92 protein-coding genes and 2 pseudogenes (1 of these 94 running past the window's edge) are annotated in these 115,343 nt (G+C 41.4%); 47 read left to right on the top strand and 47 right to left on the bottom strand.

Annotated elements, in window-relative coordinates:
• On the top strand, positions 1-721 hold the end of the coding sequence (locus KUL10_RS11670) for a diguanylate cyclase (RefSeq protein WP_110429111.1). 1,013 nt of this gene lie to the left of the window's left edge; only the last 721 of its 1,734 coding nucleotides appear in the window; its start codon lies beyond the left edge, outside the window; its stop codon occupies positions 719-721.
• A gap of 113 nt (positions 722-834) precedes the next feature.
• On the opposite strand, the gene KUL10_RS11665 is transcribed toward KUL10_RS11670, so the two are convergent.
• The 4 genes from KUL10_RS11665 to KUL10_RS11650 are packed head-to-tail and all read right to left on the bottom strand — an operon-like array spanning position 835 to position 3,598.
• On the bottom strand, positions 835-1,443 hold the full coding sequence (locus KUL10_RS11665) for a DNA-binding response regulator (RefSeq protein ID WP_110429110.1): 609 nt from the start codon (positions 1,441-1,443) through the stop codon (positions 835-837).
• Complete coding sequence (locus KUL10_RS11660; protein WP_110429109.1) at positions 1,440-2,567, bottom strand: sensor histidine kinase; 1,128 nt, start codon at positions 2,565-2,567, stop codon at positions 1,440-1,442. The genes KUL10_RS11665 and KUL10_RS11660 overlap by 4 nt, the downstream gene beginning before the upstream one ends.
• A gap of 30 nt (positions 2,568-2,597) precedes the next feature.
• Entirely contained in the window at positions 2,598-2,927 is a 330-nt protein-coding gene (locus KUL10_RS11655) for a multidrug efflux SMR transporter (protein ID WP_110429108.1), read from the bottom strand.
• Between the two features lie 35 nt (positions 2,928-2,962).
• Positions 2,963-3,598: a hypothetical protein gene (locus KUL10_RS11650; RefSeq protein ID WP_233499798.1), complete on the bottom strand. Its 636-nt coding sequence runs from the start codon at positions 3,596-3,598 to the stop codon at positions 2,963-2,965.
• Between the two features lie 273 nt (positions 3,599-3,871).
• On the opposite strand from KUL10_RS11650, the gene KUL10_RS11645 reads away from it, so the two are divergent.
• A complete protein-coding gene (locus tag KUL10_RS11645; protein WP_110429107.1) occupies positions 3,872-4,345 on the top strand; it encodes a hypothetical protein in 474 nt (157 codons plus the stop codon).
• The gene (locus tag KUL10_RS11640) at positions 4,342-4,566 is read left to right on the top strand and encodes a helix-turn-helix transcriptional regulator (RefSeq protein WP_110429106.1); all 225 of its coding nucleotides are present in this window, start codon (positions 4,342-4,344) and stop codon (positions 4,564-4,566) included. The genes KUL10_RS11645 and KUL10_RS11640 overlap by 4 nt, the downstream gene beginning before the upstream one ends.
• Positions 4,567-4,606: 40 nt before the next feature.
• Here the strand turns inward: KUL10_RS11640 and KUL10_RS11635 are convergent, their stop codons facing one another.
• The gene (locus tag KUL10_RS11635; protein WP_110429105.1) at positions 4,607-5,110 is read right to left on the bottom strand and encodes a DinB family protein; all 504 of its coding nucleotides are present in this window, start codon (positions 5,108-5,110) and stop codon (positions 4,607-4,609) included.
• Positions 5,111-5,224: 114 nt separating this feature from the next.
• A pseudogene (locus KUL10_RS11630) lies at positions 5,225-5,763 on the bottom strand (lipocalin family protein).
• A gap of 167 nt (positions 5,764-5,930) precedes the next feature.
• On the opposite strand from KUL10_RS11630, the gene KUL10_RS11625 reads away from it, so the two are divergent.
• The 5 genes from KUL10_RS11625 to KUL10_RS11605 all read left to right on the top strand — a co-directional run bounded on the left by KUL10_RS11625 (position 5,931) and on the right by KUL10_RS11605 (position 12,382).
• On the top strand, positions 5,931-6,902 hold the full coding sequence (locus KUL10_RS11625; RefSeq protein ID WP_110429104.1) for an aldo/keto reductase family oxidoreductase: 972 nt from the start codon (positions 5,931-5,933) through the stop codon (positions 6,900-6,902).
• 51 nt (positions 6,903-6,953) lie between these two features.
• The gene (locus KUL10_RS11620) at positions 6,954-9,017 is read left to right on the top strand and encodes an alpha-amylase family glycosyl hydrolase (protein ID WP_110429103.1); all 2,064 of its coding nucleotides are present in this window, start codon (positions 6,954-6,956) and stop codon (positions 9,015-9,017) included.
• Positions 9,018-9,199: 182 nt separating this feature from the next.
• Positions 9,200-10,552: a M24 family metallopeptidase gene (locus KUL10_RS11615; RefSeq protein WP_110429102.1), complete on the top strand. Its 1,353-nt coding sequence runs from the start codon at positions 9,200-9,202 to the stop codon at positions 10,550-10,552.
• A 320-nt stretch (positions 10,553-10,872) separates the two neighbouring features.
• The gene (locus tag KUL10_RS11610) at positions 10,873-11,205 is read left to right on the top strand and encodes a hypothetical protein (protein ID WP_146216781.1); all 333 of its coding nucleotides are present in this window, start codon (positions 10,873-10,875) and stop codon (positions 11,203-11,205) included.
• On the top strand, positions 11,183-12,382 hold the full coding sequence (locus KUL10_RS11605) for a hypothetical protein (protein WP_110429100.1): 1,200 nt from the start codon (positions 11,183-11,185) through the stop codon (positions 12,380-12,382). Before KUL10_RS11610 ends, KUL10_RS11605 begins: the two co-directional genes overlap by 23 nt.
• A gap of 63 nt (positions 12,383-12,445) precedes the next feature.
• On the opposite strand, the gene folE is transcribed toward KUL10_RS11605, so the two are convergent.
• Positions 12,446-13,132 (bottom strand): GTP cyclohydrolase I FolE, encoded by a 687-nt coding sequence (gene folE, locus KUL10_RS11600; RefSeq protein ID WP_110429099.1) that lies wholly within the window; start codon positions 13,130-13,132, stop codon positions 12,446-12,448.
• A gap of 242 nt (positions 13,133-13,374) precedes the next feature.
• Here folE and folM point away from each other — a divergent pair, with 242 nt between their 5' ends.
• From folM to KUL10_RS11580, 4 genes are read left to right on the top strand one after another with little or no spacing between them, the layout of a single operon-like run.
• A complete protein-coding gene (gene folM / locus KUL10_RS11595) occupies positions 13,375-14,100 on the top strand; it encodes a dihydromonapterin reductase (protein ID WP_110429098.1) in 726 nt (241 codons plus the stop codon).
• The gene (locus KUL10_RS11590) at positions 14,097-16,154 is read left to right on the top strand and encodes a TonB-dependent receptor (RefSeq protein WP_110429097.1); all 2,058 of its coding nucleotides are present in this window, start codon (positions 14,097-14,099) and stop codon (positions 16,152-16,154) included. Before folM ends, KUL10_RS11590 begins: the two co-directional genes overlap by 4 nt.
• Complete coding sequence (locus tag KUL10_RS11585; protein ID WP_110429096.1) at positions 16,151-17,227, top strand: agmatine deiminase family protein; 1,077 nt, start codon at positions 16,151-16,153, stop codon at positions 17,225-17,227. Before KUL10_RS11590 ends, KUL10_RS11585 begins: the two co-directional genes overlap by 4 nt.
• Positions 17,228-17,260: 33 nt before the next feature.
• Entirely contained in the window at positions 17,261-18,151 is an 891-nt protein-coding gene (locus KUL10_RS11580) for a carbon-nitrogen hydrolase (protein WP_110429279.1), read from the top strand.
• Positions 18,152-18,160: 9 nt separating this feature from the next.
• On the opposite strand, the gene pdeM is transcribed toward KUL10_RS11580, so the two are convergent.
• Positions 18,161-18,892, bottom strand: coding sequence for a ligase-associated DNA damage response endonuclease PdeM (gene pdeM, locus KUL10_RS11575; RefSeq protein WP_110429095.1), 732 nt, complete (start codon positions 18,890-18,892; stop codon positions 18,161-18,163).
• 260 nt (positions 18,893-19,152) lie between these two features.
• Between pdeM and KUL10_RS11570 the strand changes: the two genes are divergently transcribed.
• Positions 19,153-19,983, top strand: coding sequence for a PEP-CTERM/exosortase system-associated acyltransferase (locus KUL10_RS11570; protein WP_110429094.1), 831 nt, complete (start codon positions 19,153-19,155; stop codon positions 19,981-19,983).
• 34 nt (positions 19,984-20,017) lie between these two features.
• Here KUL10_RS11570 and KUL10_RS11565 read toward each other — a convergent pair whose 3' ends face one another.
• Positions 20,018-21,601, bottom strand: a complete 1,584-nt coding sequence (locus KUL10_RS11565) for a methyl-accepting chemotaxis protein (RefSeq protein ID WP_110429093.1) — start codon at positions 21,599-21,601, stop codon at positions 20,018-20,020.
• A gap of 99 nt (positions 21,602-21,700) precedes the next feature.
• On the opposite strand from KUL10_RS11565, the gene KUL10_RS11560 reads away from it, so the two are divergent.
• Positions 21,701-22,930, top strand: coding sequence for an ABC transporter substrate-binding protein (locus tag KUL10_RS11560; RefSeq protein WP_233499797.1), 1,230 nt, complete (start codon positions 21,701-21,703; stop codon positions 22,928-22,930).
• Between the two features lie 19 nt (positions 22,931-22,949).
• Here KUL10_RS11560 and KUL10_RS11555 read toward each other — a convergent pair whose 3' ends face one another.
• The 3 genes from KUL10_RS11555 to KUL10_RS11545 form a co-directional block, all read right to left on the bottom strand.
• Positions 22,950-26,210 (bottom strand): S41 family peptidase, encoded by a 3,261-nt coding sequence (locus tag KUL10_RS11555; RefSeq protein WP_110429092.1) that lies wholly within the window; start codon positions 26,208-26,210, stop codon positions 22,950-22,952.
• A 223-nt stretch (positions 26,211-26,433) separates the two neighbouring features.
• Positions 26,434-26,865 carry a BLUF domain-containing protein gene (locus tag KUL10_RS11550; protein ID WP_110429091.1) on the bottom strand — a complete coding sequence of 144 codons (432 nt, stop codon included), beginning with the start codon at positions 26,863-26,865 and terminating at the stop codon, positions 26,434-26,436.
• Positions 26,866-26,936: 71 nt separating this feature from the next.
• A complete protein-coding gene (locus tag KUL10_RS11545; protein ID WP_110429090.1) occupies positions 26,937-28,598 on the bottom strand; it encodes a hypothetical protein in 1,662 nt (553 codons plus the stop codon).
• 196 nt (positions 28,599-28,794) lie between these two features.
• Between KUL10_RS11545 and KUL10_RS11540 the strand changes: the two genes are divergently transcribed.
• From KUL10_RS11540 to KUL10_RS11530, 3 genes are all read left to right on the top strand, one after another.
• Positions 28,795-30,087 carry a hypothetical protein gene (locus tag KUL10_RS11540; protein ID WP_110429089.1) on the top strand — a complete coding sequence of 431 codons (1,293 nt, stop codon included), beginning with the start codon at positions 28,795-28,797 and terminating at the stop codon, positions 30,085-30,087.
• Positions 30,084-30,650: a pesticin C-terminus-like muramidase gene (locus KUL10_RS11535; protein ID WP_110429088.1), complete on the top strand. Its 567-nt coding sequence runs from the start codon at positions 30,084-30,086 to the stop codon at positions 30,648-30,650. Before KUL10_RS11540 ends, KUL10_RS11535 begins: the two co-directional genes overlap by 4 nt.
• A 112-nt stretch (positions 30,651-30,762) precedes the next feature.
• The gene (locus KUL10_RS11530; RefSeq protein WP_110429087.1) at positions 30,763-31,527 is read left to right on the top strand and encodes an exodeoxyribonuclease III; all 765 of its coding nucleotides are present in this window, start codon (positions 30,763-30,765) and stop codon (positions 31,525-31,527) included.
• 228 nt (positions 31,528-31,755) lie between these two features.
• On the opposite strand, the gene KUL10_RS11525 is transcribed toward KUL10_RS11530, so the two are convergent.
• Positions 31,756-34,287 carry a ligase-associated DNA damage response DEXH box helicase gene (locus KUL10_RS11525; RefSeq protein ID WP_110429086.1) on the bottom strand — a complete coding sequence of 844 codons (2,532 nt, stop codon included), beginning with the start codon at positions 34,285-34,287 and terminating at the stop codon, positions 31,756-31,758.
• A 183-nt stretch (positions 34,288-34,470) separates the two neighbouring features.
• Between KUL10_RS11525 and KUL10_RS11520 the strand changes: the two genes are divergently transcribed.
• Entirely contained in the window at positions 34,471-35,391 is a 921-nt protein-coding gene (locus tag KUL10_RS11520) for an alpha/beta hydrolase (protein ID WP_233499796.1), read from the top strand.
• A gap of 56 nt (positions 35,392-35,447) precedes the next feature.
• Here KUL10_RS11520 and KUL10_RS11515 read toward each other — a convergent pair whose 3' ends face one another.
• Complete coding sequence (locus KUL10_RS11515) at positions 35,448-35,780, bottom strand: DUF3718 domain-containing protein (RefSeq protein ID WP_110429085.1); 333 nt, start codon at positions 35,778-35,780, stop codon at positions 35,448-35,450.
• 333 nt (positions 35,781-36,113) lie between these two features.
• On the opposite strand from KUL10_RS11515, the gene KUL10_RS11510 reads away from it, so the two are divergent.
• From KUL10_RS11510 to KUL10_RS11490, 5 genes are all read left to right on the top strand, one after another.
• A complete protein-coding gene (locus KUL10_RS11510; protein ID WP_110429084.1) occupies positions 36,114-37,124 on the top strand; it encodes a ligase-associated DNA damage response exonuclease in 1,011 nt (336 codons plus the stop codon).
• The gene (locus tag KUL10_RS11505; protein ID WP_110429083.1) at positions 37,124-38,797 is read left to right on the top strand and encodes a cisplatin damage response ATP-dependent DNA ligase; all 1,674 of its coding nucleotides are present in this window, start codon (positions 37,124-37,126) and stop codon (positions 38,795-38,797) included. Before KUL10_RS11510 ends, KUL10_RS11505 begins: the two co-directional genes overlap by 1 nt.
• A 129-nt stretch (positions 38,798-38,926) precedes the next feature.
• Positions 38,927-40,267, top strand: coding sequence for a GH1 family beta-glucosidase (locus KUL10_RS11500; RefSeq protein WP_199509226.1), 1,341 nt, complete (start codon positions 38,927-38,929; stop codon positions 40,265-40,267).
• Positions 40,268-40,272: 5 nt separating this feature from the next.
• The gene (locus KUL10_RS11495; protein WP_110429082.1) at positions 40,273-41,799 is read left to right on the top strand and encodes an MFS transporter; all 1,527 of its coding nucleotides are present in this window, start codon (positions 40,273-40,275) and stop codon (positions 41,797-41,799) included.
• Positions 41,800-41,922: 123 nt separating this feature from the next.
• Entirely contained in the window at positions 41,923-42,831 is a 909-nt protein-coding gene (locus KUL10_RS11490; protein WP_110429081.1) for a M14 family metallocarboxypeptidase, read from the top strand.
• 43 nt (positions 42,832-42,874) lie between these two features.
• Here the strand turns inward: KUL10_RS11490 and KUL10_RS11485 are convergent, their stop codons facing one another.
• Together KUL10_RS11485 and KUL10_RS11480 are read right to left on the bottom strand one after the other, a co-directional pair.
• Entirely contained in the window at positions 42,875-44,128 is a 1,254-nt protein-coding gene (locus tag KUL10_RS11485) for a diguanylate cyclase (RefSeq protein ID WP_110429080.1), read from the bottom strand.
• A 67-nt stretch (positions 44,129-44,195) separates the two neighbouring features.
• Positions 44,196-45,236: an MBL fold metallo-hydrolase gene (locus KUL10_RS11480; protein WP_110429079.1), complete on the bottom strand. Its 1,041-nt coding sequence runs from the start codon at positions 45,234-45,236 to the stop codon at positions 44,196-44,198.
• Between the two features lie 319 nt (positions 45,237-45,555).
• Between KUL10_RS11480 and KUL10_RS11475 the strand changes: the two genes are divergently transcribed.
• Positions 45,556-46,815, top strand: coding sequence for a serine hydrolase (locus tag KUL10_RS11475; RefSeq protein ID WP_110429078.1), 1,260 nt, complete (start codon positions 45,556-45,558; stop codon positions 46,813-46,815).
• Positions 46,816-47,033: 218 nt separating this feature from the next.
• Here the strand turns inward: KUL10_RS11475 and KUL10_RS11470 are convergent, their stop codons facing one another.
• Both KUL10_RS11470 and KUL10_RS11460 read right to left on the bottom strand, forming a co-directional pair.
• Positions 47,034-47,684, bottom strand: a complete 651-nt coding sequence (locus KUL10_RS11470) for a hypothetical protein (protein ID WP_110429077.1) — start codon at positions 47,682-47,684, stop codon at positions 47,034-47,036.
• Between the two features lie 337 nt (positions 47,685-48,021).
• On the bottom strand, positions 48,022-48,630 hold the full coding sequence (locus KUL10_RS11460) for a glutathione S-transferase family protein (RefSeq protein WP_110429076.1): 609 nt from the start codon (positions 48,628-48,630) through the stop codon (positions 48,022-48,024).
• A gap of 380 nt (positions 48,631-49,010) precedes the next feature.
• On the opposite strand from KUL10_RS11460, the gene KUL10_RS11455 reads away from it, so the two are divergent.
• Positions 49,011-49,901, top strand: coding sequence for a DUF2306 domain-containing protein (locus KUL10_RS11455; RefSeq protein WP_110429075.1), 891 nt, complete (start codon positions 49,011-49,013; stop codon positions 49,899-49,901).
• Positions 49,902-50,104: 203 nt separating this feature from the next.
• Here the strand turns inward: KUL10_RS11455 and ubiG are convergent, their stop codons facing one another.
• A complete protein-coding gene (gene ubiG, locus KUL10_RS11450) occupies positions 50,105-50,875 on the bottom strand; it encodes a bifunctional 2-polyprenyl-6-hydroxyphenol methylase/3-demethylubiquinol 3-O-methyltransferase UbiG (protein WP_110429074.1) in 771 nt (256 codons plus the stop codon).
• A 69-nt stretch (positions 50,876-50,944) separates the two neighbouring features.
• On the opposite strand from ubiG, the gene KUL10_RS11445 reads away from it, so the two are divergent.
• Positions 50,945-51,313: a DUF2237 family protein gene (locus KUL10_RS11445; RefSeq protein WP_110429073.1), complete on the top strand. Its 369-nt coding sequence runs from the start codon at positions 50,945-50,947 to the stop codon at positions 51,311-51,313.
• Between the two features lie 21 nt (positions 51,314-51,334).
• Here KUL10_RS11445 and KUL10_RS11440 read toward each other — a convergent pair whose 3' ends face one another.
• A complete protein-coding gene (locus KUL10_RS11440; protein ID WP_110429072.1) occupies positions 51,335-51,934 on the bottom strand; it encodes a LysE/ArgO family amino acid transporter in 600 nt (199 codons plus the stop codon).
• A gap of 99 nt (positions 51,935-52,033) precedes the next feature.
• On the opposite strand from KUL10_RS11440, the gene KUL10_RS11435 reads away from it, so the two are divergent.
• The 3 genes from KUL10_RS11435 to KUL10_RS11425 all read left to right on the top strand — a co-directional run bounded on the left by KUL10_RS11435 (position 52,034) and on the right by KUL10_RS11425 (position 53,962).
• Positions 52,034-52,921: a LysR family transcriptional regulator ArgP gene (locus KUL10_RS11435; protein WP_110429071.1), complete on the top strand. Its 888-nt coding sequence runs from the start codon at positions 52,034-52,036 to the stop codon at positions 52,919-52,921.
• Between the two features lie 163 nt (positions 52,922-53,084).
• Entirely contained in the window at positions 53,085-53,576 is a 492-nt protein-coding gene (locus KUL10_RS11430) for an acyl-CoA thioesterase (protein ID WP_110429070.1), read from the top strand.
• 101 nt (positions 53,577-53,677) lie between these two features.
• Entirely contained in the window at positions 53,678-53,962 is a 285-nt protein-coding gene (locus KUL10_RS11425; RefSeq protein WP_110429069.1) for a pyrimidine/purine nucleoside phosphorylase, read from the top strand.
• 72 nt (positions 53,963-54,034) lie between these two features.
• Here the strand turns inward: KUL10_RS11425 and KUL10_RS11420 are convergent, their stop codons facing one another.
• The 5 genes from KUL10_RS11420 to KUL10_RS11400 all read right to left on the bottom strand — a co-directional run bounded on the left by KUL10_RS11420 (position 54,035) and on the right by KUL10_RS11400 (position 60,221).
• The gene (locus KUL10_RS11420) at positions 54,035-56,200 is read right to left on the bottom strand and encodes a TonB-dependent receptor (RefSeq protein WP_158525375.1); all 2,166 of its coding nucleotides are present in this window, start codon (positions 56,198-56,200) and stop codon (positions 54,035-54,037) included.
• Between the two features lie 133 nt (positions 56,201-56,333).
• Positions 56,334-56,723: a hypothetical protein gene (locus tag KUL10_RS11415; protein ID WP_146216780.1), complete on the bottom strand. Its 390-nt coding sequence runs from the start codon at positions 56,721-56,723 to the stop codon at positions 56,334-56,336.
• Between the two features lie 157 nt (positions 56,724-56,880).
• Positions 56,881-57,321: a DUF4112 domain-containing protein gene (locus tag KUL10_RS11410; RefSeq protein WP_110429066.1), complete on the bottom strand. Its 441-nt coding sequence runs from the start codon at positions 57,319-57,321 to the stop codon at positions 56,881-56,883.
• A gap of 30 nt (positions 57,322-57,351) precedes the next feature.
• Positions 57,352-58,431, bottom strand: a complete 1,080-nt coding sequence (hemH, locus tag KUL10_RS11405) for a ferrochelatase (protein ID WP_110429065.1) — start codon at positions 58,429-58,431, stop codon at positions 57,352-57,354.
• A 119-nt stretch (positions 58,432-58,550) separates the two neighbouring features.
• Positions 58,551-60,221 carry an AbgT family transporter gene (locus tag KUL10_RS11400; RefSeq protein ID WP_110429064.1) on the bottom strand — a complete coding sequence of 557 codons (1,671 nt, stop codon included), beginning with the start codon at positions 60,219-60,221 and terminating at the stop codon, positions 58,551-58,553.
• Positions 60,222-60,342: 121 nt separating this feature from the next.
• Between KUL10_RS11400 and KUL10_RS11395 the strand changes: the two genes are divergently transcribed.
• The 5 genes from KUL10_RS11395 (at position 60,343) to KUL10_RS11375 (ending at position 65,776) form a co-directional block, all read left to right on the top strand.
• Entirely contained in the window at positions 60,343-60,858 is a 516-nt protein-coding gene (locus tag KUL10_RS11395; RefSeq protein ID WP_110429063.1) for a hypothetical protein, read from the top strand.
• 7 nt (positions 60,859-60,865) lie between these two features.
• Positions 60,866-62,626 carry an OmpA family protein gene (locus tag KUL10_RS11390; protein WP_110429062.1) on the top strand — a complete coding sequence of 587 codons (1,761 nt, stop codon included), beginning with the start codon at positions 60,866-60,868 and terminating at the stop codon, positions 62,624-62,626.
• A gap of 30 nt (positions 62,627-62,656) precedes the next feature.
• Positions 62,657-63,148 carry a Rab family GTPase gene (locus KUL10_RS11385; RefSeq protein ID WP_110429274.1) on the top strand — a complete coding sequence of 164 codons (492 nt, stop codon included), beginning with the start codon at positions 62,657-62,659 and terminating at the stop codon, positions 63,146-63,148.
• 3 nt (positions 63,149-63,151) lie between these two features.
• Positions 63,152-65,296, top strand: coding sequence for a bifunctional diguanylate cyclase/phosphodiesterase (locus tag KUL10_RS11380; RefSeq protein WP_110429061.1), 2,145 nt, complete (start codon positions 63,152-63,154; stop codon positions 65,294-65,296).
• 108 nt (positions 65,297-65,404) lie between these two features.
• The gene (locus KUL10_RS11375; RefSeq protein ID WP_110429060.1) at positions 65,405-65,776 is read left to right on the top strand and encodes a VOC family protein; all 372 of its coding nucleotides are present in this window, start codon (positions 65,405-65,407) and stop codon (positions 65,774-65,776) included.
• Here KUL10_RS11375 and KUL10_RS11370 read toward each other — a convergent pair.
• Both KUL10_RS11370 and KUL10_RS11365 read right to left on the bottom strand, forming a co-directional pair.
• Positions 65,760-67,076 carry a Xaa-Pro peptidase family protein gene (locus KUL10_RS11370; RefSeq protein ID WP_110429059.1) on the bottom strand — a complete coding sequence of 439 codons (1,317 nt, stop codon included), beginning with the start codon at positions 67,074-67,076 and terminating at the stop codon, positions 65,760-65,762. The two genes, KUL10_RS11375 and KUL10_RS11370, sit on opposite strands and share 17 nt — an antisense overlap.
• 131 nt (positions 67,077-67,207) lie before the next feature.
• Positions 67,208-68,245, bottom strand: a complete 1,038-nt coding sequence (locus KUL10_RS11365; protein WP_146216779.1) for an alpha/beta hydrolase — start codon at positions 68,243-68,245, stop codon at positions 67,208-67,210.
• A gap of 194 nt (positions 68,246-68,439) precedes the next feature.
• On the opposite strand from KUL10_RS11365, the gene KUL10_RS11360 reads away from it, so the two are divergent.
• Both KUL10_RS11360 and KUL10_RS11355 read left to right on the top strand, forming a co-directional pair.
• Positions 68,440-68,844 carry a TolC family protein gene (locus KUL10_RS11360; RefSeq protein ID WP_110429057.1) on the top strand — a complete coding sequence of 135 codons (405 nt, stop codon included), beginning with the start codon at positions 68,440-68,442 and terminating at the stop codon, positions 68,842-68,844.
• A gap of 192 nt (positions 68,845-69,036) precedes the next feature.
• Complete coding sequence (locus tag KUL10_RS11355) at positions 69,037-69,582, top strand: PH domain-containing protein (protein WP_110429273.1); 546 nt, start codon at positions 69,037-69,039, stop codon at positions 69,580-69,582.
• 3 nt (positions 69,583-69,585) lie between these two features.
• On the opposite strand, the gene KUL10_RS11350 is transcribed toward KUL10_RS11355, so the two are convergent.
• The 5 genes and pseudogenes from KUL10_RS11350 to KUL10_RS11330 all read right to left on the bottom strand — a co-directional run bounded on the left by KUL10_RS11350 (position 69,586) and on the right by KUL10_RS11330 (position 73,446).
• Positions 69,586-70,386 carry a hypothetical protein gene (locus KUL10_RS11350; protein ID WP_110429056.1) on the bottom strand — a complete coding sequence of 267 codons (801 nt, stop codon included), beginning with the start codon at positions 70,384-70,386 and terminating at the stop codon, positions 69,586-69,588.
• Positions 70,387-70,405: 19 nt separating this feature from the next.
• Positions 70,406-70,774 (bottom strand): GntR family transcriptional regulator, encoded by a 369-nt coding sequence (locus KUL10_RS11345; RefSeq protein ID WP_110429055.1) that lies wholly within the window; start codon positions 70,772-70,774, stop codon positions 70,406-70,408.
• Positions 70,775-71,025: 251 nt separating this feature from the next.
• Positions 71,026-71,295, bottom strand: a pseudogene (locus KUL10_RS11340) (TonB-dependent receptor plug domain-containing protein); the annotation flags it as partial.
• A 16-nt stretch (positions 71,296-71,311) separates the two neighbouring features.
• Complete coding sequence (locus KUL10_RS11335; RefSeq protein ID WP_110429054.1) at positions 71,312-71,827, bottom strand: Ig-like domain-containing protein; 516 nt, start codon at positions 71,825-71,827, stop codon at positions 71,312-71,314.
• A gap of 26 nt (positions 71,828-71,853) precedes the next feature.
• Complete coding sequence (locus tag KUL10_RS11330) at positions 71,854-73,446, bottom strand: DUF4331 domain-containing protein (RefSeq protein WP_110429053.1); 1,593 nt, start codon at positions 73,444-73,446, stop codon at positions 71,854-71,856.
• A 289-nt stretch (positions 73,447-73,735) separates the two neighbouring features.
• Here KUL10_RS11330 and KUL10_RS11325 point away from each other — a divergent pair, with 289 nt between their 5' ends.
• A complete protein-coding gene (locus tag KUL10_RS11325; RefSeq protein WP_110429052.1) occupies positions 73,736-74,272 on the top strand; it encodes an RNA polymerase sigma factor in 537 nt (178 codons plus the stop codon).
• Positions 74,269-75,006, top strand: a complete 738-nt coding sequence (locus KUL10_RS11320) for an anti-sigma factor domain-containing protein (protein ID WP_110429051.1) — start codon at positions 74,269-74,271, stop codon at positions 75,004-75,006. Before KUL10_RS11325 ends, KUL10_RS11320 begins: the two co-directional genes overlap by 4 nt.
• 107 nt (positions 75,007-75,113) lie before the next feature.
• Here KUL10_RS11320 and KUL10_RS11315 read toward each other — a convergent pair whose 3' ends face one another.
• On the bottom strand, positions 75,114-75,932 hold the full coding sequence (locus KUL10_RS11315) for a DUF4198 domain-containing protein (RefSeq protein ID WP_110429050.1): 819 nt from the start codon (positions 75,930-75,932) through the stop codon (positions 75,114-75,116).
• 477 nt (positions 75,933-76,409) lie between these two features.
• Here KUL10_RS11315 and KUL10_RS11310 point away from each other — a divergent pair, with 477 nt between their 5' ends.
• Positions 76,410-77,108: a hypothetical protein gene (locus KUL10_RS11310; RefSeq protein WP_110429049.1), complete on the top strand. Its 699-nt coding sequence runs from the start codon at positions 76,410-76,412 to the stop codon at positions 77,106-77,108.
• A gap of 100 nt (positions 77,109-77,208) precedes the next feature.
• Here KUL10_RS11310 and KUL10_RS11305 read toward each other — a convergent pair whose 3' ends face one another.
• From KUL10_RS11305 to KUL10_RS11290, 4 genes are all read right to left on the bottom strand, one after another.
• Complete coding sequence (locus KUL10_RS11305) at positions 77,209-77,748, bottom strand: hypothetical protein (protein WP_110429048.1); 540 nt, start codon at positions 77,746-77,748, stop codon at positions 77,209-77,211.
• Between the two features lie 18 nt (positions 77,749-77,766).
• Complete coding sequence (locus KUL10_RS11300; protein ID WP_373415186.1) at positions 77,767-80,796, bottom strand: BNR-4 repeat-containing protein; 3,030 nt, start codon at positions 80,794-80,796, stop codon at positions 77,767-77,769.
• Between the two features lie 397 nt (positions 80,797-81,193).
• Positions 81,194-82,150 carry a glyoxylate/hydroxypyruvate reductase A gene (locus KUL10_RS11295; RefSeq protein ID WP_110429047.1) on the bottom strand — a complete coding sequence of 319 codons (957 nt, stop codon included), beginning with the start codon at positions 82,148-82,150 and terminating at the stop codon, positions 81,194-81,196.
• Positions 82,147-82,563: a VOC family protein gene (locus KUL10_RS11290; protein WP_110429046.1), complete on the bottom strand. Its 417-nt coding sequence runs from the start codon at positions 82,561-82,563 to the stop codon at positions 82,147-82,149. The genes KUL10_RS11295 and KUL10_RS11290 overlap by 4 nt, the downstream gene beginning before the upstream one ends.
• 97 nt (positions 82,564-82,660) lie before the next feature.
• Here KUL10_RS11290 and KUL10_RS11285 point away from each other — a divergent pair, with 97 nt between their 5' ends.
• Positions 82,661-83,545: a LysR family transcriptional regulator gene (locus KUL10_RS11285; protein ID WP_110429045.1), complete on the top strand. Its 885-nt coding sequence runs from the start codon at positions 82,661-82,663 to the stop codon at positions 83,543-83,545.
• A gap of 144 nt (positions 83,546-83,689) precedes the next feature.
• Here KUL10_RS11285 and KUL10_RS11280 read toward each other — a convergent pair whose 3' ends face one another.
• From KUL10_RS11280 to KUL10_RS11270, 4 genes are all read right to left on the bottom strand, one after another.
• On the bottom strand, positions 83,690-85,009 hold the full coding sequence (locus KUL10_RS11280; RefSeq protein ID WP_110429044.1) for a TrkH family potassium uptake protein: 1,320 nt from the start codon (positions 85,007-85,009) through the stop codon (positions 83,690-83,692).
• A gap of 509 nt (positions 85,010-85,518) precedes the next feature.
• Positions 85,519-85,659 (bottom strand): hypothetical protein, encoded by a 141-nt coding sequence (locus tag KUL10_RS18630; RefSeq protein ID WP_158525374.1) that lies wholly within the window; start codon positions 85,657-85,659, stop codon positions 85,519-85,521.
• Positions 85,660-85,683: 24 nt separating this feature from the next.
• Entirely contained in the window at positions 85,684-86,337 is a 654-nt protein-coding gene (locus KUL10_RS11275; protein ID WP_110429043.1) for a hypothetical protein, read from the bottom strand.
• A gap of 118 nt (positions 86,338-86,455) precedes the next feature.
• The gene (locus KUL10_RS11270; RefSeq protein WP_233499794.1) at positions 86,456-87,124 is read right to left on the bottom strand and encodes a CPBP family intramembrane glutamic endopeptidase; all 669 of its coding nucleotides are present in this window, start codon (positions 87,122-87,124) and stop codon (positions 86,456-86,458) included.
• Positions 87,125-87,249: 125 nt separating this feature from the next.
• Between KUL10_RS11270 and KUL10_RS11265 the strand changes: the two genes are divergently transcribed.
• From KUL10_RS11265 to KUL10_RS11235, 7 genes are all read left to right on the top strand, one after another.
• Positions 87,250-87,600 carry a hypothetical protein gene (locus KUL10_RS11265; RefSeq protein ID WP_110429042.1) on the top strand — a complete coding sequence of 117 codons (351 nt, stop codon included), beginning with the start codon at positions 87,250-87,252 and terminating at the stop codon, positions 87,598-87,600.
• 14 nt (positions 87,601-87,614) lie between these two features.
• Entirely contained in the window at positions 87,615-89,435 is a 1,821-nt protein-coding gene (locus KUL10_RS11260; protein WP_110429041.1) for a M2 family metallopeptidase, read from the top strand.
• Between the two features lie 208 nt (positions 89,436-89,643).
• Positions 89,644-91,818, top strand: coding sequence for a sulfatase (locus tag KUL10_RS11255; protein ID WP_110429040.1), 2,175 nt, complete (start codon positions 89,644-89,646; stop codon positions 91,816-91,818).
• 202 nt (positions 91,819-92,020) lie between these two features.
• Positions 92,021-92,392 (top strand): BlaI/MecI/CopY family transcriptional regulator, encoded by a 372-nt coding sequence (locus KUL10_RS11250; RefSeq protein ID WP_110429039.1) that lies wholly within the window; start codon positions 92,021-92,023, stop codon positions 92,390-92,392.
• The gene (locus tag KUL10_RS11245; protein ID WP_110429038.1) at positions 92,382-93,617 is read left to right on the top strand and encodes a TonB family protein; all 1,236 of its coding nucleotides are present in this window, start codon (positions 92,382-92,384) and stop codon (positions 93,615-93,617) included. Before KUL10_RS11250 ends, KUL10_RS11245 begins: the two co-directional genes overlap by 11 nt.
• A 251-nt stretch (positions 93,618-93,868) precedes the next feature.
• On the top strand, positions 93,869-95,557 hold the full coding sequence (locus KUL10_RS11240) for a hypothetical protein (RefSeq protein WP_233499793.1): 1,689 nt from the start codon (positions 93,869-93,871) through the stop codon (positions 95,555-95,557).
• Positions 95,558-95,635: 78 nt separating this feature from the next.
• Positions 95,636-96,787 (top strand): lactonase family protein, encoded by a 1,152-nt coding sequence (locus KUL10_RS11235; protein ID WP_199509224.1) that lies wholly within the window; start codon positions 95,636-95,638, stop codon positions 96,785-96,787.
• 45 nt (positions 96,788-96,832) lie between these two features.
• Here the strand turns inward: KUL10_RS11235 and KUL10_RS11230 are convergent, their stop codons facing one another.
• The 6 genes from KUL10_RS11230 to KUL10_RS18625 form a co-directional block, all read right to left on the bottom strand.
• Complete coding sequence (locus tag KUL10_RS11230; protein ID WP_110429037.1) at positions 96,833-97,474, bottom strand: RpiB/LacA/LacB family sugar-phosphate isomerase; 642 nt, start codon at positions 97,472-97,474, stop codon at positions 96,833-96,835.
• A 307-nt stretch (positions 97,475-97,781) separates the two neighbouring features.
• Positions 97,782-98,288, bottom strand: coding sequence for a hypothetical protein (locus KUL10_RS11225; RefSeq protein ID WP_110429036.1), 507 nt, complete (start codon positions 98,286-98,288; stop codon positions 97,782-97,784).
• Between the two features lie 79 nt (positions 98,289-98,367).
• Positions 98,368-99,489 carry a cystathionine gamma-lyase gene (locus KUL10_RS11220; protein WP_110429035.1) on the bottom strand — a complete coding sequence of 374 codons (1,122 nt, stop codon included), beginning with the start codon at positions 99,487-99,489 and terminating at the stop codon, positions 98,368-98,370.
• Positions 99,490-99,556: 67 nt separating this feature from the next.
• Positions 99,557-100,372 (bottom strand): glycoside hydrolase family 11 protein, encoded by an 816-nt coding sequence (locus KUL10_RS11215; protein WP_110429034.1) that lies wholly within the window; start codon positions 100,370-100,372, stop codon positions 99,557-99,559.
• A gap of 185 nt (positions 100,373-100,557) precedes the next feature.
• The gene (locus KUL10_RS11210; protein WP_110429033.1) at positions 100,558-113,160 is read right to left on the bottom strand and encodes an RICIN domain-containing protein; all 12,603 of its coding nucleotides are present in this window, start codon (positions 113,158-113,160) and stop codon (positions 100,558-100,560) included.
• Positions 113,150-115,343: hypothetical protein (locus tag KUL10_RS18625; RefSeq protein WP_158525372.1), on the bottom strand; the 2,194-nt coding region annotated here is incomplete at its 5' end. The genes KUL10_RS18625 and KUL10_RS11210, both read right to left, overlap by 11 nt.

The raw sequence follows: 115,343 nt of genomic DNA, 5'->3' as shown, positions 1-115,343 counted from the left end.
ATTTGCACTTGGTATCGATCTTGGTATTGAACCCAAAGCAGCAATAATGAAGGGCCTAGTACTCACGTGCTTCTTAATGATCTTTTTTACTGGTGCCTATTTGCTAAGAGTCTTGAAAGATGACCGTGATCGTCAAAAACAACAGTCTGAATTCAATAGCCAACAGGCTAAAAAACTTGAAGAGCTGGTAAAAGAAAGGACTACCGAACTCGAAGCGTCTAATCAACAACTCAAAGATCTGGCTCATATCGATAGTTTAACGCAACTTCCCAATAGGCGAAGCATCGATCTGTTTGTTGATAAATTAAATGACGACTGCGCACCTATATGTTTAGCAATGTTAGATTTGGATCATTTTAAAAAAATAAACGATACCCATGGTCATGAAGGTGGTGACTTAGTGTTACAGCAGATTGGCAAACTAATTAAATCACTTTCAAACACGCAAACCATCGCCGGTAGATATGGTGGTGAAGAATTTGCTATTGTCGCTAAAAACACCACAAAAGAAGATTTTGAGACGACTCTGCGTTCACTTCATGCATACATAAACACCACGACTATCGCTAGCTTTCCCGCACTCAAAATAGGCGCATGCATAGGATGGGTGAGTTGCCACAAAGCAGAGCAAGTTATTGATGCTTTTAAACAAGCTGACCAAGCGCTATATGAGGGGAAATTAAAGGGTAGAAATAAGGTAATTGAGTATACCGTTAACTAGTACTAACCAAGCTTTGCTCAAATGATATGGAATATCAAAAAGCCCAACGAATAGATAAGCATGCACATGAATAGCAGCTTTATTATTTCATCTTTATCCTAGTTAAAATATCGCTAGAGCCATCCTTTATGCTTAGCAATTCTTGCTGCATCGACTCTATTAGTTGCATTTAATTTACTGATCGCTTCAGACAAGTAATTTCGCACCGTACCTTCAGATAAAAATAGTTTTTCGGAAATCTCTTTTGTTTTTAAACCATCACCGGCGAACGCTAGTGCTTTTCTCTCTTTCTCACTTAATGGGTCCTGCTCGCCCAATGCAGAAAGCGCAAGTTCTGGATTTATCACCTTTAAACCAGAATAAACTTTTTTAATATTTTCAACCAAGTCGTCACTGCTGGCTTCTTTTAGTGTAAATCCCTTTACTCCCAGCGACATTGCGCGCTGGATATAACCAGGTTTAGCAAAGGTCGTCATAATGACAAACTTACTTGAAATACCCTCGTTTAAACAGTATTCAGCTAATGCTATCCCGCTCATTCTTGGCATTTCAATGTCACTTAAAATAATATCAGGCAACGGAGAGTCCGAGGCTAGCCATTCGCGCATTTGCTGCCCATCCCCAAAACTGCCAATCACCTTAATATCTGCTTCCAAATCAAGAAGCGTAGCAATCGCGTCCCTAACGAGAGCTTGATCCTCTGCAATTGCGATAGTAATCATAAAGTGTCCCTATTTAATGGCAGTGCGATAAAGAGACTGAACAGAGAATCAACAACAATATTCAACTCGCCGCCAAGATTAGCTACTCGTTCTTGAATACCATTCAGACCATTACTTGATTGATACTTTGCATGGGTAATGCCGTCGTTTTCAATCACAAGTAACAACATCTGTGTAACGTCATCTAATTCAATAGAGATATTCACCACGCTAGAATTTGAGTGCCGAAGGACATTAGTGATTGCCTCTTTAAATATCAATGACAATTGAGTTTCTTGTAGGGCACTCAGTTTACCAAGTACCTGGTGGTTTATCTTTTTATTCACAATAATATCGTTCGCTCTAAGCTGTTCGAATAGTTTCTCTAACTCGTCACTCAGTGAAAGCTGTTTAATGTTCGACACTGTTTTTCGAATTTCAGATAATAAACTTTGAGAGAGTTCTGCAAGCGCAAGTACTTCATCTTTTGCGGTAGCATAACGCTGTTTTTCAATCATTTTTGCGGCAACTTGAGCTTTTAGGGAAATACTAGACAAGGCATGCCCCGCTATATCATGTAAGTCCCTACCAATTCGTTCGCGTTCAGCAATGCTGCTTAAGTGTTTAATTTCGTCTGCTGATTGGATCTGTGCAAGCTGATGCAGTGTTTCTTTTCTCTCCATCAGTCCAAAAGCATATAGTCCCAATGATATAAACAAGAACTGAATAAATACGAACCAGACATATTGCCACCATAATTGATGAATCAAAAATGCAACGACAACGATACCAGCTGCAAAAAAAACGGATTGTTTTAAGCGGTATTGATAGCCCAAAATAAATAGAGGATAGCCATACAAAGCATAACCTCCGATACTGACAAAGGAACTAGAGATCACTACCGCAGTTAACAACAAAATAGGGAAGGCCTTTAAGCCGCTATTAAGAGCAAAAATATGAGTGGCTAAAAAAGCCACATAACATAACAACATGTACACCGTTTGCTCTTTCGTTATGTCGGGTGTAAAAAATAAAGGAACAAAGTAAAACAGTGAAAATACTAACGAGCCATAAGACCACTTTTTCTTGTTGTCAGAAGCTAACTTGGGTAGCTTCAGCTGGACATCATCATAAGCATTAAACATATCTTCTTTATTCCTTTAAATAAGTGCCAATTACTGCAACACCACGCTTGATTTCAGGGTGATTAATAATGTTCCACTGACAATCATTAAAATACCTGCTATCGCATAATAATCAAAGACTTGTTTATAAAACACCACTGAGGCTGCTGTTATCAATGCAATGCCCATTCCTGACCAAATCGCATAAGCAACACCAACTCCCATATTTTTCAAAACCAAGCTAAACAAAATACCAGAAATAACATATAAAAATGCAGCTGCAGAACCATATTCTACTTTTTCCCAACCATTTGAAGCCTTAAGTAAAAGGGTCGCAATGACTTCGACAAGAATCGCTAGACTCAAAAACACATATGTCATAATTTTCTTTCCTTTTTATTAAAATTTATTCGCGTTTATGCTGACTTGTTCAGCTGACGGAAGCGCATTTCAAGAGCAATGATGGAAACTACGTAACTAATAACAATGACCGCAGAAATGGACTCAAAACGTTGCTCGGGAAAAGAATACCAAGCGATTACTATTCCTACCGTCCTCATTATTGCATGCGCATAACCTACCCAGTGTTGAATAATCCAAGACAACACCATCCACATTAGCCCTGCTAATATCCCCACCGTAAAGGGAATTGTAGTGTGGTCTATTTGTGCAACAGGCATAGCAATACCAAATACCAATAGCGACATACCGATGGCTGACAAAAATAGTAGATCAAACGGGTTTTTCTGTTTGCTTTGTGAAATGAAGTTTTCTCCCGTAAAACGAGAGAACAATAGGCCTAAATAAAAAATACAACCTGTCCCCAACCAAACCGACATGACTTTTGCGTATTCGCTTATAAATGGTGCACTTGCGCCAATAAAAAACCATACCAACGCGCCGGCTAGAGGAAGTGCTAAAAACCTTCGATTTGCAAAGCTTGCCCGATGCTCTTCCAAGCTAAGACTCATTTCATCTACTTTTTCTACCTCAGAAAAAGGAACTAAAGGTACCTGCTTTAAGTTGCTTAGTTTTGTGCTTGTGTTGGACATGATGCTCACTCTCTTAGTTATCACAGTGCGTCAATATTGCCGAAGGTCTTGAACTAAGGGTATGCACAAATGTCATCAGAGTTTGATGACATTTGTCATGTATTACCTTTCAAACAGGTATTGCAAGTGCATTTTGAGGTGTTTACTGAGTTGTAAAAATCAATGTGTGAATTTAATTTGAAAAAAAAGCTTGTAACCTCTGGGTATCATTTGATACCTTAGGGTTTCAAAGTGAAACCTTTAGGTATCAACAATCAGAAGGATAATAGACAAATGAACAAGGTAATTAACCCTGAACAAGAGCATGAATATATATTGCACAATAGTAGGATTTCGATATCACTTGGATTTGGGTTAGCGGTACTAACAACTGATCAGATTTTCAACCTGTCAGATAAATCGATGCTTGTCTCTGCAAGCTTTTATTTAATCGCAGCATTATTCGTCATATCAACAAGTTACTTTTTAATAAAATCCAATAAATTTATAAAGCAGAGCTTTTCAAAAAATGCATGGATGGGCACTTATCATGATGAATTCTTAAATAGCGTGAGTCTACTTGGATATAAACTAAGCGCGTTAGTAATGAGCTTAATTGCTTTACTTGCCATGTGTTTTGGTGACTCTTTAAGTGACATTGTATCGCTAAAAGCTCTCGGAACCGCGCTCGTTTCTCTCAGCTTTTTAATCTACGGCGTGGTCACATACATTAAACTACATCAAGATGAAGATGAGGAGGCACCATGAGTTATCACTTAACAAATGTGTTGGCCTTAAAGCGCGCTGAAAAAGGCTTGTCACAGCAAGAACTCGCGGCTTCAATTGGCGTATCCCGCAAAACTATCAGTACTGTAGAAACTGGACGCTTTACGCCATCGGTCATCATAGCGCTGAGTTTGGCTAAGTTCTTTGAGGTAGCAGTTGAAGATTTGTTTGAACTTAGGGCCGCTGAGGGTGATAGCGAATAAATCGCTACCCAAGAAACGTGATACAGATTGTTAACTAATACTAAGCGCTGCGATTTAAGTGCGTAATCGTCGCTGGCGCATAACCGAAAAACTCAGGTAATGCTTTGCCCTGCATAGTGCGCATTATTCTGATTAGAGCATAATGGTGTATTGCATGGCTCGCTGCAAATACCAACTCTCGTTCTAAAGTTGAATGGCAAGTGGTGGATTTAGTATGGCTTATGTCGATTTCAGTTGTGACATCGACTTGCTGATCAAGGCTTTTGGTGCAAATACTGGTCAGCCATTCAACAATTTCTTCTAGCTTCTTTATCGCGACCTGAGGATGCATCTCTACCTCACCGTAACGATTGCGTTTGTTGTAATTAACAATCCCAGAATGCTCAGCGCCGACTATTGCAACGAAATGGTCTATCACATGTCTAATATGCGCTCCGATACTACTTGGGAAATGAGGAGGCAACTCCTTTTGATAGTCATTTAAGCTAATCTCATCCAATAAATTGATAGCTTGCTTAACTACTTCAACGTAACTATTTGACATGTGCTTCCTTGGTGTATTGTTTGTTGCTTTAAAAGCTTGGGTACAACTTACCGAAACTGATAACGAAAGGATAGACCCTAATTATCACAAATCTATTTCATTTTAATGTTTTTTTCATTTAGCTTTTAGCTCATCGGAGTTGTGATTGACATAAATCAATGAATCCACATTGAAGCCAGCCTCTTTTGCTTTTTGTTTTAGCTGGTCAATAACGGCAGGTTGCATAGTTGGGTTTCGAGATAACAACCATAAAAAATCAGTATCTGGCCCAGTCACCATTGCCCATTGATACCCCTCTTGATCAAGTTCAGCGATAACATAGCTGGCATAAAAAGGCCCGAAAAAAGAAACTTTCAAATGACCCGTTTGATCGTCTGTCACAAAGTAGGCTTTTCCCTTAGCTTCAGTCCATTTTTTTCTTTTGTGTTGTACCCCTTATTTAAGACAGCAATACCACCGTCTTCGCGCAAATCGTAAGTTGCAGATATCCGTTCAAGATCCCGCTCAAATGGATGGTCTAAACGCGCTATTTCATACCAAGTTCCTAAATACCGTTCCTTTTCAAAACCAGTGACAGGTTTGATGCCCTCAGGGATAGAAGTACAAGACAAAACGAGAGAAGAAAGGAGAAATATTAAAAAATATTTGTTCATAATTGACCTTTTTGTATTGAGGGGTATAAATGCACCCTTTGTGTACTTTCGCATACGTATTCATGCGACTATTGTAGTACATTCCTGTTACATTTATTTAACGAGCACCCTAGTTGTACCTAATAGAGTTTGAACGGTAGCAAAAATAGGGATTTAAGGAAGGTTTAATGTCAGATTTAGCAATTAATGAGTATTTCCCAGAAAGCAGCCAGCTTGTATATGGCTGTATGGGCCTTGGCGGCGGGTGGAATCCAAACGGATACGAAGCAAAAGACGTTAAGCAAGCACAAGAAATCATAGAGACATGTCTAGCAAAGGGGATCAATACGTTTGACCTTGCTGACATTTATACGTTTGGCAAAGCTGAATCGGTTGTTGGCGAAGTATTAAAACAACAACCATCATTACGTAACAAGATGATTATTCAATCTAAGGTCGGGATTAAACTTACCCCTACCCATGACGTCAAATCATATGATTTATCGCCTGTTTGGATAAAGTCTGCATTAGAAGCAAGCCTTAAGCGTCTTCAAGTTGAACAGCTAGATGTACTGTTTTTGCACAGACCAGACCCATTAATGGATTTAGACGACACGGCAGAGATGCTTACAAACTTGCAAAAGCAAGGCAAGTTTAAACACCTCGCGGTTTCGAATATGCATGCAGCGCAAATTGCTTGGATTCAGTCAGCAATCGATTTTCCAATTATTGCGAATCAAATCGAAATGAGTCTTGCACATGCCGATTTTGTAGAAGAGAGCATTACTACAAATATGAAGGAAGGCTGTAATAGTGGTTTCCCGAGAGGCACACTTGAGTTTTGCGAGCAGCAAAGTGTCCAGCTTCAAGCTTGGGGCTGTCTGGCACAAGGTATGTATAGCGGTAATCTCCCTGACAATCCGAGTCAGGCCCAATTAGCAACCGAAAAACTGCTCAAACAGATGAGTAATCGCTACTCAAGTAATCCAAATGCAATATTGCTTTCTTGGTTAATGAAACATCCGATTGGTATACAGCCGGTAATTGGTTCGACGAACATTGATAGAATCATACAATGCACACACGCAAATAAGGTGGAGCTTAGTCGAGAAGACTGGTATCTGCTATTTGAAACTGCGCGTGGGCAAGAAGTGCCATAGCTTTAAATAATAGGCATAGAACAAAGGTATTAAAACCTAGGAGACCCAAACATGACATTACGAATCAAAACGCTCGCTGCATTGGTCGCAAGTGCAAGTCTCGCACTGATGGCTTGTAGTCCGGCTAGCACAACTACTGAAGATAAAAGCGCAGTCACTTTACCCACGGTCAGCAATTATTTGACCCGCGATATCCAAGAAGATGTGTTTTATTTCGTAATGCCTGATCGCTTTCACAATGCTGATTCTAGCAATGACAACGGCGATCCAGTAAGAAAGATTTCACAAGGTGGTCTTGATAAAACGTCAAAGTGGGCCTTCCATGGCGGAGACATGCAAGGCGTTGAGGCAAAACTTGACTATATTCAAGGGATGGGAGTGACGGCTATTTGGATGACTCCATTACTCCGCAACCGAGCTATTCAAAACGATGGTTTTGGCCATCACGGTTACTGGGTAATCGATTTCACTGAAATAGACCCACATTTTGGTACGAATGAAGATTTAAAAAGCTTGATTAACGCTGCACATGAGCGCGGCATTAAAGTGTTTTTTGATATCATTACTAATCACACTGCAGACGTCATAAAATATAAAGAGTGCCATAAACCAGATGGCACATACCTCAATGAAGAGCAGAATGGGTGCCAATATAAAACCCGAGAGCAAGTCGCAACAGGTGATAGCTATACACTATTTGTAATGGACGGTGAAAGCGACGTCAAAACACCCGCTTGGTTAAATGATCCTCAATATTACAATAATCAAGGCGACAGTTTTTGGGAAGGAGAAAGCGCTGTTTACGGCGACTTTGCAGGCTTAGATGACATAGACACAAGACAAGCTTTTGTTGTTGAGGGCATGACAGATATTTTTAAAAACCTCATTTCTGAATTTAAACCAGACGGCTTTAGAATAGATACAGTCAAACACGTTGATTTAAGCTTCTGGCAGCAATTCGGTCCTGCCATTGTTTCACACGCGCAAGATATTGGTATTCCAAAGTTTCATATCTTTGGCGAAGTTTATGACGGTAACCCAGCAGGCCTAAGTAAATACACGACAGCAGGTATGCTTCCTTCAGTACTTGATTTTGGTTTCCATTTCAATATTAAAGACGCTCTGTATTTTGGCCAAGACATAAATAGAATAGGTCACCTATTTGACAATGATGACTACTACCGTGATCACGATTCTGGTCCTGACATTTTACTCAATTTTTTGGGTAACCACGACGCAGGGCGCGTCGGCCACTTCATCCAAAAAGGCATGCCCAACGAGGATGCGGCAACCCACCTTCAGCGCAGTATATTGTCACATGCTTATATGTATTTTTCTCGCGGAGTTCCCGTTGTCTATTACGGTGATGAACAAGGCTTCAGTGGGGACGGTGGAGATGTAGATGCGCGTGAAAATATGGACCCTTCACTTGTTGACTCATACAACGATAATACACTATTAGGCACCTCAAAAACGACCGCCGACGATAACTTTGATACCTCTCATCCGATATATCAAGCCTTGGCAGAGCTTTCAAACGTTAGACAATCACATAAAGCATTGATGCGTGGTATCCATCAAAACCGATTAGTTGATGATGCCAACCGATTGAACGCATTTAGTCGAGTAGACGAGGTAGAGCAAGTTGAGTACCTCGTACTTTCAAACATGGGAACCGAACCGAAGACCCTAACACTTGAAGTAGATGCATCAGATTATGAGGTACTTTATCAGTACGCGACTTCAAGTGAGATTGAAGTCATCGAAGGCAAACTAACAACTGAGCTTGCCCCCTTGTCCATAAAATTACTAAAAGCTTCAGAAAAAGCAAAAATGGCTGAAATAGCATCGGTTCAGTTGAAAGAGACTTATGTTGAAAACGACCGTATTTTTATCCCTGCTGAGATCTTATTTAAAGGTGATACCAAGCTAAACCTTGCTCGTGTTGCATTTTTTGCAGTTGATGAGAATGGAGAAGAAAGCCTAATCTCAGAAGATACTACCTTCCCCTACCGCGCAGTAGTCATGCCTGAGCGGCTAGCAAACGTAAAGACTATCAAGGTGATCGCAAGCAATATGATGGGTAAAAGTGTTGAAGGTAGTTTAGCGTTATAGCGATTATTTATGTACCAGTTTCCTTGCTTCTTTGTGTAGTAGTGTTCCCTACTGAACAAATGTAGCGCCCCAAAGCAGGTCAATTTGTGTGTTATTGACCTGCTTTTTTTATTTTCATTGATTTCATCTCGCGTCACTGTATAAATAGTGAATAAGGTCATTATCAATGGAAAATCAAAGAAATGCTTTCAAGAATACTCTTAAAAATAAGCGTTTTTTCTTTACTCACTTATTACTGCAATTTGGTTAGCGCAGAGACTGATTCTCCCTTTGAACAGATTAAGGGGATGAAAGAGAGATCTGAACTTATTGATAAAATGCTGGAAGACAAACTACAAAACACCTTGCCAAATTTGATGCGCCGCGAGGGTATTGATATGTGGGTTTTAATTTCTCGTGAATACAATGAAGATCCAGTATTAAAAACCATGCTCCCTTCTACATGGTTATCAGCACGGCGACGCACTATACTCGTTATTCACGATCAGGGGGAAGGCAAACCTCTCGCAAGATATGCAGTAGCAAGGTATCAAGTCGATACACTTTTTAAGAAAGCGTGGGACAAAGAAACTCAACCTAGTCAGTGGCAACGCCTTATTGAATTAATCGCTGATAAAAACCCTGCAACAATCGCTATTAATAAATCAGAACACTTCGCCTTGGCTGATGGCATGACTGCAACCGAATACTTAGCATTTACCGAAAAGCTTCCTAAGGCGTTTAAGAAAAAGTTGGTCAGTTCTGAGAAGCTGGCACTCGCTTGGTTAGAAACAAGGACTGAATTAGAGATGCAGGTCTTTCCAGATCTAATGAAAATTGGTCATGAAATAATTCGTCAAGCTTATACATCAGGGTTTATCCAAGTAGGCTCAACTACAACTGATGATATTGTCTGGTGGTTACGTGATAAAACACGCTCGTTAGGCTTAGTCAATTGGTTCCACCCTAGCGTTTCAATTCAACGTGCAAATCCAGAGAAATTTAATCATTTAGAGGCATTTAGTAAACGAGCAGAATCGCAAATCATCCAAAGAGGTGACTTGTTGCACATGGATTTTGGTATTACTTACCTGCGTTTGAACAGCGACCAGCAACAACATGCTTATGTATTGCGCGAAGGTGAAAACGACGCGCCAGTCTATCTCAAAAAAGCCTTAGCAAACGCTAATCGACTTCAAGATATATTCACCGCTCAATTTGCAGTCGGAAAGACCGGAAATGAAATTCTTAAAACTTCTCGCGCATTGGCTATCAAAGAAGGTATCAAACCCTCAATATATACTCACCCACTTGGCTACCATGGTCATGCGGCTGGAACTACACTGGGCATGTGGGATTCGCAAGGAGGTGTTCCAGTGCAAGGCGACTACCCCTTACACAAAAACACAGCCTACTCGATTGAGCTAAACGCCGCGACATTTATTCCAGAGTGGGGAAAAGAAGTCCGTATCATGTTGGAAGAAAATGCTTTTTTTGATGGCGAAGACGTAACGTATATGAATGGCCGTCAAACACAATTTCATCTTGTTGAGTAATAGAAAAGTACAAGCGAAAAAACTCTCACGAAGCCGGTCAGTTCCGCCGGCTCACTTTATAGATCCCATCGATTAAATTTGTATAAAGCTTTCATCGAAGTAGCCGAAACAACATGTACACGGAAATAACAAGATAAAGAGACGTTATTTTGCGCCATCAATTTGCAGCTAACACTGCCCAAACACGGTATGAGATTAGACCTAACAGAAGTATTTATTGCTTCCTCCTTGGGCTCTTACTCTTGTTCACTTGCGCGTTAAGCGCACAAGAAAACTCATCACAATCACTTGTAATAGTCACAAGTAAATCGAACGAATCATTGACACTACAAGATGTAAAACGACTTTACTCGCTCAAACAAAAGTTTTTACCCAATAACAAACGAGCTAAATTAATCATGTTACCGCTTGATGAAGCGACGACACTACAATTTAGTCAAAACTTATATGGCCTATACCCTTACCAGCTTCAACGAATTTGGGATAGAGCCGTCTTTTCAGGACGTGGTAAAGCCCCAACCATAAAAGAGAATACACTCGATATGTTGTCATTTATTGATGAAAACAACGATGCATTAGGTTACATGATTGTTAATGAAGCTCAAAAAACTAGGATGGAGGAAAGCTATCATGTTTTGTCTCTTGCACAATAGTATAAAAAGCCATCTCTTAGTTGCGCTACTCATTACCCCTTTTATTGCAACGGCTGATGCAGACAAACTTTCTCTTTCTGGTTTTGTCGGGATCGGTGGGGTATATGCTACTGACAACAACTTTTTGGGTTCAAACGTAAATGGCAGAACATTAGTAGATGCGGGTATCCAAGCCAGATATTCATTTTCAGACAATGTATCGGTAACGGGTCAAGTAACATATCGAAGACTTGGTGAAATCACGACTGACGCTGAACCTCGTGTTGATTTCGCATCAATAGATATTTATTCACAACTGTTTGGCGAAACACAACTTAGCATCGGACGAATAAAGCCATCAACTGGGCTGTATACAGAGTCTCGAGACCTGCCGATGAGTCGTCCGTCGATAATTATGCCGCAATCTATTTATTCGGACTTTTTCAGAGATTTCCTGATTAGTTTTGACGGTGCAAGGGTATCCGTTAACTATCCTTTGAACTGGGCGACTATCTCGTTTGAAAGTGCAATGGGCAAGACGCAAATAGATCGTAATTTCAATCAAGCTCTTTTAGGTGAAGCGAGCACTGGAGAATGGGAGTCTGACATTGCTAAAACCTTAGATATAAAACTCAGCACCGACTATCTGACGTTTAATGTCTCTAAATTTTGGACCGCTACAGACTATACTCCAGGAGAAGGAAACGCTTTACCAACAGTACTTCCAACACTATTTATTCCCCTGAGCAAAGGTGTATTAGAAATCGATACCACTACTGCGGGCGTACAATATTCAAACGGGAGCACAGAGTTAACATTTGAATACATAACGCGAGATAATGAAATCATTGATTTTGTGCCGAGCACTGAAAGCGTTACAGAGGGTTGGTATTCGCAGATCCGTCAATCTCTCTCTAGGGATTTTACCGTGACAGCGAGATACGAAGTGTTTTATAGAAACAAAAAAAATCGAGAGGGAAGCACGACGCCGCCCTATATTTTTCCCGATTATGCAAATACGGCGCGAACAACTTCGCTTAGTTTAAGTTGGCAAATAAGCCCAAACCTACAAGCGACATCAGAAGTGCACTATATGGAAGGGTCTGGTTGGTTAGCGCCTTACGTTGCTCCGTTTGCAGAATCATTCGAAAAGAAACATTGGATGCTGTTTGCTACACAAGTCACTTATCGGTTTTAGCGTCCCTTCAAAATATAAAAAAGGCCGCTTACCGCGGCCTTTTAAAAATCAATCACTAATTGCTTATAGCGAAAAAAACTCTCTGCGTAAATCCGCGTTTGTATTAAACTGACCGCCTAGTGAAGAGGTTTTTGTATAAGAACTAGAGTCCATCACACCTCTGGCTTTCACGCAATAGTGCGTCGCGTTGATACTCACAGCAACGTCATCTGTGCCTGTTAACGCCTGAATCGCGACCATTACCTGTTGAGTTAAACGCTCTTGAACCTGAGGTCGTTGAGCAAAAAACGCAACGAGACGGTTGAGCTTGGATAAGCCAATAACGGTGCCCTTTGGAATGTAAGACACGCTTGCAGTGCCATCTATCGTCACAAAGTGATGCTCGCACGTGCTAGTTAAACTAATGTCTGATACTTGCACAGGCTGATCTATCTGCATTTTATTTTCAATTTGCGTGATTTTCGGAAAAGAACGGTAATCAAGTCCCGAAAAAATCTCATTCACGTACATTTTAGCGATTCGATTAGGGGTATCTTGCAAACTGTCATCACTTAAATCCAACCCAAGCGTTTGCATAACCTCTGTCATTGCGGCTTTGATACGTTTTCGTTTTTCTTCGTTACTCAGCCCATTATCTATCATGGGCGTTTCTAATCCTTTTGCTTCAAGTGCTCGACGCACTAGCAAAGCCTCCGCAGATATCGCAGGCTCTGCCGCTTCGCGCATAATTATTGCTTCTTTTGCTAGCATAGGTCGTCCATTAAATTATTCATATTAAGCTATACGGCTAATTACCTAATATTGGTTTAACTATTTATGCTTAAAATCTTTTAAGGATTAAATAAGCAAGTACTTTTAAGTACAAAACCGAAGGCCGATGTCATCTTTTTGAGCTAAGTAACGTAAGTATTTCTTTCAAAAACATTTATTACCTATAATAAAGAGTAGCAGAAACAAAAATATACTCTAAAAAATAAAGGACTTTTTCGTTAATGACCTCGCCTATCATTATAACTGGTGCAGCACAACGCCTCGGCTTGGCTATTGCTGAAAACCTACTCGCTCAACATCATGACGTGATTATAACATATAGAAGTGAAAAACCTGCTGTCGAAAAACTAATCTCTAGAGGCGCAGTTGCCATCCAAGCTGATTTTGCAACCAATGAGGGTATTCAGCGTTTTATATCCACGTTAACAAATGATCAAACTTTGGACTTAGCTAATAAAAAAGTCCGCGCGATTATTCATAACGCATCAGATTGGGACCAAGAGTCGGACACAAACGATTACGCATCGCTGTTCACCAAGATGATGCAGGTACATGCAAGTGCTCCATATCAAATAAACATGGCATTAAAAAAACTTTTTGTAGATAAAAAAGTCGGTGCTGACATTATTCATATGACTGATTTTGTGCAAGAAAAAGGCAGTAAGAAGCACATCGCCTATGCCGCTAGCAAAGCAGCTCTGCACAATCTTACACTATCGTTTAGCGCCCTTTTAGCCCCCAATGTCAAAGTAAATAGCCTCGCGCCCGCTCTGGTAATGTTTAATGAATGGGATTCAGTCGAATACAAAGAAAAGGCATTGAAAAAGTCTTTGTTAGAAATTTGTCCAGGTGCCCAAGAGGCTGTAAAAGCAGTGAATTTTTTACTCAATAGCGATTATGTAACAGGTCAAACTATGCATCTAAATGGCGGGAGGCATCTAAAATGAATATGAGAGATAACACATTAGCTTTTGGCATACTATTTTTAGGCTTGGGGCTAGGGGTGGATGCACACTCTAACGAACAGGACATAGAAGTACTTACCATTACCGCTAGTAAAAAGACGCAACAACTCAGTCAGACGCCAGCGAGCTTGAGTATTATTGAAGCACAACTACTAGAAGCAATAAATGCACAACACATTAATCAATTAGTAAGCCAGAGCGCTGGTGCTTGGATTAGCCGTGGCAACGGGCAAGAGCATCTGACCTCGATAAGGTCACCTGTTTTAACCGGTGCGGGAGGATGTGGTGCTTTTTTCATGGCACTAGATTCGATATCACTGCGCGCTCCGGGTTTTTGCAACGCCAATCAATTATTTGACGCGAATACTGAACAGGCATCACAAATAGAGATACTGCGCGGACCTGCTAGCACGCTCTATGGCTCAAATGCATTACATGGTGTCATTAACATTCTGTCGCCCGATTTATACAGGCAAACCTATAATGCTTTTAAACTAGATTTCGGCGCAAATGAGTTTGGGCGAGCAAGTCTAAAAAAGTCATTTGATGTCAATAGTGCACAGCGGAATACCGATGCCCGCTTTGGCGTTTTCACCAATTTTACGACCGAGGGTGGATATCAAAAGCAAAGCGGTTACGACCAACAAAAAGCAACATTGGTTTATCAAATACAGGGACAAACTTGGAACAATAAAACAGTTTTAGATATCGCGAATCTCAACCAAGAGACCGCTGGATTCGTTCAGGGCTTCGAGATTTATAAAGATAAAAACGCTCGTAAGGAAAATCCAAACCCAGAAGCATTTAGGGATGCAAAATCACTGCGGGCTTATTCCAGATTTAGCCGTTCAAGTACCGACTCAACGCTAAGCTTAACGCCTTACGTTCGTTGGAATGAAATGGCATTTTTGCAGCACTTCCTACCGTGGAAAGCACTTGAGGAGAATGCTCATTCAAGTGTTGGTTTGCAAGCTCAATATGAGTTTGAGCAAGCTCATGTAAATTGGACTATTGGAGCAGATATTGACTTAACCGATGCAGAGCTTCAAGAAAGCCAAGCCAATCCTTTTTCACCTTCTATCCCCGCGGGTCAGCATTATGACTACGAAGTTAATGCGAGTACCTTTGCCATGTTCGCCCAAGGCACATGGCAATTCGACAACCTAAGTATCATCGCGGGCGCAAGAGCAGAGCGTGTTGAATATGATTACAACAATAAATTAGCGGATGGAAGCGCTTGTGCCGCAGATGTTGACGTGTGTAGATTTGTTCGCCCAAGCGATCAAGTAGTTGATTTTAGCGCGATATCTCCTTCAGTAACCTTCAACTATGCCTTGGAAAGTGGACAAAACCTTTACGCCAAGATCAACCAAGGGTATCGAGCACCCCAAGCCACAGAACTATTTAGACTTCAAAACAACCAATTAACCACTCAGCTCGACAATGAAACAATGAACGCGCTTGAGTTAGGATGGCAACAACAAACACGCCTCTCGAGTATACGGTTGTCTGCATTTTTACAAACAAAAAAGGACGTGATTTTTCAAGACACCAACAGACAAAACATTATCGGTGGTGAAACATCTCATCAGGGTATTGAATTAGAATGGCGTTATTCACCAAACAAGAAATTCAGTTTGGTAACGAATTACGCCTATGGCGAGCACCAATATGAAAGTGACTTTACGTTTAGCCGAGTCAGTATAAAAGGAAATGAAATCGACACCGCACCCAAACATTTGGCAAACGCTCGCGTTGACTGGGAAATTAACGAGAAAGCTTCATTAAATGCATTTGTCACTTACACTTCTAAGTATTTTTTAAATCCAGAAAATACAGCGCGATACGATGGTCACACCTTATTGGACTTGTCACTAAAGTATCAGCTCTCTCAGCAAATTAAATTACAAGCAAACTTATATAATGTGCTGGATACTGATTATGCAGAACGCGCCGATTTTGGTTTTGGAAATTATCGTTATTTTGTAGGGCAACCTAGAAGGTTGTTTGTTAGTTTAACATGGGATTGGTCATGAAAATCACATCACCCGCATTACAGACAGGCCTTTTGACGCTGCTACCCGAGTGGGCTGAGCAAGAAGCAGTTATTTTGGCATGGCCACATAAAGACACAGATTGGAAAGACAACCTAGATGATGCCAGAGCATGCTATGTGAAGTTGATATATGCTATCAATGATGCTGGTGCTGCCGTTATTCTCTTGTGCCCTTCTGAGGAAGTAGGGTTAGTAAGAAGTGTTGTTTCGATGCAGGCCAAAGTGTTAATTGTAGAAGCAGAATACAACGATACTTGGGCACGCGATTTCACTTTTTTAAGTTGCGAAACAGCAAATGGCAATACACCGGTCAACTTTATCTTTAATGGCTGGGGACAGAAATTTGATGCAGCAAAAGATAACCAAATTAACCAAACGGTGTTGGCTCCTTTATGTCAGCGCACCATGGTGAATATAGACACTGTTTTAGAAGGCGGCGCTATCGAAATAGACCAAAACCAGCATTTATTATCGACAACATCGTGCTTATTGAATCCTCAAAGAAATGGTAAAATGAGCCTCGAAGAGTACCGTAGCTTGTTTGCTAATTTCCTTGGCAGTCAACACGTCACCATTTTTGAAGATGGTCACCTAGAGGGTGACGATACGGATGGACATATCGATACTCTAGTGCGCTTTACCCCATTGCATTCTATAGTAATACAAGGGTGTTTTAATCGTCCTAACGATAATCATTTTGGCGATTTGTTTAAGTTAAAATATGCTTGTGAACAAAGTTTCCCAACCCATCAAATCTTCGAACTCCCGTTACCATATTTGCTCAATGATAAAGGTGAGAGATTGCCCGCGTCGTATGCAAATTTTTTAATTTGTAATCGACATATTCTGTTCCCTGTTTACCAACAGCCAGAGGACCAAGAGGCATTAGAAATCATAGAGAAAGCGTTTCCTAATCATAAAATACAAGCCATTGATTGTTCGACACTGGTTCAACAATATGGCAGTCTGCACTGCGTGACAATGCAGGTGCCTATAGACACCTTAAAAACTGAAGTGATTAACCGTGCGAAACAAGGCGTAAGCGTATTGTAACGCGCGTAACCTTCGTTGAAATGAGATATGCAAATGAGTAATACACTTAAAATTGGTCTCGTCCAACAGTCTGTCGAGAGTAATAACAAACAAACGAATTGGGCGAAAAGCGCGGCACAAGTTCGTAAGCTTGCGTCGAATGGTGCTGAATGTGTTTTGTTGCAAGAATTACATAGCACCTTATACTTTTGCCAAGATGAAAATGTAGACGCATTCGACCTTGCCGAGACTATTCCCGGTGCAGCTACTGAATTCTTCGGCAACTTAGCAGAAGAACTCAACATAGTCTTAGTTACTTCACTTTTCGAAAAGCGGGCAACCGGTCTTTATCACAATACAGCTGTAGTCTTTGATCGCAGTTCTGATATCGCCGGCATGTATCGCAAAATGCATATCCCTGACGATCCAGGCTTTTATGAAAAGTTTTATTTCACTCCGGGTGACATGGGTTTTGAGCCTATTCAGACCAGTATAGGCAAGCTTGGCGTATTGGTTTGCTGGGATCAATGGTATCCAGAAGCTGCCCGCTTAATGGCAATGGCCGGCGCTGAAATTTTATTTTATCCCACTGCAATTGGTTGGGATAAAACAGATTCACAGGAAGAACAAAAAAGGCAACAAGATGCGTGGCAAACAATTCAACGTGCGCATGCTGTTGCTAATTCAGTACCAGTTGTCGTTGCTAACCGAACAGGTTATGAACCATCACCAACAAAGGGCGACCCGGGTATTCAGTTTTGGGGGCATAGCTTCATCGCCGGTCCACAAGGTGAAGTCTTGTCACAAGCGAGTGACGATAAAGAGCAAACTTTATTAGCTGATATAGACATGCAAAGAAGTGAGCATATAAAGCGTATTTGGCCTTATTTTAGAGACAGACGCATTGACGCATACCAAGATATAGTGAAACGCTGGCGCGATTGAGGTTCAAGCTTATACTAAGTAAAGCTTTTCGTTAAACGACAAGAAGCAGGCTTTATTGTCATCGAGTAAGGTTTGAAGTGCGGGATCTTCGCTATCCAAACCACCGGTGTAGGACCCAAAAGCCGGCATCAACAACTTTTTATTGTCTTTTAAGAAACACTTGCCTCGGACACTATGTTTATTCAATTTTCGCCTGGCTTTTGGATGAAAGTGGCCAATAATCTGTGCATTTGCATCGCCTAATTGACTATGTTCTTCTGGCTCGTGAACGAGTAAAAGGTCATCAATCCTTAACGAGGAAACGCGCTCCCCTGCAATTTGCTTTGGTATTTCAGGGTCATGATTTCCTAGTATCCACCACCAATTATCACTTTTACTCACCATTGCATTTAACGCGTCAATGTAATGTTGAGGCATTCGACGCACAGCGTTGACATCGTGCAAACTGTCGCCTAAACAAACAACTCGACGCGGCTGATAAAGCCCTAAGCAGGCTTGCATTCGTCTTATAGTATCTAGCGAATCAAATTGAGGAATAGGGTTAGCAAATTGTCCCAAAAAAGAGGCTTTTTCAAAATGTAAGTCCGAAAAAATTAATAAGTTATGTTTCGGCCAGAATAGTATACCTAACGCATCCAACAACAGCCTGCTTTGCGATAACAGGCAAGGTATCGCATTGTTTTTGACGACTCGTTCACTGATGACGTTTTTTTGTTCGTCACTCAAACTTAAATTTAACATGCTAAAAACACCAAAAGCTTAACAGTTAGCAATTATAAAGCTGAAGATAATGAAGTTAATTTATACCTAAAACCGACAACTGCGCGAAACACATCTTACTCGCCAGAACTTTTAATAACTTACAAAGCAAGGCATTGAGAGAATTCAGAGTACTGAACAATGATAAGTAAATGTATTAATTAAGATAACTATGTTCAATATTATACGCTAACGTCTATCAAACTCTTTGATAATATTCGTGCTCAAGAGAGGATAGATAAATGTTTACGCAAGTCACAGCCAAGTCTGGTTTCATACCAGAGGCTATTCAAAAAGAATTTAAGAACACCGTTGGTAAAATAACCAAAGCCTATCAGGGGTATAATAGACTGAGGGAAGTCGATCGAATCAGTAGACACTTTTCTCAATTTTTTAGACCTGTAATTGGAAGCGGTACCAATTTATTTTTAGCGTCTGCACGCATTCGACATCAGGTCTTTTGTGAAGAGTTATCGATGTTTGATGAAAGTGAGGACGGCCTTGAAACCGATTTTTATGATAGTTACTCACAACACTGTTTGATTCAACATAAATCCTCAAAGAACTATGCAGGTGCATTGCGCTTGGTGACGCCTGAAGATAAATCGCAAATTTTACCGATTTGTAAAATCGCATCCCGCTATATTACTGACTTGAGATTACATCCCGAACGCTTTGAGCCCGAACAGACCTTAGAAGTCTCTCGCGTTTCAATTCCAAAGCACTTTAGGCGTCGGCAGGATGATCAGCATGCATCAGCTGCAATTGGTGGCATTGATACATCTACGTATAGCGAAACGGAACTGCGTTGCTTCCCACTAATTTCTGTTGGTTTATATATGGCTTCTGCTGCCTACTCTAGCCATTCCAATCGAAAACATGTGTATTTCATGGCCGATCCTAAAGTCGCTAAAAGTATGAGGCATATCGGCATTCGTTTCGAACAAATTGGCGATGAATTTGAGTATGCCGGTACACGTGCCCCTTTTTATATGCACTATGACGATTTCGTTTCTGGTTTAAAACCATCGTTTAAATCAATGTTAGAAACCTTCAAAAAGACCTACGGGTGAGTATGTACAGAAGACTCTGTGAAAGCGCAAAAGACTAGTCTCCAAAAAACATAATATCGTCGTCTTCGTCTTTCGATTTTTGCTCGTCCTCAGGTTTTTCAACTTTAAACTTCTCAATTATTTTTGAAACAGATTCACTCATAATAATGACATATGCATTTATTGAAGCGTTTTCTTCAGCGATCGAGAGCGTTTGTTGGTTGCTTGAGAGAATATCCGACACACTAGTGCTGATTTGGTCAAGGCTATTTTTTTGCACATCAACATCGTTTGCAATTGCCCTAGACCCTTCTAAATTTTGTGCAATTGCCGTTTCGATTTGCATAAAGGTGCTTTCAGCTTTATCAACTGATTCTACGTTCCTTTCTACCAGGCTTAGACCGTGCTTCATTACGTCAAGTGTGGCGGCAGATTGAGATTGAAGTTCTTCAATTATTTCTGTTATCTGACCCGTTGAGTCCTGCGTTCGTTGAGCCAAGGTTCTCACTTCATCGGCTACGACAGCAAAACCTCTTCCTTGCTCGCCAGCTCTCGCGGCTTCAATCGCAGCATTTAGGGCAAGTAAATTAGTTTGTTCTGCTATTTCTCGAATGACTTGAATCACGCTGCTGATAGATTGTGAGTGCTCTGCAAGTGCTGCTGTTTTTGTTGTTGATTCCTGAATACTTATCTCGAGCGAGCGTATCATTTTTGCCGCTTCGTTGACCGTTCCAACGCCATCTTGTGCAAGTTTGGTCGTTTGTTTGGTAAATTCAGCTGAAGCACTTGCTTGTTTAGCGACGTCTTGAGAGGTATTAACTAATTCGGATATTGCTTGCTGAATATCATTTACCTTGGCATTAAGTGTATTTACTTGGCTATTTAACTGACTTACGTTGTCTTGACTGTCGTGAGTAGTTTTATCTAGCTGAACAGAGACTTCTATCACTTCTTGGACAATACTGTGAACATGACTAATAAAATCATTTATATTGTCAGCTAGATCACCCAGTTCATCATCACTTTGATATTCTACTCTTTTGGTAAGATCACCATCACCATCTGCAATTTCTTTAACCCTAGTATTGATTGTGCCAATTGGTGTAACGACTAGTTTATTACTCATTGCACTTATGACAGCAACGAGACACAAGGTTAAAAGCACAAGCTGGAGCGCACCGTTAAAAATAGATCGATAAAGTGCATCAGTAATGCTAGCGTCATCAAACACAAGTCTAACGCTACCAGTATCTAACGATTCTCCTTGCGCAATAAAATAAATCGTCTTGTCGGTTTTATAAAAAGCATCTTGTTCAAAAACACCCGATTGTGATGTGTTTTTCTGATCATTCCAGTGCAGATCAAACAAGCGTTCATTCTGAGTATTAAATACAGTAACACCGACTAAGCCATTGGTACCTAGCTCAGCTGCCGATATTTTTTTGGATGCCTCGATATCGTAGTTCCATAATGCTGACGCAAGTGTCACCCCAATGCGGGTTGACGTACTTTGAATATTCGTCTTAAGTTCGGCTCTCATTTTACTTTGGTTCACAATCACACTGCCAATCGTGTAGATGACAATAATGACGGCAACAGCAACAGAAATCGCAATCCCAAGTTTTTTTCGTAAATTCATTCCTAAACCCTTTGCTCGCTCAGTCGATAATTTTTATGGGCAATTCTTTTTCATTAGCTATTTTTTCATTAGCTATATAGCGGCATAGGACTGAATAAATTGAATCAAGTTTTTACGTTTGCGTTCATTTTCATATTTTTGACGAGTAGTGTGCAATCGCGTGCTACAGAGACTATCGAAATCGGCATTTTAACCTCCGCTTCGATACAAAAGCAGATTTACTTAAAACACGCCCAAAGGTTTATGGCTCAGAATCCAGAGATCACATTGGAGCTAATTTTTAAGCCTGACGCTGAATACAAAGAAGACTTTTCAAAGTGGCTTAATCAAGGAAAAGGCCCTGATATTTTAAGTTGGCAAGCAGGCACGAGATTGACGAGCTTGATTGAAAAAGGACAAATTAGTGATTTAAGTGAATTTTATCAATCACATAGCCTTAGGAGCGATTTTAGTGAAAGTGCTCTAGGGGCTTCTTCCTATAATAGCAAGCTATACGCGATACCCATTTCGTATTATCACTGGGGTTTCTTCTATCGAGAGTCGGTTTTTGAAGCACTTTCACTCTCGCCGCCTAGTTCTTGGGAGGAATTTAAACACGTATGCAAAACGCTAAAAGAAAACGGAATAATACCAATTACTGTTGGCGCAAAATACCACTGGCCAGTTGCCGCTTGGTTTGACTACTTAAACCTCAGACTAAATGGTTTTGAATTTCACATTGCTCTGCTTGATGGACAGTATAGTTTTAGAGACCCTCGTGTAATTGAAGTGTTTAAAAAGTGGAAAGAGCTTTTAGACGAAGGCTACTTTTTAGAGCAATACGATCTTTGGACCTGGCTTGAGGCAATGCCATATTTGTACCACAGGAAAGCGGGAATGACATTAATCGGAAACTTTTTTGCGGGTTCTATGCCACCTGCGTTAATTGATGATTTCAAATTTTTCAGGTTTCCAATCATCGATAAAAGAGTTGAATTATATGAAGAGGCTCCCCTTGATTTATTAGTGGTCCCCTATTACACCAAGGTTGATAAAAACATCGAAAAAGTATTGAAAATGTTTGCAGGTGTTGAATTCCAACAAGCCTTTAATAAGGCATCAGCAATGATTTCTCCTAACATTAAAACTGCGGACAACCCTGATTATTTTATTACTAAAGGCCAAGAAACACTGAGTGAAGCAAAAGCAGTGTCACAGTTTTTCGACCGTGACACTAAGGATGAATTTGCAGCATCAGCCACTCAAATTTTAAGTGACTTTGTCAAAGATGCGAACATAGACAACACAATAAATGCGCTAGAAAATGCTCGCGTAAAGCATCTTAAATAATAATCAGTGTCAGGCCCTGCTACAAGTCACCTAAAAGCACTTCAACCGCTTTTTGTAATTGCGGATCAATCCCTTTAGCTTTGTACGCAGGAGGATTAAACACTTCGATATCAGGTTTTGCCGGCGTAAAATCCATGTTTTCACCCGATTCTTTGACCCACCAACCTCTGAACGGCATTCGGACCAAAGAGCCATCAACCAAGCGATAACCGCCAGTACTGATAACTGCGCCAAATGTTGGACGACCAACCAGTTTACCAATGCCAAGCGCCTTGTAAGCGTGTGAAAATATCTCAGCATTTGAATAGCTGTTTTCGTTACTCATAGCGATGGAGGGCTTTGTCCATGCTGATAAAGGCAACCTTTCGGAATACGGGTACGTATCTTTAAAGTTTTGGTGCTCTTTACTCAAATCTTTAGCTGCCCCTCTCGGTATAGTGTAAGCGTGTTGTTTGACATTGAGCACGGCCATCAGATAATCCGTTGTCCAGCCCCCCCCGTTATATCGAACATCAATAACAATCCCATCTTTACCGTATCCAGCGGCCATCAATTCTCGCTCAAAACGCTCAAAGCTTGTCCAGTTCATCCCCCGTATATGCAGGTATCCCAACCTGCCATCAGAGAACTGTTCGGTTAAACGTCTACGCTCTTCTACCCAAGCGTCATACCGCTGTGCGCTCAGACTAGTTGTCGGCCAGATGACTAGCTCTTCATCAACTTGTCCAGATTTAACGTTCAACAAAACTGGCGTGTTAGCCTGGTTCATCAAGGTCGCATAAAAATTGGTGTGAACGTCGTTACGTCCTTTTTTACTGATATGTTGTTGGTTAACAGCAGTAATGATGTCACCGACATTAAGTTTACTTTCTTCTTTATCCGCCGGACTATTGGGAAGTACTGACGTTACTTCAAAACCTTGTTCAGTATGCTTGCCTTCTATCCCTAACAATCCTGTCGTTTGCTTTTGTGTTTGCTTGGGGTTTTCACCTCTAAACAAGCCCATATGGCTCGCATTAAGTTGCCCTAGCATTAAATTAAAAATGTACTGAAAGTCTTCTTTAGTAGAAGCTTTTAATGCAATAGGTCGATACTTCTCTCGCAACTCATCCCAGTCTTTGCCATGAAAATTCGGATCATAAAAACCAGCGTCTAAAGCTCGCCATGCGTCATCGAAAATCTGAGCAAGCTCATTTTGATAGTCAATCTTCATCTGAGAATTAACCGACAGTGTTTCTGATTTATCACCTTTTGTTTTAATTCGAACAATTTTTCCGCCCTTGGTTAAGGCGTAAAGGTGCTTTCCTTTATCGGCTAGAACCAAATCACTCGCTTGCGAATCACCTTTTAAGATGGTCTTTTTATCTTCACCATCCCACTTTATTTTGTAAAGCGAACGGTCGATTTTGAAATTTTGGCGACCACTTCCGCCTATACTGTAATAAATGTGTTCGCCTTCTTGATCAAATGCTAATTCGGTCTCGTTACCCGGAAAGCGTGTTACTTGTTCAAGACGTTTGTATAAACCTTCAAAATCTATTTTAATCTTAGCAACTTCTTTGTCTTTGTCTTTGTCTTTGTCTTTGTCTTTGTCTTCGCCATTTTCATCGCTATCAGTTTTTTTGTCTTTAGTTGCTTTTTTTGCATTCGTTTTTTCATCCATGAATTCATCGCGTTTCCACTGCTCTTTAGAACGTTGCCAGTCTTCTTTATTCAACCACGCAAACCAAATATCAAAATCTCCATTGTTGCGCATTGAACTGAAGCCAAGCTTGCTACCGTCTGGACTCCATACCGGATTGATATCATATTTTGGATGCATGCTTACATTGACCGGCTGACGGCTATTGTCTGCCGCATGAATATATATTTCTTCATTGAAGTTAAGGTCGCTCAAAGAATAGGCTAACCATTGACTATCAGGAGACCAGGCCACGCCACCAGGTGTATCCCAGCCCTCAAGCAGTGTTATCTGGTTGGTGATAGTCGCATTTTCATCGATTTCAGCGGTGACTAAACCACCTCTCCCCACTAAGTATGCGATACGCTTTCCACTTGGTGATACAACCGGTTGTGTTTCTTCTGCTTCCGTGTTCGTTAGCGCTTTGGACTGATGCTTCAAACTCAAAAAGAGATTGCTTTGCTTGTCATCGGCCGAAGTCACCTTATACAAATCATTTTGACCGGCCTTATCTGATACATAAATTAAGGTATCGTCATTTAACCAAGTAACATCTCTGTCTCTTGCCGCACCTTGGGTCAGTCTAACGCTTCGTTTGTCTTCTTTGTCATTGCGAGTTACATAGATGTCGCCTCTTAACACGTAAGCGGACAACTTTCCATTCGGCGAAACTGCAAACTCGTCAACATCATTGGTTTTGCTTTTCGCTACCTGCGGGTCGAACCTGAAATCACTTTGAACATCTATTTTCAGGGTGGTTTTGCGTTTTTTACGCACATCTAACTTCAATATTTTGTCGCCAGCTTGGTACACAACAAAACTGCCATCGGCATTTGTACTAAAGTGATTAACCCCAAATTCTTCTTCGGTCGTGAGTTGTTTGGTGGTGCCATCTAGTTTCATTGAAAACACATTGTATTTTCCCGCTCTAGGCGAAACGAAGTACAACTCATCGTTACTCACCCATTTGGGCATTATGTCTGCACCAGCATGACCGGTTAGTTGGGTATAGGTGTCTTCCTGTGTATCATAGATCCAGATATTTCTATTTGCAGGACCTCTATAGTCTTCGCGTGATACTCGTGCGGTGCTCCTCACAAATGCTACTTTGCGTCCATTGGGAGAAATATTGGCTTCAAATCCTAGTGCATCCATGTAACGCGCTTCAGTAACACCACCATTAGCATCAACACTATGAATTTCGGCTTCGCGTTCTACCTGAGCGTAAATTCTTCGAGTATTGAATAAGACCTGATTGTCTGGACCGATGTCAGATACATTGTCACTAGCTGAGTGATACGTTAAGCGTGTCGGTCTGCCACCAGACTTGGGCATGATAAAAACATCATTATTGCCAAAACGATCACTATTGAACGCGATAAAGTCTCCTTCTGGACTCCATATCGGATCACTCTCGTAGCCTTCATGTATCGTCAAGCGATCGGCTCTTCCACCATTTGCATCAGCGACCCAAATATCGCCCTGATAGGTAAATGCAATTTGCTTTGCGTCGGGAGATATTTCGGGTTGCAAAATTAAAGCTTGAGCTAACAATGAGCCAGAAAAAAGCATCATTGAAAGTACCGTAATATACTTCATGTTGTCGTCCTGTTTATTATTCGAATTATTTTATTCGATTTATTGAGTTATTAGGTTGGAAGTGCTTTAGCCGACCATGATAAATCTTTTCATAAGTCATTTTATAGTCATATCTGAGTGATTTGGTTTGATAGTTTATTTGGGTGGATTGGATTGTTTACAAAGTCTTAGCTATACAAACGTCCAATTTTGTATGTTCTTTAGTTAAATACCCCTATCTCGCTCAGGCACCAAGGTTAGCAAAGCGACGCACGAGAATTTTTGCAGTCGATACATCAACGAGTTGAGACAAGCTGCCAGCTTTTTCCTGAAAAGGAAACTCAAACTCTTCTCGACAGCAATCGCTTAAATCATGAGTTTGGTCATCAATATTGACGTATCCCATACTCCAGCCATCAAAATCTCGTTTATCAGTTTTGCGGTTAAATAAAATATCAATTTGTTGGTGACGTTTATCTTGAGAAATTGCGATCATTAGCTTAGTCACAGCCAATTTATCTCCCTCAATGACTTGAAAAAATGAACTGTCCTTGTACAAAAGAATACCCGTGATGTTTAACAATTCATTGGATAACCGAGCTTGCTGCAATAAGGTTAATAATTGCGCACGAGAAAACGCTCTGTTCGAGATACTTGTATAGGCGAGTTGAATCATGGTGCTGACGACTTATTGTAAATACTACATATAGGTGTAGTACAAAAAGGCAATATATCAAGTAGATAAGACTAAAAGCTCGGACTTAACCTATTCCCTTTGTTCTCCAAAAAATTCCAACGCGAGCAAGACGCCAACGCGCGAGCCATTTCATCCATGCCTTCTTTAAACTCCTCTCTTATCTCCCGATTAATGCGTCGCTCTTTAAACGTAAGAGAAACTGAAACAGCAATAACCCCGCTTACTTCATAAGAAAAATTTTCATATTTTGTGGTGTACTCATGCTCTTCAGAAAGCGGTCTGGATAATTTATAATTCAAAGGCTCAGGAAGTCTTTGTGCATCTTCAAATACAATACTGATTGCTTGAGCACCTGTTAACTGCAACATTTTCTCAGAAACTTGGGCTAAGAAATTATCCAAATTTTGAGTCTCAGCCAAAACTAAAATATCTTTTGAAAACAGTCGTTTCAAATTGTGCAAATTCTTATTAAAAAATGCATCGCAAGACTTTGAGACAAAATTGTAGGCTGGCACAATAAAGAAAGAACTAATTGCAGCCGCTAAGAACGCAGTAACCGTCTTATTACTTAACCCTATCGTTTGATTCAACACTGCTTGAATCCCTTGATCCACACCGGCCCAAAAAGAAAAGGCAATGACCGACAGAACACTCAGTGTCGCTGACTTCGAAATTATCGTATCCACTTGCCACAATCCGTATCGCATTAGTGCAAAAAACACACCTAGTCCAATGCTGATGGGGATAATGTATCGACCAATCAAGAAGCCATAAGATCCTGCAAAATTAACCAATGGAAAATACAAAACAAATCCAAATGCCAGACAAATAGCCATAGTGAGTACTTGCTTTCGCTCTCGAGTATTCAATGAGGTTTTAAACTTAGTCACGAAATGCACAATAAACACAACTAAAGCGATTGATACAACGATCGAGAAAGTGCTCAAACTTATTAACTCAAAATAGAGAAATAAATTAACGCTGGTTTGCATAGCAATAATACATATGCATATGACGATAAAAGAAAGGCTTTTAAATACGGTTTTTGAGAATTCTTGTGGGAAAAAATATAGAGCAAGGGGCCCTACGACCAACATCAAATTAATTCTGATGGCTTCAGCTATCACATCACTAAAGACATTGCTTCCATAGTAAAAGAACTGACTTTCACAAACGTTTAAAAGCATCGAAACGCTAAGTAAGTATCCAGAGAGGTGGTGCCTTGCTTTAAAAAATAATAGTAGCGAGAGGCTCAATGATAGGATTAAAAATAGTAAGTCTAAGCCGAAATACGCATAGCCAACTGGCAGCTTTTCCACATTTGAATCAGACTTGTACGCAACAAATTGCTCTATTTGATTGCCGTGGTGAACCTTGAGTAGTAACTGAGCTTTATCCAAATCCACACATTCATAAACCGCTTCTAGCGAATCAAAGTTAGCCAGTTCACAATCATCAATGCTTATAATGCGATCTTTAAACAATCCTCGATCTATTAACTCCGATTCTGGGTGCGTCACCACCATAAAGGTACTGGTCGATGGGAATTTATAGAGAACCACACCGAAGGGCAAAAGGCGCGACTCTTGTTCGCCATTTAAACTAGCCTTTGCTAGTAAGCCCAAGCAAATAAAAAACATCACCGAAAGTAACACAGCAAAATATGCGATTTTAGAAGAAACTCTAAGGCTGTATTTGGCTGCTAGATTCACGGCTTTACATCGCTTTTGTTATTTTTAGGCGCAATTGAAATCACTAGTTACTCTTGAATCATTCAATATCTGTTTATAAATCAAACTCCACTATACGACAAATATTAAAGTTGACAATAGCTCGCAAAGTAGCCACTGTAGAAAAAAACATCAAATACTTATTTAAACACGATACGACCTGACACGGACTGCACACATGCCTACTATCAAGCAACTCTCTCAACGCACATGGCAGGCTGTTTTATCAACAGCGCAAGGCTTGTGGCTTTTTTTCTTATACGTTTGGGTAGGTTACATAATGATAGGCTCTTTGGGTTCACTTCAGCTCAGAGATGCACTTGAAGCTGCACCAGAGGGCGGTACGTTTGACCAAGTTATAAGCTCTAAAAGTGAATTTGAACGCAAAATCGAAATAATCCAAAAGCGGAATCCTAGAAATGACCAAAGCATGTATGAAGAGGTCGATCTACTAGAGGTAGAGATTCAAAGGCTGTGGGATGATATTTTCGACCAAGCAATTAAAGCAAAGATTATTTCCGATCAGTTGATTGAAGAAGAACCTGAGAATTATTACCACTCTCTGATCAATAAAGTACGCGAGTCATGTAGCCGTTCTTCAAGTCAGCCCACAAGCAAGCAGCCAGTCAACTCTGAAATCTGCACGGTCATTCAAGACTACAGTTTCTATGTCGAAACTGCCGATCAAATGTACATTCAAATAAACCAGCAACTAAGTAACTTTGAAAGTGAACAGGAAATGAAAGATATTGAGGAAATTAAGCGCATAAGGGAACAAACACCCTTTCAAGACTTATTTACCACTGTTGAATTTATGGATGAGCTAAACGCATTAAGCTTTTTACAACAACCTCGAGAAATACTTGTACTTCAATTAACCATGGTCATGGGTACCTTAGGCAGCTTGGTGACGATGACTTGGTTGTATATAAGGCGAGACACTGATTTGGGCATCCGAAGAACGCTCTTTTTACCACTCGTGGGCAGTGTGAGTGCTTTTATTATTTTTGTGTTCTTCAAAGCAGGGCAATTAACTATCAGTTCTGGCGGGGGATCTTCATCACTTAGCCCCTTCTTTTTGTCATTTGTAGGGATCATATCAGGTCTATTATCTGAGCGAGCGTATGCCCGCATGGAGTCAGTTGGCACAAAGTTCTTCACGGTTGAAGGTGATAATCTGCGGTGGGGTGTTCGCCTACGTCAAGCAATTGAAGAAACGGGGATCACTGTCACGATGATTGCAAATTATTTAGGCTTAGAAGAAGGCAAAATAAACAACATCATTGATGAAGTCACGCCAGCCACTCAAGAACAACAGACATTAATCGCTGCATGCTTGCGACGAGAATCACGTGAGTTATTCACCGACGAACCTCCAATGGGACAATTCAATAACAAACAACGTGACCCAAGTTATCAATATCAGGGTGACAATGAGCTTCCACCAACAACACCAGGACCATCTTTATGACTTCACCAAATACTGGCGGCAGTGAAATAGACTTCGATTTTATCAGTGAGTTTGAAGGCGGTAGCATTAATCAAGGTTACGTACCGGATGCTAAAAATAGTCAAAGCGGCGTGACTGTCGCAATTGGATTTGACCTTGGCGCGCGAGATACCAATGATTTGTATCAGCTGGGGTTTGACGACGAGTTGGTAGCATTACTGAGGCCTTATATGGGCCTTAAAGGTCTTGAAGCGGCTGACTTTGTATCGCGCAATCCCTTGATAATTACAGATGCCCAAGCTGATGTGATTAATTACTCTGTAAAAGGCGCGCTTATCAATAAACTCATGAGGCGTTACGAAGACGCTACCAATATTGCGTTTAGGAATCTCCCCGCTGTTTGGCAAACGGTTATTGCCTCTGTCGAATTTCAATACGGCAGTGTTCAGTCAAAATGCCCAACCTTTTGGCGTTGCGTTTGTTCGCAAGACTGGCAAAGCGCCATTAATGAATTGCGAAACTTCGGGGACAGATACCCAACGCGCAGAAATAAAGAGGCTGATTACGCGCAAAGGGGTATCTAAACCAACTTGGTGATTTGTTGCACAAGCCAAGACAAAAAGACAACAACGCGATAGCATTAGGATTAACTGATTTAAAATTTATGCTTACCTAGCGAAGTTGATAGGAAATTAAATGCGAATAGTATCTTGGAACGTTAACGGCATTCGCGCCGTGCTCAAAAAGGAATTTGCGAACTCTTTTGAAAAATTAAATGCCGACATTATGTGCTTTCAAGAAACCAAGGCCCAGTGTGATCAAGTTGCTGAAGCGATTGGCGACATTGACGGCTTTCACTTGATGTCTCACTCAGCAGTAAAAAAAGGTTATTCGGGCACCGCGATACTCAGTCGTGCAAAGCCCTTGTCGGTTACATATGGCCTAGGTATCGAAGAACATGATCAAGAAGGCCGCGTGATCGCAGCTGAATACGATGCGTTTATTTTGGTCACTGTCTATACACCAAATTCAAGTAATACACTCAAACGGCTACCCTACCGACAAGAATGGGATAAAGCGTTTTTAGACTATCTACGCGCACTTGAAGCTAAAAAACCGGTACTCGTTTGTGGTGATTTAAACGTTGCTCACAAAGATATCGACCTTGCCCGCCCTAAGCAAAACTACAATAAAAGCGCCGGTTATATGCAAGAAGAAATCGATGGCATCGACAACTATATCAAGGCTGGCTACGTCGATACATTTAGGGCATTGCATCCTGAAGATGTTAAATACTCTTGGTGGAGCTATCGAGCAGGTGCACGCGAGCGCAACGTAGGGTGGAGGATAGATTATTTCTTGGCATCTAAGAACATGAGCTCGATGGTTGAAGAGGCTGATATTCACACCGATATTCACGGCTCTGATCACTGCCCCGTATCTGTGAAAATATCAATTTAGGCATTATCGGCATTCTTGGGGTTAATGAGAAGGGTGAAGTTTTAACATCGCATCAAATGCTTACGGCAGTAGCCCTTACCCATTTTATCAGGATCGCCTAAGCGCCCATCCCTGGGCAGGCTCGAAGCACTTCATCCATGAAGTACACGCCTGATAAAATGGGTAAGGACTACTGCCTGCGCATTTGAACATTCAACATTTTCATTTCAATTGGCAAAGCTAATTCAATTAAGAACCTTCAAGTAAAGCCCTAATATCTTCCATCATATTTTCAGCTTCTTGATAAAGATTAGCTTGTTCTAGCAACGCCTGCGCGCCTGCGCCTATTACTTGTTCACTGCGCACATCTAGTACGATAGGGAGCGCCATCGGCGAGGCTTTTTCCAAGGCGATAAAATCATAGCAACCAACAAAGCGAATGAGTGTGTCGGCCAGTCGTTGAAGGTCTAACAACTCTCTTTCTGCGTCTTCACGTGTGACTTGCAATAGCACGTGATCGGGATCGTACTCTCTTAATGTGTCATAGATTAAATCGGTAGAGAAGGTAACTTGGCGCATGGTCTTTTTGGTGCTGTGATATTGCTGCTCAATTAAACCGCTTACCACTGCCACTCGTCGAAATGAACGTTTGAGCATGGGGGCTTCTAGCATCCAATTCTCAAGCTCGTCACCTAAAATATCTGGGTGAAATATTTGTGCAACATGCTGCTGTTGTACAGGCTCGATGGATGAAATAGACAAGCCATAATCGGTGATCGAAAAACTCAAAGGCTTTAAGCCCATTTTCTCCATTCGTCGGGTGGCGAGCATGCCGAGTGTTTGGTTAGCTTTTCGTCCTTCAAACGTATACATCAAACATACTTGTGCCCCTCTAAATGGGAACTGTTCGATGAGTACTCGATTGGGTTTGGGCAGCATCGAAAAGTCTTTTTGCAGCTCAAGCCAGTCTCTGACCAGTTTGGGCAACGCACGCCATTTATCGGGTTCGTTAAGTAACATGCGCACACCGTCTGCCAAGTATGTTGATAAAGGCATCTGACCACCGACATAAGACGGGATTTTGGGTTCTTTTGCTTTTCCTGGTTTTGCTTCGACCATCATATCTTTGATGCCTTCAAAGCGAAGTACTTCGCCGGCAAAGTAGAAGGTATCGCCTTTGACGAGTTGTTGCGCAAAATACTCTTCGACCTCGCCGATGATCTTACCGGTGTGTGCTTTTCTGATGCGTTTGACTTTTAGGCGTCCTGCTTCAACGATAGTGCCGATATTTTGTCGATGCCGCATGATCACCCTTTTTGATGCAGGTGAATACGTCCCATCTTCATTTTTTGTCAGTCGGTTATAGCGCTCATATGCTTGCAAGGCATACCCGCCGTCTTGAGTAAAGTACCAAAGCTTTTCAAATGTGGTTTTGTCCAGACCGCTATAAGGCGTTGCATCGAGTACTTGCTGATAGATATCCTCTAAACAAGCAGATTGACTGCACAAACAATTTAGGATGAATTGAGGCAAGATATCCAATGCCCCTGCCATTGCGGGTTCACCGTCTAATTCACCTTTTTTGATGGCCTGCATAGCAGACAAACACTCAAGTGCTTCAAACCTATTGGCGGGTACTAGTAATGCGTTGGAAGGCTCATCCATACGGTGATTAGAGCGACCAATTCTTTGCAATAAACGACTGACGCCCTTGGGTGCACCGACTTGGATAACCAGATCAATGTCGCCCCAATCGATTCCTAATTCTAATGCCGAGGTAGCGACGATGGCTTTCAATGCGCCTTTGGCCATCATGGCTTCGGTTTTTGCACGCTGTTCTTTACTAAGTGACCCATGGTAAATCGCAATCGGTAACACCGCTTTATTCTCTTCCCATAAGGCTTGAAATATCAGCTCTGCTTGCGCTCTTGTATTCACAAATACTAGGCTGGTGTTAGCTTGTTCAATCGCAGCGTAGATTTCTTTGATGGCATATTTCGCCATGTAGCCACCAAAAGGAATGTGTTTTTTATTGGTAAGGATTTTAACCCGAGGCTTTACTTTAGATTTAGCGACCACAATATCGCAAGGTTCATCACTATCCCCCAACCAAGCAGCTAACACCTCTGGTTCTGCTACAGTGGCAGACAACCCGAATCTAATAAAGGAACTGGGTTGTCCTTTGTTTGTCGATTTAAGGCTTGATGTATTCGCTTTGATAGCCCTTAGGCGTGCCAATGCCAAGGTCGTAAAATCGCCTCGTTTTGAATGAGCAAAACTATGCGCTTCATCCACTATCACTGTCTTAAGTTTGCCAAAAATCGTCGGAGCATCCGTGTAACTCAGCATTAACATGAGTGATTCTGGTGTTGTTAATAAAATATTGGGCGGATTAGTGCGTTGTTTTTGACGCTGATAAGCCGTTGTGTCTCCCGTTCTTGAAGCTACTGTTATGGGTAACTGCATGTCTTCAATCGGTTGATTGAGATTGCGATGAATATCGGCAGTCAAAGCTTTAAGTGGTGATATGTATAAAGTATGCAAGCCAATCTTTTTAGCTTGTTTACCTTGCTTATAAAGGCTCGCCAAATCGATAAGGCTTGGCAGAAAACCAGACAAAGTTTTACCCGCTCCCGTGGGTGCAATCAACAAACTAGAACGTTGATTCGCAAACGCCCTAATCATTTGTTTTTGATACTCACGCACCGACCAACCACGTTCAGCAAACCAAGCTTTAAAATTGGCGGGAATGACGGCTCGCTTTGTTGGCTCTTTTATCATTTATTCACTGGTGTTTTTTATTAATGTGCTACGAAAATAGCAAGGCATAGGCTCATTACCGAACACGAAGCATAAGCTGAAATTTCTAAACTGTATAAAATGCATACGAATTCATGATTAAACCACTGGCTAAAATGGCAGAAATATCTGAAGCTTAACAAACTGTTTACAAGGCATGTTTTTATGAAAATCATTCAGTTACTAGCAGTTACATTAATAATCGCCACTCTGAGCTCTTTCAATCTACACGCACGACCCGCGCCAAAAGATATATCAGCAGGTAACATCAAAACCTATACTGACTTTGCCTCTGAGTATATTCAGCCACGCAATGTGCACGTTTGGACACCGGATGGATACAATGCAAATCAACGTTACCCAGTACTTTATATGCACGATGGAAACATGCTGTTTGATGCTGCCGTGACCTGGAACAACCAAGAGTGGGGAGTTGATGAAGTAGCCTCAGCACTCATTTCACAAGATAAAATCAGGCCGTTTATCGTTGTAGCAATCGATAATATAGATGAAACAAGATACTTCGAATATTTTCCTGCAAAAGCACAATTATTTGCAAACGAAGTAAAAAACGCCGAGGCAATTCCGCAAGCATTTTTAGAGATTCAGTTTATCGGAGACAACTACTTAAAATTTTTGGTAGAGGAATTAAAACCATTTATCGAAAAAAACTATGCCGTCAGCACCAAACTTGAAGACACCGCTATTATGGGTTCAAGTATGGGCGGGCTCATTTCAATGTATGCGATAAGCGAATACCCAGCAGAATTTGGCATGGCTGCATGTGTATCAACACATTATCCTGGTTGGACACCTGAAGAAAAAACACCGATTGGCGACACGATTTTAGCGTACATGGAAAAAATGCTTCCAAGTGCAGGTAAACACAAAATTTATTATGACTTTGGTACAGCCGAGATCGATCAATACTACGAAGTGTACCAAGTGCAAGTAGACAAAATGATGGAAAAGCGTGGGTATACTGCTAAAGACTGGATGACGTATAAAGACGACGGTGCGGGCCACAATGAAGATGCGTGGCGAAACAGGTTACATATCCCCTACACTTTCATGTTTGGCAAGTAGTAAGGTGCTACCCGCAAATTATTATCAATTCGGGTAGCACATTGTTTCGTCACTGCTTATTCAACGCTAGCGACAAGATCTGGCAACGCTTTGTTGGTTCTGCGCGCGAGTTTTTCAGCGACTTCATTTGAACCGTTTGCTACTGCGAACTCCAATACAGGCTGACCGTTACAAACCAAGCCATTTGCAATCGCTGAGTATGAATAACCTACATTTTTTACCGCTCGCTTCAGCTTCGAAGTATTATCACTTTGAACTGCCTCACATACTTTAACCAACTTTGACTCTCGCTCGATAGGTTGTGCATTTGCAAGATTGATACTGCTACCCGCAACTACAAGTAAAGTTGATGCAATAGTTAGGTTTAGGCTTTTTGCTAATTTTTTCATAATTATTTCCTTTCGGGTTTAATAAACAATTAAATGTCTCTTGTGTGTGTATTTACAAAGACCAAGCAACATACTTTTATGTGCCTTTCATATGCTTTGTCGTTTAAATAAACCATAAAGTTTATGAAAAAAGTGTTTAATTTCTCGCCAGAATGTAACAAGTAAATTCATGTGTTAACCGCTGAAACAAACTGTCTATTTTTGTGCGAAAAGCTTTTCAAAACGAAAGTAAATGTGTCTAGAAAAATGCTTTTTTAAACTTACTTCTACACAATTTTGACCCAGCAAATTAAATCAGGCGTAAAAATTCGAAATTATCTTGTAGAAAAACACATGCACCCCGAACACTGGATCGAAACACGACCTCAAGGTTTATTTTGTAAAGCACTCGATGCATACATCGACCCTTTGATGCCTGTTCAACGAGCAATCATTACTCATGGGCATGCCGACCATGCGCGACCAGGTCATCACGAAGTTTTCGCAACACCGCAAACCATGGCAATCATGCGCATTCGTTACGGTGATGACCATGCCGAGCAGCAACACGAATTGGATTACCATCAGTCGAAAACACTCAATCAGGGTGAATTTAAATTTGTCCCGGCTGGGCACATTTTAGGCTCTGCCCAAATAGTGATAGAGCATCAAGGCCAGCGTTTAGTGATATCAGGTGACTACAAACGTTCCTATGATCCGACATGCCCTGAATTTGAAGTGACACCGTGTAATGTGTTTATCACTGAAGCCACCTTTGGCCTGCCCGTGTTTAAACATCCTCCTATCAATGACGAAGTAAACAAGTTACTTCAATCACTGATGTTATTTCCAAATAGGTGCCATCTTGTTGGCGTTTATGCGCTGGGCAAATGTCAGCGCGTGATCATAGCCCTGCGGGAGCTTGGCTATCAAAAGGCCATTTATGTGCACGGCGCGCTAATTAATTTATGCAACTTATATCAATCATACGGGGTTGCTCTAGGCGAGCTTATTCCCGTATCTGAAGTGACTGATTTAAAATCACTAGCAGGTGAAATAGTACTTGCTCCACCGTCTGCACTGAGTGACAGGTGGTCTCGCAAGCTCCCAGAAGTGATGACCGCGATGGCGAGCGGTTGGATGCAAATAAGAGCGCGCTCAAAACAGCGTCGCGCTGAACTGCCGATCATCATTTCTGATCATTGTGATTGGCCAGAACTATTGCAGACGATTTCGCAGGTCAATCCCTCCGAGGTATGGGTAACGCATGGCCGCGAAGAAGCCCTTGTTCATCAAGCTCAAAGTATGGGTTACAAGGCTAAGGCGTTATCGCTTGTGGGTTATGAAGAAGAGGAAACAGGCTAATGATCGACTTTGCTAAACTCGTCGACCAGTTATATTTCACGAGCAGTAATTTAGCCAAAGCTGCACTTATCAAACAATATTTATCAGTTGCAGCCCCTACAGATAGAGGCTGGGCAATCGCCGCGATTGCAGGCACATTACAACTTGAGTTTTTTAAACGAAAAACAATCAAAGATCTCATCACAAAGCGCGTTGATCCGATTTTATTTGACTTAAGCTATGACTACGTTGGCGAGATGAGCGAAACGGTCGCCCACTTGTGGCAAGCTCAAGATGATGATCCAATCGCTGAATTCGAGGAAATTCTCAGCTTAAATGAGTTGATTGCTCAATTTCAAAGCTTACCCAAAAAAGAGATTGAGCCGTTTCTAATCACACTATTAAATCAACTCAATGCTGCTCAGCGCTGGGCTTTGATTAAACTTGGTACAAGAGGCTTACGCATCGGTGTGTCAGCGCAGTTCGTCAAAAAAATACTGGCTGAGTACGGCCAAGAGCACGCGGTTTCACGCGGCATCAGCGAGCAAACCGCAAAAGAGCAATACAGTGTCGAAGAACTAGAACGCCTTTGGCATGGTGTCAAGCCGCCCTATGATAGCCTGTTTGATTGGCTTGAAGGAAATGCCGACAAGCCTGACGTATCACAGAGCATTACCTTTCAACCCGTTATGCTGTCTCACCCTATAGATGAGTCTACCCTTGATTGCTTAGACATCAAAAACTGGACCGCTGAATGGAAGTTTGATGGGATTCGCGTTCAACTGGTGATCACTAAAAAAGGCAAAGCCCTGTTCAGCCGCACTGGAGATGACATCAGTCACAGCTTTCCAGATTTGCTAGTTTCATTTGATGAGGACACTTGTGCAGGTGTTTTCGATGGTGAATTACTTGCTTTGCAAACGAATAAAGAAAAACAAGAAAGTAAGACATATAAAATAGCGAGTTTCAATCAGTTGCAACAGCGCCTGAACAAGAAAAGACCAAGTAAGAAGTTAATGAATGAATGCCCAGTTGGCATAATGTTATACGATGCTTTGAAAATCGGAAATGAAGATCTACGTGCACACTCTTTAGTTGTCCGTCAAAGTAAACTGAATAAATGGTTTGAGTCTGTTAATGCAGATAAGCTGATGCTTTCGCAAACGTTTGGTATTGACAGCGCGGAGGAAGCCAAAGCATTGAGAGAACGAGCTAGTCAACAACACGGTGGCTATATTGAAGGTCTGATGCTTAAACGCAATGATAGTCTCTATATTGCTGGTCGCCCGAAAAATCAGTGGTTTAAATGGAAGCGTGATCCGCTGCTTATTGATGCGGTGATGATGTACGCCCAACGCGGACACGGAAAGCGTTCCTCGTTCTACTCAGACTATACATTTGGTTGCTGGCAAGGTGAGAGCTTACTGCCGGTAGGCAAAGCCTATTCGGGCTTTACCGATGTTGAACTAAAGGAAATAGACAAGTGGATTCGTCAAAATACCGTAGGGCGTTTTGGTCCTGTGAAAGAAGTTAAAAAAGAACTGGTGTTTGAACTAGCTTTTGATTCTGTGCATCTTTCGAAGCGACATAAATCAGGTTTGGCATTAAGATTTCCTAGAGTACATCGAATTCGCTGGGACAAGCCCGCCCACGAAGCGGATACAGTGACTAACTTACGAAATTTAGCAGAATAAAAGAAAGCGCTTTCATTTTATGTAAACAACGTGTTATAAACTACATAATGATGAAATTAAGCGCTGCAGTGTATGCATATCAGTAACTGGCTTGGACTGCGCAAAACCTGTTATTTAAAAGACTCTCTGATGAAAAAACTATCGTTACCTGCTCACTCTCCTATGCAAAAGAAATCATTTTTGTATGGCGTTGCAACTGCCTCTTTTCAAATAGAGGGCGGCGCAGACTCCCGTCTTCCATGTATCTGGGATACTTTTTGCGCTACTCCAGGTAAAATAGCCGACGCATCGAATGGACTGACGGCGTGTGACCATTTCAACAAATGGGAAGAAGATATAAACCTGATTGAGAGTATTGGCGTTGATGCTTATCGCTTTTCAGTTTCATGGCCAAGAGTCATGACTAAAGATGGTAACGTTAACCAAGACGGCGTAGACTTTTACATCGCGTTGCTAGACAGACTTAATGAAAAAGGTATCAAACCCTTTGTCACGCTCTATCATTGGGATTTACCACAATACTTAGAAGATCAGGGCGGTTGGCTAAATCGTCAAACTGCATATGAATTTGCTAATTATGCAAATCTGATAACCCAGGCTTTTGGAAATCGCGTACACTCTTATGCGACCTTTAACGAACCGTTTTGCTCGGCTTTCTTAGGGTACGAAATCGGTGTACATGCACCAGGCAAAGCAAGTAAGGAATTCGGAAGAAAAGCAGCTCACCACATCTTATTAGCGCATGGATTAGGCATGCAAGTGCTGCAAAAAAATAGCCCAGACACGCTTAATGGTATCGTATTAAATTTCACACCTTGTTACCCAGTTAGTCAAAGCGATGCCGACTTACAAGCCACTGACCTCGCCGATCAATATACTAATCAGTGGTATATCAAACCTCTCATGCATAAAGCCTACCCAGAAATTATTGACTTACTGCCGGCTAAGCAAAGACCTGAAATCCACGAAGGCGACCTAGAAATCATCGGTCAACCCATGGATTATTTAGGCATCAACTTTTATACACGTTTGACCTATTCTGCTCCAACCGTAGAAGGTGAGTTTTTTACCGAACATGAACATTTATATCCTCGCACAGATATTGGATGGGAAATATATCCAAAGGCGCTGACCGACCTTTTAGTGCGCATGAACAAGCTATACAACTTACCACCAATTTACATCACTGAAAACGGCGCAGCGATGGCTGATGAGCTAATCGACGGTGAAGTCCAGGATCTCGACAGGCTCGAATATTATGACCAACACTTAAACGCAGTAAACAACGCCATTGAAGCGGGTGTTAGAGTTGACGGTTATTTTGCCTGGAGCCTAATGGATAATTTTGAGTGGGCTGAAGGCTACCTTAAACGCTTTGGATTGGTTTATGTTGATTATGACACTCAAGTGCGTACATTAAAGCAAAGTGGTATCGCATATAAACAAATGCTTGCTCAAAGAAGCGAATAATTCTAATGATAAAACTCCCCTTTTATGAAAAAGTCGGTTACGCCATGGGCGATGCTGCCGCCAATCTAGTTTGGCGTGGAGCACTTGCTTATCTTGCTGTTTTTTATACAGATACCTTTGGTATTGCAGCAACATCAGCAGCCCTATTGTTTTTAGTCGTGCGCTTATCTGATGGTGTAACCGACATTATCATGGGTATGATTGCAGATAGGACAAATACGCCATGGGGCAAATTTAGGCCTTGGATATTATGGTCGACGCCCTTTTTGTGTTTGTTCATGGTGTTGAGTTTTACCACACCCGATATTAGCGACTCAGCGAAGCTAGTTTGGGCTTACGTAACTTATATTGGTCTTACCTTAGCTTATACGGTGAATAATGTACCCTATTCCGCGCTTATGGGTGTCATGACTGATGATGATAAAGAAAGAACTAGTTTATCAGGCTTTCGGTTTGCGGGTGCCTTTCTAGGTGGCCTTTTGGTCATGGGCTTTTTACCCAGTCTAGTAAAGTACTTCGGCGCTGGCGACGATGCAATTGGATATCAGTACACGATGTATCTTTTTGCCGCTCTGCTATTTTTATTAATGATCATTACTTTCTACAGCACGAAAGAGCGAATCGAAGCACCCGCCAAACAAACTGGTACCTTAAAAGAAGAACTTTGGGATCTAACTAAACAACTGCCGATTATCACGATTCCACTGATCAGTATTACCTTATTCTTTTACTATAGAAACCTAGCGACTGGTGTATTGTTTGTTGTGGTGATTGCCACTGTGCTTTATTTAATAAACAGAGCGATTAAAAGCGATAAAGAAGTGTCTGCCACACAGCGTGATATGCTTGATCTAGTGACCAATAAGCCATGGTTGATATTAATTGGTATTGGCTTTTTGACAATGATGTTTAATGGTATTAAGTACGGTGTCATTGCTTATTACTTTAAATATTTTATCGGTGATGAAGTCATGGCAGGGCAGTACTTTATAGGGCTGCTCATTGTTTCTATTCTAGGTGCGCTTTGCACTAGCTATTTAGCCGACAAATTTGGTCGCAAGAACTTATTTATTATTGCGCTATTGGCGACGAGTATCATAACTTGTGGATTTTATTGGATTCCTGCAGGTGATATAACAATGGTGTTTGTCATCGGGTGCAGCGCCGAATTCTTTGCCGCAATGTTACCTACCTTGTTTTTTTCTATGCTTGGCGACGCTGCAGACTACTCAGAGTGGAAAAATGGCCGCAGAGCAACAGGCCTATTCTATTCGGCCGGCACATTTGTACAAAAGACAGGTGGAGGCTTCGCTGGTGCGTTAGTTTTGGTCGTCTTAGCCAGTTACGGTTATCAAGGTATGGACCCATCAACCATAGAGGCATCTCTTCCCGGCATGGTACAACTAATGAGCTTTATTCCTGCGATATTCGGTTTTTTGGCGGCAGGGTTAATTATGCTCTACCCGATTACCGAAAAACTTCAAACCCAAATGACCAAAGAACTCATCGAAAGACGTCTGGCTGTAAACTAGTTAGACGTATTTCGTATGCTTTGAAAGATTTTGAAACGCTTTTCAAATTGAACAATTCAATATCGATGAGTTACAGTAGTGAAGTATCGTTAATAGCCTCTGAGCAATAATTAGGAAAGCACAATGCAAAACTATCCAATTGGGATTGCAGGTCAGCCGTGGCAGGATGTTCACAAAAAGCAATGGCTCGAATCACAGAGTGTCAAGCGCAGCTATGCACAAGAGGTACTCAGCAGAATCGAAGAAGACATTGTCGGCTTTGCCAAGGTTAAATATGGTGCATTGCCTTTCGATGCGATGCGCTACCCGCTATACGCATTTAAATCTTCAAAATGGGATACAAATAAACCTACTGTATTAGTCAGTGGTGGTGTTCACGGGTATGAAACGAGTGGTGTGCAAGGAGCAATTGATTTCCTTCTTAATCATGCTAATCAATACAACGAACATTTTAATATAGTGATTGTGCCGTGTGTGAGCCCATGGGGCTACGAAACAATCAATCGTTGGAACCCAGAAGCCATTGACCCAAATCGCTCGTTTTATGCTAATAGTCCTGCTCCAGAGTCGGCTTTATTCATAGAGTTCATTGAATCATTGGATGTAGATTTCTTAGCTCATTTTGATCTACATGAGACCACAGATACAGATGACAGTGAGTTTCGACCTGCACTTGCGGCAAGAGATGGCGTTGAATTTAGTGATTGGGGAATTCCAGATGGCTTTTACACTGTCGCAGATACGCCAAAACCACAAATTGAATTTCAAAAAGCCATAATTGCGTCGGTGGAAAAAATCACGCATATTGCGCCACCAGACAAAAACGGTCAAATAATAGGTGCCGACATTGTCTCAGACGGTGTTATTTGCTACGACAAAAAACCATTATTTTTGTGTGCGGGGGTAACCGATGCGCCATACGTAACAACGACTGAAGTTTACCCAGACAGCGCCAAGACTGACGCTGATAATTGCCGAGAAGCTCAGGTTGCCGCTATCAATGGTGGATTAAATTTCTTGTTAGCTCTCTAGTTTTGCAAAAAGTAAATAAACAACATTAATAATCGAGTAATGCTTAATTGGCAAGTACTCGATTTCTTCCTGCTGTTTTTGCTGCGTACAAATTCTGATCGGCTACCGTTAACATTGATTCAATGTTTCGTTTATAAACATCAGTTACACCGATACTTACCGTACAATTCAATGACTTCTTTTTCATCTTAAATGCCTTTTGAGATAATACATCTCTAAAGTCATCCATTATTTGCACAGCTTTCTCCAAACTAGTATTGGGCATGAATACACAAAACTCTTCGCCACCAAATCGAGAAACCTTAAACTCGGGATAGATCTTGTTTGATAGTTTCTTGTTTAGTAATTTTGCCGTTTCTTTTAACACCATGTCACCATAGTCGTGACCGAAGTTATCATTAACCTGTTTAAAATGGTCTAAATCTAACAAGGCAAGACTCATTTGCTCAATTCCTCGTTTCATAGAGGCCTCTACCTGATTGAAAAAATGACGACGATTCGATAAACCAGTTAAATAGTCTTTGTTAGCAGTTTCTCTGATCACATCGATTTGCTCAATGTGTTCAATGTTTTGCATAATCCGACAGAAAAACTCTTCATGGCAATATGGCCGGGTTAAATAATCGTTTGCCCCACTTTTCAAAAACCTAGCGAGTAAAGCTGTTTTGCGACCACTTGATACCCCAATAATGCTCACTTCGCTTTTATTGAAACTTCGCCTAATATCTGCGACGATTTCAGTTCCCTGCATCTCTGGTAAATCTTCATCAACAATGACCAGCTTGATGTTGTTGTGTTGGTACAACAAATCCTGAACATTATCTGCGGTATTTGTCTCATAAACTGTAAAATTGTGTCGTTTCAAAAGGGGAGCAATTGAATTACGGTTGCGTCTAGAGGAGTCAACGACCAGTACTCCAACTTGATGATTTTTTTCCAAACGCTCCAGCAAACGAGACAAATATTCATAAATTTGTGCGTTCTGCTTTGGGATATAGTCCACAATTTCCCTGCGTAAAATATCTTTACGGATATCTTCGTCAGTCTGGTTGGTAATGACAATAGCCGGTATATAAGCGTTCAGAGCGAAATCAATGGCTTGGCCGTGTAACGCATCGGGTAGAACGTAATCGACGACTGCACAAAGGTATTCTTCGGGTGTCGAATGCTCAAATATATGTTTTGCTTCAATCAGCGTATTTGCGACTACTACATCAAAGCCAGCTTTGCCAATGACTCTTTTAAGTACTCGCAAAGCCTCAGAATCAGATTCTATGACTAGTACTTTAAACTTCACTTTTTTACTACCTGGTTACCCTCTCTTCTCAGGTAGGTTATCGGCTATCTCGCACAAATTATTAGGCTTAAGTGATAATCGCTTGATAACGATACTGTTTATTTTCAAGCGTTCGTTTAATTTTGTTTTCGTACATCAAGTAATTCAAATGAGATAGGCATTCGGCCACTGCGAAAAACATATTGTGTTCGTTTAATTCTCGCTTAAATAGTATCGGTAAACACTGCACTAAATTGCGTGGCTCTTGGCAAAAATCAAGTAGATTTTCAAGGTGCTCATGATGATGTGCAAGCAATTCATTTACCCGATTATGTAAGCCATAAATAGGTTGCTTATGCGAAGGTAAGACCAATGTATTTTGTGGCAACGTTAAGAACTGCGGTAAGGTTTCTAAATACAGCTTGAGCGTATTACCCTCGGGTTCAGTGTTGTATACGCCAATATTTGGAGAGATTTGCGGCAACACATGATCACCCGAAATCAAAATCTGCCTAGACTCACAATAAAGACAAGCATGCTCAGGTGAATGGCCTCGACCGACCATTACTTTCCAAGTGTCATCGCCGATTTTGACTTCACTGTCATGTTGAAGCCTAAAATAGCTAAGCGGAATGGGCGAAACCACTTTGCGAATACCGTTTTTAGACTGCGTGTTTTTCTCAATATACTCCTCATCAAAGCCTGCGCGTTGTAAATAAACTTTGTCTTGCCAATTATCAGCGCCTTGTCCACCAGCGACAATCGCGCGCGCAGTAAAGTATTCGGCATAAGTCATTAACAAGGGCACTTGAAAGCGCTCAGTTAGCCAACCAGCCAGCCCAATATGATCAGGATGCATGTGCGTCACAATAACTTGCTTTAGCTTAATGTTGTAACGCTCGATTAGACTTTCCCAGCAATCCTTGGTCGCAGACGTACCGATTCCGGTATCAATCAAGGTAAAAGCATCACCGTCTTTAAGAAGATATAAATTAATATGATTTAAATCGAACGGCAATGGCATGCGTATCCAAAAAATGCCTTGAGCGACCTCTTGCCACTTTCCTTCTTCTGGAACCTCCACGTCTAGCGTGGTCACAAAGTCATTCGTTGCTGAACTGTTTGGCATAAGCTAACCCTTCGATTTTCATAAGCATTAACGATAGAGCGACACGATATGATTAGCAATTCACTTAAATCAATAGAAAGTAATTAGCTATCGAAATTAATCTGTCTAATCACAAAGCAAAGCTTCGACAAAAATAAACAGTCAATAAACAAACTTAAAGGTAAATTATGGATATTTATGATAAGTCGTATTTATCACATAAAATCATATATTTAATGTTTTTCAAGCATTTAACAACCGTTAACAAACTTGTAACGTACTTGCTTATACTCGTGAAGAGAATACACTCACTACAACTAACGACAGAAAGAGTTTAAATATGAAAAACCTAGTAGCACTGAGCTTAATGGTCTTTTTGACCGCGTGTAACGCAACGACGCCTCCAAAAGAAAACCTTGGTAATCCAACAGTCAAGCAAGGTTTATCAAGTGAGCGATTAACGCGCATCAATGACAGGATGCAAGAGTATATCGACCAACAAAAACTAGTCGGCATCAGCACTTTGGTTGCTCGCAATGGTCAAGTCGTTCACTTTGCAGCACAAGGTCAACAAGATCGTGAAAAGAATATTCCGTTGAGTCGCGACACGATTTTCCGTATTTATTCAATGACTAAACCTGTCACTGCTGTTGCAGCGCTCACATTGTGGGAAGAAGGCAAGTTTCACATGAATGATCCAATCGACATGTACTTGCCACAACTTAAAGACTTACAGGTTTATGTAAGTGGCGAAGGTGACAATATAGTTACCGAAAAGCAAAAACAGCCCATTCGAATCATCGATTTGTTTATGCATACTGCTGGTTTGAGCTATGGATTCTCACAAAGTCCAGTTGATAAGCTTTATCAACAAATGTTTGCAACAGCCAACTTTAAAACCGCAGACGAAATGCTCGATGCAATCGCAAAACTACCACTAAACCACCAGCCAGGCGAAAAATGGCACTACGGCGTCAACACCGACATCATCGGCTTTTTGGTTGAAAAACTAAGCGGTAAGAAGCTGGGTGAATACATGCAAGAAGTGATTTTTGAGCCACTTAAGATGAATGACACTGGATTTTATGTCACCGCAGACAAACGCGATCGTTTAAAGCAGATTTATACAGTCGGCGACAAAGGCCAAACCGTCGTTAGACCAGTGGGCGCACTTGGAGATTATCAAAGCGATCCACAAGTTCATAATGGCGGCGGCGGTCTAGTATCAACCATGGATGATTACTTAACCTTTGCACAAATGTTGTTAAATGGCGGTGAAGTCAATGGTACTCGCATCTTAGGACGCAAAACCGTTGAATACATGCGCACCAACCATATGCCAAAACACCTGGTTCCTTTTGAACCCGGCGCAGCTGGCGAAGGCTATGGTCTAGCGGTTTCAGTTACAGTTGATGAAGGTCAGCTTAAATTCATGGGGTCAGAAGGCAACTTCGGATGGGGCGGTATGGCATCAACTTACGTACGCATCGATCCAAAAGAAAACATGATTATCCTGGGGATGTCTCAATTTGTGCCGATTGGTTTTCACCGTTACCACGATGATTTGAGAAACTTAGTTTATCAGGCTCTGGTTGATTGAGGCACGGACTTTGCCCTTTGTTTGATTAGTTAAATAGTCCCTGCTTTAGTGCAATAAGCGATATTCATAGTGGGCAGGGACAGGGGTTAAACCAACTCGTTATTCTTAACTGTAAAACTAATAGATATCTGCTTTTCTTAAGGCCTGGCTGCACCCTTGAGTTCATCGTCATCAGAAGAAGTAAACATTCCAGCAATAAAAGTTCCTAGTCATCACGTTCAGATTGACGTCAAACTCCTTAAATTCAAAGGTAATATGTATTTATCACATATTCCCAGCCGTGCTCGTCTAGCCAAAACGATCACAATGAAAGCAAAAAATAAAATTAAAGAAGGCTCTGAGATTGAGTTAGCTGAGGATAGCCCCGTTAGTGTAAATGCTCCTCCTAAGCCAATAATGAAAGCACTCGCAGATTCAGTTTCAAGGATGAATGATATTGGAGATGAATTACCCAAAAAGTCACCCTGCCCAAACAAGAGCGCAGTACTTTGATCACTTGACGTAAAACTAAGCACTTCATTGATGCCCGTTAAACCAATCAAAATATCCATTTGCCACGCTTCATTGCTTAATTGTTCAAAGGAAAAAAAGGTAGCTAGTAACTCGTTGCTCACATCTGTGGCAGTGTAAACAAAGCTTGTGATAGAACCCGTACCTACACTGTCGAAAGCATACGTGACGGAGAGAATATCGTTCCAACCCACGTCGGAAAAATCAGTACTGTCTGCAAATTCAAAACTGAAAGTATCTGAACTATCAATGCCTATTCGAATGCCGCTTAAAGAGTCCAATTCAAAATCAAAAATAATGCTTGCCGATGCGCTGAACGGTGCATAGCAGATAATTATTAATAGAAGGTGTCTGAGCATAAGAATGTCCTTAATACTTTTGTTTTTATCGTAATTTCAAGATGAGCAGAAAGCATGAGGATTGCTTGGTATTCAAACAAAGCAACAAACTTACTGACGAGTTTCAATTATAAAGAACAGGGTACAAACACAAGTTGAGGAAATTATGAGGATGGGACTATTTATTATCCCCCACTAATCGATGGCCAACACAATAGACGGCTTGAATACACTGGAAACTTGGCGAGATTTCTTTGAATTTTTTGCGAGTGTTCTCGATATACGTGTCGACAGTTCGGATGACCCCAGCTTTTCAAACTTCTACGTACTTAACACTGCTGTAAATTTTAACGCAACCCTAAGCCTTCATACTAGGCCGCAAATTCTGCCGCTCATACCAAGCCTGCAAAGCCGTTTGATCTTCACCAATACGCACATCAATTACACGCGCAAAGTCGATCGCACAAACCGCAGTAATATCAGCAATTGAAAATTGATCACCTGCTATAAACTCGGAGTTTTGAAGTCGCCTATCTAAGACTCGTAAGAACTTAGACGCATTGATACCCGCTTCGATCCCATATTCTTTAATTGGCTTCATACGATCTTTAAAATACCCAGTGGTATGCTGAAAACACATGCCGACTTGCATAAATAAAGCAAACTCGACCTGACGTTGCCACATTGCGATGGTCCCTTTTTCCAAAGGCGTTTCACCAAACAAAGTGGGCTCAGGTTGCAGCGCTTCGAAATACTGACAAATCGCATCGCTTTCGCTGATACAGGTACCGCCATCAAGTTCTAAAATTGGGATTTTACCCAAGGGGTTTTTCGCCCTCATTTCTTTGGATAGATTTTGGCCTGACTGCAAATCGACTTGCACATATTCCATATCAATGCCTTTTTCAGCCAAAAATATGCGCACTCTGCGAGGGGTCGGAGCGGTTTTAGTATCGTAAATCTTCATTGTTTCAAGCGCCTTGTGTCTATCTGTTGTCATGACAAATTGAGTCATGTTTAAACTTGGGTGCTAAAAGCGTAAAACAGCTTTTCAAAGCTAGCGAATCATCATTTTTTATAACATTAAATATAATTCAATGAAGTACCTTTTGATAATCGCCACTCAGCCTTTAATGGATTGTACTTCATGCTCGATTCGGCAAGTTGAGTGAGACCACCTTTCAAGGTCCTTAGCTTTTGTTTTCTAATGACGATAAACCTTTTCCATAAAAAAAGCTCAATTTTTAAAAAAACTAAAAAGAATCCGTACGAATAGGCCCATTTGGACGAATTACGACAGTCTTTATCTGATACTCCGCTCTATTGAAGTATATGGAGAACTCCACAATGGGTAATGATTATGCTGATGTTTCAGCTTCTTCAGCAACAAACAACAGTTCAAAAGCAACGATACAAAAAGTGATACCTAACAAGCTTGCCAACCAAACCTTAAAATTTGCAAGTATGTTTTGGTTTGTGACTACTTTGGTTGGTCAGTGGTTTTTCTTCTATTACATAATGGCTTTTTATGGATTTTCAGTGATCAACGACAATATGCAAGCTTGGAATCGCTGGGAGCCTTTGGGCAGCACCCCTTATCACGCAGGGGATTTCTCGGGCAATCTGGCTTTCGCCGCCCATGCTATTGGTGCTGGTTTTGTAGCCTTTGGAGGTGCACTGCAGCTAATACCTATGATTCGAAACACTTACCCTAGGTTTCATCGAATTAATGGTTATATTTATCTTACCACCGTATTTTGTTTAGCTATTTCGGGCTTCTATTTGGTGTGGATACGTGACCCAGAACCTATTGATTTGTCAGGTGTCGGCACCACTATCAACGGCTTTCTAATACTGGCTTTCACATATTTTACCGTGCGTAACGCAGTTAAACGAGATATTGCTAGCCACCGAAAGTGGGCATTACGGCTATTTTTAGTGTCAAACGCACAATGGATTTTAAGAGTGGGTGTTTTTAGCTACTTAATAACGGGTAATGTGTTAGGCATGAAACCAGCCTTTGGCGACCCATTTTTCTATATTTGGACATTTGGCTGTTTTTTATTGCCCTTAATGATGCTGCAGCTATTTTTCTATGCTGAAGAAAAGGGCACTAAGGCAGTGAAATACTCTGCAAGCTCCGCATTGTGTCTATTGACGGTTCTAATGATGATAGGAATGATTGGTTTTACGCCCTTTTTGTTGATGGTTATGTCAAACCAAGCGATCACATTCTAAGGTTTATGTAAGTCAGATTTAATCTATTCTGCTATCGAGGTGTTTAGACTTTTTTCTTTGGTTTCTTAGTGCTTAAGGTTTTTCCAACGGTTAAATATTCCTGCATGGTGGGCATGATGTATCTAAGTTTAGTCATGACTTGTTGAATGATGTTTAATTGTAGATACACAAAGCGTGAAACAGCTTTTAAAGCTGGCGAATCATCATTTTTTATAACACTGAATATAATTCACTGAAGTATCATTTGATAATCGCCACTCACCCTTAAATGGGTTGTATTTCATACCCGATTCAGCTGTTTGAGTGACACCGTTTGTCGATGCCATTTGATTGAGTTCGTTAGGAGTGACAAACATTTTCCAATCATGCGTGCCTTTTGGTAGATAGCGCATGACATACTCAGCGCCAAAGATTGCGATAATCCATGATTTGATAGTCCTATTTAGCGTTGCCAATACTAAAAAGCCCCCTGGGTTGACTAGATCACAACACTCTTTAATCAACGCGGATTGATCGGGCACGTGTTCAACCACTTCTGCATTAATGACAACATCAAATTGCCCACCTTTACTTGCCGTGGTGCTTGAAAGCTCATGCCTATATTCAATATTTAAGGCAGAGGTTGCCGCATGGCGACGTGCCACCTCAACACTTATTTGGCTGGCATCAATTCCCACTACTTGTGCACCAGCTGATGCTAAAGGCTCGCAGACTAGCCCTCCTCCGCTGCCTACATCTAATATTCGTAGACCTCTTAGCGGAAACGCTGAATCGGGCTCTCGGCCGAAGTGTTTGCATATTTGTGGGATAAAAAAGCTAATGCGCGCTTGGTTAAACAGCAACGCGGTTTTGTACTTTCCGTTCGGATCCCACCACGAATCGGCGAGCGCATCGAAGCGAGCAATTTCGTCGGCCGAAAAGTTTCCTTTACTCTGTTTTGTCTCTAGTACACTTAACTTGCTTTTATCCAACATCAGATTAACTTTATACTATGGCAATAAATACTTACTACACTATACGAAATTCAATAGGGAAAGATTAACATGCCAAATCAACGCAATGTCTACGGCAAGCCTTTAAAGCTATGCTGTGGCAATACTGGCTTTACACGAGAAGGCTTTTGTTATGTTCCCGAAAGTGATTTAGGCAATCACAGTGTGTGTGCAATCGTCACCCAAGAGTTCTTAGACTACTCACTTGCCAGAGGCAATGATTTAGTCACACCCAACCCTCGTTATCACTTTAACGGCCTCAAAGCAGGCGACCGCTGGTGCCTGTGCGTGTCGAGATGGAAAGAAGCACTGGTCATGGATTGTGCGCCACCGTTGGATTTAGAGGCCACTAATATCACCGCTTTGAAAGAAGTTGAATTAGAGACCTTGGAAAAGTTTGCCATTTCAAAGGTCGAATAACTCAACTATTTTTTGCTTTGTTTATGCAGTAATAAAGTAGAGCTTTACGGCAATACTACAAAGAATCAGCCCGATCACCACATCAAATACTCTCCACTTTAATGGTGAACTAAGGACTCGGCTTAATGCGGGCGCAAATAGGGATAAACTGCTAAACCACAAAACCGATGCCACACATGCGCCGATCGCAAAAAGCATCGGGTCGGGTTGTAAGGCTCCAATATTGCCAAGCAATACCACAGTGTCTAGATAAACATGAGGGTTGAGCAGGCTAATTGCAAAAGCGGTCATCGCTGTTTTCTGCCATGCTTGCTTATTTTCGTGCTTCACGGATAAACCTGACGAACCTTGCCAAGCGCGTTTAAACGCATCAAAGGCAAGATACAAGAGCATAGCAATGCCTCCCCATTTCAAAAAAGGCACGATTGCGGGCAAGCTATCGCTAATTTGTTTGGCGGCGAACACGCCCAACAAAATCAAACTGACATCACACAAAATACAAACGCCTGCGACTGCTAAGCGGTTAGCGCCTGCCATGCTTTGGCTTAATACCCAAATATTTTGAGCGCCAATTGCAATAATTAAGCTTAGGCCTAATCCTATCCCAGAAAAAAATGACATCCTTACTCCGCATACATGAGGTAAAAAATTTTGTTGAAGAGTAGATAAGTCACTGATATAAGTCTAATGAATGATTTTCAATATATATGAATTAAACTCATGATTGATTATAAACAACTTCAAGCCCTTGCGTTTGTTGTCAAATACAAAGGCTTTGAAAAGGCAGCTAACCAACTTTTTATTACTCAATCGGCGGTGAGTCGGCGCATCAATCAGCTAGAAGCATTTCTTGGTGAGCCTGTGCTGGTGCGTGGGCAACCGCCAAAGCCAACAGCGTTAGGCACAAAATTACTTAACCATCTTCAACAGGTTCAGCAATTAGAGGTTTCTTTGGGGATAAAGAACACCCAACAAGATACTGAACAAGGCCCTCTTGTGGTTACGCTTGCTACAAATGCTGATTCGATAGCAACTTGGTTAGCAGAAGCACTAGCAGCACCGAGCCTAATTGACGATGTGCAAATCAGTTTGGATATTTCAATTGTTGATCAGTCAGTGGGGCTGAAAAAAATGAAAGCAGGTGAAGTCATGATTTGTATTTGTGATTCGCCGGATCCTGTCAATGGCGGATTGAGCAGTTACCTTGGTGATATGCAATATCAAGCAGTGGCATCCCCCAGTTTTATTGCTAAGCACAATATACAAACCATAAACGATCTCAGTAGACTTCCCTGCTTGGTGTTTGACCAAGACGACCACCTACAGCATGACTTTTTGATAGAGCAAAGTGGCGAACCTCCGCAACATATTCACCTATGTCCATCATCTGAAGGCTTTAAGCAGGCTTGTATTGCAGGTTTAGGCTATGGTTTGCTACCCACGATACAAATGCAGGATGCTTTAACGTCGGGTTTGTTGCAGGATTTATTTCCCGGCTATACCTTAGACACGCCCTTGTATTGGCACTATTGGCAAACCGAAAGCCCTATTTTGAAAGAGTTAAGACTTCATGCACTTAATATTGCTAAAGCGAAACTTAAGCATTAATTGAAGTTTTACAAGTCCGCTCACCCGTTGTATCTAGCAAGCTATCCGTCAGAATAATTTCAAGTGGGTAGCGTGATGGAAAAAATTAGTCGTACTTAAAAGACAAAAAAGGGTAAGGTATAAGTTGTGCGCACTGACCAGATAATTAGGACAAACCATTTCTATGAGCAAAAACGACAAACGCAGCAGTAAAACAGAATTTCGTTTTTTAGCCGAGCCAACAGATGTGAACTTCGGTGGCAAAGTACACGGCGGCATGGTCATGAAATGGATAGATCAAGCTTCTTACGCTTGTGCTGCTCAATGGAGCAAGCGTTATTGTGTGACAGTATCAGCTAACGCGATTCGCTTTATTCGCCCGATATTGGTTGGCCAGCAAGTCACCATTAGTGCTCAAATAGTGCATACCGGCAGAACCAGCATGCATATCTACGTTGTCGTACGCGCTACTGATCCCAAAGAAGATGCCGAAGTGGTGACCAATCGTTGTTTTATTACGTTTATGGCAATAGACGAAGCTGGTTATCCGGTGAAGGTTCCGGAGTTCACACCCACATCAGATGAAGAAAAGAAACTTGAAACTGTGGCGATCCACGCTAAAGACTTTGCGAAGAAATTGGACAGTGATTTTGAGGAAATTTTGGGCTGGAAGTAATATCTAAGAGATAACTCGCATAAGCTTACTTGATTTTTTAATGGAATTTTTGTTGCGCATGGGTAATCTTGCGTTCGACTTAATTTTGCAAAGAGAAAACCATGTTTGATGTAAATGAATACTTCGATGGAAAAGTAAAATCCATCGCTTTTGATACTGCAAGCTTACCTGCCACGATGGGCGTAATGGCGCCTGGAGAATATGAATTTTCTACGAATCAATTTGAAACCATGACAGTTGTCAGCGGCGCATTAACCGTCTTACTGCCGGATGCAAAGGATTGGCAAACTTTTGGTGCACAAAACCAATTTACTATCGAAGCCCAACAAAAATTTCAGGTGAAAGTCAGCGAGAACACCGCTTATTTGTGTACTTACGGACAGTAAATATCCCAAAGGTTCCCAATAAGTGGGAACCTTTTTTCAAGCAGTGACACTCGTGAAACATGCAATAAAAACTTAAAAACGAAAATCGACACTGACCCCAATATTTCTGCCAATTTCCGGTATACGCTCTCCAGCACTTATATCTGCACTATTGATTCGATTAATACCACCCAAATGATTGACATAAAATCTATCCCCTAGATTTTCAATCAACAAACTTGCACTAAACGCATCGCTTATTTGATAGTGAATCGCCAAATCAAAAACCGTATAGCTAGGTGTTTCACTTTCGTTTTGTAAGCTTGCAACCTTATCTTGCTTCGCTGCTGTTTCAACCAAAAAGTCGACGGTCCAATCGTTAAGTTTATAAACAGCATGCATGGTAGCCGTTAGCGGAGCAATTCGATAAAGATCGGTAGATTCTTCGCCTTCAATAATATCGTCACTTGGTCTTAATTTACCTCGTACCCATTTAACGCTGCCTGTTACTTGCAAATTTTGTGAAAACGCATACGCGGCATACATATCAAAGCCATACAATGCCGCCTTTTGATTGCTCCATTGAAGCGCAGGTTGCGCCCCCATAATCATCGCCATCATATTTGCTTGTTGATTGTCAGTAGGTACACCAATGATGTAATCAGAGATGTCTTGGTAAAAAATGTTCGGCAAAAGAGTCAACCCATTGTTTTGATACTGCAAACCGAGATCAAATTGCAATGCTTTTTCTTTTTCTAAGCCCAAATCACCGATATAATTACGACCATCAGCTAAGCCTGCAGATACACCCAGTGGAAACCATGAATACAACTCAGTATAACTAGGCGCACGTTGCTTTTGGCCAAGCGAAGCGGTTACGTTCAAGTTAGTACTCACTTGTGTACGCGCTTTTAACACTAAATCTAATAAGCCGAAGTTTTGCTTTTTGTCAGCATTGTTGAATCCATTTACCAAAGCATCAGCATTTGCATTCATCATTGCCATGCTAGTCGATACATCATCAGCATCGTATTCAACTTTGCTGGCACGAAGTCCTAGTTGCCAGTCAATCTTGTGAGAATCTGTAAACTCATATTCAACAAAGCCACTTAACACTGAGCGCTCAACGTCGTTGAAATTATTGATAAAAAACATCTTATTATTTGGGTTTGAAATACGCGAGTTATGCGCTTTGTTTTCGCCACTAACACAAATTTCGAGTTGTGAGTCACTTTGCTGTTTTATCAGGCTGATATCTATAGCCGATGCGCTACTGTCTACAGAATTACGTCTATGCATAGCGGGCATAGGGGCGTCTCTAAACATAAAATTATTCATCTCATGCGTATTCTTGTTTGCGCTGACTTTAATCTGAGTAGACCATTGATTATTCAAATCTTGTTGATAACTGAGTTTATACCAAAGCGCTTCTATGCTTTCGATGTCCATGGCTAGCGCGGGCGTTCCTGAACCATTAGTGTGTGTTCGTGCAATTGAAATATCTAGTTTTGAATCATCGCTGTGTTGACCAAATAAGATCTTAGCTCCACCTCTTTGATAAAAAGTCGATGGTACTTCGAGACTCTTAACTTCATAATTATCAGCTTCTTGAAACTGAGCAATTGCGGTCAAATAGCGCTTATCTGATGCAAAATTTAAATTTGAATTGAAAGATCGAGCGTTGTTATTGTGATGGAATGTACTCTCGATACGCCCTGAAGACATCCAATGATTGGAGTCAGAAAACTCAGGGGACTTTGGTTTAATTTCAATTGCGCCACCAAGCGTCTCAAAGCCCGCTGACACGGGTGCAATACCTTGGTGCAGTATGACTTGATGTTCGCTACCGATGACGTGCGAAAGCGGGCTATCCATTGCATTGGGACCAGCACCTGCAATAGATACATCATCGATTTTCACATTGACGCGATCACCAAATAATCCTCGGTATTGAATAATCCCGCTCACTAAGCCATTGCCGTTTACTGATACCCCAGGTATTTGTGCCAGTTGCGCCCTTAGATCCGGAGAACTGGATTCCTTTAATTGGATATTGGACTCAAGTAACCCACTAGACAATTGCCCGACTATCTCTATGTGCTCTAGTTCGTGTTTTTGCGCTTCTTGGTTATTTATAGCTTGCTCACTTGCGAATGAACCCAAGCTAGCAGAAGCCAATAAAATACTCACTAACAGGGGTTTGGGCTGAAACGTATTAATTGCAGCACATCGGCAAAATGTGGTGTTTGTATTTATCATTTGCGAATTTCTTATCATTTAAATTTTGGGTAATAGTGATTCAAGATCTTGAATCTCAAGTCCAAACAGACATGGTCGTCTTTAAACCAATGCCCGCGGCAAATGAATCACTTCTAAAATATTGTTTGAGTTATTAAATGATAAAAGGAGGGGATCGTGCGCAAGGAGACAAGCATTCAATGCTAGTGTGAGCTATGCTAGTTGAAGTTATTGCATCAGATTCAATATCGACTGCAACGACCGGTAACGCAGCCGTAAGAATAGTCTTATGAGTATCAGCAACAAACGAAAAGATACAAGGACTAGTATCATGCTCTAAGCTATCAGATTGCTGATTTAAGAAAGTAAGTTCTGATGGTGTATCAGAGACAGATAATTTTGAAATTTCGACTAATTCGCCGGTTTCAAAATAGTGGCTAGCAGATATTAATTTAACGCTTTTGCCGGTACAGATGAGCAGAGTATCTTCAGACACTTGTGCCTGCATAAGCGCCATATTGTATGACGCAAGTGCATAGTTCATTCCCGCCTGAAGCATTAAGCTTAGCATCAGGAATAAACTTATAAACTGTTGTCTGAACGAATTAGCGTGTTTCATAGTGACTATAAAACGCTAATTCGCCATATAAATCAACTAAAAAGCGTCACTTCGACGCGCGAGTTTGCGCCAAGTCAATTTATCAAGACTTACCTTCAAGTCTCGCCTGCTCTGCTTCCCATTCGGCCAATTGAATAGCCGCAAGCCTGTCTAATTCTTCTTTGTTTTGCTCAACCCACCAGCGCTCCATAATGCGCACATTCTTTTGGTTGGCTTTAAAGAACAAATCCACGATATCACCGACGATTGGAATAAAACCTAAGCCAAAGTCGAAAAGCGTATTGCGGAGCATCTTCATTTGCAGTGCTTTGGGCATGCCTAACTTTTTGCCGAGATAGACAATGCGTAGAGACGCTAACATCATTAACGCATCCCCTATTCCGGGTATCAAACCAATAAGGAAATCTAGGCCAACTTTGATACCGATGAACGGAATTTTAACCGCGGTATCTAATAGGTTGGCAATATATTGGGCTTTAAGTAATGCGTCTGGGGCGACCAGCGGCGTATTTTCTTGTTTCATATCGGTTTTGCTTGTCCTATTTCCAATACTCTATTTTTCGCTGCCCATTGCTTTTGCAAGCTGTCCTCGACGCTCATAATCATCCCCAACCGACCAACCTTGTAAGTTAGTTTTGATAATGTCTACTAACACATCAATATGCTGAGGATCATCATTAAGTGATTCTATGTATTCGTAACGTTGACCACCACTTTCTTCGAAGTACTCGCGGTTTTCTTCGCCTATTTCTTCAATCGTTTCGAGACAATCAGACGAAAACCCCGGACATACGACTTGAACTGACTTCACCCCTTTTTCAGGTAAGCCTTTGAGGGTTTCATCAGTGTATGGTTTTAACCATTCTTCTCTGCCGAATCGTGATTGAAAGGTCGTCATATATTCATCAGCACTTAAGCCAAGTTCTTGTGCGACGAGTCTTGTTGTTTTGTGGCATTCGCAGTGATAGGGGTCGCCATTGAGCAAATATCTTTTGGGAATGCCGTGGTAAGAAAAAATTAACTTGTCTGCGCGTTCATGCGTTTCCCAATGCTTTCTGATTTTATCTGCAACGGCTTTGATATAACCTTCATCGTCGCTGTAACGACTGATAAATCGGAAATCGGGTAACCAGCGACGCATCGTAAAATCTTCAGCTACGGCATCAAAGGTTGAACCACTCGTTGATGCGCAGTATTGGGGATAAAGTGGAAATACTAGAATTTTTCGAGCGCCTTGTGATAACAAGTTATCGATCGCGGTTGATACAGAAGGCTCTCCGTACCGCATCGCATAGTCAACCAGTACATCATCGCCGTAGACTGCTTTAAGCTTGGTTTCTATGCCTTTTGCTTGATTCTTAGTATGCGTCAGCAACGGCGAACCGTCTTCTGTCCAAACGGTACTGTAAGCCTCTGCTGAACGCTTAGGTCTAATATTTAAAATGATGCCGTTTAATACAAACCACCAAATCAACTTAGGTACTTCGACCACGCGCGGATCAGATAAAAACTGCTTTAGATAGGGTTTAAGCGCTTGCTTCGAAGGTGCTTGAGGCGTACCTAAGTTAGATACAATAACACCAATTTTATCGGCTTTAGAGTGGGTAAAATCCGTTTGCGATTTGTATTTCATAAATTAACAACAAGTCTCAAGTCAAAAATTCACTAAAAGTATACGTCGAATGTAACAAAAAAGACCGCCTCAAACATGGGCGGCCCTCGATAAAAAGCACAAAAAATTGCAACAAAAAGCTACGGTGTGTAATAAGTGGCAGCACCCGGTCCAACCGGTAAGCCAAACAAGAATACCCACACGTAGAACAATATGGTCCAACCGACGATAAACGTCAGGCTATACGGCAACATTGTCGCAATCAAAGTCCCCATGCCCAAATCCTTTTTATAGCGAGCAGCGATCGCCAGTATCAATCCAAAGTAGCTCATCATCGGCGTGATGACGTTAGTGACTGAATCACCGATGCGATAGGCGGCTTGAATAACCTCTGGCGCATAACCGACTAGCATGAGCATAGGCACAAATATAGGTGCGGTAACTGCCCACTGCGCAGACGCACTGCCCAATGACAAATTAACGATGCCACACATTAAGATGAACAAAACAAAGACTTCAGGGCCATCAAGTCCTGTTGCTTGTAAAAACACCGCGCCTTTGACTGCCAAAAATGTACCTAGGTTTGTCCACTTGAAAAAGGCAACAAACTGAGCAGCAAAAAAGACCAAGGTAATATACAAGCCCATTGAGCCCATGCTCTTAGCCATTGCATCGATAATATCGCGATCGTTTTTCATGGTGCCAGCTACGCGTCCATAAACAAAACCAGGAACAGCAAAAGTGACAAAAATAAACGCAACAATGCCTTTTAGGAATGGAGAACCCGCAACCAACCCTGTTTCAGGGTTACGCAAAATGCCATTCTCTGGCACGATTGTCAGTGCTAACAAACCACACATCGCGACAAAAGCAACACCAGCCCATTTCAGTGCACGCTTTTCTTGAGCGCTTGGTGCATCCATTTTTTGTTCGCCCAAGTCGATTGAAGCTTCACTTGGATCGTATTTACCCAAACGCGGCTCTACAATTTTCTCGGTGACGATTGCCCCCATTGCAGCAACTAAAAAGGTACTGACAATCATGAAATACCAATTTACTTCAGGCCCTACCACGTAACTTGGGTCAATCATATGAGAGGCCGCTTCGGTGATACCCGACAGTAATGGGTCGACCGTACCTAATAATAAATTAGCACTGTACCCCGCAGACACACCTGCAAAAGCAGCGGCTAAGCCTGCTAGCGGATGTCTTCCTAAGGAATGGAATATCATCGCAGCTAAAGGAATCAAAACGACATAACCAAGCTCGGATGCAGTATTTGATACTATGCCCGCAAAGACGATGACAATAGTCACCATACGCTTTGACGCGTTCATCACCATTGCACGCATTAAGGTACTGAGTAAGCCTGAATGCTCAGCAATCGATACGCCTAGCAATGCAACTAACACCGTGCCCAGTGGCGCAAAACCAGTAAAGTTAGTCACGAGTCCAGTGACAATGCGTTGCAAACCTTCGGCATTTAAAAGAGAAATTACCTCGATAACACCGTCTGCCTCTCTGCCTTTTGCCCCTATCGGACGAGGATCAGCCACGGAAACATCAAAAAAGCCTAAAATCCCGCTTAGCACCACGATAAAAAGCGCCAATAATGCAAAAAGTGTTATCGGGTGAGGTAAAAGATTACCCAGCCATTCAACTGTCGCTAGAAAGCGGTTAAACAAACCGCTTTGCTTACCAGAGTTTGCTACGGCGGTATCAGCATGAGTATGCTTATCTGACACGAAGCCCCCTATTGTTATAATTATGTTAATTGAAAAATCACTACCATTATGACCTATTACACACATTTTTTAAGCTTTAGATGATAAATTGTGTACAAAAGCTTATTTTTCGGTCAAAAGCCGAGTAGTATTCAGTCTATTGTTCTCTGCAATGCTTAACGGCAACAGATTGAAAGTAGGATAAAAAATGACTCAAAACAATCAAAGTGCTTCAAATACCGCCTTTAGTGAACTAGAGCAGCTAAGACTGATTATTTTCGGAGAAGCGCAACGTGAACTAAACGAACAAATTCAGTCTCTTAGCGAACAACTAAACAAACAATTTAACGAGCTTCGCGCAGAACAACAGAAAAGCAATCAAGAACTCAAATCCCTTTTAGAACAAGCAACTGAGCAACTCAGTGATAAGGTCGATTATGTAGACAGGCATCATGAAGGCAATCACGAAAAAATGGTCGCCACTGCTGAAACACTCAATGCGCAAATCGACATGAACGAAGCCTCGGGTAAAGATGACTCGCAAGCGCTGCACGATAAAATTGATGCTGAAATTGCCAAACTTTCGACTACCTTCAGTGAAAAACACGCTCAAGCAATGGCCGCTTTAGAAAAAGTCACTCACGAATTAACTGACTCTAAAACAGATAGAAAGACGCTCGCTAAGTTACTCGCAACGATGGCATCAAACTTAGAATCAGATTAATCACCTCATGAATTCTGAACGCGATCAACAAGAGCTAAATAAACAAGCTCAAGCTGATTTAGAAAAGCTTCGTAAGGTCCTAGTCAGCCCTGCACAAGCAGATATCGTTGAGGCTTTAAAAGCGCAGCAACGTGAGCTTGTCACCGATGTAATCGCTGAATCACTGAACGACCGAGAGCAGAAAGACGGCACTATTCAAAAGGTACTTCAACCGATCGTCAGCAAATCAGTTGAAAAGTCAGTCAGCGCGCAAAAAAATGAATTTGTTGATTATTTATATCCTGTTGTAGGTAGCTTAGTCAGAAAAGCGGTGAGCGCTTTTGTATCTGACTTTATTGAAAAAACCAATCAGCTCATTGAAAATAGTTTTAGTTTTCAAGGTTTAAAGTGGCGCTACGAAGCGTGGCGCTCGGGCATCAGCTTCTCCAAATATGTCGCTTCGCAAACCTTTGTCTTTCAGGTACACCAAGTATTTTTAATCCATGCGCAAACAGGCATGTTGCTTCAATCAGTTCAGATAAACGAAGCGGATGCTCAGGATGCCGATGTTATTTCTGCAATGCTCACGGCAATTAATGATTTTGTATCCGATTCATTTACTAACGAAACCGATAATCAGCATTTAGGTGTAGTCAAAACCGAAGACTTTACACTCATTCTAAAATCAGGCCCGCAAGCATTAGTAGTCGCAGCGGTTACTGGAAATATTTCCCCCGAAGCAGACCGAAAACTACAAGTTGCAATGGAAGACATTCACAAGCTTTTTGCCACCCAGTTGCGCAGTTTTGAAGGTGACGCGACTCCATTTGAAGCTGCTCGTCCGACTTTAAGCGAATGTTTACTGTTTGAAGAAAAGGAAGAAACTAAGAGCAGAAAAAAAATGCCTATTTGGGGGTTGTTGATAACATCGCTCATCACAATAAGTCTCGTTGCATATCTTTTTGCTTGGTGGGATACGCGCCACACTGCGCAAAATATTCTGAATAAACCCGCACCACCGGGGCTTGTATTAACCTCTGTTCAGATCGTTGGCCTCTACGATATTGAGGTAAGAATATTGAGGGATAATGCAGCAAAATCTACTGAAGATTGGTTGGCCGATGATTTAGAAAGCTTTGTAAGTGTTGATGTGAATCCATTTATATCAGCATCACCCAAATTGTTAGGCTCAAAAATAGCGCAGCTCGTGGCAAACTATCCAACACTAAACTACTCGCCTGAAACTAATAGCTTAACTGGCGAAATCGACAGAGCAGAATACCAAGCATTGATTAACCAACTACAAACCATTCCTGGTTATCAAAACAACAGACCCGACTATAGCGAATTGAAAATTGAAGACTTTGCAGTTGACCTTTCTGATTCAAAAACGGTCCTTGAGCAAACATTCACTCAGCTGATAGGCAAAATAAGTCAGCAACAACTTATCTTTGAATTAGATTCAGACAGCATCGGCCAAAGCCAGCTTCCTCAAGCTCAAGCGGTTGCTCAGGACTTCGCGAAAATAGAGCAAATAGCGAGTAAACTTAACCGAAGTGTTAGCTTAATTATTGTTGGCGCGAGTGATACTTCTGGAGAGAGCAGCTATAATCAACGTCTTAGTCAAAATCGCGCCGAAAATATCAAGCAGATTTTGATCGACTTTAATATCAATAGTGATAACTTGTTTGCAGTTGGTATTGGTGAAGTCAACTTAGCAGGGAATATTAAGGCGACAAGAAAAGTCTTGTTCAACGTTATTTTTACTGACTTTGCACAACAAAATTGAATATAAATAGGGTTGTTTAAAACATTTATGATGCTTCAAAAAAAGGTCTGTATCCTTGGCCCTTCAGGTGTAGGAAAGACAAGCTTAATAAAACGCTACGTGGATGGTATCTTTTCAGACAAATACCTCACCAGTATTGGCGTCAAGATTGATAAAAAGATAGTCAATAATGTTTTTACGCCTACTCAGCTTATGATTTGGGATCTAGAAGGGATTGACCGGTATTGTGGTTTTAATCCTTCCTATCTGCGAGGAGCACACGCTTACGTTGTTGTTGCAGACCACAATAGAGCAAGTTCATTACTCGAAGCAAAAGAAATTTTCGATGAATCTTTAAAACATACTCAAGCACCTAGTGTGCTAGTTTTCAATAAGTCAGACTTACCTGCTTCTGAAAACTGGGACGCTGCAGAGGCTGAAGCATTGCGCCTAAGATTTAACGCAAGTTTTGTCACCAGTGCAAAAAGTGGTGATACAGTTGAAGATATGTTTACCATGCTTGCAAAACTAGCGACGGAATAAAAAATGTTTAACGTGAGTTTACTTCAGAAACTGGGAATCGCTGACTGCACCATTTTGCGAAAAAATGAAGATGGAAGCTTTAGCATTATCGATGGATTTTCAGATTGGGTAAAAAAACTCTTTCCAGAATCGCAACAGCCGAGTTTTACAGTTGAAGGTTGTAGTATGTTTTTAGACAACTTTCTGGTTGATGCGCAAGCTCATTGGGACGAACAACAACCAGGAAAAATTAGCTCGGGTATTTGGTCAGAAGAGTATTCAGGCTCCGCTTTATTTTTAGAAGCAGTGGCGACGTTCGTAGATGAAGAGTGTTATCTCATCATCACTCATGCAGAAGATGCTCATAATAGGCAACAACAAACTCTTCAAGTTGCGCGGGATTTGTTAGTGTCACACGACCAAGTTACACAGCAACACGAATATGTCATTGATAGGTTGCGACATAAACTAAACGATAACAAAGCGTTTGCTAACGAACCAAGCTATTTACTCGATGCACTTAAACATACAAATGTGGGCGTGATCATAACGGATGAACATCATCAACTAGTCACTCACAACCCTGTATCTAGGTTACTTTTTGAAGCTGACGGCGTATTGCCCGAAGATCCCTTTCAGATTTTAAAATCATTATTTAACAACCAGTTTCCAGAGGGCATGCGCCCTCCGTTAAATGATAGGCCGTGGACGGGTGAAGTGTGTTGGTTTGCGCCCCCAAACTTAAACAAGTGGTTTCAGGTAGATATTCATCCTGTTAAAAATGCTGAAAATGGGTTTAACACCTCACACTTCGTTTATACCATCAGTGATATCACACGAATCAAATACTTGTCTCAGTCAAACGAAAAGCTAGCTTTGACTGATACCCTAACAAGTTTGCCCAATCGACAACACTTTTGGCAGGCACTGCTTCAAAATACAGCGGTTAAAAAGCCCTTTTATGTGCTGATGATCGATATCGTGAATTTTAAACAGACCAATGAAATGTTTGGCCATGCAATAGGCGATGAATTGCTAATTAGGTTTAAAAATCGATTACTAAAGCGCATCTCTGGAAGAGACATACTCGCAAGAGTAGGTGCAGATGAGTTTGCGATAATTCACTTCCCTACTAATGCTTCCCAAGACTTCAAAACACATTTTGATGATGCATTTTCCTTGTCTGAAAGTATTATTGAGTTAAGTGATATTCCATTTACGATCCCAAACGACAAATACACAGAACTACCAATAAAGATGGGCATCACTCAGTTCCCAGATGACGCTTGCACCCCTGATGAATTAATAACCAGTGCGTACTTGGCGGTATCTAGTGCAAAACGCAATCCGAACAAGCCTGTTGAATTTTATACACAAGCTCTAAAGCTAGCGTCAGACAAACGCATCAAAATGGTTGAAGCGCTTTCTCATGCAATTGAAAAAGAACAGTTTGAGCTGTTTTTTCAACCCATTATCGACACCCACAACGGAAAGGTGATCAAGGCTGAAGCCTTGTTGCGTTGGCACATAAATGACCAAGACACGATCCCACCAGACATATTTATTCCCTTAGCCGAAGAGAGTGGATTTATCATTGAGTTAGGTCGTTGGGTTATTGACCATGTTTGCGAAGCCTTAGCGAAATTAGCAAAACTCAATTTAGATTTTCCCCTCACGCTTAATCTCTCTCCCAAACAAATTTCAGATGGAAAACTGGTCGATTTTATTTCCTCATGCATGAACAAATACCATGTGCCGAGCAAGCGTATCGAACTGGAAGTGACCGAAGGAGTATTAGTCGATAATCAAGCTAAAGCCCAGCAGTTGTTACAAGAACTCCGGAAAATCGGACTAAGTGTATCGATTGATGATTTTGGTACCGGCTACTCATCCTTGTCCTATCTAAAATATCTACCGATAGATCACTTAAAAATTGATCGCTCTTTTATTGCTGATCTTGAGAAAAGTGCTGATGATCAAGCGATTGTTCTTGCGGTTATTGCCATGGCTCAGCGTTTAAAATTAGGCGTCATTGCAGAAGGCGTAGAAAACCAATTCCAAAAGGACTTTTTGTGTGATGCCAATTGTACAATTGCGCAAGGCTTCTTGTTCAGCAAACCACTTCCGATCAATGAATTTATCGAATACGTGCAAAAAACTAATCAATGATGATCTAAATTACACAATCCATGCTTATACTTATTGGAAGAGAAGATTGAGTGTCGACTTAAGGCCTTAATCACTCAAAAATAACAGTCTAATAATGAAGGAAACAAGATGCTATCTTATGCAACGATTGGTGTGACAGATTTAGAAAAGTCAGAGAAATTTTATACCCAACTACTAGCGCCCTTGGGTGCGAAAACACTCGTTAAAATGGACCGCATTATTTTCATCGGGAAGAGCATGCAAGAGCCTATGCTATCAATTTGCATTCCTTATGACGAAGGCAAACAGCACTGTGGTAATGGAAATATGTTGGCCTTTGCCCCAGGGGCTAAAGAAAAAGTCGACGAACTGTATCACAAAGCGATAGCGCTAGGCGCAACATGCGAAGGCGAGCCAGGCCAACGCATTCCTGATGTATTTTACGGTGCTTATTTCCGCGATTTCGACGGCAATAAAATCGCCTTTAATCACTTTGGCTAATTAAGACCAAGTCCTGTTGGGGCGGGATTAAGTATTCAGCCCCTTCTTTTGCAATGACAACCATCTCTTCGACCGAAATGGTTTTTGGTTTTCCATTGGGTAACAACCAACTATGGAATCCATCAAAAGCAAAGGTCATCCCCTCTTTTAATGGCAGTAAAGAAGCTGGCCTTGGCGGCTCTAAATAAGCACCTCCAAGATTAGGCCCAGCATCGTGCGCCACATAGCCGACAGGGTGGCCTGTGCTCCACATTACCGGAATAGAGTTGGTCGCGGTTAACACATCGCGTTGAGCCGTATCTACATCACGACCTGTTGCACCAGGTTTCATTGCATTGAACGCGGCTTCTCGGCCCTTTTTTGCGCTATCCCAGTAATATGCGATATCTTTTGGCGGTTTGGTTTCGCCCTCTTTCAATACATAAGCAAATCGTTGTATATCAGTGACCCATGTATCATAAACGCGAATACCAAAATCAGTTTGAATTACATCACCAGGTTGAATAACGCGATCAGTGGCATGACTGTGGCCCCTGTCCGTGCCTGAGACCACATTAGGATTTTGATCAGGAGACCATGCGTCACCTACACCGGCTTCTTTCATTTTGTTTTTTAGAAACAAAGCGACATCGCGGTCAGTGGTTTTACCTGGTACCACTTGAGCATAGGCTTCTAACTGCCATTTAGCCGTTGTGGCCGCGGCTTGGCGCATGATTTCAACTTCAGCAGGTAATTTGATTGCAAGATATTCGTAAACGAGTTTTTCAGAACTTACGAGTCTATCTATGTATTTTGTGCCTAGCGCTTTGGCCAACTTTTTATATTGGCTATGGCTGAGTCCATCAGCGAGCTTGTTGGCATCAGAGGAATTAATCGCCACGCGCTTCAAATCCTTGGCTTTTACAAAATCTGCAGCCAATTGGTAAATATTTGCGCCGCGCTCGACTTCTGTCACTTCATCTAATAAGCCCAAATCTGCTAGCGCCATGGCTTCGCCTTTGGGTGAAAACGCAAGTGAGGCAAACTTATTATCTGATTGATAAAAGATGAAAGCAGCCGTTTGCCCTGCATTCTCACATCCCACATGCTTAGCAAGTGGGTCGTTAGCATTTTCTCGGCATATCACTAACCAAGCATCTACATTTGCAGTATTCATTGCCTTAGGCAACAATGTGTTTATGCGCTCTTTGCGAATTTTTTCCCAAGGATGTTCTGACAAGGCGAATGAATAAGGGCTGAGAATGAGTAAGCTCACCACGCAATACGTTAATAACGGGCTAAATAAATCTTTAATTTTCATAAACAAACTCCTTTTTACTTAGACTAACGGGTTTGTAATAAAAACAACAGTCTTGTATCAGTTTTACGGCTTAAGCTGTATTAATTATGAAATAGCAAGCTATCGCAACAGCACAAAGACATGGCCTTTGGCTATTTGCTACGTTTATAAATATGTTCGTTCAACCAGTCGACTATTTGCTTATGCTCCTCGCTACCAATCATAGACATGTAAGCATGCTGAATGCTCTCTACTTTATGAACCACAAGCTTATCAACACCTAAGTCTTTAAAAGTACTATAAGGAGATACACTGTCGATAGTTGATGCGAAGATCAAGCTTGGATTATCTATACTGTTAATCAGACTCAAAGTTTCAGTTTGCGCTAACTGCACACCTGCTTTATTTAAAGCCGATTGCGCACCATCTCGCAACATGCGGTCTGAGAAAATAAACCCGTACCAAGGCTGATTATCTTTAAAATAACCGACAAGCGATTCATCAAACCGAGTCATGGGCGCTTGAAGTATAGCGCCTGCCACGAAATCACTTGCATTTAGACGCGATGCCAGTAGCCCGCCCATTGAATAGCCCACTGCTATTGTAGGCTTACTTTGATCAATATTGGCCTTAACAAAACGTGAAATATACTCGCTGTCTTTAACCCCAAAGCCTTTAGCGACATCTAATTCGCCATGTCCTAACAAGTCAAAAATATAAACATCAAAACCCAAAAATTGGAAATATCCCGCACTGGTTAACATCCATTCTTTACTGCCCCTAAAACCGTGTAGCAAAATTATATTTCCAGAATAAGCACCGAGTTCTTCACGCTTCAAATCTAGTGATATATTGCGCTCTGAGCCAGTAAAGTCAGCACGTAAATTCATATCGAGTGAATTTCTATCAGATAGGCTTGGTGCAAAATAGTAGTCAATGCACCCTAGTGTTGAATCACAAAACTGCCTTTTTTCAGCACCAAATTCATCAAGGATTTGTTTGGTCGCGGTTTGCGAAGCGGGGTAACTTTTTGCATTCAATAAAGAGTAACTGAGTAGATTTTGGCAACTGCTCAAAAAAGATAAGCTAATAGCAATTATAAAAATAGAGGAAAGTCGTTGAAGCACTTTTAGATTCCAAGGGATAAAAGACGGCGAAGGTGTGTGAAGAATATCATTTAGGAGATTCAAGCGGCACAACACTTTTTTAGGTTTAAGGACACTTTTTGTAAACAACTGTGACGAGTTAGTCGAAAAAACATCATTTAAGTCAACTATCTCGCCAAATCATCACATTTAGAAATGAATTCTATATGATTATATAAATATTATTTTGGTAAGGATTTGCATATTATCCTTTCATCGACAGAAAGCGAAGAGACTAAATGATGAGATTGATCAACTTTACAAGCGCACTTAAAGAAATTGTATTAACCAGTATCGCCGCTCTATTATTATTTTCAATAGCCGCCGCTCAAAGCGCTGTGGCTAGTGAAACCACTCCGAATGAATTGAACAATCAGTTAAGCGTAGCTCAAACAATTGAGTGGGTCACCCATACAGAAAGCGATTATAAAAAGATGCAAGATAAGCTTGATAACGCACAGGCTGATTTTGACAAAGGCGATATTAGTCTAAGTGAGTTGTTCAAGGCACAAGTCTCGTTTAACCAAGCAGAAGAGAGGGTAATGGTCGCTCGCACTAAACTTTTAATCAGTCTGTCGAATATTAAAGACGACCCTGACGAACTTGGGCAGCCAGTGACCCTAGCCTTTAGTAAAGCTCTATAAGTTTAGTACTAAAAAACTAAAGTCTTCCCACGCTGATAGTATGGCTTCTGCTAGCTTCATCGTGCTGTTTTTGTCCATGTCAAATGTGAAATTAAAGCTTTATCCCGTAAAGTATATATCTGACTTTTCAGTGCCTATAAAATAATGCAATACTTTGACTTACAATCATTTGGCAATAGAACGGAATTCAAGATGCAAGAAAAAGTCATTCTCAAAGCGAGCTTTAACCCAAAAGTAAAAACATATTGGATGTTGCTATCTGTCATTTTTAGCTCAATATTCATTATTTCTATTCCACTGGTTCCCTTTGTTCTTTTGATCACATTTTTAGTGTCCAGTGCAGTGCTTAAAGCAATGTCGGCTGAATTGCTTGAACGAAAGCTTGTCGTTAAAAGAGGGGTTTGGTTTAAAATAGAAAAGTCTATTCCATTAGAAAAAATCACTGACGTTGGCATGATGCAAGGCCCGTTAATGCGCATGTTTGGCCTATATCGTTTAGACTTTGAAACAGCAGGCCAGTCAGGACCCGGCGCGCTAGTATCAATGATTGGCATCAATCAAGCAGAAGCATTTCGCGAGCGCATCTTACAACAAAAAGACTTGCTTCAAGGCAAGCCAGTCGTTAATGAAAGCTCATCTGAAACAGCAATTACCGATGGGGTTAGCGCTCAACAATTTGCTGAGTTATTGAAGAGTGTTCAACGCATTGAAGTATTGCTGGAAAAACAGTCTGAATAGCTGCTAGTTTTCTTGCTTAGGTAAGGACAACACAAGGGCTCCAATCACCAAAATAACTTGCAAGTATATAGACTGAGCATAGATTTTATATTCCGATAGATATGAGCCTGACATCCAAAAGCTCACCACCAAATTAGCAATCGCTAGAATCCAAACAATCGTGTTTATTTTAATCGCGCGGAGCTTAATCTGCTGTCTAAATGCTGGAGAACTGATCGCATTAAATTTAGTAGAGTGATAAATCGCATAGCTTGTCGCTACAAATACGCCATCTAGTATCAACAAGCCAAGAAAATTTACGCTACCTGCAAAGCCTTCGAATGGATGATTCATAAAGTAAAAAACGCTGCCAACAAAAATAAAATGAACAGCCATTAACAGTAATAGCAATGGCTTCGACACATAGTCAATAAGGCGGTCAGCGTGAAGTGATGCTGTCCTGACGCCGCTTTGAAAAGAACTCACCCGTGCAAAATAGGCTTTTTGCAAAAGCGTTAATTGGATAATAGGTGCTACCGCTAACAAAAACAGCACGACAAGCCCAGCTTGATCGTCCCAATTCAGCAACTCGCTTTGCGTGGTAATTGCAACGCCAACTATGCAAGTACCAACCAAGAAAAACAGGATAACTTTAGTAAAATACACCCGCGTGCTTTTTTCCATTAAGGTATTTAAGGATAAAAGCTGCTCTTCGTTTAAGTTGTATTGATAGGTTTTCGCCAACCGCTGAAATCGATAAAATCCAAGCATTGGCGCAACTATAAATGTCACAATGACTTGCGTAGCTAATAGGACTTCAAACATAAAATATTCCTCGCGTTTTTTAAGATGACATCATGTGCGTAAAAGCAATTCTGATTTCGGAATCTGTTGCCCCCATTTCTCGATAACGAGCGATGTCTTTGCTCACTTGCTGCTCAAGCCATTTATTAATATCAAAATCGATATTTTCTAAAGCACTGGGATGTACAAAACTGCCTCGATACCCCTTTGACTGAATGACTTGGTCGCGCTCAAGAAGTTGATAGGCCTTAGCCACCGTTTTTGCATTGACATCAAGTTCAGAAGCGAGCTTTCGAATCGATGGTAAAGCATCACCCGCTCGTAACTCTTTGCTTTTAATGGCCTGTTTAATCTGCGAAATCAACTGATTAAACAGAGGTTCATTTGATTCCAAGTCGATCGTTATCATAAATAGTTCTTTTTTTGGGTCTCTAATCTGCGCCAAATTCAATCCATATGTACCCATACATCAAATGGTACAATTGAAGTATGAATTAAAAACAGATTAATGCAAGATTAATTTCAAACTGTGTTTGGAAAACTATTTAGGTTGTTTGGAGGAAAAGGCTTCGCGAGCCTATATTTATTTGCTGTTGCAGTTACATTTTGATCCACGTCAAATTTGTAACCTATCTAAAAAAGATAAGAGGCCGGCAAACGCAAAGTGCGAGGCTCAAGAGCATTATGATGCAAATCAGTATAGCCTTGACCATGACCGTGAGTACGTATATTTATTGGCATACCATCAATGAAAGTCGCAAAATCTGTTCCATGATCAAGATTAAACCCACGGATAAAGTATTGATTCGCTTTACCAGTACCACTGTGCTGAGTCACTACCATACCTGGAACTAATTCGAGTATTTCACCTGTTCGCAACATAGGGCGATTCACAATCTCTTACTGCCCAACTACGCCCTCTAATGCCGTCCTTGGCAAAAGATTGTTAGTTACCGTCTATCAAATCCTGATAGTCACTCTGATTAACCACGTCTTGAGAAAACTCCCTTCCGTTCACCGAAAGAGGCGTATCAGTAGGTGCTTGGTTAAATGCGTCACGACTAAATTCACTAAAAGAAACCTGCAAAGCTTCAATGGTAATATTGATCGTACCGCTAACTGCTGGCGAAATACCGTCGGTCACCGAGTAGGTAAAACTATCCATTCCAGTTCGCTCTGACTTTGGAGTGTAAGTGAACGTACCGTTAGCGCTTACAGAAACCGTGCCTAAACTAGGATCAGTGGTAATTGCAAATGTTAACGGGTCTTGATTGATATCACTTGCTGGTAGACGCTCAACAATATCGGTTTCAGTTTGCGTGATAAAATCAGCATCTGATGCTGTTGGTGGGACGTTTACAACTTCAATTTTGTAATCATCACTGTCAAAACAGCCACTTAGGCTTAATATAACAAGTGATAGGGTGAAAACCTTAATGCCGTTTCGGCTTTGCGTATTCATATAAATCTCCTTAAAACTTGTTTATGTTATTCAGAACCCGCAAGTGGTGTAGCTAAGTATGGAAATTGAGCGTTCATCATGGTTGCATCTGTAGGTGCGCCGTCAGTGAAGGGAACATTTCCAACAACTGCATCTTCGGGCTCACATAAGCCTAAATTAGTTGGTTCTCCGTTCACTGGAATTGGATGGCACAGGGCCCCCATAACCACTCGCAGCGCAATATCTACGACATCATCACCTGGGCGACGACCATTCGGGAAACCTGCAAGGTCGTTTCCGGCTACACCAAATGCAGATTGATCGACCTGCGCAGTTGCCGCAATGCCAGTATTTAGTCTCAACATTTCAGACGGAGTCACGGTAGAAAGCTGATTCACGCCTTCAACACCCGTCAAAAACGCTGTCACCAAATCAACTCTTGGGAAGTTAGTCGGCGCAATAGTCTCAAAACTGGTGCCTAATGTTGCGTTTACCGGGTCTTTAAATAAAATATTCAACAGCTCAGGCAAAGCCGGATGCGTAACATAGTCTGCAAACTGACCGTCGTTCATAGGATGCGCGCTAGAAAACAGGTCTTTATCTTCGATTCCAATAACTAACTCATTAACAAGGGGCGCGCCTAAACGAGACACTTGGGTAAGCGCACCACCCGTCACTTCTGGCTTATCAAAACTCGCATTTGGATTTAATATTCGCGCTTGTGGCAAGCTTGCAGTGGTCCATGCACCAATGGTGCCGTTGCCGTCTCCAGTCACACACGCTTTTGGTACTTCTATGGCGATACTCGTTACATTTGCATCACCTAAATCATCGTTGTCCATGTCTTGGGTGATACCACCGGGAAACCCACCATTGTCGCCAGCACCTGGAGCACTGTCGCCTTCTACTGGCACATAGTTTACCAAGTCGAACGTTTCACCAAGATTTACTACAAATGGGTCTTTTCGCTGACCTACAAACACTTTACCCATACTGTCACAGCCTGGAATGTTGATATCGTAGATAAAACTATCGGCGTATGCTTCGTAGCCTTCCAAGTTTGTAAAGGTTTTATTCCCTATATAATCAAGGGGTTTATCAAACGACTCAGAACCATCGCTTGCTTTAGTAATTGTGCTCGCTGTACCTGAACGAACATCGCCTTCAATCATAGAAACAGTATAAGTCTCAGCAAAATTGGCTGCGCTTTGATCCGTTGCACTCACGGGACCAATATTTACCAACGGCACACCTACTAATCGCTGATTATCGGCAGGACCAATGGTCAGTTTTGCACCTTGGTTCTGATTCGCTAGCATTCTTTCAAAGTCAAAGGCAAAGGTGATGTCTTCAACAGCGTCGCCATCGGTATCTATATGAATGCTATATACTGCTTCTGGATCCATTGGAAAATAATTGGGACCGCCATAAGCATCTTGTAACGGAATATAATTGGCAATCATGGTGACAAAATCACCGCGACCTTCTTCATAACTATTAAACGCGTAAAAATCGGTTGAATCGACTGTAGGAAATCGTGTGATGTTAGGAGCTTCGCGGTGACTAGATGCTTGAGTAATACTACTGATGCAAACTGCACAGACTGCTGATACGAATAATGAAACTTGTGTCTTTTTCATGTTTTGTCTTCCTTATTTGTTTTATTTACGGAAAGCCAAACGAGCAAGTGACAAAACTGGATGCAGGTTAAGTCAAAATATTTAAAAAGTAATTTAGGGCCTTATAGATATTAGTGAGGGGCTGTTGGTGCGACTTTCGTTATTCAAGTAATAAAAAAAACTAAATGACTAAACTTTCATGTAACATTTACAACAATGTCTACTCTTTTTACCCCGTCTTATTTATTTGCATCTGAAATCCATCTAAATACGTTTGATATTATGAAATAACAAAAAACAAAGGAAAGCTATGGAACATGAAGAGCTACTCCCTCTTCTTCTTAAGGTTGCTCGAGATGATCGCACTGCTTTTGAAGAAATCTACAAAAAAACCAGTGGACAGGTGTATGCAGTTGCCTTACGCATGTTAGCAAAACCAGAATTAGCTGAAGAAGCCACGCAAGAAGCTTTTGTTAGAATTTGGTACAACGCCAGCCAATATACTGAAGGCAAAGGCACGGTGTTAACGTGGATCATCAGCATTGTACGTTATCGAGCACTGGATATTATTCGCTACCGAAAGGTGCGAAAAGAAGAAGTAGAAGCAGTTGAAACGATAGACGCTACTGAGCAAAACAAGACCGAACAAGGTGTTGGTGCAGATTCAGATAAGTTAAATCATTGTATGAACGAACTTGAAAATCAACAGCGTCAAGCGATTCACTTAGCTTATTTTAACGGTTGCTCACATACAGAAGTTGTTGCGCACATGGACAAACCTTTAGGCACCGTAAAAAGCTGGATTCGTAGAGGCTTGCAAGCTTTAGAGAGGTGTTTAAAAATATGAAATATAATGATAACAATTTACAATCATCTCTTGCCGCTCAATACGTATTAGGCACCTTGCGGGGTGCTGCCAGAAAACGGTTTGAGTCTTTAAGAGTTCAAAATCGCGATATTCAAGAAGCCGTGAATTATTGGGAGTCGCAACTTAATGCGATGGCAACAAGCATAGAGCCTGTATCACCTCCACAGAGTATCTGGATTAACATTGAACAAATGCTTGGTTTTGTAAGTAAGCAGCAAGACCAAAGCGAATCAACATTAGTTACAATTAGAAACGAGCGTGTCACGTCAGACATGCAAGCAAAACCAAGTGCCAATCAAGCATGGAAGGCGATAACTAGTGTTGCAGTGGCAGCAAGTTTTGTATTGGCAATATTTTTTGTACAATTTAACAAGGACATAAATTATCCTGAAGCCGTGGCAATTTTTGCAAATAATGAGCAGCAAACGCTATGGTCACTTGATGTTCGCAAAAATCATATATTTGTAAGAAGCACTCAAAACTTAGAAAAACTTGCACAAAAAGACTATCAACTGTGGATAGTACCCGCTTCTGGTGACCAACCAATTTCGATAGGTTTATTGCAACAAGAAGGGAGCTTTACCCTACCTAAACCCGAGAATTTTGATCATATACAGATAGCAGCACTCGCAGTAAGTCTAGAACCCAAAGGCGGTAGCCCAACTGGAGCGCCTACTGAGGTTTTATTTGCAACAGAGCTAGCCTTACTGTAGGGCAACATTGCGAGAATGAGTTATGTTATATGTGGCATGAATTTAAGAAAGTTTGAATTTTAAATAATAAGCGAGCTTGGACTAAGCTCGCTTTTCTTTCTAGTATACTATTTATATCCAAACGTTAGGCTTGAAAAGTAAGTTTCATACTCAGCACGGCTATTTTTGGTATTGGGCACTCCCCATACTACCGTAATCATCCAGCTGCCCGAAGCATCAATGTTAAAACTTGCCTCACCCTGTTTATTTGTTCGTATACTTTGCTTTGTGAATGCTCTGTCGTTTAAAGGCACTATATCGATAAGCGCATTTTCAAGTACTTTCCCTCTAAAAAAAACCTTAATTGGTAGCTCACTCTCACCTTTTAATGCATATGGATTTACCATCGGCACTATCTCTAGCATCAATCCCACGGGAGACGTTACGTTATCAGTATGTAAGTTACCCACTTGAAGAAGCGTTTTTGCTTTCCGTGAGTATATTTCACGCCCGTCTTTATCTACCTGACCAAATTTCTTACGGTCGCTAATTATTAGGTCTAAACCTTCCTTTGACGCATAATCATTAAATCGTTCAGCATCTAAACTGCTAAAGCTATGGTAACTTTCAAAAGCGAGTATATGCGTTCCTTCGCTAGTTAGCTTCACATTTGCTAAGCCACTTATTGGTCCTCTATTTATTATAATATTTTCAAGTTGATCCTCAAAGCCTCCTGCATGATAGGTCCGTAACGCAACAATACGATTCCAATCTAAAGCCCAAGAGTCGACATCACCTTTGTGACCAACTGAGAACTTTACGGGTAATTGTGCAGGTGCCGATTTAGTATGGTAGGCATTAGGATTAAGCCAGAAGTCGTGAGCACACACTGTTGTTAGGAAGCCAGAGAGCAGTATAAAGATCAGGCCTTTTGAAGTGAGTTTCATATATTGTTCCTTTCAGAGTTTTATTTCAACCTAACCATACTCTTATGACGTCAATATAGATGCACCAATAACACAGTTAAATTTAAACCATTTACTGTATATCTGGCATATTGCAGTTCGTAAAACAAAGGCTTTTAGCTACTTGACTTGAACCCTGATCAACTCGATAAAACCTGATATTTCGGCAGTTTTGTTCTGTGTAAAAAGCCATCACATTAAAATTAAGTTTGAGTAAATGAGCGGTTTATGAAAAATACATTGTGACTAAATGTGGAAACAATGTGGATTTACATCTTGTGCGAAGAAATCTTGGGTTTACTAAAGTAAAATGCAACAAAACAGTAGGTTAGCGCTGCGTGTTTAATTTTTTATCAGCGTTTTTGGTGGTAGGAAGAGGTACAGTTCGCCTAATTTCAGTGCTTTTTAATAAAACTAGCATGAGTTCAAGTTAATACAGTATTCAATAGGAAACCTAGTATGCGAATTTTAAGAAGTTTAGCCTTTGCTTTGGGTGCAATGGCGTTTAGCAGCAATGCTACCATTATCGATTATGACGATACCATTGACAATTCATTCTATGACACAGAGACAGAGCTAGCGTGGATTGATTTTGGTCAAACCAACAATATGACGTTCAGCGATGTGCTTGCTGAGTTAGGCGCTGGTGGTGCATTTTTTGGCTGGCGTTTGCCTAGGGTAGATGAAGTAATTGCCATGTCATTTAACCTCGTTTATTCGGGTACAACAGCACCAGACTTTGTCGAAGAGAATGATGAGTTTAGAGGCGAGGGAACAATCGATGCCTTTTCTGCCAACTCCGATATAGAAAATGGTGACGACAGTGTGTGGGAAGCTGTTTTTGAGGCGATAGGGTACAATGTGTATAACGAGTGGTCGGGGTTTAACACTTTTACCTCGCAAGGTTTATATGAAACCGAGAACGGCATTAGTGCCGTTTTTATCCGAGATTTCGTTGATTTGGCAAATGACGGAACAGTTGTGAACGACCTTATGACGTTAGATGGTCGAATCATTGCTTCCGGTTTCCTAAGTTTTGGTAATGCAGATATGAGTACCTTGCTTGTTCGAAACACAGCTGAAATTTCAGCGCCGACATCAATTGCGCTATTCTCGCTAGGTTTGGTTGCCCTTATTCGTCTTCGCAAGGCGAAGTAAAAGCTCAAGAGTTAGCAAAAGAGCTAAAACCTTCTCCCAACAGCAAAAAACTCGCTCATATGGTGAGCGAGTCTTGGTTTTGTTCAAGCCCAGCGCTTTGCTATCTAAATGCGAAACGACGAGTCAATGTGATCACAAATAGCATAGCAGCAAATAAAAAAGCTGTGGATGGAGATGACACATTAGTCACAATTGTTGCTTGGATAGGATTCCCATCGCTATCTTCAACAATAGACACATCTTCCGTTAATGAAAAGCTCACATCATCTTGTTCAGCAACAAAAAACGCTTGCCCTATTTTAAAAGAGGTACCCAGTACTTTACTCCAATCTAATAAAAAACCTAGCTCAATAATAAAAACATCATTTTCAATGTATGCATCAAAGTAATCAATCTGATCAAATGAGTCTTCTATGATTGTCTCAAACAAGAAACTATCAAAACTAAACAAAGGTTCTGCAAAAATATATTCAAAGGAAATAAAATCGATATCAGGATTTGCATCATTAATAAAGACGTCAACGGTGATTAAGCTGCCCGTATTATAGGTGCTCTGGTCGGGTTCAAAACTAATAAGCTCCGCTCGAGCAGTAAAGACCGACAAAAGCGCAAACATCATAGCCATCATTTTAATTTTCATTTTCTATTTTTCCTTTACTTATGATGCACAACGCGGACGTGAACATATTTTAGTTAAACCACGCGTATCACTTCTATCGACGACGCCATCTTCATTAAAATCATAGCGCTGATCTAAGGCTTCACCGCTTCGAATTGCCGATGAAAAAGCTCTAACATCAGTGCGATCGACATCGTTGTCTCCATCAAAGTCACCAAATAAGGTAATACTTACTAGTAAACTTACCTCGCTCACTTGGTCATTGGTATCTCTTGCAATCGCTTTGAATTCATAACTACCAACTTCAAGAGACAATAATTCGTTAGGATGATTTGCATCTCCCCATACGTAAGGAGCCTCTAGGTTTTCCCGTACTAAGACATCATCAATAAATAAAGCAACACTGATAATGTCTACACTTTCGTTAACAGTAGCCACATAGGTTGATACAGATAAGGATTCATAACCTGTCATTAGCTCAATATCTGGCTCATCAAAGCTAATTGAAGGACCAGCAGGCGGCAACACAATCAGAGTCATAAAAGCTTCTCCCTCAAGGCCCGTGCTATCTTTAGCAACGACCTTAAAGGTGTGAGTGCCTGCAAGCAGTGGTGAAGGGTTCGGTTCATGAGTTTCTAACCAACCCATCGCACCAAATTCATAAGGAGCAAAAGAGTGACCAAAGTTCCACTTGTACTTTGTATCAACACGAACTAACTCATCATTTCTATATAGAGTGACAGATTCGATAGTCGCATTTTCAGAAGAAGCTTCTGCTTCTATCGTTATGCCAAGACGCTTATAACCTTCGGTAACCGTTACGACTTCATTTGGCCAAGTAACAATAGGCGGTGTTGCTTCTCCATTTACAATAAGGGTCATGCTTGTTTCGCTTTGTTCGCCTTGACTATCAGTCGCTATGGCAGTAAATACATATTCGCCAGCTAAAAATGGATTTGGGTTTGGAGCATGATCCTCACGCCACCCCATTGCGCCAGTTTCGTGCGGTTTTGAACCATGGCCCCATAAATATGGGATAGTTGTATCAGTTCTTACCTCTTCGCCATTAATAAAAAGTGTGACCGATTCAATAGTTCTTCCCTCGACTGAGCTAGAGGCGTCAACCGAAACACTTAATTTTTCATATCCTTCATCAACTTCAATTAACTGTGTTGGAAACGAAACCATTGGCGCATTTGACTGCACCGTTAAACGCATCGTTGCTAGCCCCGTATCACCCTCACTATCTACCGCAACGGCTTTAAAAATATGCTCGCCTGGACCTAATGGATTTGGGTTGGGTTCATGCTCATCTTTCCAGCCCATCGCCCCTGTCTCGTGAGGTTTAGAAGCATGACCAAAAAGATAAGGCACGGTTGTATCTGTTCTTACTAGCTCATCGTTTAAGTAAAGGGTGACGGATTCTATAGTTCTGCCTTCAATAGAGCTTGTTGCATCGATACCAAGAGATAGCTGTTCATATCCCTGCTCCACTGTTAACGAAGTTGAAGGAAACGCTACTTGAGGCGCGTTAGCTTCACTTTCCAAATCTAAATCAATGATTTGTAAATAAAGCGGCATTGCATTTCCGGATGTTTTTTCCATTAGGTAGTAATAGACTTTTCCATCTTTTATATACAAAGTACCGTGATCAAACACAGGGCCTGATGTTGCCTCATAAACGCGAACAAAATCATTTGTACCGCCTTTGGCTCTCTCTACATATGGACGTCCATTTTTAAGACCAACAATGTATATATTGTCTCCAGCTGTATAGATTTGGCTTGCACCGGTAAAGTCGGTGGTAGTAATGAACTCATCCGCCCCTGCAGGTTTATAGGAATGCAAATACTCCTCTTCATAATCAGGGCGGCTGCGATTAGTCGAACGTACTTTGCTAATAAAGTGAACATCACCTTTTTTAGTCACCGTCCAGTCAAAACTACCGACTATATAGACCGAGTTAGCCTCTTGATGAGAAATATAATCACCGGGCTCCAACACTTTTATCTCATCAGAATTGACGAGTGGATATGTGATTTCGTCATCTTTATGATTTTTCCAATCACCAAACCCCTCTGGGTGATCAGAGTAGGCATAATAAACACCGTTTTGATATTGGTATCTATCATTGTTGTCGCTACTGCGTTGCTGAAAGCCAACACGTAATTTACCATTTACATATTTCATGTTCCCATAAAGGCCCCAGTTATATGGGTTACCAAAGTTTTTTTGGTTATTTTCATTAAACTTAGTAAATTTTGACCATGTCTGCGTCTCTTCGTCATAACGATTGAATACATAAGCTCCATTGTTGTTGCCACCCAGGCGCATGTACAACAATAGTGTTCCGTCAGTTGTAGTAAAAAACTTGGGATAAGTAAGTCGCGCAAAGTTACTCTTATCAGCTATATCACCCGTCATACTGATGTGCTTATAATCATCAGGACCTTGACTAATACTGCTTGTGTCTTTTACAAATTTGTCGAGGGTGAATTGGTCGTCTGGAAGATCCGCGGCATTCTCAACACTAAAAGAATATCGAAAAAAGTCGTCTTTAAATTTGCCATCGTGATTATTGTCATCATAAGCATGCAGATCATAGACCATGTGAATGGTGCCATTATTTGGACTAACCGCAAGCCCAATAGTATTGTGTGACTCTCCAATTAATGGATTACCTCTAAAACCTGTATGACGATGAGGAAACTCAATCGTAGCAATTGTCTGAGTCTGCGTATTGTAGCGTGACAACATGACATTCCTTTCTGACTTACCTCCTTTATACCAAGTCATAAAAACATAATGCTTGTATGTTTTTACAGCATCACCATGAGCCGAGATATTCGGTCCAAAAAAGAAATCATATTTTTCGCCTGGATCAGCACTGTCAATATTTCCGTGATTCAGGTCTTTACCATCAAAATGAAGTCCGTCATCAGTTATCTTGACTTGTTTTTCAAGCACGACATCGGCGTAGGCTTGTGAAAAGCCTACTGTTAATAATGAAAATAACAGCGTATTCATTGTCATGATGCGATTAAAGTACTTAGATTTTTGGGCAGTCATAAGTTTTAATGCTCTTTTATAGTTATGTTTAAAAATGGTTCAGTGCTGAAACAACACAAAAAATCTCGTACTGCATGATCAGCGCCGTTACTACTTTATTACAAACTATTTACATATTCACTCATAATTGATCTTTTTTTTCATTTTTAATCACATATGAAATACTATTTACATATAAACAAGCTAATTAATTGTTTTTAAATAAAATTAATATCTATAAATCAATCAATAAAAATCACTAAAAGAACTTTGACAGCGAACTTCAAAATTTGGACGCTGAAAAATTATTTAAGCAGCTTGCTGAAAAAGGGCACTCGGGAGCTATGTATGAATACGGCTTGCAGTCGTATATGTCAAAAAAAGATATACCCGAGGCAGATTGAATCCTATGTACGGTTCAATATTCCAAATTCAAATCTAAACATTTGGGCAGAACTCCCTTGGTTCGGTACGCGATGATTGAATCTGCAACTATTCTAACAGCGGTTTCTTTATTAGTGGGGGCGGAAATATGAGGTAATACTGTTACTTTTTCATTTGTCCACAATTCTGAACTCTTTGGTAACGGCTCTTGGTCGAAAACATCTAAAACTGCGTGCGCGATATGCCCACTATCAATGAGCCTAAGCAAATCAGTGGTATTAATTATAGCTCCTCGAGAAAAATTCATTAATTTTGCACCCGCAGGTAACCAAGCCAATGTCTTTTTGTCTAAAAGTTGATATGTTCGCGATGTAAGTGGTAAAAGACTAATCAAAATATCAGTCTGAGCCAACATCGTTTTTAATCCATTAATACCGCAGAAATGGTTAACACCTTCAAGTTGTTTAGGTTTGCGGGACCAGCAACTTAATCGGTAATCTAATTTTTTCAGCAATTCAAGAGATCTCAGCGCCATTTCACCTGCGCCTAATAAACTCACGCGTACTTGCTCTGAGTTAATATGAGGGAGCTGGCGCCAATTTTTGGTGGCTTGTTGATGAGCATATTCTGGCATATGTCGCTGTAAATATAGGGTCCACGCTAAGACGGACTCCGCCATGGAAACCGACAATTTAGGATCAACAAGACGAACAAGTTCAATTTTAAGCCCGCTAAGTTCTTCACTTTTGAGTGCACTGACTAACTTGTCGACTCCCGCCCAAACACTATGCACTATTTTCAGGCTAGGATAGCGAAGTAAATCTCGGGGACGTGGATTTGCAACAATAGCAAGGTCTATTTTGTATACATCTTCATCATCAATTTCCTCAGGTAGTAATAGGATTTCGTTACCTAAGGCTTCTCTGAGTAATTGAAGCCATTTTAATCGTGTTGTGTTTGGTAGGGTGTCAATAAAAACAATTTTACTCATGATGCAAACAACCGATTCATATCTTTAAAACTCTTTAGCTCTAGCGGATTCCCGAAAGGATCAAGTAAAAACAATGTATATTGCTCGCTTTTTTTACCCTTATACCTGACTGAAGGCGGAAGAATAAAGTCAACTTTTTCATCAGTTAGCCGACTTGCAATACTTTTCCACGCTGGTAAAGGCAACACCAGCCCAAAATGAGGCATCGGAACTAAAGTATCGTCGACATTGCCAGTTAGTTCGCTTACTAAGGGCGTGCCTAAATGCAGTGACAGCTGATGACCAAAGAAGTTAAAGTCCACCCAGTTTTCTGTACTTCTCCCCTCTTCAGCTCCGATTAATTCGCCATAAAATTCTCTTGCTAGGGATAGGTCAGTTACGTTTATCGCCAAATGAAAAACACATAGATCCACAACACATCTCCGTTATTCCTAATCTATAAGTAAATGTTAGCAATCCGTATCAATAAGAAATAATATAAAATCATTTCTCTCATCGTAAGAAATTGTTATGGATATAAGGTTTATCTCTAGCCTACTTGAGGTTATTAGAACCGGTTCAATCGCGTCAGCCGCAAGAAGGCAAATGCTTACTCCCGCTGCAGTCAGCCAACGTGTTAAGTCTTTAGAAAATCAATTGGGTTATGTATTGCTAAATCGCGAAGGGCATTCAGCTAAACCCACCGAAGCATGTTTACGGATTGTTCCAAGGCTAACCCATCTAGTTGACGAATCTCTAGCTTTAAAAAGTGATTTAGATGAGTCAGGGATGTCGGGTACTCTTCGAGTAGGGGCTATATCAACAGCATTGACTGGAATTTTACCAAGCGTTATTGATGAGCTCTCAACCATGGCTCCTAATATGAATATTAAGATTCAGCCGGGGACATCATCGAGTCTTTATAATGAACTATTGGACAAAGTACTTGATGCTATTATTGTAGTAGATCCTCCTTTTGAGTGCCCCAAATACCTAAAGATAGAACCCTTATACACCGAATGGTTGGGATTTATCGGCCATAAAACAAATAGCTTAGATATAACTGAGTCTCTTATTCAACTGCCGTATATTAAGTATGACAGTTTGGCATGGGGAGGCGCTATTGCAGATTCGTTTTTGTTGGAGAATAGTATTACCGTTAGGACGTTATGTGAACTTGACGGATTAGAAGCTATTGCAATGATGGTAAAAAATAAAATGGGCGTATCACTTACTCCAATTTGGAAAGGCTTAGAAGTTTTCTCAAACGATATAAATATAGTCCCTATCGATAACACTCGCTTTGCGCGACAAGTAAAATTAATTTCTCATCGACAAGTAGGCAAAGATAGGTTGTTAAAAATATTGTCTCAGTCTTTGCAGAGTGCAGCAGGCAGATATAGAGCTAAATCTTGATACACATGTACGGGCTACACTCGATCAAGCAAGAATGAGGGCAAGCGAAGATAGAACCAAGGTAATAAAATTGCCTTGTATGTCTGATAAAGCTTATCGTATCACTTTGAGAAAGACTGTCTTTGGAAGTAAGTAAGAGTTTACTTAAATAACTAAGTCATTATCTGATTCTTCTAAGCGCGTTTCGTCATGCGTTGATATTACGATCCCAAAGGTCAAAATACCAACTCGTCCCATAAACATTAAGATAATGATAATTAATTTCCCGAATTCACTGAGTTCACCTGTCAATCCCATGCTCAACCCGACAGTGCCTAGTGCAGAAAATACTTCAAACAGAACGATCGGCATTGGCGCGTTTTCGAGTAGTAGAAGTAGAACGACCGCCACAAGTAAAATAAAAAAATAATAGACAAAGCTACTTGCCGCGATTTGTAATTTTTCAAGAGATAAAACTCGTTTATTTAAACGAATTTTATCTCTTCCTTTTAGGGTGCTTTTGACTAGTCCTGCAAGTGCAGCAAATGTAGTAGATTTCAATCCGCCGCCAGTACCTGACGGAGATGCCCCAAAAAGCATTAAAAAATATAAAAAGAAAATAACAGCCGGGGTGAGAGAGCCGATAGGAACTGTGTTAAATCCTACGGTGGTTGTTGCTGTCATTACTTGGAAAAATGCTGCCAACCATTTGTCCTCTACTGTCATCGTCTGCAGCAAAGGCTCCGCCAAAGCGACGAATGCTGTTCCAAAAACAACAAATCCGAGTGTGACCTTTAAAATAACTTTTGATGTAAAGTGTAGATATTTGTGTTTGCCACGAATTAGATCCCATAAATCGACCAAGACAATAAACCCTATGGCGCCGATGAGCGAAAGTGAAGCTATCACAAGATTGATAGCAACATCACTGCTATAGGCTTCAAAACTTGTTGACATCAAGCTAAAGCCGGCAGTACAAAATGCGCTGACGCTGTGAAATATAGCAAACCACAAGGCATTTTCTTCACCAGCTCTTGCAAATAAAGCGTATAAGAAAATCGCCCCAATTATTTCGGCAGTCATTGTAAAAATAACGACTTTTTTTATAAATTTGCTGACTTTAAAGCCTTTGGGGAGTAAAAACGCTTTTTTACTGATCCTTAAAGTAGTATTCAGTGCTCGGTGTTTTAAGGATAGTAAGATAAATGAGCCAAAGGTCATATAGCCAATACCACCAATTTGAATTAATACCAGTACTATTAACTCTCCCCAAAAAGTAAAACTCGTCCCAAGGTCTATTGTCACAAGGCCTGTTGTTGATACTGCAGATGCTGAAATAAATAAAGCGTCGATACCTGACACATTGACACTTTGAGCAATAGGTAAGGAGAGCAAAATAGCGCCGGTTATCATGTAAAAGAGATAACCTTGAACAAGTAGCGAAATTGGAGATATTCCTTGAATATAGCTTGTGAAGAGTTTCATGCGTGTCCATAGTAGAAGAACCTGATTTATAGTTAACGGCAGAATGAAGGAAAAAGGATCAATATTTGTTCATGGCGAAGTCGCGAGGGAAAATTTCCAGTAAGACATAAGCCGACAGTTTAGCCGGTTTAGTCAAGAGAGCCATTAGGTAGTGAGTTCATTTTAGATATAAACCAGTCATCCAAATTGCAGAGTTTAGGTCTTTGAAAAGAGAGCATTTGAATAAATAAAAATAGTGGGGTTCTTCTACAAATCGAAACTACAAATTATTAAAAAGCCTCTCTTAATAAAAATATCCTGAGATGCCCCCTTGTCTCAAGCGCTCTCCTTTATTTTTACAAAATTTTCAGAATAGTTCTTTATTCGTGAGCGACCGCTTTGCACGATTTGCGGTCATTTCCGTATTAACCGCCTGAAGGTCTGAAATACACACACAAAAGACTGTCAATATTGGTTCAGTTCTATCTTTGAAAGTTCCAGATAAAGTGATTGCTAATCCAAAAATTTTTCTATTCCGCCCTCAAAATTGAAACTAAGATATAAAAGTAAGCACGAGGTTTTTCAACATCATCAGAATCAGGGTTATTCGGACTTGTCAGCTCAGGATTGGGAAAGCTGTCCCCTGTCATACTGTTTGTGTTTACTGCCATAAACCAAGCTTCTTTGTTTAGGTCCTACATAATCTTTTGAAGCGCGGCTGGGTCATCTTGAAAACCATAAAGTTCGCATTTATTCGTTTTACATGTGATTTTACTTAGCGTAACCAAGGGACTGTTTTCATGTACCGCAAAAAAGTCAGACACACGCGTTTCAAATTGAATTGCCCAATCGAAGTCTTGTTCTTGTTCATGAAGTTCATTAAACGCATTTTTGACATTTGGTGACGCATGAGTAAGGACCGAATCAAACGGGACAGGCAACTCAGCAAGCGCTTCTTGGGATATTGGTTCTTCATCAGGCACTTCGATTCCAGCAGCCTTTAGCATCGCTTTTGCTTGTTCATATTTGAATTGATATTTGGCTATGTCGGAGCTAATTTGTTTAAACACTTGATCGGTTCTTGCAAGTTGTTGTTTTAGGGCAACTAACTCCAGATTTTCAGCCTCGTCTTTCTGAGCTATTTCATCCGTAGCGTTTACTTGCGCTGACTCTGAACTTGTAGACATTACTATTGGTTTAGATTCTATGGATTGATTATTGACAGCGAGCTCGTTGTTAACACCCACATTTGCAAGTGTTTCATTTTGCTGATTGGCATAATAAACACCTGTCCAAAATGATATTTTTGCGATTAGCAATATTGAAATTCCATATCCGATTTTGTTCATGTGCTTCCCTTCATGATTTTGGATTTTAATTGTGTATTTTTGAACGGTTAGCGTTTCACAAATATCTAACGTTTACCATTACTATTTTTCAATTCAAATAAGTCTAATCCGAGGCAATTTACTGAATATAAGCAGAATCAAAATAAACACCCAGACCAAGCGTGAATATCCACAGCCCCCAAAGACTATGCTCTATGGTAACTAATATAGTCGAGCGGGACTGTGCATAGGTTTTGCAAAACACATAGCCAGCAATACACGATAATATAACCGCTAACCAATTGTCGTAAACGATATGGGCATAACCAAATGCAAGGCTACTCAACCATATTCTATGATCTTTATTGGGCAGTATCGTTTTGTAGCGATGGAACATAAACGTTCTGAATATGATTTCTTGCGGCAGCGCAGAAAATAAAGGATAAACCACAAGGATAATTAACCATGTCGAGGTCTCTGTCACTGGCATGTAAAAAAGATAATCAGGCTGATACAGATAGAAAAACAAGGTAGTGACAAAGATAAGCCCTGAGAACAAAGCAAAGACAGAGCCAATCCAAGTGCGAATACCTTGTTTATTCCACAAGCGAAAGCGTTTAAAGGTATGGTCTTTAAGTAATATCGAAATACACAGAACAGATGCAAAGAACAGCAGAGGTAACAGGGCAACTTCAAGCGTATGCCTAAATTGATATAAGACGAGTGGAACGCACCCAAAAAGCATGAGCAACTCAAACCATCTGTATTGGTTTTTACTCACACTGATTGCTTTAATGTTTAAGTACATTCATATCTCTTTACAAATATCGCGCCATGCGAAATTGAATTAACACATCTCTACTTATATCGTAGCAATACAGTTAAACCCTAAATGGTAATTTTATACCCAATTCGAAACGGGAAAGTTCTTTAATGAAAAAGCGTTCGGTAAAAACAAAGATCATCGCCACGGTGAGTGCAGTTGCTATCGCTATTCCAGCATTTATTTATTGGGATGCGGCGTATAAGGAAGTTTATTACCTTTGCCAAAATTTCAAACCCGGAAACGAACGCAACGATATTATCAGGCAGTTAAACACAGCCGAATTATCTCATTATGCGATTAGTTATGATAATGGCGTTACTTTGATTCGACTTACCAGTAAACTTAATTTTAGCATCTACAAATGTGATATCCGAATGGATAATCAAGATGTAGTATTGCAAGTGGACTATCATAAATCAGGCTCGGTAAAAGCTGATAACGGTGCCATAAAATTATAACGACAGGTAATTCAATGAAATTGATCAAACACACTCTAATAGCAGCTGCTATTGTTGCAGGCTGCACAGCATGTAGCGCCGACATCGATGTAGAAGTCGGCGAACCAACATACACCGCACAAGATGCGAAAGACTTTTTAGCAGAAATGGAAAGCGAAGTCGGAAAGCTTAGCAAACCTGCCGCTCACGCAGCATGGGCATACGCGACTCACATCAACTACGACAACGCACAGGTAAGTACATACTTTCGAGAGCAGATCTCTGCATTGGTTGCAAAATATGCAGTAGAAGCAGCCAAATTTAATGATGTTGAAGTGGATGCAGACACGCGCAGGCAACTTGAGTTACTCAAGACCTCATTAGTCATGGCACCACCAGCCGATCCCGAAAAGTCAGCCAAGCTAGCTCAAATCAGTTCTGAAATGTCAGCTATGTATGGCACAGGTAAATACTGCCGCAGCGAAGATGACTGTTTGTCATTGGTTGAAATGAGCAGCCAAATGTCGACCAGCCGCGATGCCGATTTACTACTTGAATACTGGAAGGGATGGAGAGAAGTCTCGGTGCCTATGCGCGGTTTGTTTGCAGAGCAAATTGGCTTAGCGAATGAGGGTGCTCAAGAACTGGGTTTTAAAAACACATCAGAATTGTGGCGCTCATCTTATGATATGCCTGCTGATGACTTTCCAAAGGAATTGGACCGTTTATGGGGTCATGTCAAACCTTTCTACGAATCATTACAATGCCATGTTAGAGCGGAACTATCTGAACACTATGGCGAAGATATCGTCCCGCTAGACAAACCTATTCCCGCCCACTTGCTGGGCAATATGTGGGCGCAAACGTGGGGCAATGTCTATGACATCGTCAAACCTGAGCAAGAGATGAATGTACCCGACGTCACTAAAGCACTAGTTGAGCAAGGTTATGACGAAATCAAAATGGTACAAAAAGCTGAAGATTTCTTCTCTTCTTTAGGTTTTGAGCCCTTGCCTGAAACGTTTTGGGAGCGTTCAATGTTCCAAAAACCAGAAGGACGTGACGCGCAGTGTCATGCTTCTGCGTGGAACTTAGATGACAAAGAAGATCTTCGCATCAAGATGTGCATCCAAATCACAGGTGAAGAGTTTAATGTTGTGCATCACGAACTGGGTCACAATTATTATCAACGCGCATATAAAGACCAAGCAATGCTTTATCGCGGATCAGCCAATGATGGTTTCCACGAAGCAATAGGCGACACGATTGCACTATCGATTACCCCTACTTATCTTCAACAGGTCGGTTTGATTGATGAAATCCCTGATGAGTCAAACGATATCGGTATGTTGCTTAAAGTTGCATTAGATAAAATCGCGTTTATCCCATTTGGCTTGTTAGTTGACCAATGGCGCTGGCAAGTACTCGAAGGCAATGTCCCTCCTGAAAAGTACAATGATTTATGGTGGGAATTACGCGAAAAATATCAAGGTGTAATGGCACCTATCGATAGACCAGCAGACGCATTCGATCCGGGCGCAAAATATCACGTGCCAGCCAATGTACCTTACACACGCTATTTCTTAGCACACGTGCTTCAGTTCCAATTCCACCAGTCATTATGTGAAATTGCAGGCAGCGAAGAAGCACTGCATAGATGCTCAATCGTGGGTAGCAAAGAAGCAGGTAAAGCATTAAATGATATGCTTGAAATGGGCAAAAGCCGCACTTGGCAAGAAGCACTAGAAAAGATGACGGGTAGTCCTGACATGGATGGCTCTGCAATCGCCGCTTATTTTGCGCCATTAAAAGCTTGGTTAGATGAGCAGAATGCTGATCGCCAGTGTGGATGGTAAAGAAATTAAAACTGTAATCTGTAAGAAACGATGGCTTTAAAGCCATTGTTTCTTTTACTTTTTTCACTACCTTCTCCCCTTGTAAACTCCTTCCACAAATTGACAAAACATAGAGTATTAATACTTAGGCATTCAGGCTATGCATTTCGATTTGATTCTGAAATAATGCTACGCGTACTATATAACTTACTCTAGGATTTATTGACGCATGGTAGCTCGACTCAAATCTATATTTGTCACTTTATTTCTCATCAGTATCACCATATCTTTTGATGCTTATTCGCAAGAAGTACGAGGGTTTCTTCAAACTCCCCGTGGTGATATAAATAATTTCTCTGTGGCTGGATGGGCATGCCAAATTGGGAATTCTGAGTCTATAGAGGTCAGTTTGTATGCAGGAAATGACTTAAGCCCAAACAACCTGATCCAGACAATTAAAGCAAACAGAGATAATGAACAAGCGGTAAGAGATGCTTGCGGTTCTGAAGGCTATCATAGGTTTAAGTTTGATATTTCACCAGAAACGATATACCTACATTCCGGCAAGCCTATCGTTGCTCGCGCATTTATCGGCAGCAAGCAGCGCGTATTAACCAATGGTACTAACCCAGTATATCCAGTTCTTCCAGAGACATCAGTCAAAGGTATTGTTGATGGTATTGGACAGGCAAACTCAAAGTATTTTTTGATGGGTTGGGCATGCCAACCGGAAATTGAAGTTCCGGTGCGCTTGACGGCGTTTACACAAAACAGTAGTGGTGAAGTCAAGCTGCTAAGCTTCAATCATGAAACTAGCACCACATCTGAGCCATCCGTTAGTCAAGCTTGTGATACTTCGAGCACCAAACATAGATTTCGAATACCCATTGAACAAAGTGTTGTTGACGAATTCGCTGGGCGACCCGTTCATGTATTGGCCGAAGATTCATTTGGCTCTAGTCGACAGTTTCTATTTAACTCTGGAAAAATAAACATCCCCGCAACGGCAGCGCGCAGTGCACCTGCAAGCAAACCCAATATTTTAATCTTTTTTACCGATGACCAAGGTTTCGCAGATTTAGGCATACAAAATGTATTAGACGATGTTAAGACGCCTAATATTGATAGCCTAGCCCAAAATGGTGTTCAGTTTACAAACGGTTATATCACCGCACCTCAATGCTCCCCTTCAAGAGCAGGCTTGTTGGCGGGACGATATCAACAGCGCTTCAAACTAGATGAAAACAGTCATATTCCAATGAGTATTGAACAGCAAACCATTGCCGAAAGGTTTAAAGCAGCAGGTTATAATACGGGGGCCTTTGGAAAGTGGCATCTTGAGATAATGAACACTTCTAAAGAATGGGGCCAAGAGAACTACCCAGAAATACAACCTTTTGTAGCAGGTAAGGTACCACTGGATGTGCAACTCTCCTACTTTCCCCATGAGCGTGGCTTTGACGATATGTTTGTTGGTTACACTGGTTCATATTGGCGCAATGTCGATCTCTTAGGTCGAAAAACGGAAGTAGAAAGATACAGTAATAATACCTTTCGAGTCGACTTAACCACTGAGGCCACGATGTCATTTATTGATAAAAATTGGCAGAGGCCCTTTTTCGCATATGTCGCTCATTATGCTCCGCATGTTCCGCTAGAGGCACCTCAAGAGTATCTCGATCGCTTTCCAGAAGACATGCCAGAAAGGCGACGTTATGCTTTAGCAATGATGTCTGCACTAGATGATGGAGTGGGTAAAATAATAGACCAATTGAAAACCTATAACATACTAGACAACACGCTTATCATGTTTATCAGCGACAATGGTGCTCCGCTAGGAGATGATATGACGGATGCCCCGATAGCAAATAGGAATGAGGCGTGGAACGGTTCGCTTAATACACCTTTCACGGGTGAAAAAGGCATGTTAACCGAAGGTGCACTAAGAGTTCCATTTATTGTTCAATGGCCAAACATGGTTGAGTCTAACCAAGTCATCGATACCCCTGTTTCTTCGTTAGATGCTGCTTATACAGCGCTAAAAGTAGCTGAAGTTGAAGAGTTACAAGACCTAGATGGTGTTGATTTGTTACCACTGGTGACTGACAACAATAGTGCTGATTTTGACGATAGAGCCCTTTTTTGGCGGTTCTATTTCCAACGAGCAGTGCGTCAAGGCGACTGGAAGTACATGCAGATAGGTTTAGAAAGAGAATATCTGTTTGATATGACTAAATCAGAACCAGAAAGTGTCAACCTAATAAGTGAAAATCCAGGAAAAGCAGATGAACTCCGAGCTTTGTATTGGCAATGGTCAGCCGAAATGCCAAGAGAAGAAACGCTAATTGAAGCGCCTTTGCCTTTCCTTGAGAGGGTTGATCGGTACTTACCAACCGGGCAGTAAAATACAAGTGACATCGCTGCAAAGCATATGTCCTCCTACTATCTTGCAGAACCTCCTGTCATATCATTGCTTAGATGGCAGGAGGTCACACGTCTTGAGGCACTTTCTAAACCGCTGCAACATTATCACCTAACTTTTAACTTGCATTATTGAATTACAAGTGTAATCTATAAAGTATTACATATGTAATCCAAGTATTAAAATGAAAATAAGCAAAACAGAACTATCAGTCATGCAAGCGATATGGGCATGCGAGCCTTGCTCCTCAGATGAGGTCATTAGCTACCTCAACCAAGACGAAGACTGGCATGAAAAAACAGTCAAAACACTGCTTAACCGATTGTTGAAAAAGCAGGTATTATCATATGAACGCAATGGTCGTCAGTACTTATATTTTTCAAACATATCAAAAACTGATTATCAAAAAAGTGAATCAAAAGACTTTGTCAGTAATATATTCCAAGGAAAAGTCTCTAGCCTGGTAGCTTCTTTTGCTCAAGAAAACACATTGGATAAAGATGATGTTGAGGCGCTAAAAACGCTGATTCAAAGTTGGGAGAAAAATGATGATTGAGTGGCTTTTAATCCAAACTTTACTGTTATCAGTTTTCATTAGCGTGCTAATGTTAAGTCATCGTCTGCTTAATCAAAGGCTAGGTGCGCAAAACACTTATAAGCTTTGGCTCATGATACCTTTCAGTCTTATGTTAGGTTTGCTCCAAGTGTTCAATCCTATTGAGCAACAGGCACTACAGACTAGTTATCTGATCCTCGCCAACGATGCTATTCAGCAACTCTCTTATTCTATCAACCTAAACCAACAAGTGATGATTGTAGGCGTGTGGTTGACGGTTGCAATCGGATTGATGGCAATGATTTTACTCTGCCACTATCGACACATATCAACGCTAAAGAGACAGCCCCTTAATCATTTAAAGTCAGATATACCGATTTTTTCAGCTATGGATAACATTGGTCCTCAGATTTTGGGAGTTTTTCGACCGCAAATAGTTGTGCCTAATAACTTTTGTGAACGCTTTGACAAAAAACAACAAGACCTAATCATTGCACACGAACTGAGCCACTGGCGACAAGGTGATACCTTTTGGAATTTGCTAGCCCTAATCGTTTTAGCGTGCTTTTGGTTCAACCCTATTTTTTGGTTTGCATATAAACACTTCCGTCAACAACAAGAGTTGTCTTGTGATGCAAAAGTGCTTGCCAAAAAATCAATGGCAAGCCGCCAACAATACGCACTTGCCATGATCAATGTATCAAGCACTGCTGATACAACTTCTTTTACACAACTTTATTATGGTGAAAAAATGAATATTAAAAATCGAATTTCGAGCCTTGTCACACACAAGCCTCAACGAACTTATCCTGCTCTTATTGCACTATTGCTTGGCTCAGCGTTTTTGGGTGCAAGTCATTTTGCATTGGCAAAAGACCAAGCAAAAACAGGAGAAAAGCTTGGTGCGCCAATCTATCGAGTCGACCCAATTTATCCCGAGCAAGCAGCTAAGGATAATGTGAATGGTTGGGTTCACTTAAGCTTCGATATCGAAACCGACGGTTCAGTAAGTGATGTCAAGATAGTTAAAGCTGAACCTAGATGGACCTTTGAAACGAGCGCAAAAGAAGCGGTCTCTCAGTGGAAATATCAGCAAGGATCTAGAAAAGTAGAAGATGTAGAAGTGATGCTCAATTTTGAACTTGAAGCGCCAGAGATTGCACAAAAAACATATGCTGCTGGTCTAGAGGTAATTGACGTCAATCAAGATCCGATAATTAAGTAAAGCATACACCGAAGTATTACCTCGGTGCACGCCTCGTGTTGGTTGTAAGTAAGTTTGGCGACTGGTTACAACCAACGTTTGCAATATATCATAAATGGAGAGGGGTATTTTCAGATAATTGTTCTCAATATCGTTGACAAATAGTAATTCACAGACATAATAAATTGGTAAGGCCATCTGCCTCTTTACTATGATGGATTGTGAAACCTTGTTAGTAGCAAGGTTTGAATTTAAAGATACTGGGACGCAAAATGATTAAAAAACGCTATTTGAGTAGTATCATTGCAGGCTTGCTTGTGGTGTCAGGGTGTAACAAACAAAACGACGACATTGGTAAAGCTCGTACTATTTCTTCCGATGAGTCTGCGATGGTTGCATCAGCAGTTTTTAGTACGTCACAAGCAACAGAGAACCTAGCGTTTGCAAAGCAACAGTATTTGAAAATGATCAGTCATGTTGAAAAAGGTGAAAACCTAACACAAAGCTCTTCGTGTGCTGATGCTACTGAGATGATTTGTGTGCCTCGTTCACAGGAACATGACGGCATATTTATGGAGCAGCCTAAAAAATGGACGAATGGCTTCTTCCCTGGCGCGCTTTGGAAGTTATTGTCTGCGAAATCACAAATAAACTTCTCCGCAGAAGAAGAAGCAAAGCTTTATCAAACGGCGCAATACTACCAAGCGACACTTTACTCAGAAGCAACGCGCGGGACAACTCATGATTTAGGTTTCATTCTATATGATTCTTTTGGCGAAGCACTGTCTTATGATGCTTTAAGCGATGAGCTTCGCGTTAGATACCAGCAGGCATTAGAAACAGGGCGTGCAACTCTTGCTAACCGATATGGTGATGAACAAGGTGTCATTCGCTCATGGGATTGGATACCACGCATGCGAATTACCACGATAGAAAATGGGGAAGCGGTTGCTAATCGGTATACACTCTCGAATCCATGGACCTACCCTGTTATCGTAGACAATATGATGAACTTAGAGTATCTGTTTGATAGCGACAGTGAGCGTTACCACGAAATCGCGTTCAATCATGCGAAAAACACAGCTTTGAATCATTACTTTTATGATGAAAATGATACGGCACAGCAATTCCCTTTGTCTTACCATGTGTTCGATTACGGTGAATTTAAACCCGGCAATTGGCAGGGTGTTGGCAACATTTCCGCGTGGGCGAGAGGGCAAGGTTGGTCGCTATACGGTTTCGTGACCGTAGTTGAAGCAATGAAAAATGCAAATATCGACTTGGCGGACTACCCAGATTTTGAGGCACATGTTCACAAACTATTTGGTAGTATTGAACACTTACTTGAAGATAGCTTAGTACCCTACTGGGATTTTTTTGCGGCTCGTGATAACGCTACCGATTATGCTGAGAATGTTTCTACCGATACTGCAGTTTTCTCAGGTATTCTCGCACTGTGTGACAAAGATATTGAGCAGAATTTAAAGCCTTATCATGGATATCGCCCGATGACTCTCAATGCATCTATGATGTCTCAAGAATCATTGGCACGGCTTGAAGGTAAGGTCGGTCGACATGGTGAAGTAATACTGCAGGGAGATAAATTGTTACCTTGTGGAACTCAACCCTACCCAGAATCTCATACAAAAATACCGCGTGACACTTCTGCCGCAGCCATCTATGCCGCAGCACTTTATCGCTATGCACTGTTTACTGACAATATGACAGATAAACAGAAATTTGCTGAACTAGCAGACAGTATTATGGCCGAGCTTACTGCGAACTACCGAACAGATAGGACTAAAAACGGCCGACCTAACAGTTTTGAGTATGGTTTTGTACTCGCAGAAGCAACTGGTGACATGGGCAAAGGAAGCGAACTGGACACGCCTATCATTTATGGTGACTTCTATTTTATAGAAGCGAACATCCTGAAGATTGCACTCGAGGGAAGCCTCTAATACCCTATAACATTATATGTGTTAGTGTTTAAGCGAGTGCATTACGTCACTCGCTTTTTTATGAATAAAGGAAGGGAAATGCCATATCGTTTTTCGCCAAACCGATTCCGTCAGTCTATTTGCGCCTCATTGACCGCCATCGCGATTACTCTTGCAACAATGACGCATGCGTTTGCTGATCAAGATGTCTATTTTGGCACTGGGAACAAACAAGGTGATGGAATCTATCATGCGTCTTTTGACGAGGACTCCGGCCAACTTTCAGCGGCCACACGGGTGGCCGAACTTGATGCTCCCGGATTCCTAACCAAACACCCCAAGCTCGATGTTATCTATGCGGTGGCAGTAATCAATGAGACTCCAGTAGTTGCGGCGTATAAAAAAACACAAGACGGCTCTCTTGAGTTTGTTAACAGCTTAGAGATTGGTGATGGCTCGGGAACGCATATCGCAGTGCATCCTTCTGGCACATTTTTAATTACTGCCCAATATGGCGGTGGTTCAGTGGCGGTATTTTCCCTGAGAGAAAACGGGGAAATCGTTACGCGCACTCAATTAATTGAGCACCAAGGTGGCAGCAAAGTTTATAAAAATAGGCAGAACAGCCCCCACCCGCACTGGGTTGGATTTTCTCCCGATGGAAAGTACGCAGTGGTACCAGACCTTGGGCTTGATGCAGCCATTATATATAAAGTGAATGAAAGTGAGTATCAACTAACTAATCATGGTGAGGCTGTTACCAGCGCTGGAGGTGGTCCACGTCACATGAGATTTTCGGTGGATGGAGAGCATATTTTCCTGCTTAACGAATTCTCCTTAAGTATCTCAACCTTTAAATATGATGCCTTACAAGGCACTGCTCAACTAATGTCGGTCACACCTACCTTATCGGAAACAGCAAAATCACAAGAAGCATTTAATTCAGCTTCAGAGATATTGGTGCATCCCAATGGTAAGTTCGTTTATTCGGCTAACCGTGGGCACGACTCAGTTAGTGTGTTCAGTCTAGACGACAAAGGCGCATTATCATTACGAGAGAATGAACACGTTCGAGGTGCCTTCCCCCGCAATATCAACATGGACTTGTCCGGCAAATGGCTGTTTGCAGCAGGACAGCACTCAAATACAGTATCGGTGTTTGCGATCGATCAGTCGTCAGGTTTATTACAATATAAAACGGGAAGCACAATCAATGTCCCTGAACCTATTTGTATTTTATTCGATGAATAAGGACTGCTTCTTCCCTGACAGCAGCTTTATTATTCTTGATATAACTCAGGCCACGAGCGACCTGACATAATCAGTTAAATCAGGCTGTTTGCAGTTGTCAAAAAAGGCCTGTTTGAATTGTTCGCTACTGACAGCTTGCTTAACCAAATCTTGATTTAAGGCCTGTAAACCTGACAACAAAGACGGTTTTGCCAGCGCGGTCTTAACTTCTACCAAAATTCCTGCATTCTTCTGCTGAGGTTCGGCTCGCTCTTTTGGATAACCTAAGCCACGCTCACCCGTTGTAAATGCCTTCTCAAACATATAACGAATATTTAATTCTGCTCCCCAACCAAAACCTTTGGCAAATGCCAACGCGATCGCATTACCGTTATTTACTTGATTGAACAAAAATGCATCTGTCGGTTCCAAACAATAGCCACAAAATACGCCTGGGTGCGCGTTCAAGGACATCATTGCTCCCTGCCCAGTACCGCATCCAGAAACGACGAAATCAACCACACCAGTGTTTAACAATAAGCTTGCTTGGATACCCAAATGTATATACGTAAGATGGTGATCATTTTCATCCGTCATCCCCACATTTAACACGGTGTGACCTAAGGGCTCAACCACCGCTTTTAGCTCGTTTAAAACGATCGTGTTTTTAGCCGCCTGGCTATTTTCCATTAACAGCGCAATTTTCATATATTACCTTTACCATTGATATCTGCTCGACTGTCTGAATAACCCAATAACAAGCATCAAAGCGCAACCGAGCGACTATGCCCGCCATCACTCCGTAACCATTGCTAAAAGACAAGTGGACTATCAGAAGAAGACGTATTGATGTACTTATAAAGTCATTTCAGCATTCACACACTAAAAACTGAATTATTTTGACGACACTTGCAATATTATGACTGTTTTTATCGCAATGTACAGTGTGATTTTATAGTACATGGGTAAACTCCTCTCGCGAAAAAACTTTCATGAGACTTCATTATTTTGCTGCTTATTCAATTCTAAGCGCGAAGTTCAATACCACTCGTGTATCGGAGTCAGTTTGTACTGTTCCGTAATGAGGTACATTTTTAAAGATGATTAACTGGTTCTCTTTTGATTCGATACTCTCATCTCCAATCACTGTTTTTCCATTGCAGGTGTTTAAATGAAAAACAGCAATACGGAATTTATCGGACACACCTGAGTCTAGCGGGATATCTACATGTGTTGGGTGGACGATTTCCTTCCCTTGATTAGTGTACATGACTGCTCGGATCCGACTGACGCCAATAAATTTAACTTTGTCTTGCATGGGCAACAACATGCCCCGAACGGGCTCAAAGAATTTAGGGTTAACTACTTGGCCGTTTTCCATAAATGTATGACCAAACATAAAATGCTTTTCGGTAGAAACCACGCGATCAGTAAAATACCAAGGAAGCATATTGGTCATCATCAAGCGCTTTAGATCAGCAAAATGTTGGGGCGGCAGAAAATCTTGATAAACGTCGGTCATATTCTTTTTCTAATTAATAGATTAATAGTCAATTACGGCTGGTTTGGGCTTTAGTATAACTCAAACTGCCCTCACTAATTTACTTTGCGATCTTACTTAATGCACATTCAAGATCATGAATAATATCGTCAACGTGCTCACAACCCACACTTAAGCGAATCAAACCCTGTGACACATCATCAGTACCCCAGCGTGCTCGGCGTTCGGCCATCGTGTGTAAGCCACCAAAACTAGTGGCTTCAAACACCAAAGCGGCATTATTTAAAAAGGTTTGCGCAAGTGAAGCTTCACCTAAATCGAAACTGACAACAAAGCCAAAATGATGCATTTGAGCACTCGCAACACGGTGTGAAGGGTCTGACTCTAAACCAGGATAACGCACAGACTTTACACTCGAATGGGTATTGAGAAATGCAGCTACTTTTGAGGCGTTTGCACACATTCTCTCTAACCTTAAATCAAGTGTGGCTAACCCCCTGTGTACCATCCACGTTTCCATTGGACCAGGAATATTACCTGCAAGTTTACGCCACAAGCGTATCCGCTCAATCAATTGTTTATCAGCACTAGAAACATGACCAAACACTACATCACTGTGGCCATTGAGGGCTTTTGTATCTGCCGACATGGATATATCAGCACCTAACGACAATGGCTGTTGCCCTAGCACCGTAGCGGTTGTGTTGTCGATTGCTAACAAGGCGCCCGATGTATGAACCTTATCCGCTAAGCGTTTAATATCAACCACATCTAACAAGGGATTACTTGGCGTCTCAATTAGAACCAAATCTACGTCACTATAATCAATATCTAACAACTTTGTGGTTGCTACTAGTTGAATATTGATACCGTTTGGTTGAAGAAACGCTTCGGCATAGGCTCTGGTTGCGTAATATCCATCCGCGGGTAAGACAATGGTTTGCCCACTCACCAATAAACTACTTAAGATCGCAGCACACGCAGCCATGCCCGAGGGAAAAATAACGGTTTCACCGCCTTCTAATTCAGACAAACCTTTTTCGAGTGCTGTCCAAGTTGGATTGTGAAAGCGCGCATATTGGTAATCAGCACTGTCAGCTTCGCCTTTTAAGTGAAACGTGCTGGCAAAGCAAGGGCCGTCAGTAAAAGGAGCACCTTGTTGTGGGGAGTTTAATCCCGCGTGAATGACCGCAGTAGCTGGCTTTTTGTTCTTGGAATCCATTACGACCTATCAGTTATTAATCGCGTTTAATGCACCGATTAAAACATAGCTTATAGGTCAACTGTATTTATTTTTTACTTGCATCCCAAACTTGACCAGCACCCACACCGTCGTAGGCTGGATTGAATACTTCAACCGCCATTACTTGATAGGTTGGATCATCACTGGCATCAAAATTATTCATATCCGGAATTATCCAACCAGATTGCTCCCAAGCTTTTACGTGATCTGCAAAGACAATTTCATACTCTTGCCCCAACTCTCTTTGTGTCAGTGGTTTACTCCAATACTGATAAAAAGTAGACGTGCTGTTGATAGACGGCTTTTGCTCTCGTATCGTTCTGTAAGTCACGTATTCAACGCCGTTACTCACAAAGTTTATGCCTGAATCACCGTTGTTAGTTGGGTCTGTTATCCACCGTTGCAGGATATAATATTCAACTAAATGAGCAGGGTCGGATTTGGGCATATCTTTATCATAGCCCCAGCCATAAAGGGTAATATAATTCGCGCCACTGTCTTCATCAAAACGATAACCGATGATGCGTTCTTTATCTCCATAGTGCCACCCAGGTCCGCCGACGTAGTTGTATCCACCTTTTGTCCATTGAACGCTAAATTGGCCGTCGGTCTTTAAGCTCAAAGTTGTAGTACCGCCATCTTTCCAATGCGTGAAAAAATAGTCGCCTACATGGCCCGTTGCATGATTTTGGGTCAGGACAGTGTCTTTGCTGAACGCCTGTGTGTAAGCGTTAAACTTAGAGATGGTGTCTTTGGAATCAGACACACTTGTCGAATCACTTTTTATTTGTGTGGAGCCCGAACATGCGCTTAATAAAACTAAGCTGACCAATAAAAATAGACTCAATATAGAAACGTTCATTAGTAAGTACCCATGCATAATCTCGGCTAAAAGCCATGATTTTTTTCAATTAACTTCTCGTATTATAGTCACCTCATCTGGATGCAGGCTTTTGCTTAAAAGGCCAAATGATTTATCTTTTTTAAATCTTTTGGTGTCTAAGGTAATCAATTACTCATCAACCAAAATAGACTAACATGCTAAGCCTACTGTCCCGTAAAAACAGGAGAAAAAGACAAGGGAACCTCAGCGGGAGAATGAACAAACGGTTCAATCAGGTTGTAACGTGGTGTAGGTCTTACTCCAAATATAGTATTTGTATTAAATTTACAGCGATTTCCTACCAAGCTTCGCACCAACTCATCGCCTTCTTGATCAATGCGGTAATCCATACAATATTCAACATTATCAAAGTCTATGTGCAGTTTGCCCGCTGTACGCGACCACAATTGACCAGGATGATCTTCTTGGCAGTCTGCCAAAATGATAGGAGGCGTCAATGAATAAGCATCGCACACCTGATTTGAAGTTAGCGTATAGCCAGAAAGTAGATTCACTTGTAGACCTGCTAACAGCTGATTCTTCTTCCAATTACCTCGCTCTTCAGATGCTTGTAAGCAAATATCTTTTATCTGCTCTTTTTCTTGTTGCGAGCGCATATCAAATAACTGCAACTCAGCGCCTTGCTTATAAATTGGCATCGTTAAACATTGACCAAACGCATCAGAGTGCACTCTAAAGGTATCCTCTTGCTCAGCTTCGTACACTTTAAATGCTTTGCCAGCTTCTAAGGCTTGGTCACTGTCTCTGCACTTAGCAAACCTAAGTTGTTTGGTGATATCGTCATTTTCTTGAACTCGCAAACATATACCTTCACCACTAGGCAATTCGAATTGCATACTAAATTCATCTGAAAACTCTGTCGCCGCAGCCTGACGAGCCCTTGCTAAAACGTCTGGATTCATTTGTGCTGCGTTATCACCTGGTGCCTCAGGTGTTCGGATAAATTCTAAGTTAAAGTCAGAAGTTCGCGTTCGCTTAAATACATAACTCGGTCTGGCACCTCCGCCTCCTGGCTGACGAGAAAGTAATGCCCTTCCGTTATTATTATTTAGATAAATTGACCGACTACCACTCATATTTCTAAAGGAGATATTTTCAGGAATACCACGTCGTGTGTTTGCATTATTGATTGTTAGCGCCAATATCTGACTGTTGTTTCCAAACTCACATGTGTCAAGTGTCCATAGTCCCTGTGGATTTTCATCACTTTGTTCGTTTAAGGTTAGACACAATTCGGTGTTTTCAAAATAGACTCTTACCGTGCCGTCATTGCGTTCTGAATTGAGTATTGCAATCGACGCGTCACGTCCAGAGTTTTGATCACAAGAATCTCGTCCAGCTCTTGAGCGCGATTCGTTATCATCATCACCAAACCTAAACTCAGCGCTTTGTTTGCCTACTAGACAGCCTGATATTTGCGAATCTCCCCCATTACCTAAGATTGATAGCTTGCCAAAACCATTAAAGCGAGGGTGAAAGCCCAATTTAACCATTGTAGGTTCAACATTGATTTCGGAATAATTGGGTTTCTCTGTTAAGTAGGGGGCTTGAGCCGCCACAATAATTGGTGACACAGCTTCATCAACAAGCCATGCTTCACCAAAACTAAACACATCGGCAGCGTTAGTACATGGTGAAGCAAAAACTGGGTACTGCGCAAAAGAAGAATCACTAGATGCTTGAGTATTAATACACATTGGCGCACCAATATCACTAGTGATTAAACTGTTATTGACCAATCTAAAACCATCGCCTGTTGGATTAGGCAATTTTTTAAATACTTGCCCCACCTTTTGGTTTTGACAATAAGAGGCGACTAAACCTACTTGCTTGTTTTCATATTCATTAGGCGGCAGATCTACAAAGTGTTCGCCATTAACTAATGTATTGATGGGTAGCCCCAAGCAAAGCTGTAGTTGGTCGCTAAATATTCTGACATCATCTGGTTCAGGGGTGTCCGTAGCGTCTAAGAATCGAATGGCATTTTCTTTTTCTAAGGCATTAAAATATTCATACTGACAATCTTTGAATAGCAATTCGCTGCGACCATTTAGATAGAACATTTCATCTGGCTCAATTGACAAGCATTTTTCATGGTTGAGGTTGATCACTTGCATGCTGACGTCTTGAGAATGCCCCATTGCTAAAGCTTGTTCATATAATTCTGTTCGCTGCAATGACGAAATATCGATAGTGTTTTCTACTGGGTCTTTGATACTAAATTCGTGTTTAAGTAACTGAGACGCTTGCCCACACTGACTCATAGTAAGTGGGCGATTTGATCCATTAAAGGTTATACACTGATCTGAAGCAGCATCGATAAGTGCAAATGCGCCCTCACTGCCCTCAAATATGTGCTTTTGCCACACTTGATTAGCGTGTGTAAATACACAAGGTTCCACCCTAATATTACCGCGCGGAGTGAGCGTCAAGCACCTGTTTTGACTTGTTTCAATTCGATAACCTGCACCAAACTCACTTAGGTTCATACTATATGCACTGGGACATAAGTTACCATTGGATGCTTTTTGATTAATCGGTTCTTGAGTACCGGTTGCCAACCATTGCGAACGTGACATGAAAGCTAAACAAGCTCCAGATTCAACAAACCTTAACGCTGTTCTATTAGCTTCGATATGCCCTGATTTGATTTGTTGTGCCTGTTGCGCCAGAAGTGCTTCACTTGCCTGTCTTTCAGCGTCTTCTCTTAGTTCTCGTCTAATGCGTGAATTGGGCTCAAAAATAAAGTTCTTCAACGCCCCATTTTGACAGGGACCAAAGCGGTCAAACTTTTTACTGCTATTGCGGTACTGCAAGCACAAGTTTTCATTGGGTACTTTAACTACAAAAGCACCCTCTCTTGGTCCTCTGCCGGGGTCGGCATGATCAAAGTTATTGAAATTTGATACTGGCGCTAAGTGAAACAGCTGAGTATCGGCCACTGGTGCACAATGGAAACCGACTGCTTCAAAGGTCCCCCCTTCTAGTTCAGGACCATGTTTAGTCATGCAAAATGCCGTTCCATCTAGCTTATCTGGAAAAACCAATTGCACTTCTTTGTCATTGTAATAATTGAGTCGCCACAAATTGTTTGCTTGGCCACAACTATCTTTCATTTCCATATGGCGATGAGCAGGTCCCATACACTTGTCATGAAGCGCTGGGTGCGGAGACTTCAAGTGACCGCGATATCCATGGCCATATGCACGCGCGTAATCAGGGAAATATGCACTACCCGTCCACTTAAGAGGATTAGTATTAGCTTGTTCACCGATTGCATTACAAGCTCTCATACTGGCCCAACCTTCCTCTGCACCATTGATCGTATCAAGGCAAAGTTGTTGTGAGCCGACGATGGTGACTAACTCGCCATTTGCAGTATAAGTCCATTCATCGCTATGAGGTAAGGCACTGCTATAATTACAAGATACAAGTTTGACATCGACCGTTTGGCCGTTATTTTCTGCTACCATGCATTTTGTATCTGAAGCAGGATAATAAGAAGCTAGCGCATTCCAGTAGTGAGGCGCTGTTTTTATTTGCTGGGTTTTATCGTTAAGGATAAATTGCGTATCGGTTAGTCCGTTACACCTAACGACATCCAAAGATTCTCCTCTTGCACGTAAACAGCTTGGTTGGGCCCCTGGGTTGCCAGTGTGCTCAAACACCATCATGTTTTTGTGAAAGCACTGCTTAAATGTTTGATTAAAATAAAAATCATCTTTACAAGCTTGCGGGTGCGGTGGGTAGGTGGGCGGGGGATCGTCATCATCAAACAGACCGCCAGAAAAGAAGTCAGCAAAAGCACTTCCTAGATTACTTAAAGCGGCACCGACTGTTGCACCAATCGCAATAACATTACCCGAACGAATAGCGTCAAGGCTTTCATTTGTGATTTGTGTAGCAGCCGCTAAGGCTTTACCAAGTTCACTACCTAACGGACCTGCAAGTCCCAATGCAGCGCTTGCTCCTCCCATCACAAAAGTGAAACCCTGCTGCCCATATTCAAGACCTTTACCGCCGACATAAGCACCTGCTTCACCTAGCTTCTCACCCGCTTTAGCCAACTGCTCACCTAATTCGCCTAAACACCCCACCACATCAGGTGGCGCTGGATAGATACCATTATTAATTAAGATATCTGGATGAATGATCGACCAAGGTGAGGCAGGGTTAATGGTCAATCCAACACCAACCCGCACAGGTATATCGATACATCCGTCAGGGCTAGAATTTACTTCAAACCTTGTTGGGCTGATACTGCCGCTGAACGAACGAGAAACCGCGCCTCCTGCAATATTGACGTCGCCAGACATATTCACTGTGGCTGAGGTAACCGGCTTACTAAAGTTAAAATCACCACTGATGAGCGCAGGAAACTCTAGCATTTGAAAGCCTGGCGCTGTAATTGTGCCTTTCATGCTGATACTAGGGATCAAACCGAAAAGGGGCTGATTCCCCGTTACCGTGAGTGAAGTACCGTTAAACGGCGTTTTGCCGTCTATTCGGCCACTCACATAGACACCTTCTAACAGATTAACTTTTGAAATCCCTGAAGCCATTTCAGTTTCATAAGGCCCTAAATCGAGTATTAGTGACCCCTGAGCAAATAAACCTAACCCTAAAGGTGGCCTTTCAATACCGTCTTTTGCAGGAAGTGCATTACCGGGCGTTGCGAAGTAGATTTGTGGATTTTTAATGGCAACCATCGCCAGAGGCGAATTTTTTAACAATCCACTTAGGCTATCCGCCCCATCACTGCTTGCATTAGCAGCATTGGAGAGCGCTTGAATACCACGCACTACGTTGTCTTTGACGACATTTGCGTTTTGCATATTCAGTTGCTCAAGCTCTTTAAGTGCGAGCGACGTGGCATTATCTAGGATGCTTGAACCACCAGCAAAGCCTAACTTTAAAATATTGGCATAGATTTCAGCTTGAATCACAGGAGTGATATACAAATCTGGTGCATCACTTGGCTTACCAAATAAGAGAGCTAATTGAGTAGGCACGCCCCCAGCCCAAACAGTGTCTAGGGTCAGATGAAAGCGTCGCCCTTTGAAGTTTGCATTCTCAGTGTCGATACCTATTCTAATCCCACTTGCTGCCGGACCAATGCTAATTGTTGTATCGTTCACAGTCGTATCATCAAAGCCGAAGGGGTTGACCCATGTGCCGTTGACGGTTGCATTTAAAGTGAAAGGAGCGCCGACATTCGCTAAGTCATACTCGAGACTTAGTGTGGTATCAACCGTGTCTGTTTTCCCGGGCTCATCTAATTTTGGTACTTTTATTTCGGCGGAAGTATCAAGGCCGACAATCACTGATGCACCCACTACTTTTTTGACAAAGAGCCGCAGGTCACTGTCGTTTACCTTAATAATATCGGCTGGAAGTTCAGGGAGAGAAAAGCCAGTAAATTCAGTATATAACGACGCAGACTTTTCTCCACCCGAGATCCCACCAAGGCTTCCACCCAAAATAAATTCAGAATCCAAGTTGAACACATCATCAACTACCGTGCGAACAGGGGCAGGAAAGACATTAGTTGTCGTTTTCATCACGAAGCCAATACCCTCTTCGACTCTGAGTTTTTGGCTAGTTTCTAGCGATAAAATGTTTGCAAACAATGTTTTGTTGATCTTGTCTGGAATACTGTCTAACTCGAAGTTAGGAAAGGCCTTTGAGCTAAAGGTGAAAACTGAACGAGGTACCGCAAAGTCTTGGTCTGGAACAAGTTCAGATGGCAGCCAATCACTAGGCTTAAAAGGATTGTCATTTCGCATGAATAAAGCGAGGTTATTTTCTTTGTTAACAAAAAAGCCACTGCCGCTCAGCGCTTTATTCGCAATACTTAACCCGCCGTCGAAACCAAAAGTATCTTTGGCAATATATAGCTTTGATAATAGAACAGTAGTATCTGGAATACCCATATCGCCAAGGCTAACGCTTTTGTTTTCTTGCTCGTCTCCACCGGCTTCTTGAGCGCTTTGTACCAGCAAATCAGTCATACCCACCAGCATATCTGTTAGGGGAATAGATAGATCTTCGGGATCTCCATTTTGGTCCAAAAATTCTATTGAAAGCACCGTATCTTTGCTAGCTGATCGGCCACCAGTGATATCAAACGCTAAGTCAACGCAGCCTTTTCCTGCATGAATTGAAGTATTAATTTTTATTGAGCCTGCGCCGCAGTACTCAAGCTTCAGATCTTCTTGGTTATTGATTTTTTGGTACGCGATATTATTTTCTAATTCGCCAAAAGAGATACTAGGAATACCAAGCGGTTCAGACCAAGTTTGATCGGAACTAAGTGCCAATTCGAGCACTTGATCATTGCCAATCAGTTCAAAACCTAACGCGCCAACCACGACTAAACGCTGACTTGTTTCAGGCAGTTTTATATTAGCCTGGGTATTGATCAACACTGAGTTTTCATCACTTAAACTCAAATCAATCGTCGTATCAAAAAAGCTCACCAAGGATGGGGGAATTTGCGGGGGTGAAAATTTGGGTAGACGAGCAATTGCCTTAACACTAGGTTCTTGAAAACGTGGCACACTCACTTGTACTTCGGCGCTAATATCCTTGAGTTCAAATAGTCCTTTAGGTAAGACCGGAAGATCAATTTGATCGACAGCGGCAAGTAAATTAATCACATCATCTTCTAGAGGCTCTGTAAAAAAGCCATTAAAAGTGCCCGATAGCAATACTGTCTGCTCTTGGTTTAAAAATGGCTTTAATGCGTCTTTTATTTTCAATGGCAGTTGTTCAGGTGAAGGCCGTGCGACGATACCCAAACCAGAATCCACACTCACAAAATCAGCTTGTTGCGAGTTTAAAATTCCCTTAAATAAGTTATCAGCTAAGTATTGGGGCATGTTATTCAATGAGAAATCGGCCAATTTACCATCAGCGATACTCAAAACACTCTGTGGAAGCTCAAACCCCTGTGCCTCTATATTGTTGGGCATCAATTCTCTTAAGTTGATAGGTGAATTGCTGCGTAACAAAAACGCATCTGCGCCATTTTTATTAATAAGACTGACAAAGCCGTCATAGCGAAGCCCCAACAAGTTGACTGAACCTTTAAACGCCATGGTGTGAGAGCTGGCAAGTGCATCATCGCTAGTGGTATCGACTAGTGCATTGCGAGAGAAATAGAGTTGATTGAATGTTACCTTGCTATCATTAGCACTTTTCAGCAAGGTGTTCTGCCAAACTCCATTGCTAGTATCAAGCTGTGTTAGCTTCAAAAACTCCGCTAACTGAATAGACAAAGGCTGGTTAAACAAGACCTCTGCAATATATTTATCTCGCGCCCCCACAGCTATGCACCCAGTTGCATCCACTGGCGTAGTGGAGACTCGATAAAGCATATCGCCACAGATTTTAAGGTCATTAACGTTGGTATCAGCAGCTTGCTGCCGCTGTATCTCTAGTGAGAATTGACTCAGTTGAAGATTCGGAATTTGCAGCGGTTCGTTCCATGAGCCTTGAGTTTTTAAGTTGGCGGTAAACTCTTTTTTAGTGGGGTCGGCAAATGTATTGTTGTACTGCATCGTGCCAGTGAATTGAATATTAGCTTGAGCATTTTCGTCAGATTGATTTGTTGAACGGTTGAGTAATAAACGCGCATCGGTATCAATAAATAAGGCGAGTTCGTTGCTAATGCCCAAGTCTAATTGGCTATTGTAAAGGTTAAGTTTAAAATCACTGCCTTGCTCGATAGTGCTGTCTTTTATCTTAGCTAGCAGCTTTACTGTGGGTGGGATCTTTTGCTCGATGTCAGATAGCTTCACATCAAAAAATAAGGAGGTATCAAGATCGTTGATATCAATGAAGTTCATCGCAAAAGTAGGGATAGCCACCCCTTGGATCTGGCTAAAGCCGGATAAGCGCAGTGGCGTTATATCGCTACCCGATTGCACTTCTGGCGTAAACAGCCCTTCTATTCTTCCGCCAACCAAAATCGGTTCTGTCGCAGAGAAGTAATCCAGTAAATCCTGTTGGACGAAACTTGGAAAGTCGCGACTAACTATCTTTGAAACAAAGGAAATCCCTGCTTCAACATTAAGGTATTTGGCTAAATCTGCGTCTACTAAGCCCGTGAATAAATCTTGATAAATCTCATCTGGAATATCACTTAAGCCCAGCTCTTCGATGCTTTGATTGCTGATAATGAACATCCCTTGAGGTATATCGAAATCAGCATAAGGGCTGAGTTTTGGCAAGAGCTTTGCCAGTTCTACGCTGCGATCAGTGCGCATGAAAAAGCTTTGTTTTTTAACTGTGCTACCCGCAACAGCAATGTTGTTCAATGGAACATCATTGCTTAAAAACGTCGCCCGACCAGACAATAAGAATTCATTTAGCTTTAGCTCACCGTCAAAAGAGGCCGCGCTTTGCGACAAATAAATCTTTCTTAGGCCAAAGTGAGCATTATCTAAAAACTGATCAATAGACTGATAAGCAGGTGTTTCAGTAATCTCTTTTTGAGCAAGGTAGAGATTTGCTAGTGCGCTTCCATCCAATGCACTTAAGCTCGGCATTATACTAAGCACGTTTAATGGAATATTCAGTTGGTCTGTAAATGTGATGGATAGGATTGCACCATCCAAACTCGGATTGACGTTTTCAACATTGATAGGCAAGGTTAGATCCATCGGCTCAAACTCAACACAGTTATAGCCGCCGACTAGCGACTCGGTATCTTTGGTTTGCTGATATTCACCCAAGCCACAAATATTGTATGCAAGTCTACCGGTGTTTGTTTGAGCGTTTTCTTCCAAATCCATCTGGACTTCCATTTTACCAAACTTTAGACGTGGGATCCCAAGCGGGTTTTCCCACGTTTGTTCGGTTTTCAGATTGGCTTTATATTGGAGGTGACCTACTGCATGCTGAGTAACGTTGATTTCACCGTTCAACGCCAACATTGCATTTGTGTCGGGGTGAGAAACCTCGCCCAAGCTAGTAATCTTGAGTGTATTACTATCATCAAGGTTGTTTAGGTTAATAATAGTATCCTTGAAATTCACAAACTCTCTGGATACACCCGGCAAACCATAAGACTTTATTTGAAGACTGGCATCAACTAGCAAAGCATTTTCTTGCGCAGTAGCCGTTCCATAAAAAATAATCGGTTCATTTATCCCAAGCTCTTTGGTTAAGACTTGCTTAAGAAAAGCAGTATTAGTGTTGTCCGGTAACTTAGACAGTTCGGTAGAACTAAACCATGAAACGCCTTTTACTAAATCGATTTGCGAATCATAATCAAAAGAGCCTTGTTGAATAAGACCTGAGAAGAGATCTGCTACCTTTGATCCTAAGCCTAAGATATCACTTGAAAATGCTTCTGTTGTTCTAAAAGCCAGTACCGTTTCGGCGCTTTCCAGCTGCCCCAATTGCATAGGTAGTTCATTAGGATAAAGCATATTTGCTTTGAATTTTGAAAACGCGACATAAAGTTCATAATCTGACATTATCCCCTGTTCACTTGCTCGCCCTGCCTCAATTTCAGTTTCAAATACCTTTGGTAACTCTTTCAGCAAGGCTCTGCCCTGCATATTTTCTTGAGTCCAATCAAACTTTGCAGAAAGAGAGTCAAGTGTTAGCTGCATGTCTTTAAATTGCCATTGAGACACGCTTGGGATTTCAGACATTCTCGGTAAACCGCCCACCAAAATTGGCCCCGGAATCGAGAAATCTAGCGCGTTTAATGAGACATTCTTTTGCGTATCTTCTTCAAGCAAAATCGAGCCAATCGCATCTATCGGTTCGCTACCTAAATTTGCATCTAACCATGTATCCAATTTCAGCGTTTTACTCTCTGATGCCAAATCAAGTCTACTAACAAAGGCAAGCTGATTGACTGATAACATGTCGATACCAAACGCGCTTTTCCAAGCGTTTTGAGTCGCCTTATTTTTTGATTTGTCGCTGGCTTGAGCACTTAATACAATAATGTCATTTATTGCTTGATAACTTAGAGCACTCGCGTCGACCTGAGTAAAAGCGGTAGATGCAGCAATTTGAAGGGTAATGTTTTCTGCTTGTTCGGTGACTTGGATTTTACCTGAAGTGCTCAAAGTAAAAGGTTCAGTATCACTGCCTTCTTGGGGGATTAACAAATCTATCGTACCCACTAACCCCGAATAAAACTGCTGGTTTTCACGTGAGAACTGGGCGGACATTGCTTGTGCTTTTATAATATTTTCGTAGCCCGGAATATCAAATGCTCCGACAAACAACTCTATATCAAAGTTAAAGTCTGTGAGAAATGTTGAAAATCTTGCAGGGTTGTCTATCGCGTCAAAATCCATTTCAGCTAAAAAAGCTAAATCGAAAAACGCCTTACCAAAATAACTATTGGACTGGACACCCAAGGCATTTAATTCCGACTTATCCGCATTTTGACTTAATACATATTCACCGATAGCAGTCACGCCGGGCGGTATTTCAAGTGGAAATAATTGGCTGTTTGCCGAAAATCCATTTTTGATGAACTCTGGTAAATCTTCTGTGCTCGCGAACGTCAAGGTGTCAACTCCTGGACCGCGCGCAAACACACTCGCATTGTTCATTAAAGCGCCTGAAAACGGAGTGTTTGAGAGCTCTGGAATGTATGCCTCTAGGCGCAAAGCATTTTGCGAAAACAAAAATAAAGGCGCTTGATATGAAGGTGGCTCATAGCGAGCAATGACAATATCATCACTACCGATTTGAGCATTTGCCGAGACTAATGCAGGTGAGTAACGCACTTGCGTCAAGGCAAGCTGATTGACAACGGGAATATCTAAACCGGTGAGATCGGCCAGATATAGCCCTGTATCTATAACTATATTTGGTGTGACCTCTTTACTGCTGGCGTCCATTTCTAGCTCGACCAGCACCGCAAGCTCCCTTGAAATACTGGGATCGACAGCTGAACTGAAATCGGCAAGTCCTGTCATTAATAAAGTATTGTTTGCTTGTGAGCCTTCTGCAGATGGCAAGTAATATTCGGCGCTAAAGTCTAAAGCTCTTAAATTAATATCAGTAAACTGGTGTGCTCCGTTTGCTTGTTCGGCACTGACGAGTCCGCTGATATTCAGTTTTTTATTTGCTAAAGGGTCCAACGCTAAGCGTAAGTTGCTCAAACTGATTGTACTAGCAAGTGAATAATCGTTTACCAACTGTTTGTCTAAATTGATCTCAGCATCGACATAAACGCCTACCGCAGGCGCACTAGATAGCTTGATTGCCCACTGAGCATCAATGATTTGCAAACCAGCTATGTTTTCGCCAATCAAATTATCAGAGATACCGTAAAGGTCTAGACCATCAACGATAAAGTCGCCGTAATACTGCTTTAGCGTTTCTAGGCTTCTGTCCCCTTCTTCAACAAAAGCTGACGCTGGTGTATCGCGATAACTCACATTATTAAACATTGAACTTTGCAGCGCCGAATTGACAACAATCGATGTTGAACTCATCTGCATCAGCTGTGCAAACAATGCCCCATCTGGCAAATTATTCAGATCAGCTTGTGCGTATAACGCGTAATTACCATTTTCCTGCAACGCGAAGTTGTGTTGGGTATCAAAATAGGCATTAATCGCTATTTGTGTTTCATTCGGCAGAGCAATAAGCGTATTGGCAGTGGGAATGATACTGAAAACAGCGTCCTCAAACTTACTGACCTCTGCAAACGCGGTCTTTTCTATGTCAGGAATATACTCACTAAGTTCAAAGCGCTTGTGCATGAAAAATATATTGGGGTGCCGCATTCCTGAAGTTTGCGCTATTGCTACTTTGGTTTGCTTACCATTTAAAGTGGTTTCGCCTACCAAGAGTTCACCTTGAGCAGATAAACTCACTTGAGCACTACCTAAGCCTGCAGGTAAAGTAAGAGACTCACCTAAGATATCTTGAAAAGTAAACAACTGGTTTTGATTTGACTTTGCAGAACCGGGGTTATCGACCACCCATTGGAATTGATTTAATCCATATAAGACATCATCAGCGCCAGCGGTGATAGCGATTAGCTCAGAATCAAGCGTACTCAGTACACCTGATTTCAAGGAATACTGGTAAACATTAAAGCCCGCGCTAACATCGTGAAAATTTAATGCAGTTAAATAAATACTGCCCTCAGACCCTACTGCGATATCGCTCGCATTTGGCAGGTTGTCAACTTGAGTAGCATCATTTCCTTCAATTTTTATTACGCTCCCAGATGGGTCTAACGCATAAGCAGTCCGTTCGTCTAACGCACTTATTCGAGAGGCGAATAAACGAATCGTTTCAAACGAAAGCTGCCCATTGTCATCAGTGATGGAGCGATAAATAATACCATCCAAGCCCGTCAACCAGATTGTGTCATTGGCAATTCCCACATCACTGGCGCTAATATTTAGCGCTTGCCATCTGCCGCTACTGTCAACAGGCGATAAAAACGTATTCCCACTTGCGTCAATAGAAACAGCCCATCCGCTAGGTGCAACATCAATTCTGACTAAGTTCTGCAAATTACCCCAAGGGATCCAAATTGATCGTTCAGGATTAAAACGGTACGCGCGACCATCCAAGCCCACTACCCAAAGGTCATCATTGGACGATTGAGCAATATCTAAACCTTTCAAGCCTAGTGTTTGCCACCATTCAGGTGTATTCGACGTTTCATTTTGAGCGATGACTTTGCTGCTTGTTAAGAAAAATAAAAGCAAACTACAGCTTAAAAAATAGAGCAGTTTATTTGTCATCGTCTGCTCCTTGGCTCTGTTGAGTTTGCGCCTCAGAAGCATTGGTTTCTTTTTGAGTTGATTCAATGCGCTGTAATCGGTTTCGCTTTAACCAGTTATTGATTCTGTCTTGTTGAAATTGGGCAGCCCGTGCTTCTCTTTCTTGGAATTTTTGTTGTAAAGCATTTTGTCTATCTTCAATAATTTGTAGGCTTTGGTTCTGGCTATCAAAAAGTGAATCAGCACTAATATTCTTAGTACTTAGACTGTTAGCCTGAAGCCTTCGAGACTCTAGCTTTTCTGCACTTAGCCGATCGGCTTGAAGTTTCTGTGCTCTTAGGTTTTGACGTTGATTAGCTTGATCGCTAATGTTGATACTGCGATTCTGTTCAACCCGTTGCACCACAAAACCAGATTGTGTGCTATTTTCTTCAATCAGGGGCAATTCGTTATTTGTCTCTGTTGCTTCGTTGTTTTGAATTGGGCTCCCATCATTCGGCGCTGCTTCAAGGGTAGGTTCAACATTGGCATTTTGTAATACCTCTTTTAGTTCCGCTAATTCTTCTGATGCTAATTCTGTAGAGAGTAAGGTGCCAGATCTTGTTTTTCGAGGAGTTAAGGCTGGCTCATCATTTGGAAGTTTTCTAATCAAGCCGTTAGGCCTGCTTGTTTGTGTACCTTCACTATTTTGAGTCACTAACTCAGGTATTACTTCTGGTTTGGTTTCTTGGGCTGAAAAATCAAGTAGCTCATTGTTAACCGCTTGGGAAGGTAATGAAGAACCGCTGCCTAAGCTCGATTCCACGACACCTAGTCGCAATCGCACGCCATCTACAACTTCCAATGTCACATCAACAGTAAATGTCTCAAAGATGCCAGTGTCAAACTCTTCGACCTCACCTGTAATGGTTCCCGTGCGAATACCTGGCGTTAAGTCGTTACAATTAAAAGTTACATAAATAATATGCAGAGAATCTTCACTTCCTAGTGAAGGTTCAAAGGATAAATTGATATCTGAGGATAGCGTCCCAATCATTTGCACCTCTGCCAACAATAGGTCTTCGTTATTGTTGTGTTGCAGTACTACTTCAGTCAACCTGCTTGGACAATTACTGCTGCCGACAGTGTATATATTTTGCACTGGGTTTGGATCAATTAGGTAATCAATGGGAGGGGTGCTAACCTCAAATTCAATGTCTATTTCAAAACTGATCGATTCGCCAGTGGATGGGTGCTCTGCATTACCACTCACGGTTCCCCGATAAACGTTATTTGTTGCATCATCACAGTTAAATTCAACCCTGACAGTCTGTGAGGTACTAGGGCTATTTGAAAGGGTTTGCGCCTCAATCACATTTGCCACTGAACTGTCCGAAACGCTTAAACCTGAGATAATAAAATCTTTTGAACTAGTACTATTAATTTCAACATCGCCGATTAGTTGTGGACATGCGTCAGTGCCCACCACATGCTCATCAATAAGACTTGAATTAGAAAGGGTAATATTAAAAGGAACACTGTTAACACTTAGATTGATCTGCAAACTTAATTGCTTTTCTCGCCCAGTAGCAACGTCCTCGGCTGTCATGGTCAAGGTACCGCTGAAATTACCAACGATCGTGTTACTGCAGTTGAATGAGACCGCAATTGTTTGTGTGAAATTAGGTGTATTGGGCGTCACATCAACGTCTATTCTGCTTGCAACGTCACCAGAAACTTGAATATCTTTAATCGTAAAGTCTTCATCAAGCGCAGATTCAGCAATAACCAAATCATAATCATCTGGGCAACTACTTTCGCCGACAGTATGAGTTAATGAAATACTGCTGGTTGACAAGTTAATCGGTAATTCCTGTTCACTCACCTCAAGTGAAACATTGATCGAAAAGGTTTGTGTGGCACCGCTAACGTCATTGATAGCAGTTGCCGTAATAGTGCCTGAGAAGCTACCCGCCGAGAAGCTTAAACAATTAAACCTTGCCTGAATTGATTTAGCTTCAGAAGATGTTGCTGGAGAAATATCGACATCAATAAGTGATGAAAGACTGCCGTTTATACTTACGTTTTCTATAGTGAAGGCTTGGTTATCCGTTATCGAAACACTGACGGGATCAAAATCATTTGGGCAGTTAGACAAGCCTACATCATGGGTTAACGAAATACTGGAGCGTGACAAAAATACTTGTATTGGCTCAATGACAATA

The organism is Glaciecola sp. KUL10 (assembly GCF_003203515.1).
GTDB lineage: Bacteria > Pseudomonadota > Gammaproteobacteria > Enterobacterales > Alteromonadaceae > Glaciecola.
Note: the sequence above shows the minus strand (reverse complement) of the source record. Positions and strands in the feature narration are given on the sequence as shown.

What these genes read in the sequence shown, in the direction of transcription:
- KUL10_RS11605 (WP_110429100.1), top strand. Translation starts at nt 11,183, where the DNA reads ATGTTTTGTCTCTTGCACAATAGTATAAAAAGCCATCTCTTAGTTGCG.
- KUL10_RS11495 (WP_110429082.1), top strand. Translation starts at nt 40,273, where the DNA reads ATGATAAAACTCCCCTTTTATGAAAAAGTCGGTTACGCCATGGGCGAT.
- KUL10_RS11665 (WP_110429110.1), bottom strand. Translation starts at nt 1,443, where the DNA reads ATGATTACTATCGCAATTGCAGAGGATCAAGCTCTCGTTAGGGACGCG.
- KUL10_RS11510 (WP_110429084.1), top strand. Translation starts at nt 36,114, where the DNA reads ATGCACCCCGAACACTGGATCGAAACACGACCTCAAGGTTTATTTTGT.
- KUL10_RS11640 (WP_110429106.1), top strand. Translation starts at nt 4,342, where the DNA reads ATGAGTTATCACTTAACAAATGTGTTGGCCTTAAAGCGCGCTGAAAAA.
- KUL10_RS11530 (WP_110429087.1), top strand. Translation starts at nt 30,763, where the DNA reads ATGCGAATAGTATCTTGGAACGTTAACGGCATTCGCGCCGTGCTCAAA.
- folM (WP_110429098.1), top strand. Translation starts at nt 13,375, where the DNA reads ATGACCTCGCCTATCATTATAACTGGTGCAGCACAACGCCTCGGCTTG.
- KUL10_RS11230 (WP_110429037.1), bottom strand. Translation starts at nt 97,474, where the DNA reads ATGAAAATTGCGCTGTTAATGGAAAATAGCCAGGCGGCTAAAAACACG.
- KUL10_RS11660 (WP_110429109.1), bottom strand. Translation starts at nt 2,567, where the DNA reads ATGTTTAATGCTTATGATGATGTCCAGCTGAAGCTACCCAAGTTAGCT.
- KUL10_RS11500 (WP_199509226.1), top strand. Translation starts at nt 38,927, where the DNA reads ATGAAAAAACTATCGTTACCTGCTCACTCTCCTATGCAAAAGAAATCA.
- KUL10_RS11320 (WP_110429051.1), top strand. Translation starts at nt 74,269, where the DNA reads ATGAAATATAATGATAACAATTTACAATCATCTCTTGCCGCTCAATAC.
- KUL10_RS11265 (WP_110429042.1), top strand. Translation starts at nt 87,250, where the DNA reads ATGAAAAAGCGTTCGGTAAAAACAAAGATCATCGCCACGGTGAGTGCA.
- KUL10_RS11580 (WP_110429279.1), top strand. Translation starts at nt 17,261, where the DNA reads ATGAGTAATACACTTAAAATTGGTCTCGTCCAACAGTCTGTCGAGAGT.
- KUL10_RS11380 (WP_110429061.1), top strand. Translation starts at nt 63,152, where the DNA reads ATGTTTAACGTGAGTTTACTTCAGAAACTGGGAATCGCTGACTGCACC.
- KUL10_RS11245 (WP_110429038.1), top strand. Translation starts at nt 92,382, where the DNA reads ATGATGATTGAGTGGCTTTTAATCCAAACTTTACTGTTATCAGTTTTC.
- KUL10_RS11350 (WP_110429056.1), bottom strand. Translation starts at nt 70,386, where the DNA reads ATGTTTGAAGTCCTATTAGCTACGCAAGTCATTGTGACATTTATAGTT.
- KUL10_RS11415 (WP_146216780.1), bottom strand. Translation starts at nt 56,723, where the DNA reads ATGAACTATGCACTTGCGTCATACAATATGGCGCTTATGCAGGCACAA.
- KUL10_RS11260 (WP_110429041.1), top strand. Translation starts at nt 87,615, where the DNA reads ATGAAATTGATCAAACACACTCTAATAGCAGCTGCTATTGTTGCAGGC.
- KUL10_RS11520 (WP_233499796.1), top strand. Translation starts at nt 34,471, where the DNA reads ATGAAAATCATTCAGTTACTAGCAGTTACATTAATAATCGCCACTCTG.
- KUL10_RS11280 (WP_110429044.1), bottom strand. Translation starts at nt 85,009, where the DNA reads ATGAAACTCTTCACAAGCTATATTCAAGGAATATCTCCAATTTCGCTA.
- KUL10_RS11625 (WP_110429104.1), top strand. Translation starts at nt 5,931, where the DNA reads ATGTCAGATTTAGCAATTAATGAGTATTTCCCAGAAAGCAGCCAGCTT.
- KUL10_RS11375 (WP_110429060.1), top strand. Translation starts at nt 65,405, where the DNA reads ATGCTATCTTATGCAACGATTGGTGTGACAGATTTAGAAAAGTCAGAG.
- KUL10_RS11310 (WP_110429049.1), top strand. Translation starts at nt 76,410, where the DNA reads ATGCGAATTTTAAGAAGTTTAGCCTTTGCTTTGGGTGCAATGGCGTTT.
- pdeM (WP_110429095.1), bottom strand. Translation starts at nt 18,892, where the DNA reads ATGTTAAATTTAAGTTTGAGTGACGAACAAAAAAACGTCATCAGTGAA.
- KUL10_RS11210 (WP_110429033.1), bottom strand. Translation starts at nt 113,160, where the DNA reads ATGACAAATAAACTGCTCTATTTTTTAAGCTGTAGTTTGCTTTTATTT.
- KUL10_RS11615 (WP_110429102.1), top strand. Translation starts at nt 9,200, where the DNA reads ATGCTTTCAAGAATACTCTTAAAAATAAGCGTTTTTTCTTTACTCACT.
- hemH (WP_110429065.1), bottom strand. Translation starts at nt 58,431, where the DNA reads ATGAAATACAAATCGCAAACGGATTTTACCCACTCTAAAGCCGATAAA.
- KUL10_RS11555 (WP_110429092.1), bottom strand. Translation starts at nt 26,210, where the DNA reads ATGAAGTATATTACGGTACTTTCAATGATGCTTTTTTCTGGCTCATTG.
- KUL10_RS11440 (WP_110429072.1), bottom strand. Translation starts at nt 51,934, where the DNA reads ATGTCATTTTTTTCTGGGATAGGATTAGGCCTAAGCTTAATTATTGCA.
- KUL10_RS11285 (WP_110429045.1), top strand. Translation starts at nt 82,661, where the DNA reads ATGGATATAAGGTTTATCTCTAGCCTACTTGAGGTTATTAGAACCGGT.
- KUL10_RS11270 (WP_233499794.1), bottom strand. Translation starts at nt 87,124, where the DNA reads ATGTACTTAAACATTAAAGCAATCAGTGTGAGTAAAAACCAATACAGA.
- KUL10_RS11335 (WP_110429054.1), bottom strand. Translation starts at nt 71,827, where the DNA reads ATGAATACGCAAAGCCGAAACGGCATTAAGGTTTTCACCCTATCACTT.
- KUL10_RS11400 (WP_110429064.1), bottom strand. Translation starts at nt 60,221, where the DNA reads ATGTGTGTAATAGGTCATAATGGTAGTGATTTTTCAATTAACATAATT.
- KUL10_RS11525 (WP_110429086.1), bottom strand. Translation starts at nt 34,287, where the DNA reads ATGATAAAAGAGCCAACAAAGCGAGCCGTCATTCCCGCCAATTTTAAA.
- KUL10_RS11295 (WP_110429047.1), bottom strand. Translation starts at nt 82,150, where the DNA reads ATGAGTAAAATTGTTTTTATTGACACCCTACCAAACACAACACGATTA.
- KUL10_RS11425 (WP_110429069.1), top strand. Translation starts at nt 53,678, where the DNA reads ATGTTTGATGTAAATGAATACTTCGATGGAAAAGTAAAATCCATCGCT.
- KUL10_RS11475 (WP_110429078.1), top strand. Translation starts at nt 45,556, where the DNA reads ATGAAAAACCTAGTAGCACTGAGCTTAATGGTCTTTTTGACCGCGTGT.
- KUL10_RS11410 (WP_110429066.1), bottom strand. Translation starts at nt 57,321, where the DNA reads ATGAAACAAGAAAATACGCCGCTGGTCGCCCCAGACGCATTACTTAAA.
- KUL10_RS11550 (WP_110429091.1), bottom strand. Translation starts at nt 26,865, where the DNA reads ATGATTCAACTCGCCTATACAAGTATCTCGAACAGAGCGTTTTCTCGT.
- KUL10_RS11345 (WP_110429055.1), bottom strand. Translation starts at nt 70,774, where the DNA reads ATGATAACGATCGACTTGGAATCAAATGAACCTCTGTTTAATCAGTTG.
- KUL10_RS11370 (WP_110429059.1), bottom strand. Translation starts at nt 67,076, where the DNA reads ATGAAAATTAAAGATTTATTTAGCCCGTTATTAACGTATTGCGTGGTG.
- KUL10_RS11460 (WP_110429076.1), bottom strand. Translation starts at nt 48,630, where the DNA reads ATGAAGATTTACGATACTAAAACCGCTCCGACCCCTCGCAGAGTGCGC.
- KUL10_RS11420 (WP_158525375.1), bottom strand. Translation starts at nt 56,200, where the DNA reads ATGATAAATACAAACACCACATTTTGCCGATGTGCTGCAATTAATACG.
- KUL10_RS11540 (WP_110429089.1), top strand. Translation starts at nt 28,795, where the DNA reads ATGCCTACTATCAAGCAACTCTCTCAACGCACATGGCAGGCTGTTTTA.
- KUL10_RS11385 (WP_110429274.1), top strand. Translation starts at nt 62,657, where the DNA reads ATGCTTCAAAAAAAGGTCTGTATCCTTGGCCCTTCAGGTGTAGGAAAG.
- KUL10_RS11645 (WP_110429107.1), top strand. Translation starts at nt 3,872, where the DNA reads ATGAACAAGGTAATTAACCCTGAACAAGAGCATGAATATATATTGCAC.
- KUL10_RS11635 (WP_110429105.1), bottom strand. Translation starts at nt 5,110, where the DNA reads ATGTCAAATAGTTACGTTGAAGTAGTTAAGCAAGCTATCAATTTATTG.
- KUL10_RS11455 (WP_110429075.1), top strand. Translation starts at nt 49,011, where the DNA reads ATGGGTAATGATTATGCTGATGTTTCAGCTTCTTCAGCAACAAACAAC.
- KUL10_RS11305 (WP_110429048.1), bottom strand. Translation starts at nt 77,748, where the DNA reads ATGAAAATTAAAATGATGGCTATGATGTTTGCGCTTTTGTCGGTCTTT.
- KUL10_RS11300 (WP_373415186.1), bottom strand. Translation starts at nt 80,796, where the DNA reads ATGACTGCCCAAAAATCTAAGTACTTTAATCGCATCATGACAATGAAT.
- KUL10_RS11515 (WP_110429085.1), bottom strand. Translation starts at nt 35,780, where the DNA reads ATGAAAAAATTAGCAAAAAGCCTAAACCTAACTATTGCATCAACTTTA.
- KUL10_RS11325 (WP_110429052.1), top strand. Translation starts at nt 73,736, where the DNA reads ATGGAACATGAAGAGCTACTCCCTCTTCTTCTTAAGGTTGCTCGAGAT.
- KUL10_RS11585 (WP_110429096.1), top strand. Translation starts at nt 16,151, where the DNA reads ATGAAAATCACATCACCCGCATTACAGACAGGCCTTTTGACGCTGCTA.
- KUL10_RS11360 (WP_110429057.1), top strand. Translation starts at nt 68,440, where the DNA reads ATGATGAGATTGATCAACTTTACAAGCGCACTTAAAGAAATTGTATTA.
- KUL10_RS11355 (WP_110429273.1), top strand. Translation starts at nt 69,037, where the DNA reads ATGCAAGAAAAAGTCATTCTCAAAGCGAGCTTTAACCCAAAAGTAAAA.
- KUL10_RS11255 (WP_110429040.1), top strand. Translation starts at nt 89,644, where the DNA reads ATGGTAGCTCGACTCAAATCTATATTTGTCACTTTATTTCTCATCAGT.
- KUL10_RS11435 (WP_110429071.1), top strand. Translation starts at nt 52,034, where the DNA reads ATGATTGATTATAAACAACTTCAAGCCCTTGCGTTTGTTGTCAAATAC.
- KUL10_RS11655 (WP_110429108.1), bottom strand. Translation starts at nt 2,927, where the DNA reads ATGACATATGTGTTTTTGAGTCTAGCGATTCTTGTCGAAGTCATTGCG.
- KUL10_RS11535 (WP_110429088.1), top strand. Translation starts at nt 30,084, where the DNA reads ATGACTTCACCAAATACTGGCGGCAGTGAAATAGACTTCGATTTTATC.
- KUL10_RS11395 (WP_110429063.1), top strand. Translation starts at nt 60,343, where the DNA reads ATGACTCAAAACAATCAAAGTGCTTCAAATACCGCCTTTAGTGAACTA.
- KUL10_RS11490 (WP_110429081.1), top strand. Translation starts at nt 41,923, where the DNA reads ATGCAAAACTATCCAATTGGGATTGCAGGTCAGCCGTGGCAGGATGTT.
- KUL10_RS11240 (WP_233499793.1), top strand. Translation starts at nt 93,869, where the DNA reads ATGATTAAAAAACGCTATTTGAGTAGTATCATTGCAGGCTTGCTTGTG.
- KUL10_RS11470 (WP_110429077.1), bottom strand. Translation starts at nt 47,684, where the DNA reads ATGCTCAGACACCTTCTATTAATAATTATCTGCTATGCACCGTTCAGC.
- KUL10_RS11590 (WP_110429097.1), top strand. Translation starts at nt 14,097, where the DNA reads ATGAATATGAGAGATAACACATTAGCTTTTGGCATACTATTTTTAGGC.
- KUL10_RS11570 (WP_110429094.1), top strand. Translation starts at nt 19,153, where the DNA reads ATGTTTACGCAAGTCACAGCCAAGTCTGGTTTCATACCAGAGGCTATT.
- KUL10_RS11445 (WP_110429073.1), top strand. Translation starts at nt 50,945, where the DNA reads ATGCCAAATCAACGCAATGTCTACGGCAAGCCTTTAAAGCTATGCTGT.
- KUL10_RS11430 (WP_110429070.1), top strand. Translation starts at nt 53,085, where the DNA reads ATGAGCAAAAACGACAAACGCAGCAGTAAAACAGAATTTCGTTTTTTA.
- KUL10_RS11505 (WP_110429083.1), top strand. Translation starts at nt 37,124, where the DNA reads ATGATCGACTTTGCTAAACTCGTCGACCAGTTATATTTCACGAGCAGT.
- KUL10_RS18630 (WP_158525374.1), bottom strand. Translation starts at nt 85,659, where the DNA reads ATGGCAGTAAACACAAACAGTATGACAGGGGACAGCTTTCCCAATCCT.
- KUL10_RS11315 (WP_110429050.1), bottom strand. Translation starts at nt 75,932, where the DNA reads ATGAAACTCACTTCAAAAGGCCTGATCTTTATACTGCTCTCTGGCTTC.
- KUL10_RS11235 (WP_199509224.1), top strand. Translation starts at nt 95,636, where the DNA reads ATGCCATATCGTTTTTCGCCAAACCGATTCCGTCAGTCTATTTGCGCC.
- KUL10_RS11275 (WP_110429043.1), bottom strand. Translation starts at nt 86,337, where the DNA reads ATGAACAAAATCGGATATGGAATTTCAATATTGCTAATCGCAAAAATA.
- KUL10_RS11330 (WP_110429053.1), bottom strand. Translation starts at nt 73,446, where the DNA reads ATGAAAAAGACACAAGTTTCATTATTCGTATCAGCAGTCTGTGCAGTT.
- KUL10_RS11215 (WP_110429034.1), bottom strand. Translation starts at nt 100,372, where the DNA reads ATGAACGTTTCTATATTGAGTCTATTTTTATTGGTCAGCTTAGTTTTA.
- ubiG (WP_110429074.1), bottom strand. Translation starts at nt 50,875, where the DNA reads ATGTTGGATAAAAGCAAGTTAAGTGTACTAGAGACAAAACAGAGTAAA.
- KUL10_RS11225 (WP_110429036.1), bottom strand. Translation starts at nt 98,288, where the DNA reads ATGACCGACGTTTATCAAGATTTTCTGCCGCCCCAACATTTTGCTGAT.
- KUL10_RS11220 (WP_110429035.1), bottom strand. Translation starts at nt 99,489, where the DNA reads ATGGATTCCAAGAACAAAAAGCCAGCTACTGCGGTCATTCACGCGGGA.
- KUL10_RS11565 (WP_110429093.1), bottom strand. Translation starts at nt 21,601, where the DNA reads ATGAATTTACGAAAAAAACTTGGGATTGCGATTTCTGTTGCTGTTGCC.
- KUL10_RS11390 (WP_110429062.1), top strand. Translation starts at nt 60,866, where the DNA reads ATGAATTCTGAACGCGATCAACAAGAGCTAAATAAACAAGCTCAAGCT.
- KUL10_RS11620 (WP_110429103.1), top strand. Translation starts at nt 6,954, where the DNA reads ATGACATTACGAATCAAAACGCTCGCTGCATTGGTCGCAAGTGCAAGT.
- KUL10_RS11250 (WP_110429039.1), top strand. Translation starts at nt 92,021, where the DNA reads ATGAAAATAAGCAAAACAGAACTATCAGTCATGCAAGCGATATGGGCA.
- KUL10_RS11650 (WP_233499798.1), bottom strand. Translation starts at nt 3,598, where the DNA reads ATGTCCAACACAAGCACAAAACTAAGCAACTTAAAGCAGGTACCTTTA.
- KUL10_RS11480 (WP_110429079.1), bottom strand. Translation starts at nt 45,236, where the DNA reads ATGCCAAACAGTTCAGCAACGAATGACTTTGTGACCACGCTAGACGTG.
- folE (WP_110429099.1), bottom strand. Translation starts at nt 13,132, where the DNA reads ATGCTAGCAAAAGAAGCAATAATTATGCGCGAAGCGGCAGAGCCTGCG.